The organism is Geopsychrobacter electrodiphilus DSM 16401 (assembly GCF_000384395.1).
GTDB lineage: Bacteria > Desulfobacterota > Desulfuromonadia > Desulfuromonadales > Geopsychrobacteraceae > Geopsychrobacter > Geopsychrobacter electrodiphilus.
Genome location: NZ_ARWE01000001.1, coordinates 2,303,438 through 2,387,500 on the forward strand (window position 1 = coordinate 2,303,438; position 84,063 = coordinate 2,387,500).

Genomic DNA, 84,063 nt, shown 5'->3' on the forward strand with positions numbered 1-84,063 from the left:
ATCATCTTCGCTATCGGTATTCCGCTTATTATCTACCGCTTTCTGTTCGGTCTCGGCGCTGTGACCCATTCATCCTACGATTACCCCTGGGGCCTCTTCCTCAGTTTCGGCCTCTTCTGCATGGTGCCGCTTTCGGCTTCCGGTTTTATGCTCGGCACCACAGTCGAAATCTTCGGCCGCCACGATTTCGAGCCGATTGAACGACTGGCGTTGCTCAATGGCCTGCTCGGCTACCTGTTCGCCGTGGTTTACCTGCTGGTTGACCTCGGCCAACCCTGGCGTCTTTCCTACCCGATGATCTACGCCTGGGGTCCAGCCGCGGTGCTGTTTCTGGTCGGTTGGCACGTTGCCATCTACCTGTCGGTGCAGATGGCAGAGGTTTCCACCGCCTTCTTTGAGTGGATCGGCTGGCCGAAAGGCAAAGCCTTCATACGCAAGGGGGCCATCGGCCTCACTGTGGCCGGAATAATCCTCTCGACCTTGCATCAGGGGGCCTTGGGGGCCTTGTACACCTACGCTCCGGGCAAGATCCACCCCCTGTGGTACTCAACCGAATTCCAGTGGATCCTTTACTTTGTCTCTTCGATCCCGGCCGGCCTCTGCATGGTGATCGCGGTCAGCACCATCGTCATCAAGACCATGGCCTGGCGCTGCAGCGCTACCTTCAAAGACAACCTGGACCAGTTGACCATCAAACTGGCAAAGGGTGCGGCCCTGGCTCTGATAACTTATCTGGTTATCAAACTGATCGCGGTGGCTCATGATAATGAGTGGGTATATCTGGCGACAGGCTGGGGTGTCTGGTACCTGCTGGAAATGTTCATCGGGGTCATTCTGCCCCTCGTCCTTTTCGCCTATGGCGTCCGACATAAACTGGTCGGAATGGTTCGCATCGGAGCCTTTTTGACGATTGCCGGTATCCTGCTGAACCGTTTGAACACCGCGCTGATCGCTTTTAACTGGAAGCTCTACCAAGAGATTCCGCATGTATTCGAAATTATCATCAGCATTACCATCTTCGCCATTTACGTCACAGTGTATCGCTTCATTCTCTATCGGTTGCCAATCCTCTATAGCTGGAAAGAACAGGCCAGTGAAACGGGACAGGGAAGAGTTCTCCTGCCCATTCAGGGACAGAAAGAACAGTAGGAAGAACAAGAGGAACAACAGAAGGTTTCTGCGTTAGCATAATCGGGATTCACGAGCGGGTGCAAAAACGGCGGTCTGACCGCATATAAAAATCAGACAGGTGATGAGGAGACCCATAAACTTTTGGGAGGTGGGAAGCATGTTCAATAATCTGATCGCCAGGGCAATTATTCCAATCACCATCGCCGTTACCGGATTTGTGGTGTTCGGTTGTATCCTTCTCTACACGTTCATCAAAACTGACATGATCAACGAGGCGCTGGGGCATGTCGATAGCCTGGCTGAAACCGTTGCCAAATCGACAAGTTATGCCATGCTTAAGGACGAAAGAGAATCTTTAGCCAACATTGTCAGAAATGTCGGCACCCTTTCAGAAGTCCGTCAAATTCTGATCTATGATGAAGCAGGTATGGTCCATTTTTCTGGCGCGGATAAAATTACTGAAACGAGAGCGTTGGCAGGTGATATTGAGGCCTGGTCAAAGCAGATCATGCGACCTGACTATGCGCGAAGAACCAAAACCCAGCACAACGTCGAAAATAACGATGGCTTGATAGCTGTTTCGATCCCGATTTTGAATGAAGCGCACTGTTCGACTGCTTCGTGTCACTTTCACGCCCCAGATGAGCCAGTCCTCGGGTTCTTGAACATCAGTATCTCACGTGGAGCCCTGGAGAAAACCCTTGCTTTGCTCAAAAGCCGGATGATAATTTTCAGTTTGATGGTGCTGTTTTTAACGATCGGCGGCGTGGCCGCCCTGTTGCAAATGAATCTTTTTCTGCCGATCCGACGATTGACGTGGTGTGCCGAGCTAGCGGCCAGCGGGGTACAGGACAAGGACTTACCAGAATCTGATGGTAAACTCGGCCGTCTGAACGAGGATTTTCGGCGACTGATTCAGCAGCGGGATCAGGCCAGACAGGATCAGAAAGCCACATGTCTATCAACGAGCAAAGCAGACCATGATTCCGATACCAACTCCAGAATCAAAAACAGGGATACCAGATATCAATCCTCTGCGGCTACAGGTTCAAGCGAGAATCCGAAAACTTGAACTGTTGACCAGTAGCGGCCTGTGGATTCTGACCCTGTTCACGGCTTTGAGTCTTGGGGCCTATAGGGATTTTGATTTTCTCCCCACTTTAAGCTCCAGAATCCACAGCCTGCTCGGGTCAGGACCACCGACTAACTTTATCAACTGGGCACTGGTCCTCTATGGCTTCTCTGGCATCATCATGGTTCTAACCCAGATGACCAGCAGTAAGCGCCCACGGGGTGCACTGAGTCACTTCGGGTATCTCAGTGCCTTTTACACCTTTTATCATTTCTCCGGTGGTCTAACAGAAAATTTCTGGGCAGTTTTCACGGTCGGCATGACAATCCTCAGTCTACAGAGCTATCATGTATGGAACTACTACAGAGATAAAATTCACGAACAAGAAGAGATTCTTATCGAACTCAACAAACTGGCCGAGGACCGATCCGCCGCCAATTAGTAAATTATTACAACGACCAGCCAACAGGAACCCCTGACCATGAATCCGGCAGAGAGCTCACGGGAACCAGAGCGATTCCTCTCCCTCAACTCCGAACAACAAAGGTCCTCCGAAGAGGACCTTTGTTGTTCGGAGTTGAGGGAGAATTGACAACGCCCCTAATCCAACCGTCCCCGCTCCTCCTGTTTTCCTGCGACAGCCATGGCTATCTCTGGGGTCAATTTAGGTGCACTAACCTGTAGCAAATCAACACCAATCATCGCCCAGTAATAAAAGCAACAAACATCAAAAAGGCCAGGGCCAAACCGGTAAAGAATGCAAGAAAACCAAAACTCTTCATTATAAATTCGTAGATGATATGACTTGGCTTGCTCACTTCGAACTCTTCAATAATTCCGTCCTTTTGATATCTTTCCCACTGAGCTCCGCGTTCCTCAATGAATTCTTCTTTGGAAATTCGACCGTTAAAGATTACAAAATCCATGGGGAATTTTCCGGGACGACCATGGGTATTGAAGAAGTGAACAGTAAAGATAAACCCGGTCGCCAATAGGGCTTCGTCAGAATGCACGATGGTCGCAACGTTAAACACCCAACCGGGGAGAAACTGACCAAAGAATTCCGGAAACCAGAGCATTAACCCGGAGCCCCCGATAGCAAACATACCCCAGAAGACTGCGAGAAAATCGAATTTTTCCCAATAGGTCCAACGTTCAAATTTTGGCAAAGGCCCCCTGAATAGAAACCATTTAATCATTCCATTCAGATCCCGTAAATCTTTGAAATTTGGCATCAGGGAATCAGGACCAAATAAACGCTGCAACCAGTTCCCCTTTGGTTTTTTACTGATAAACAGAAAATCGAATGTCATCAACAGGGCGGCGAGAAAATAGTAAAACGTCAATACGGCACAGGCACGATGCAGCAAGCCTGCAAGCTCGACCCCGCCGAAGAAGGACATCAAAGTTTCAGCCCAAGCCTGATCACTGAATTTTAGCGGTAACCCGGTCAGGGACAAGCCAAGAAAGCTGACAATCACAATGATGTGAAAAAAGATGTGCCGCTTGGAGAACCGTCGATACTGCTTGTGCGCAGCCGGTATCACCTCCCCCTCGCCCCTCGCCTGGGCCGCTAATTTTTGTCGTGTATCGACAAAACCACGGAACATCCAAAGAACGCTATGCAGCCAGAAGAGCGCGAAGGTTCCGACCAAAAGTCCTGTCATACCAAGAAAAGTCCAGTACAAAACAGGATAGTTTTTACTATCATGCTCATCGCCATGGGCGTAAAACTTGGTAAATAGGGGAGTGGCTGCCGGGTGACATTTCGCACAGGTAGTGACCATGTTTGCACTGTTCACGCTAGAAGCAGGATCAGATTCGGGAAGGACCAAGTGAGCATTGTGACAATCAGCGCACCCTGCCGCCGGTTTGGTGCTTCCCAAGCTGTAGCTCTTGCCATGATAGCTATCGACAAAGCTTTTTACCCTGCCGAAAGGGACCCCATTGCGGGCCATTTTCTTGCTGTCATCATGGCAGCCGATGCAGACTTTAGTCGCTTGATTGAGAGAGAGGGTTGAGGTCGCCTGCACGGCGTGCATACTGTGACAATCAGGGCAGGCAGCCGAATCCTGATTGCCGGAGGCTACGGCCTGACCGTGAATCGACTTGGTATAATCATCTATAGAGTGGCACGTCTGACAGATGTCGACCGCCGTTTGTTTCACTCCATTCCAGGCACGTTGTGTATGGATCTCCAGGTGACAATCCTTGCAACCAAGTTCTGCGCTTTGATGAACACTGGTAGCATGGGCCGCCTCCTCCGCACGGTGACAACGCCCACAGTCGATCTGACTGGTATTGCTCGCGCTGACCGGATGCCCCTCTTGATTGGGCAGAGAGATATGACAACTGGTACAGCCGTTTAGTCCGTGCACCGAAGAAGTAAAACCCTGCTGGTATTGATCTTCCGTATGACAATCAACGCAGTTGTCGGAAGCTACAGTCGCTTGGGATGCAGCAAAGGCTGGAGAACAAAACAGTAACAACAAAATTACAAGCTGGCTAATCCATTGCATTCTTATACGAGGCCTCGTTAAAGGGTGAGGTGCCCGCAGACAAAGGATAGAACTTCCCCCCTGCTGAAAACGGAACACGCTGTTCTGGCAGTCATCGACCCGCGCAGAAAAACCTTGAGCTGCCAAATAAGAGCGGGTCGAATTGGTCAAACAGTAGAGCAGAAATCAGGCTAAAAATACCGCATGACCTTGAGTATGACACAGCCTTTGCCAAATACTTGACATCACCCAGAAATTTTGGCGGCAATTCTGGCCAGGACCGGATACGCAAGAAGGACCGCGGTAATAAAAGCAGCCGCCCCAAGGGCCAGTAGAAGCACACCGAGCCACATATCTTTCAATAAATGAACAGAAGCTGCCCTAAGTGAAACGGAATCCAAATGATGCTCACGAAACCAGTAACCGACAGTTCCCATAACCTTACCTCCCTTTCGCGGTTGCCCTTCACATGACTTCTGAAGGGTTTTATCAAGTATCTCAGGACAAGATGTGAGCCAAAACCGGATAAGCAAGAATGACAAAAGTGCTAAAGGCAATTACGCCGAGAGTCAGCAGGAGCACTCCGAGCCACAAATCTTGCAACAGATTGGCCGTGTCTGCCTTGAGAGAAATCGAGCTCAAATGATGCTCACGAAACCAGTAACCAACAGAACCCATAATCTTACCTTTGTCCAAAAGTGTATCTGTGTAAGTTAGCGGCATACCGAGCCACAATTGGCTATACTCTTACTGTTCCAAGTGTCGTGCCATCAAAGGCATATGACAAAAAAGAAAATAAATGTATATTTTTCATATACTTATACCATTAAAAAACCAGCATTTTGCCTAGGAGAATCATTAACACCGTTGCAGTTGCAACATTTAGGCGCTACTCAGCACAAAGAAACGGATGAATTAATTATGAATTATCATTATTCGAATGAGTTATGCACATTAATTAGGGGGGTTTCTGACCGATCTCACATGGCATTGCAGATATGTTGCAAATACGTTGCATAAACAACAATGCAACAGTGTATTCGCTATTAAAAATGATAAAAGTATACAAACCGCATGAGATAATCACCCTGTATGGGTTTTAATTGACTAAGATAAAGTTCAACGACAGATTTTCGGGTTATCTACTTTGTATTGCCCGTTTTGCCACGCACCAATAGGGAGAATTGAATGTATCCAAGGATCTTGAGTTTGCTGGTTCTTTTTTTAGTTTCAGCTGTCCCCTCTTTTGCTAAAACCGGTATTCTTGAAATATATACAACACCTTCTGGCGCCAGTGTATTTATCAACAATATTTATGTCGGCGTTACTCCTTATACCGATCCTGACATAAAAATAGGAACCCATCACATATCTGTTGTCCACGACAAAACTGGCTCGAGTAGCGAGTTTACTGCCACTGTTGACAATATTAATCCTCAGATTTACAAAATTAACCTTCAGAATGAAAAACAGAAAAAATTTAATGGGAGGATTGAACCGCCGACAATAATAATGGATCGTGGAAATATCGAGCTTGCCAGCATACCAACAGGTGCTCGTGTAGAAATTAATGGACAAGACCTCGCGATAACGCCAGTTAGTTTTCTAGATGTTGACACCGGTAAATATCAAATAAAATTTATTTTGGCTGAAAAAACCCTGGAAGGGGAATTTCAGATCAATAAAAATGAAACTGGAAAACTTATTGCGGACTTTGAACATAAAATTATTATTGATAAATGGCATGAAGAAAAATCAAAGATTGAACGTAAAGAAAAAGGCCGCAGTGAACGTATACTAGAAGAGAAAGAATTAGTTCGGGAAGGTCATGTTTTAAAAAATCTTCAGCTTCTTACTCCTGAGGTAAGGGCCAGAGTTTTGCGAGCACGAGATCAGAAACATCCGATTGCACCAATAGAAGAAATGTATCAGGGAAACCGTTCATATTATTATACAGCCCTCGACCTTGATCCAGAGGTAGTAAATTATTACAAACTTCCCTACGATCGTCTCACCCTTGAGTTAAAGAACTTAAGAAAAAGAAACTCAGAACGTATAGGTGTATTTTATGAAGGCGACTATGTTTTTCGATATGGCAAACACACGCGCCGCGGTCACTTAAACAGCAGCGTTCTTGCGACAGCTCGATTTACGCTTTACAACGACCTGACAATCAAGGTCAGCTATGACCCGGATGACTCTGGAGCGGGGAAAGGGCAGGGAAGTGTTTTTGTGAGCATCAGGTAGCTAAGCAAGGCCACACCGGCTCATCCACCGCCAGAGGGTTGTTCGATCAACCCCGAATTCCTGGGCAGCCCGATTTCGGTTGCCATTGAATCGTTCCAGGACAGAGCACAATTCTTCCTTTTCGGGACAGCCACGGCGACGTTTTAAATTTTCGTGTTCTGGATTGCGGAAGTTTTCGGGTAAAAGTTCAGTACTAATTTCACCATTCCTGCAAAAAATAATCGCGTGTTCAACAATATTTAAAAGTTCACGCACATTGCCAGGATAATCATGTCCCACCAGGAGTCGCATTGCTCCGCGGGAGAACCCTCTGACGGCCTTACCATAATCACGATTTAAACGTTCAAGGGCCATATCCAGCAAAAGGGGGATATCCTCTGAACGATCACGTAACGGGGGGATTGTAAACCCGACGACGTTCAAACGAAAATATAGATCACGACGAAAATTCCCAGCATCTACCATTTCTTTCAAATTTCGATGAGTGGCAGCCACAAAACGCACATCGGCATGGACCGGAGACTTAGCCCCTAATGGCTGATATTCACGGTTTTCAAGAACCCGTAACAACTTAACTTGAAGGGCAAGAGGAAGATCCCCTATTTCATCAAGAAACAGGGTGCCACCTTGCGCCATTTCCAATCGACCCGGGCGGCTCTCAACCGCTCCGGTATAAGCACCACGTCTAACCCCAAAAATTTCGGCTTCAAGCAAGGGTTCAGGCAGGGCACCACAATTGATGACGACAAGCGGCCCGTCTGAACGTGGGCTGAGATTATGAACTGCCTGCGCAAAGAGCTCCTTCCCTGTCCCACTCTCGCCCACAATCAACACGGTCGCGGTACTCGCCGCTATATCGGGCAAAACGTCAAATAATCCGTGCATACCAGCATTGCGGCTATAAATCCCTTCGAAGAAAAAACTCTCCTGAGATTGACGGGTTTGCACCATCGGGGTGGCAAGATTTCGCAGACTCTCGACAGCACCAACAATTTCTCCCCGTTCATTGCGAATGGGTGAGGCACTGATTGATACCCTTAATGGTCGGTTCTGCCTGTCATATATAGCGAGTTCGAGATTATCAACCTTTTCCCCAGCACAGATCGCCTTATGAATGAGGCAATCCTGCTGACAGATTTCGCTGTTAAAAATATCATGACATGTCTGACCTATAACTTCATCGCGTGAATACCCGGTCATAGTCTCTATAGCGCTATTAAACGAAATAATCCGCATGTCACGATCAACCGCAAAAATCCCGTCGGAAACGCTGTCGAGCAGATTGCGGTTCGGTGACAGGCCTTGCGATTCCTGATCAAGACTCAGATTAATCAGCTGATCAAGATTAAGATAACGACCGGGCATTAGCGCACATCCAGACAAAAACAGGAGACTTGGGAAGAGCGAGAAAGAGGTACGTGCTCATCACAAAACGCTCCATTATAAATTGAAACTCACGATCACAGACTAACTTTCGAAAAGGAAAGGTAAATCCTGAACTTTAATATGCTGATTATAACAGGAAAATTCGCCCATATTTAGGCTTAGGGTTTATTGATGAGAAAAACTGATTTTACTGCAATGAACGAGGGACAATATCCTGCAACTATAACGATGAGTGCGGAGCGAGTTGCAAAAAATGAGACCTGCGTTCGCTAAAATCAATTAGGTAGCCAGACCAAATCCCCACATGAGCCCAACCGCCACAAACACCGCCGGGAGAAGATTCCCGACAGGTAACCGCCTAATTTCCATAAGATCCAAAGCGATAGCAACAATAAGCAGGCCGCCGACTGCGTTCATTTCGACAATAACCGGCCCAGTCAGGATTGATTTCGTCAGTTCTGTTGCCAGGGTAATCCCCCCCTGATAAAGAGCAAGGGGAATAACTGAGAACAACACACCGATACCTAGTGTCGAAGTCAGGGCGATGGATGCGACACCGTCTAGCGCTGCCTTGGCGTAGAGGATTGTTGGCTTAGCCCCCGTCCCGTCCTGCAATGCGCCCATAATCGCCATGGCGCCAACACAATAGAGCAGGCTGGCGGTCACAAAACCTTCGGCAATTTTTCCCAGGCCTGAGAACCGCTGCTGGAGACCACGGCCAAAGGCTTCCAGACGCTTTTCAATGCCCAATAGCTCGCCGATCAAACCTCCCAGAATCAGGCTGCCGATCACGATCATCACCTGCTGGCTCTGGATCGCCAATTTTAAACCGATCAGGAGCACCGCAAGGCCAAGACCAACCATCAGGGTCTGCCGCAATCGCGCAGAAAGGTGACGGCCTGCCCAGCGCCCGATCAATGAGCCCACGACAACACCAGCGACGTTAATGAGGGTGCCCTGCAATATCATGATAATTCCTGGCCGGTTAGTGGGGAAATCAAAGTAGGCCTGCGCGTGACCAAATAAGAAAGGCCACCGGCTTTCACCGGCGACCCTTCTTGAGTGAGCCTGGCGCTATTCCCACTCAATCGTAGCTGGTGGTTTACTCGAGATATCATAGGCAACCCGGTTTATCCCTTTGACCTCGTTGATAATCCGCCCACTGATGTGGGCCAGATCTTCATAGGGCATCTGGTACCAGCCGGCGGTCATGAAGTCTTTGGTTTCGACCGCACGCAGGGCGACGACGTATTCGTAAGTGCGCCCGTCACCCATGACACCGACGCTCTTCACCGGCAGAAAGACGGCGAAAGCCTGGCTGATCTTGTCGTAATGGCCACGCGCGTAGAGTTCTTCAATGTAGATTGCGTCCGCCTGACGCAGGATATCACAGTACTCTTTTTTAACTTCGCCGAGGATGCGTACGCCCAGACCAGGACCGGGAAAAGGGTGACGCCAGACCATGCGATGCGGCAGTCCGAGTTCTTCACCGACGGCGCGGACTTCATCCTTGAACATTTCACGCAGTGGTTCAAGCAGTTTGAGGGTCATATAATCGGGCAGACCACCGACGTTGTGATGACTCTTGATATTGTGCGCCTTGCCGGTCTTGGCCCCGGCCGACTCGATGACATCGGGATAGATAGTCCCCTGCGCCAACCACTTGGCGTTAGCGAGTTTCTTCGACTCTTCTTCAAAGATATCGACAAACAGGTTGCCGATGATCTTACGCTTCTTTTCGGGGTCGGCCTCGCCGGTCAACTTACTCAAGAAACGTTCTTCGGCATTAACCCGAATCACCTTGACCCCGAGACTCTCCCCGAAAGTGGTCATCACCTGGTCCCCCTCACCGAGCCTTAACAGACCATTGTCGACAAAGACGCAGGTCAGCTGATCGCCGATGGCGCGATGGATGAGAGCTGCGGCAACAGAAGAATCGACCCCGCCGGACAAACCGAGAATGACCTCCTCGACGCCAACCTGCTCACGAATACGTGTGATGGCGTCTTCGATGATTTGTCCGGGCGTCCACAGCCCATGACAGCCGCAGATTTGCCACACGAAAGTATCGAGCAACTGCTCACCGCGCGGGGTGTGATTGACCTCGGGATGAAACTGTACGCCATAGAGATTTTTGGCGACATTCTGAATCGCACAGACCGGCGCATTAGTGGTATGCGCAACCGTCTCGAAACCCTGTGGCATGGTCTCGACATGATCGCCATGACTCATCCACACCGGGCTGACGCCGTCGACAAAAAAACCGGCAAACAAGGGGCCCGGGGTTCCTTCGGCCAGCAACTCGGCATGGCCATACTCACGCTTGCCAGCCGCGATGACCTGGCCACCAAAGTGACGGCTCATCAACTGCATGCCGTAGCAGATTCCAAGCACGGGCACACTCAGGTCAAACAGTTCCTCGGCTATCTGGGGTGCTTCCGCTTCATAGACCGATTTAGGGCCTCCGGAGAGGATAATCCCCTTGGCACCAAACGCCTTGATCTCATCAAGGCCCATGTCGAAAGGGTGTAGTTCGCAATACACATGGGCTTCACGCACCCGGCGCGCGATCAACTGAGTATATTGCGAGCCAAAATCAAGAATCAGGATCTTTTCGCTATGGATATCCAACATCAGTTCGGCCGTTCCATACGGTAGTTGGGTGATTCTTGAGTGATGGTGACATCGTGAACATGGGATTCACGCAGACCGGCATTGGTGATACGCACGAACTGCCCGTTCTCCTGCAGTTCTTTGATGGTGCGGCAGCCGGTGTAGCCCATACCGGCGCGCAGCCCCCCCATCAATTGATGAATATTATCCGACAGTGGCCCACGGAACGGCACCCGTCCCTCGATCCCTTCAGGAACCAGCTTAACGTCCTGCTCATCGCTCTGAAAGTAGCGGTCCTTGCTCCCCTGCTTCATCGCGCTGAGGCTCCCCATGCCGCGATAAGACTTATATGTCCGGCCCTGATAGAGGATGGTTTCGCCGGGAGATTCTTCGGTCCCGGCGAAGAGCGAACCGATCATGATAATATCGGCACCAGCAGCGATCGCTTTAGGCAGATCACCCGAAAACTTGATGCCACCATCGGCGATCAACGGAATCCCGGCGGCGCGGGTGACCTTGGCCACCTCACGAATCGCAGTGATCTGCGGCACACCGACTCCAGCTACCACACGGGTGGTGCAGATCGAACCCGGCCCGATTCCGACTTTAACCGCATTGACGCCGGCGGCGATCAGCGCCGATGCAGCAGCGCCGGTAGCAATATTGCCTGCCATTAACTGGAGCTCCGGATAGGCCCGGCGCACGCGCGCGATCGCATCGAGGACCCCTTGCGAATGACCATGGGCGGTATCCACCACGATCAGATCGACGCCGGCCTCAACCAGCGCAGCCATCCTCTCTTCCAGATCGATACCGACACCGACCGCAGCCCCGACCCGCAGGCGGCCAAAAGAATCCTTGCTGGCATGAGGATACTTACGTACCTTCTCGATATCCTTGATCGTGATCAGCCCCTTGAGAGCAAAACTCTCGTCGACCACCAACAACTTCTCAATCCGATGTAAATGTAGATGATATTTCGCCTCTTCGAGAGTGGTCCCTGGTGGAACCGTCACCAGCTTATCTTTGGTCATGACGTTAGCGATCGGCTGGTTAAGATTCGTCTCAAAGCGCAGGTCACGATTTGTCATGATCCCGACCAGCTTGCCGTTTTTGGTCACTGGAACCCCTGAGATCCGGTACTGTTTCATCACCGCCAGAGCTTCGTAGATCTTCTGATCAGGATCCATGGTAATCGGGTCGACAATCATGCCGCTCTCCGACTTTTTGACCTGATCGACTTCACGCGCCTGTTCGACCGGGGTCATATTTTTGTGAATGATCCCCATCCCTCCTTCCCGCGCCATGCAGATGGCGGTACGCGACTCGGTAACCGTGTCCATCGCCGCGGAAAGCAGTGGGATGTTCAGTCTGATTTTCGCGGTTAATTGCGTCGTCAGGTCGGCTTCCTTGGGCAGTACTTCGGAATGAGCCGGGAGCAGAAGCACGTCGTCAAAAGTTAATCCCATCGGAACTTCAAGGTCATTCATTATCAATCTCCTCAAGCTGTCGGGCCTGAAATAAGGCCCGTTTAAAACCGGCGAATGTCTCTAATACTTATGTCCATCAAGCAGTCTATATAGAAAAACGGCCCTGGCTATCTCTTCCCGCCAGGGCCGTCATCTTATTTTTTCCCGCTCAGCAGAAAGGCCTCGACAAAACCATCGAGATCACCATCTAGCACGGCATCGGTATTACCAACTTCGTAACTGGTGCGATGATCCTTGACCATCCGATAGGGGTGCAGCACATAACTACGGATTTGGCTCCCCCAGCCGATCTCTTTTTTATCTTCGGAGAAGGTCGCGGCCTCCTCTTCTTTTTTGCTCATCTCCAGTTCATACAGGCGCGCCTTCAACTGCTTCATCGCGGTCGCCTTGTTTTTGTGCTGGCTGCGCTCGTTCTGACAGGAGACGACAATGCCGGTCGGGGTATGGGTAATCCGGATGGCCGAGTCGGTTTTATTAATATGCTGTCCCCCGGCACCACTGGCGCGGAAGGTATCGACCTTAAGATCTTTGTCTTCAATTACCACTTCGATCGAATCATCGAGTTCCGGGAAGACAAACACCGAACTGAAAGAGGTATGACGACGGGCGCTCGAATCGTAAGGGGAGATCCGAACCAGACGATGAATACCATTTTCGGCGCGCAGATAACCATAGGCATAAGGGCCTTCGACACTGAAGGTCGCGCTTTTAATCCCGGCGTCATCCCCCGCCTGATATTCGGTCATCTCGGTCTTAAATCCCTTTTTTTCGCAATAGCGCAGGTACATGCGCAACAGGATCTCGGCCCAATCCTGGGCCTCGGTACCGCCAGCACCGGCATTGATGCTGAGAATAGCATTGTTGGCGTCATGCGGGCCCGAGAGCATGCGGGCAAATTCCATCTTTTCAATCTGACGGGCGAGCAACGGCAGCTGTGCGTTCAGCTCATCCAGAGAGTCCTGATCTTCTGACTCTTCGCCGAGTTCAATCAGCACTTCTGCATCTTCGAGTTGTTGCCTGATGCTTACGCAACTCTCCACGATCTTTTGTATCAGAGTGCGCTCACGCAGCAGGTCCTGAGCCTTGTCCCCCATGTCCCAAAATCCGGGACGCGCAATTTCCGCTTCGAGTTCGGCGACACGTTCCTGCTTGGCAGGGACGTCAAAGATACCTCCACAACTCGGCTAACTTTTCTTGCAGCTCTTTGACGTTCTCTTTGGGTTCGCGAAACATGGACAACTCCTGCTTTATAGTATGTGACCGCCCCACCTGTCACAAAGGACGGATGGGGCGTTATAGGTAATGACAAGTATTGGTGGTGAAGGACGGGGATTATATATAAAATAGCCGACCGACTCAAGGGGCGAATTTGTTAGAAAATATGGATGTTAACGCTCGTTACGAATATGAATTTCACGTGCCAGAACATCATCCACCGCAAACTGGCTGTTCCCGACCTTGAAAACGTAACTCGGAAACCGTTGCACCAGTTCAAGCCGGTTGCCCGGCAGCACCCCCATACTCATCAGCTTCTGCAGCTTCAAACCATCGCTGATCGCCATATAGGCAATCTCACCAGCCTGCCCGGCTTTTAGTTCTGTCAGTGGCACGACCCCAACCTCACCTTTTTTTCGCGCCTCATCACAACAGGGTCCGGGCGGAATCGGCTTGCCGTGGGGGCAGGTCGTGGGATGATTCAGCAGGGTACAGATCTTGGCCTCAACTCCTTCATGCAGCAGATGTTCGAATTCGCAGGCCTTATCATTTCCGGCTTCGCCCTGGATATCGAGAATATCCATCATCAGGCGCTCGGCCAGACGATGCCGCCGAACAGTCATTTCGGCTTCGGGACGACCTTCTTTACGCAGATGAAGTCGGTCTCCGCGCTTCTCAACATAGGCACGGCGCACAAGCTCGTTTAGGGCCGCGTCATCTGGACCCAGTTCGAGGTCACTCAAGAGACAGCCAACCGCATGTTCTTCTACGATCGCAATCCACATCGATTCAAGAATTTCTTCGGCATGGGGAGAGAGTTTTTCCATCAGCGTTCTTCCTTCTTCGGCTTTGGCTGCAACAGGCGGCCGAGAAGTTTTCCCGGCGCAGGATTGGCGTAACCACAATAGGGACAATGGATCTTGCGACAACGACTCCCGCAACCTCCGCAGGAGTTCAGACCGACCTTATCAGGGATATCTTTACTACAGTAACCGCAAATCATGTCAACACTCCAGTGAACAACAGGGCATGATTTAACACCCAGCCGGTCGCAAAAGCCAGCACCGACACGAAAACAAAAATTGCCGATGCTGTCTTGATTCCGCGCTCTTTCTTCATCATCAAAAACTGAGCGATACAGGGGACAAAGAGGGTCAGGGTCACCGCAGCAACCGTCAACTGCACCGGAGAGAGCAGCCCCGCCTTCTGCAAATCATAGAGCCCTGCTGCACCGAAGTCACGGCGGAAAAAGCCAAAGATGAAAGCCGCCGAGGCATCGGGAGGGAGACCTAATGCAGTGACCACCGGCGTCATCGCCTTCACCACCAAATCGAGGACACCACTCATTTTACCTGCCCAGAGAATAACTGAGGCGATCAGAAAAAGTGGCAGGATTTCAAGAAAATAGGACTGCATCCGGGTCAGGGTCTTCACCAGCACATTGCGCAGCTGCGGCATGCGCATCGGCGGAATCTCCATGTAGAAGACCGGATTTTCGCCGGGCAGCACGCGGGCGGAAAGGAAGCCGATCAACAAAAAGATAAAAACCATCACCAGCAGCCAGATCGCCAACGAGCCCGGTACGGCGGATAGTAGACCCAGGATCACCCCAAGCTGGGCGCTGCAAGGGATCGCCAGCGACAACAGCACCATGGCGATCACCCGCTCGCGCTTTGTCTCCAGCGTCCGCGTGACCATGGTCGCCATGGTATCGCAACCGAACCCGAGGACCATCGGAATGACCGCCCGTCCGGAGAGCCCGATCTGCTTGAAGAGTCGATCGACCAGCATCGCCAGGCGAGGGAAGTAGCCGGTATCTTCCAGAACCGAGAAAACCAGGAAAAAGGTCCCGACGATCGGCAACACCAAGGCGAACGCATAACGTACCCCCAGGGTCCAGAGTCCATATTCACCGGCCAGCAACTCGCGCAGCCAGTAGATGTCGGTCAAATTATTCAAAAATTTAATCGCTGGCGGATTGATGTACTTTCCGAACAGGGTCCCTTCCATAAAATCGACCAGGGTGCCGGCGCCAAAATTGCCAACGAACTGGTAAAGTCCGAAGTAAAGCACCAGCAGTAACAGGGGGATGCCGCTGAACGGGTTCATTGCCCAACGCGATAACCGCTCACTGAAGGGAGGGTCGACTGATAACGCTTGCTCCAGCGCACCATCCAGCATCTTGCGGGTCATGCGCTTACGTTCGAGGCTGATCTGCAGATTAAGGTCGACCCGCCGCGCGAACTGGATGTCATGCAGAACCGGGGCAATTAACGGGAAGCCATCCCCCTCCTCGGCACGTACCACCTCTTCGACTTCATGATCCTTCTGCATCATCAGAATTGCAGTGGCACGGCGCCCTAAACAGTAATCCCCGGTCAACAGAGTTGAAAGGCGTTCGATGTCGGCTTCAAGGTCGACAGCATAAGGCTCAAAACTGGCGGGTCGCTCCTGATAAGCAGCAATTGCCCCCTGCAGCTCGTCCAACCCCTGGCGTTTTTTCATGACGGTTCCGACAACCGGCACACCGAGATTCTGTTGCAATTGGGGGAGGTTGAATTTCATCCCGAGACGCTCGGCTTCATCCAGGATATTGACCACCAAAATCACCGGCAATCCGGCTTCTATCAGTTGCAGCGTCATCGGCAACATGCGTTCGATGTTACGCGCATCGACAACATGCAACAGGATGGCAGGTCTCCCGGTCAGTAAAATGTTGCGCGCAACCCGTTCTTCTTCAGTAATCGGCATCATTGAATACATACCGGGGGTATCAAGGACCTCGTAGCTGCGCTCGCCGATACGGCAACGACCCGTGGAGATTTCGACCGAAGTTCCTGGATAGTTGGAAACAGTCGTATAGGATCCGGTCAACACGTTAAACAGAACGCTCTTGCCGACATTGGGGTTTCCGACCAGAACAATCTGCGGAGATTTGACATCTTCATGCATAATAATCAGGTTTTTCCCTAAAAAGATTACTGTTTATTAGTGTGGCACTGACTGCAAAGCCCATAAAGCTCGAGCCGATGATCCTGAATGAAAAAATTATGCGTCAGAGCGACTTCCCGTTGAAGCTCTTCAATCTGCTGGTTTTCAAATTCAAGGATGCGACCGCAAGCGGTGCAGACCAGATGGTCATGATGCTGGTTATGATAACTGACCTCGAATCGCATCTGCCCATCACCAAAATTGCGTTCGGCAGCGATGCCGCATTCAGCAAACAGCTTTAAAGTACGATGCACCGTGGCATAACCGATCCCGGGATGTTTTTTGCGCAGTTGCAGATAAAAATCCTCCGTCGACAGATGCCTGGTCTGCCGCAAAAAGGACTTGAGAATAATCATGCGCTGGTTGGTATTTTTCAGACGCTTGCGTGCCAGATAGTCAAGAAACAACTCTTCCGGATTTTTCATAATTAGAATTCCTGAGGTTTTTCAAGAAATTGAAAACGGATTTCAAAATAGAGTCAGCATGAGTCTTTGTCAAGGTTTATCTAAAAAGAAATATGCGAGGGATCAGCCAAACGTGGAGGGAAGAAAACCATAAAGAAACCCGCTCATGCGACTGAAGAGGTCGAAAAAGAGCAGGACGCCAACGGCCATCAACAGGCCCCCGGTGAAGACTTCAACAAATCGGATATGTTTTTTGAAGCGATCAAAGAAATTTAGAAACCAGTGAAACAGGCCCCCGGCGATGAGAAAAGGCACCCCCAGTCCAGCGGAATAGACCGCCAGCAGTGTGACCCCGCGCCAGGCACCGCCTGAGCTGCTGGCCGCGATTGCCAGGATCGCACCTAAAATTGGCCCAATACAGGGGGTCCAGCCGGCCGCGAAAGCGATGCCGACAATCAGTGTGCCGATGAATCCCGAAGGTTTGTTTCTGAGCTGAAAACGGTGCTCACCCAGCAACACACCAAAATGAAACAGGCCACTCAAATGAACCCCGAACAAAAAAATCAACACCCCGCCAATCTTCTGCAGCCAACCTAAACCCTCGCGCAGATGCATTTGAAAGGTTGCCGAAGCCATGCCTGCAAGAGCGCCCAACGAAATAAATACAAGTGAAAATCCGGCAACAAACACCAGAGAGTGCGCCAGGATAGTCATCCTTACCTTAGCGCTGGCATGGGCGTCACTCAACTGACCAAAGGAGAGACCGGAGATATAGGTGAGATAGCTCGGAATCAGTGGCAACACACAGGGAGAAAAAAAAGAAAGGACCCCGGCGTAAAATGCGACCCAAAGGGTAATATCGGCTGCGGCATGCATATCTGGTCAGCCTTTGAGCATAAAATGAAGCAGGTTATAATGGGGGCCACCCATCCAGGGAACGGCACCAATGACTTTTTTCACTACGACGCCGTTGCGATCGATAATAAACGATTCAGGAAACTGAAAGACGCCGTAAAGGTTCTGAACCTTGCCGCTATCGTCGAGCAGAATCGGAAATTGGTAGGGGGATTCCTTGAGAAACTTTGCAACGTTACTCCGCCCCTCTTTTTCGACATTAATCGCCAGCAGTACCAGTCCATCATCCTTGAAGGTTTGATGCATGACTTCCATTGAGGGCATTTCACGCCGACAGGGAGGGCACCAGGTCGCCCAGAAGTTGACGATGACAACCTTACCACGTAGTTGCGAGAGGCTGACCTTTTCCCCTTGCATGTTTTCAAGGGTGAAGTCTGGGGCTATGTCGCCAACGGTAACCGCCCGGGGTGCTTCCTGAGGGCGTTCACTCCAGGCAATGGCCATCAGAGGCATACTCAGGATCAGCAGCAGTAAAAACAGTTTTTTCATGCAGAAACGTCCTTAGTTACTGTGGCAACTGTAGAAGATACCCACGGTTGTCACGCACGACTAGAAAGGTGAGAGGTTCACGTCCGATCAGTGACGCCATAAGATGTCTGAAATTATCTGGATCTCCAACCTTTCGGTGGGCAATCTCGACGATGCGGTCACCCGGTTCAATTCCGGCATGAGAGGCAGCCGATTTTGCCTCAACCGAAGTGATCAACATTTCCTCACGCCCAAGTTGAAAACCCAGGCCGAAGACTTGCCGAGTATAAGCCATCAGATAATCATCGGACAAGGGGGCGAGGGTAACTTCGCAAGAGAGCCGATTTAACCCGCGCAGAACGCCTAGTGTTACCCGACTCCCCGGTGGATAGGTGGCCAACTGGGCATTCAACTCATCTATATCAGACAGGCTGATGCCATTAACTGACTGAATCACATCCGCAACGTGTAAGCCGCCCACTTTCGCCGGAGATTTCTCGAGAAAATCGACCAACAGCACGCCACGATTGCCGTCCTGGGGCATAAATGAATCGCCGACTTCGCCCGGGATAATCCCCAGATACACCGGTCGCACCTGGCCATAATCGATCAATTCCTTGAGAACGCGCTTGATCACATCAGCCGGAATTGAAAATCCGATCCCCTGTGCCTGACGGGCGATGGCGGTATTAATGCCGATCAGTTCTCCATTGATATTGATCAATGGGCCACCCGAATTACCTGGATTGATCAACGCGTCTGATTGAATAAAAACCGAAGAGAAACCCTTTTCAAGCTCAATACGTCGCGCCACCGAGCTGATGACGCCGGTTGTGATTGAATGCCCTAATCCCAACGGATTGCCTATGGCAATAACGGTTTCACCAAGCATCAGGTCGTCAGATCGCGCGGGCCGCAAATAAGGCCAGTCCCCTTTTCCGGAAATCTGCAGTACCGCCAGATCAAGTCGCTCATCAATCCCGACAAGCTGCGCCTCCATCTCATCACTATGGTCAGGCAGCGCAACATAGATTTTAGACGCCTTGGCAACAACATGAGCGTTGGTCAGGACATGTCCCCTGGCATCAATGATCACCCCCGAACCGAGTGATTGTTTTGTCATCGTGGAAGGCGGCAGCTGATCGCGAAAAAATTGTTCAAAAAATGAATCGCCAAACCCGAAGGGGGTATCGTTACGTCGTTGCACCTGTTCGGTGCGGATATTTACCACCGCCCGACGTGCCAGTGCAACGGCTTTGACCACCGGTGTTTCCCGCTCGGCGGCCTGCCCGGCTGTAACGAGGAGCAGCAGAAGCCAGAGCAGAGCAAAAATACTAGTTCTGATGGATGTCATATTTTTCCAATCTATAGAGCAGTGTGTGCCGTGGGATACGTAAGAATTCGGCAGCTTTCGATTTATTCCAGTTGCACTTCTGCAGCGCCTGGACCACCGCCTCACGTTCAAGATCTTCCAGCGAATAACCTTCGTCCGGCAAATTAAGCACACCGTTCACTGCTCCACTCTTGCGGCTGATCCGCGCGGGGAGATCATCGATCCGCAAACAATCGTCCTGACGCAGAATGAGCATCTGCTCGACGAGGTTCTCCATTTCGCGCACATTGCCTGGCCAGGCGTAATGTTTGAGCTTGTCGACGACCTCTTTGTCGATCACCACCGTCGAACTGGCTTCGTGTTTACGCAGAAAGAAATCAAGCAGCAGCGGGATATCCCCTTCACGCTCGCGCAGGGGGGGCAACTGGAGCGGCACAACTGCCAGACGATAATACAGATCCTCGCGGAAGCGGCCCTCTTCCATTTCGACTTCAAGATCACGATTGCTCGCGGCGATCACCCGTACATCAACAGATTCCGTCACCCCGCCAACCGGCTCAAATTCCTGTTCCTGCAGGGCGCGCAGCAGTTTGGGCTGCAACTCTAAAGGGAGTTCACCGATCTCATCCAGAAACAGCGTACCGCCATTCGCGAGAGAAAACTTCCCCTGACGATCCTTAATCGCTCCGGTAAAAGAGCCTTTAATATGTCCAAAAAGTTCGCTTTCGATGAGGTCCTTCGGGATAGCCGCGCAGTTCACCGCAACAAAGGGACCTGCCGCACACTCGGAGAGTCGATGCATGGCACGAGCAATAACTTCCTTGCCGGTGCCACTCTCGCCCCCCAACAGCACGGAGGCCTGACTCGCCGCGACCTTTTCGACCCGCTGCATCAACAGCTTCATGGCCTTTGACTTGCCGATAATCTCATGCCCGCCCTGCGCTTCAAGGGCGGACTTCAACTGCCGGTTTTCGCGTCGCAACCCGCGAAATTCGAAGGCCTTGGCCACGGCCAGTACCAACTGGTCACGGCTGAAAGGTTTGGTGACGTAGTCATGGGCGCCCATCTTTATCGCCTCGACCGCATTTTCAACTGAGCTGAAGGCGGTCATCATCAGGACCAGCGCATCGGCCTCGAGAGATTTGATCTTCTCCAGCACCTCATAACCGCTTATGCCCGGCATCTGGACATCGGTAATCACCATTGGCGGGCGATGGCGCTGAAACAGGGCCAGCCCTTCATCCCCGGTCCCCGCTGACAAAACCTGGTACCCGGCCTGTTCAAGGGTAAATTCAACGACACGTCGCAAAGACACATCATCATCAATGATAAGAATCTGTTTTTTCATGTTCTTCTCCTGCAAACGCAGCAAGCCGTAACTTCAGGGTAAAGGTTGTCCCCTGCCCTGGGTTACTTTCGACTTTGATCCGTCCGCCAGCATTTTCAACGATCCGACTGGTAATCGCAAGACCAAGACCGGTTCCCTCCTGCTTGGTGGTAAAGAAGGGGTTAAAGATCCGCTCGATATTCTCTTTTGGAATCCCTGGCCCGTTATCAATAAATCGGCAGACCACCCATTTTTCATCGCTTTCAGCCGCAACGTGCAACTGCCCACCATTGGGCATGGCCTGCACGGCGTTGAGAATCAGGTTGAGAAAAACCTGTTTAAACTGACTTGCCCCTCCTTCGGTTTCAGGCAGATCTGGGATCTCGGTGACTATATTCACCCGTGCCTTGCGCGCCTGGACTTCCGTCAAATGCAAAACGTCACGCAGGGTCTCCGCCGGCAAGAAGCTGACGCGATCAACTGGTTCGGGGCGCACGAAGCGAAGGAAATCCTCCAGCACCTGATTCAGGCGGTCGACCTCCTTGACCAGAATCGCTGTAAATTCAGCGTATTTATGTTCAGGCGGAAAGGCATCACGCAAAATTTCGGCCGTCCCGCGAATAGAACCCAGGGGGTTGCGGATTTCATGGGCCATGCCAGCGGAAAGTTCGCCCAGGGCGGTCAATCGGTCAGCACGGCGCAATTGATCTTCGATCTCAATGATCAAATCCGCCTGCTCGCGCAGCTTGGCAAAACTACCCGCCAGCCTGGCAGCTGACTCCTCGGCCCGCAGTCGCTGTTGATGTTCCCGGGAGGCGAGTGAACCGGTGATAATCCCGATGATATTAAACAACAGAATCTCGAGGTATTGCTCTGGATGTCCCCCGGGGAGCCGACCCCACTGAAAAACAACATGAGGCGCGTACATGACGGAGACCAGCAGTGCCGTCCCGAATCCGCCGCGCAAACCAAACCAGATCCCCCCAAGGATGACCGGAATGTAGTAGAGGCGGCGGAACACATCATGGGCCTCGGCACGAGCTGTCGCCGTCAGATAATGCAGCGAAGTGATCGCAACTACCATCGACAGCAGCAACAGCAGACGCAACAACGTTTGTCGTTTAATGGAAATATTATTCAAACGAGAGATGAGCCCCGGCATGCAATCCTAGCCTTCTGTTCGACGTACTAAAAAAGAGGAAGAGTGAGTAACGGCCACCCTGAGCACCGTGTAGAATATCCTACGTCCTGCCAGTTTATTTGTCCAGAACCCGCCAAGATTTCAGGGTTTTTATTGGCGCCGAACAATTTCTGGGTTATTCTCCGATTTCAAATGGAGGCTGCATGACACTATTTTTTGAAACAATAAGAATCGTCCTGCCGGTTTTTCTGGTGATCGGTCTTGGCTACCTGCTGCGCCGCCTGGGGCTGTTTGACGATGCCTTTACCCGCCAGACGAATCGTCTGGTCTATCTGGTCTTTTTACCGATACTGCTGTTTTACAAGATTTCGCAGGCCGATTTCGTCACCTATTTTAATGGCCCCCTGGTTATCGGTTCGTCGCTGGCGATCGCCTGCCTGTTCAGTATCAGTTACGCCTACGGCTATCTGCGCAAATACCCGCCAGCCAGCCTCGGCAGTTTCTGTCAAGGGAGCTTTCGTGGCAACCTTGCCTACGTCGGCCTTGCGCTCTGCCTGAACGCCTATGGTGAATCTGGGCTGACCCGCGCCAGTATTCTGATGGGTTTTTTGGTGCCGGTCCTCAATTTCTTCGCCATCATCGCCCTGATCCTGCCCCAGCGCAAAAGTGATTCAGGCGGACCGAAACAGAACTGGCTGCGCGAGATTCTGCTTAACCCCTTAATCCTCGCTTCATTCATCGGGATCGTCTGGAGTTATTTCAGATTACCAGTCCCGATCATCATCAAGAGCAGCCTTGGCATTGTCGCAGGGTTGACCCTCCCTCTGGCATTGCTGGCGATTGGTGGTTCCTTCTCACTGCAACGCCTCAAGGGGGATCTCAAATCGGCCAGCATCGCGACCTTCTTCAAGTTGCTCGGCATGCCGCTGGTCGCCGGTTTGCTCCTTATCGCTGCGGGCGTTCAAGGGGTTGATCTCGGCATTGGAATTTTACTGGCCGGCACCCCGGCGGCAACCGCCACGTACATCATGGCGCATCAGATGAAAGCTGATGCCGAACTGGCCGGGTCCATCGTCATGCTTTCGACTCTGGCCTCGGCTGTCAGCTACACCCTGCTGCTGATCCTGTTACGACATAACGGCCTATGAAGATAACTACTGAACCTGAAAAAAATTCGGCTGGTCTCGGTCGGACCGACTTTCGCCCCCTCGACATTGGCCGCGCTCTGACGGTTCTTCCCCCCGGCGAAATCGCAGCGCGCGGGCGGATACCTTTATGGATGGAACGCGGAGCATTCGGCTCTGGAGAACACGAAACCACGCATAACTGCCTCGAGCTTCTCAGTCAACTGACGCTGTCACCCGTCGACAAGATTCTCGATCTCGGCAGCGGTACCGGCATCCTGAGTATCGCTGCGCTACTCCTGGGTGCTGGACGAGCCTGGTGCGTTGATATCGAACAGGGCGCCATTGCAGCATGCCAAAGAAACGCCGTATTAAATGGCGTCGAGGAGAACATCGAGCATTGTCAGGGCACGCTTTCCAGCCTGGGGCAAGGCAATTTCGACCTCGGCCTCGCCAATATCTACGGCGATATCCTGCTGCAGGTGGCCGATGACCTTGCCAGCCGCATTCGCCCCGGCGGCAAACTGCTCCTCTCCGGAATGCTCTGGGAATACAATTTCGACGTGCGCTCCCGTTATCAAAAACTCGGCTACCAGCTGCTCGAAAATCGAATGCACACGGAATTCAGCACAATGCTTTTACAGCGGCAAGGTTAGCTTCATACCCCTTACCAAATAAAAGGCCCCGGCGACAGAAGCACCGGGGCCTTTTAGCTCATCACCTGCCAGAAATTGTTACTGTTTCTGCGTGGTCTCCTGTTTCTGCGTGGTCTCCTGTTTCTGCGTGGTCTCCTGTTTCTGCGCGGACAGGGACTTAACCCCCATCACATTGATCAGATCGTTGATGTTAGTGGTCTTCAGGTTCATCCCACCTTCAGACATCGGCAGCAGGAGAATCTTTTTACCCTGCAACGCCTCGGCGACCTGCAGCTTGACCATGGTTTCACCACCTGAACCGGCAAGCGCCTTGTTCATCTGCTCGATACCGCGCGCTTCAGCTTTACCCTCGGCAGTAATGGCATCGGCCAGATACTGCTGCTGTGCATAATAAGCATCCGCCTCGATCTTCGCTTTTTTGAAAACACCATCGGCGTCAGCGATCACCTTATTGACCTCCCCTTTGGCCGCTTCGAGTTCTTTGCGGTATTCCTCAAGGGCCGCATGCTGGGCCGATTTATTTTTTTCGGCCATCTGATCGGCGATTTTCTTATCCTCAATTGCCCGCTGATAATCGGCCACGAAACGATAATCCTTGGTCAGGACCTTCTCGACGATGATGCCGTAGGGGCCGAGGATCTTCTGCATAGTCTCCTTGACGAGGTCAGCTTTCTCGCGCCGCCGATCACTGATATAAAATTCTTCGGTCGTGAGTTCACCAAAGATATCACGGGGTTTGCTGCGCGCAACGGTACGCACCACCTTGTCGCGTAACTCTTTATCGCTGCTGGCGACATTTTGCAGAATATAGGGGGCCATCTTCGGATCGATGCGATAAGCGATGATCAAATCAAGGCTGATATCGTTACCATCAATGGTCTTGAACAACACGTCATCTTTGGTATTGCGGTCACCACGCCGCACCTCTGCGGTCATCTCCAAGTTCTGTAGCTTGGTATCGAAAGTATTCCAGTCATTAATAAACGGCAGAAAGATTGTCGTCGAGCCTGGGGGATAAATCTTATCTTCAACCCCTTTCTCACCAAACAGGGAAAACTTGACCGTGCGAACACCGACCTCTGTCTTACCGGTGCTATAGAGCACACAACCGGAAAGGAAAAAGCTCGGCAACAGAATTAGAATCAGGATAAGCTTTTTCATTTTTTTCCTCCCTGGCGTACATCAAACAATTTGAGAGTCTTATCAAGGTTAAGTGGATTAACCCCGTTCGTGCCGTCACTCGGCAGCACGATCACGTCAAGTCCCTTGTAGACGTCAGCCATTTTGAGTCCGACCATACGATCGGCGCCCTCCCCTTGCAGTGCGGCATTTTTCAGCTTAACCTTTTGTGCTTCAGAGAGCTTAACCAACAGGTCGGCTTCGGCATTTTTAGTCCGCACATAGCGATCTTTTTCGGCGACCCGTTTGGTAACATAGGCCTGACCGTTCTCCATCTCAACCGCAACGATGACCTTCCCTTCCTGCACGATTTTTTTCAGCTTGGCCTCTTCGATGGCCGCCCGTCCTTCGGCCTGATTTTTGAAAACCAACTGATCCTGAAGCTTTTTCGCTTCGATATTCTTCTGGATCTCATCGCTGTAACGGAAATAGCGCACCAAAACCTGCACGACCTCAATCCCTTTCGGTTTGAGCTCAACGTTAAGCAGATCTTTCGCTCGCTCGGTCTTGGCGACGCGCATCGGACTGTTATAAAACTGTTCGGTCGTCAGCTCACCCAACGTCGCCTTGAGTGCCGGTTCGGTCTTGGGAATGATGCCGTTGTCCTCAAACAGTCGACCCGGTCCGATGGTGGTAAACACCTTGTAGGGATCGATCAGCTTATAGATGATCGAGACATCGACATCGACAAAGAAACCATCCGATGTCTGGATATGGGCCGCACGCTCGATGCGTGCGAAGCGCGATGCGCTGCGGGGAGAATTAGTCAATTCCAGCACTTGAAGATCTCGCGGCAGGGCATCCATCTCCTGGATCCCGGGAATCACAAACTGTAATCCAGGCCCGTAAACCTCATGCTGAATACCCTTGTTGGTACCGAAACGATCAATTTTGATACCGTATTCATTAGGGTGTACATAGACAAAAGCCAACTTAAAAACCAGAAACACAAAAACTAACAGCAAGGGCAAATACTTTGCCTTGCCGAAAATCTTATTGAAGCGCCCAAAGGACGCTTGTATCTGAGCCTTTCTCCGCAACAACTCTTCCATGTCGACGACGTTCGAACCTTTATTGTAGTCCATCTTATCTCCTGTTAGAGGATTTTCGACCCGAGGGGTCTTTCGTGTTCACAGATTCACACAGAGTCTGACACCCAAAATAGCAGGGTAAAAAAACACGCAAAAAAGAGAGCTTACCAGAATTGACTCAAAAGTCTGCCGAAATCGACTGCCAGAGTTAAACAACAGATATTGCCGCGAACGATAAACTGGGCTAGGGTTATCGGCAACTTCGCTTCACAGACAAAGGAGTTCTCTTGAACAGTCACAGCTTCCAGACATTTTTTCGCCGTAATTCATTGCGTGGCCATTCATTGGTACAGATTCTGATTTATATCAATCTCGGACTTTTCACCTTGATGGTGCTACACGGCACTATTTTAGGTTTGCAGATGCAGGCGATCCTTAACCCACCGACTCAACTTTTAGTCCATTGGGGTGCGCAGTTCTGGCCACTGGTAGTGCAGAAAAACCAGTGGTGGCGTTGTCTCACCTATGCCTACACCCACGGCGGCCTGATGCATATCGGCTTCAATATGCTGGTCCTCTACCAGATCGGCCCCATGATTGAAGAGGAGATCGGCTGGCGACGATTTTTCACACTCTACACCCTCTGCGGACTGCTGGCGACTTTCGCCGGATATTTCTGGCATCCGATGGTGGTAGTAGTCGGTGCTTCCGGCGCGATTTTCGGGCTGATCGGCTTTTCGGTCAGTTATTACCACCGCATGGGCGGTGCGCGCGCGATCCAACATCGCAACTTCATGTTTCAGTGGGCGGTGATGGCATTTGTGTTCGGCCTGGTGGTCGGTGCCGATAACGCCGCACACCTTGGCGGTCTATTGACTGGCGCGGCCTTCGGCTGGATGGTCCCCACCAGTGTTCGGGGACAGCGCGGGACAGAGCCTCTGTTTAAAGTTCTGGCCTGGACCTGTGTGGTTTTGACCGCCATCAGCATTCTTGCGATCCCCTTCAGCTGGGCGTAAACGATGGCCAAAGAAAAATACCCCATGACTCAGGCGATCCGTCAGCTGCGGCAGCAGCAGATCGAATTCGTCCCCCGTCCTTACAAATATGAGGAACGTGGCGGGACCGAAACCAGCGCGCGCGAACTGGGGGTCGATGAACATCTGGTGATCAAGACTCTGGTGATGGAAGATGAGCAGAAACAGGCCCTGATCGTGTTAATGCATGGCGACCGCGAGGTTTCCCTCAAAAATCTGGCGCGTCAGATCGACGTCAAACAGATTAACCCCTGCGCACCAAAAACTGCCGATGCTCTGACCGGCTACCAGACCGGCGGGATCTCCCCCTTCGGTACGCGTAAACCCCTGCCGGTCTATATTGAGAAATCGATCCTTGCTCTGGAGAAAATCTACATCAACGGCGGCAAAAGGGGGTTTCTGATCGAGATCAAGCCAACGGACCTGCTAAGGGGATTGAAACCAACCGAAGTCGAAGTGGGAATTCAGGGATGAGTGGCGAATGGTAACGAATAACCAGAAGTTAGAGCCCTGCAAGCAAGGAGCTTCGATCAACCGGATCGATCTGATCGCGGCTTAAAAATTCGACTGCATACCCCTCATAAAGCTTTTCATCAATAAACAACTGGAACAGTTCGGGATCAACCCGACCGGCATCGACCATTTCACGCATAATTTTTAACGCCTGACTCAGACTATTGCCTTTTTTATAGGGGCGACTGCTTGCGCTCACAGATTCAAAGAGGTCCGCAAATCCGAGTATCCGCGCCTGCATCAGCATTTGATCGCTCTGCAGTCCGCTCGGGAAACCCTGCCCATTGTGGGATTCATGGTGGGCCGCGGCAATCTCGGGAACCTGCAGCAACCCTTCAGGAAAAGAGAGCATATCAAGCATATTAATGGTCGAAACCACATGTTGGTTGATCAACTCCCGCTCGGCGTCTGTGATTGTCCCACGTAGCACCATCAGATTTTCAGCTTCATCGTCAGTCAGGACCGGCATCTCTTCTCCCTGACTATCAATCCAGCGATACCCTGCAGCGATCTCACGGACCCGGAGAGTTTCTTTGTCTGTCAGGGAGTTCCAGCCACGATTACAATCCGCCAGAAAACGTAGATCATCGAGCATCGGTCTCGCATCCATGGGCCTTTGCGGTAATTCCACAGGCCCCGCAGCCTCACCTTTGCGCAGTTGCGCAATTTCAAGATCACGTCGCAGAATTTCGAACCGGGTGCGTACCAGATCGAAGCGATCGATGGTCCGCTCGAGTTTCGTTGCCTTGTCGGTCACCTGAATCGGCATCACCAGCTTACCGATGTCATGCAGCCAGGCAGCAACCTCAAGTTCGTAGAGTTCGGCATCTGTGAACCTTAGGTCCCGAAACGCAGGCGACATGCTCCGGTTGATGGCGCGCGCCAGAATCATGGTGAGAACCGGAACCCGTCGACAATGATCATTGGCATAGGGTGACTTTTCATCAATGGCGCTGCCGATCAACTGGACCAGCGACTCAAACAGATCGCTCTGTTCACGTCGGAAGTTTATCAGTTTCAGGACAGAAGTTGCCTGTTGCATCAGGATAGAAGCGGCCGTCTGTTCGACATGGGAGAAACCGGCCCCCACTTCTTTATGGCTCATGCGAATCAGTTCAATGACCTGTCGGACAGGCTTACCAGGTTCCGTCAGTGGAAGCAGCAGGCAGGAGGAGACCTGACGCCCATGGGCAATTTCAACTGACCGCAGGTGGGAGAAATCGAACTGACCGGACCGAACCGGATCATGACAGCAGAGGCTCTTGTGCTGCAGCACCACCTCTTCGAGCACCGTCTGCTGTCCGGCACCCTGAGAACGAGCGCTCCAGTCAAATTCGAATGGAATTGGCGTGGCCTGAAAGGCCTCAGGTGGAAAGGAATGAACAGCGCGCCAATTTTGCGTGGTCACCGGTTGCAGCATGACCGCCAGATCGCCACCACAGACCTGACATAACTCGGCGAGCAAAATCTGCTCGGCGGCTTGAGTCTCCACCGCCCCTGCAAGCGCAACCGAGGCCTGCTGTAATTTTAATAAAAGATCTGCATTCACAAAAGGATCGCTCCTTTAATAAACCCGCTTATGACCCATCACAGATAAGTCTAGCGGCCTGCTCGGCAAATGCAAGAAACCGCTCTCAAGACAAATTTCAGGACTGAAACGACGTGAGCCAGAATCTGAAAATTTCACCTAAAATGGATATTACCTGCTTCTTTAACCCTGGTCTTTTTAAATTTTATATTTGGGATCTCAACAGAATCGCCGAAAGGATGCTAGCATTGAACATAATTAAGGCCTTTGCCCCTCTCCGCCTGGAGGTCTAAAATGAACCAGGAAGTCACGAGCAGCCTGCTTCACCGGGCCCACCTGAAAACCCTGTTTAAAAGATCCTTTCTTGTTTTTCTGATCCTCTTTATTGCCTATACCTGCATCGCTCTGTTCTACGCCAGCCGCACCATCTACAAGGTACGACGCAACTACGCAATCATAGTTGAAACCCTCTCAGGTGAACGGATTGCCGTCACCGAGGTCGGCTGGCATCTGCGGCTGCCGATCTTTACCCGCATTGAACTGGAAGTCCCGCTGATGAATCAGGAGCTGTACCTTGGCGCCTCGGCCAGCCCCAAACAAATAATGTCAAAGGGGAATGTGGCCCTCTGGACCAGCGCGATGATGACCTACCGGATTCATGACCTTGAACGCTGGGGTATTGAAAATCGTTCACCTGAAATCCTGCTTCAGAACGACTTTGACGGTCTGGTCAAGGATGTAATGCAGGGGGAAACAATCAACGCGCTGATCTCGGACCGCGAGCGGATCAAGGAACAGATCTATCGCACCCTGAAAAATAGTCCGCTCAACGATGGGGGGCTGACCCTTGAAGAAAAGTATGGAATCACCATAGTCTCCTTCGTCCTGCGCGACACCAGCTACGGAGAAAAGCTGGCAGCCGCGAGTGAAGAAAAGAAACGCCGTGAGTTGATCGCCGAAGCCGAAAACTATGCCGCCGACCTTGAAGCCAGCCGCACGCGTAAACTCTACACCGCGTACCAGGAATCGATCCGCGATATGCGTAAAGCGCTGGAGCTCGATCCGCGCAGCGACCCCTATCTATTCGACTTCCTCAACCAACAGAAGTGGGCGGCGGCTTATGAGAAGAACCAGCAGGGACAGAACACCTTCGTGCTGAACAACAGTGGTGCAACCACCGGCCTCACCCTGACACCCCCGAACCAGAAGAATGAGAAACTCTCGGAGTTATCCGGTGCGCAGATATCTGCGCCACCTCAACAACGGCCTAGGACCAGCCATGCCTCAGACACGCAAAACACGCTCACAGGTCTACGTCAGCCTGTCGGAACAACGAATCAGGCAGATTGAAGAACTGGTCGAAAACTGGGGAATGGAGACCAGTCGTTTTGTTCTGCGCCGTCTGCGCCAGCACGATCCGAGCCGCTCTCTGAGCCAACGCCTCGGCCTGAGACTGCGCCGTATCTATAAACCACCCAGGCGCGACTTCAGTTTTCTGCGCGACCCGCGCAAATTGAACGACTGGCACCAGCGCTTCGAGGTCGCCGGATCGCAGGACGCCAGTGCCGCCTGGAACCGGATTTTGACCAAGGAACTTGACCCCGAAGACTTTCATTATCTCACCTATCTCCTCGAACGCATAACCATTGACACCTTCGTCCCGCCCGAAATTCACGAGATCTTCGACAAACTCTATCAGAGCTATATCCTCAAAAAATACAGCGAGGACCCCAAGGTGCCACGCGCACCTCTGGTGTTGGTGATTGGTAACTCGGGGAGCGGCAAAAGCGCGACCGTCAAGCAGGCGATTGAGGAAGTTTTCTTTAGTTCCGAGGTTAAACCGGTTATCGATCTGCAGGTCAAGCGTGAAGAAGTCATGGCCCACCAACCGATCTGGCGCAGCCTCGAAGAGGTTGACCCCGAGCTGGCGATGCGTATTGAAAGGCGTAGAAAACGGAGTCGCCTCAGGTTTTTTTCACGCCTGCCGCTGATTCGCTACCTGTTCCGCAATCTGATCAGTGCCGCCCTTTCGACTCTCGACGAAGAGGGACTCAAGGTTGACTACGCCGAAATCACCCCCAATGATTATCAGACAGCCTGGGCAGGTGAGCCGGGCAACTACCTGCGCAAAGCGATGGGTCACCCACGCAAACTTGCGGTCAGGCATCTGGAAGAGGCCCACAGCGCCTTCGGACGTCCCGATCAACTAAGCAGTGTCAAGGGACAGCAGAGCTCCCTGGTCGATGCCGCCAATATCATCATCGATGAAATCATTCATGGTCAACGCGATTGCATTATGATCGCCACCACAGACCAGCCAGAGCAGCTCGATCCGGCAATCTACCGGCGCTTCGTAGAGCGCGGTCTGGTGATCGACCTGAACGAAACCTGGCAAAACCCGGACAACCTGAGGCAGGTGGTCTGCCTCGAACTGCGCCGAAAACTGCACCCGATCCATTCCGACGATCCACGTCCTCAGCCACTAAGCGAAGAGGAGATTGATCAGACGATCACCAAACTCTATCCTATCTTCCGCCAACGCAGCCTGCGCATCACCCCCGCCTATGTCCGCCGCCTGATCGCCGAGGTGATCAGCATACATGGCCGCTTCAGCGCCGCCTGCCTGGATGACCAGCTGCTGGTGCGCGATGCCCTGAAGTCAGTGGCGCGCAATACCTTTGGCACACTCTACCAGCGCCTGGTGGGGCTGATGGATCGCAGCATCGCCTGGCAAGAATATATCGGCGGGATCAAAAATGAATTCTCAGAGATGGCAAATAACGCCCTCTTCTACAATGTCAGCGAAGAGAAAGGCGTAGTATTGACCGGCCCACCGGGCTCAGGCAAAACCTTCATGGTTCGCGCCTGGCTGGGAGACAACCACGACGTACAGGATTTATCGGTCAACCTCGCCGATTTAAACGACCCGACCCGACCCCTCGAAGGAATGGTTGCCAATCTTGAAGCGGTCTATGACATCGCCAAAATGATCTCACCGGCGATGGTCTTCTTTGACGAAGGGGATGCGATCGCTCCACGGCGCTCGCCTCAGGGTGGGAGCCCCTATGACAAGGTGACCAATAAATTTCTATCGATCATCGACGGTGAATCGTCCCTCAACCGTGTTTTCACAGTTTTAACCACCAACCGGCTCGACATTCTCGATCCGGCGCTGATCAGAAGCAAGCGTCTCAAGGTGTTGAATGTCACCGGCCAACTGCGTGACGAGGACGGGCAGCGGATTATCCTGAAAGAGATGGCCGATCTGCCACTGGAAGAGGGTTTATCGGCTGTAGAGATCACGCGTCAGGCCCGCACCCTGTGTGAGACCCCGGCCGATTTTGCTGCATTTGCCGAGAAGGTTCGAACCCTGCGCAAAACCGAGATTGAGGTCACCGACAAACTCCTGCGCGTCACAGAACAGCCACACGAGGAGAGGGTGCGTTTTGTCCGCTTCAACTACAAAATCCTGCTCGGTTTACTTGAAGGGATATCCCCCCAATCGTCACTCCTGATGAAGGCACGGCAGGGCGAGGACGCCCTCCTGTCGCGACTGGATGAGGTCATCGAACGGATCCGTCGACTCAAGGCCGAGAAGAATTTCCCGATCAGCAGCTGGCATCTGCAAAACGCCCGTCAGCAGTTGGCCGGAAGTCCCATGCGCAAAGGAAAACAGCAACTTGATGAATTTTTAGAGACCGAACTATCCCAGGAACCGCAGATTGGTTTTGTGGTCGGGGTGGGCGCCAACGACACCTGCGGGGTGCTTCTGCCGATCGCCTCATCGCTGATTTATCGCATTCATCCGCAAAAGATCCTGGTAACCGGCGCAGTTTCCTCAACAGCGGCGGGTGCGGCAGAACTGGATATGGCCGTGCAGATGACAAACCAAAGCGCCTGTGAAGCCCTGACTCTGGTTGAAAACTATCTCGGCTCGCTGCAGCCGGAGCGTAATCTCACCAGAATCCTCGGAGAATTCCTCGACGGATACACCCTGCATCATCAACTGCTGTCAGCGTCATATAATGTCGGCGGCCCCTCAGCCGGTTTCGCACTGGCAATCAACACACTATCGGTTTTGCTGCAACTCCCGGTTTTAAACGATTTCGGCATCACGGGCGCCCCTTGGATCAAAGGCGCACGTAAAGGAGAAGTCGGAGCCTCTGTACTGATCGGTGGACATCACAAAAAAACCGAAAAAGTCCTGCAATATCTGCAACGCATGTACATGCCACAGCAGAATTATAATGATATGGAACCGGACGTCCTTGATGCCTACCGTGCCATCGGTAAGGATGTCATCGGTGTGCGCAGTTTTTCGGCGCTGGTCCCCGAAGTCTTCGACTTTGGTTCGAACCATCTCCAAGAATTACAGCTCTTTTTTGCGGAGCGCCGCGATCTTGCGCGCTCCCCCCTCGACCTGGAGTCCCTATCGACAGACCGCGCAAAACAGGCTGAAAAAAGCTCCCATTTGAGACAGTTATGCGAGAAAGTCATCATTGAGCGCATCCTGGAGATCGAAAAATCCTTATCCAGTCAACACCGCAATCACCTCAATCTGAACAACCTCTTCTCCCCTCAGGCATAACGGGAAGCTCTCTTTGTTACCCCCTGCAATCCATGATAAAGAACAAATCCTGTTGGGTTATCCGCAGACAAGAAACGGATTTTGGGTGTAAAAGGTTGACAATTCCGAACAACATTAGCAATATACAATATTCTTGTCCCATTAAAGAGATAAAGACAAATTCAGCAACAAATCAGGGGGGGGAGACTGAGAACTGAACCAATGGCGGCTCGCAAAAAAATGGGTGAAATCCTCGTTGACGCGGGGTTAATCAAACCGGAAACACTGCGGCAGGCGCTGCAGAATCAACGCGGCACCGGCAAACGCCTAGGTCAGGTACTTGAAGAGATGGACGTTATCCTCGAAGAGGACATTGCCGCGGCTCTCGGCCGTCAATTTGGGGTGCGCCTGGTCAAGGGGATATCGCGCTTCAATTACCCCCCGGCGATCCTGAAACTGGTCTCTCCCGAAGAAGCCCTGGCACGCTTCATCTTCCCGCTGAAGGTCGAAAAGAAAACCCTTTACCTGGCAATGGCCAACCCGCTTGATCTGGACACCGCCCAGGAGGTCGGTTTTCGTAACGGCCTGCAGGTTGTCCCCTGCGTAACGACTCCCGAAGAAATCAAATCTGCAATCAACCGCCACCTGCTTGCGGTCGAAAAAAAGCATCAGGTAAAGGACCGCTGGTGGACGGTGCTCATCGTTGATGACCAGGAGATGGTCCAGTTGATGATTGAGGTGACGCTGAAAAAGCAGGGTTATGAAATATTAAAAGCGAACAACGGCGCCGAAGGGTTACGCCTTGCACTGCAGGAAAAGCCGCATTTGATCCTGACCGACACCCTGATGCCACGCATGGATGGTGTCGAAATGTTCCGTAACATCAAAGCCAACCGTCAGATTGCCCATATCCCGGTTATCGCCCTGTCAGCCAAGGCGACACCCGAAGAAGAAGCCCGCTTACTTGACTACGGTTATTTCGATTTCATGGCCAAACCGATCAATCCGGTCCGCCTGGTGGCCAGGATTAAACGCGCACTCACACAATGCTACGGTGACACTCCTCCCCAAAGTACAAAATGATCCGACTTATACCTGCCTGTTTTTGTTCAACAAAAAACCGATCCTGAATCAATTAGCTTCAGATTGCCTCCGTCCATTTTCAGCAAACAACTTAAAAATTAAAGGTAGCGTTCGAGCAGCTTAAGGCCCTCAAGTGCTCCAAGGTTAATACTGCAATGCCCACCGCTAATCTGCGGTTCACGTGGGTTTATGCGGATGACAGACACACCGGGCTGTCGGCCGAGATCTTCACTCATGCGGCGGATGGTCGGAATCGCACTGCCGGCCCCCATTTCTATAACTGCCAGCTTTTTGCCGCTTAATTTGGAAAGAAAACGACTAAAGCGATCTTCTTGTGCGCTGGTTCGATCAGACAACCAGGAATAATCGCCGAACATCAGAATATTCGGGCGGGCAACTCCACCGCAATTTGGGCAAGCTGCTGAACGGTGCGCCCGCATGGTGCTAATATCGATCACGAAATCCAGTTCATTGGGCCAGACATCATGGCAACAGGGCTCGATACATTGCAGGTAATGAATGGACCCGTGCACCTCGAGTACCGTCCGCTCGTCGAAGCCGGCTTTCTGAAATTGCCCATCCACATTGGAGGTCACGACAAAAGAGTCCAGATTGAAGCGTTCGATCCAATCGAGCAGCAGCTGAAAACCGGCATGGGGTTCGGTCTGACGGTAGAGGTTGGTTCGATGCCCGTAGAATCCCCAGCCGAAGAGCGGATCCTGCTCAAAATGACGTGGATTGGCCGCATCGATAAAACTGAGCCCTAGAGAGGCATACATCGGATAGGCCTGCCAGAATCCCTGGTCACCACGGAAATCGGGCAATCCCGAATCGACTCCCATCCCGGCACCCGCAGTGATTATCAGAGCATCCGCCTGCGCAATCAAGCGGGCCGCTGCCGCATAGTCACACCTCACTCATCACTCCTCACGCTACAATTCAACCAACTGTTCATCCGAATAGGTCAGACGTCGCAGACCATCGGCTTCGACCCAGAAGGTGTTTTCGATACCGACCGCCCCTTCACCGACAAAGACGGCTTTGGGTTCAAAGGCGAAGCACATCTTCTCTTCGAGCAGTTGGTCATCGAAACCACGAGCAATAAAAGGGAATTCATCAATCTCGACGCCGATGCCGTGACCGATGAACGAGACCTGCGCCCCGGCGTTCCCCATGAAATGGTCCTTGTAGCCCAATTCAACGGCAAAATCGTAACACTGCTGATAAATATCCCCCCAGGCAACCCCGGGGCGGGTAATTTCTGCCAGCCGTTGCTGCACGCGGCGCATATCCTCATATGCCTTTCCCAGTTTGGCCGGCAGTTTGCCGACCACGAAGGTGCGGGTCATATCGACCATATAGCCATCAAACGCCGCAACAAAATCAACGATAATCGGCTCATTCGGTGCAATCTTCTTGTAGCTGGCCCCCTGGCCTATGGAGGAGTTTAATCCTAGTCCGCCCAGCGGCGCATCCAGATACGCCGGCACCGCAGCATCGGCGCCCGAAAACATATGTCCATAGAAGAGTTCAGAGTTGAAGCTCCGAAACCGGGTGACCCCCTGATGCCCTTCCTTGCGCGCCAGAAACTCAAGTTCGGCTGAAACTTCAAGATCGGTTTTACCGACCTGAATCACCTCTTTGGCGCGTTGATAGATCTTGTCCATCAGCAAGCCACAATCCTTCATTATCGCAATTTCATAATCTGACTTGATCGCCTTGACCCGGCGGATGAGCGGGGTGATATCACAGTGTTCACCCCCACCCAGCGCCTTATGCCAGCGTTCAAAGATAGCAACCGGTAACACATCCAGTTCGAATCCGGCCTTGTGCGGCAGGGGGATATTGTGATCATTCAATGCCCCGGCAACGCCCTTCAAGCTCGCCAATGGAGCTATCTGCTTCAGGCCCGATTCCATCCGTGCACGACCAAAATCTTTGCGCACCAGGTAGAGCGGCTCGCCGCTGGCCGGGATATAACAAACTCCCTGCTGAATTGAGCCAGTAAAGTAAAACAGGTCGGCATTCTGCAACAGCACGGCGCCATCGACACCCTGCTGAGACATCAACTGTTGCAGGCGGGCGGTGCGCAGGTCCAGTTCGGATTTCGGGGTTATTCTCACGCGCGTTTCCTTTCGACGACGGAATCGTCAGTAATCAGCTTGAGGTCATAGATAGCTTGCTCACGGAGTTTGAATTTTTGGATCTTACCGCTGGCGGTCATCGGGTAGCTGTCGACAAAGGTCACGTAACGCGGCACCTTGTAACGCGCTATCTCTCCCCGACAGAAATCGCGAATCTCATCGGCGCTACACTCAACCCCCTCCTTCAGCTTGATTGCCGCCATCACCTGTTCACCATACTTCGGGTCAGGAACGCCATAAACCTGGACGTCGGCAACTTTCGGGTGGCGATAAAGAAATTCTTCGATTTCGCGCGGATAGATATTTTCGCCGCCACGGATAATCATATTCTTGATCCGACCGGTGATTTTGCAATAACCATGAGCGTCCATCACTGCCAGGTCCCCGGTATGCAACCAGCCCTCGGCGTCGATCGCGTGGGCGGTGGCATCCGGCAACTTATAGTACCCTCTCATCACCAGATAGCCCCGGGTGCAGAGTTCACCCTGTTCTTCATGCGGAAGTTCGACCCCGGTTTCAATATCCACAATTTTCACTTCAACATTGGGCAGGGCGCACCCGACACTGGCCACACGCAATTCCAACGGATCCTGGGTACGGGTCTGGGTGATCACCGGCGAGGCTTCGGTCTGACCGTAGGCGATGGTGATCTCGGAGCAGTTCATGTCATGGATCACACGCCGCATCACCTCGGTCGGACAGGGTGAGCCGGCCATGATACCCGTACGCAAGGAACTTAAATCAAACTCGCCAAACTGCGGATGATCCAGTTCGGCGATAAACATGGTCGGCACACCATGCACCGCCGTACAGCGTTCAGATTCGATGGTCCTGAGCACCTGCAAAGGTTCAAAAACCTCGATCGGGATCATCGCCGCGCCGTGGGTGACGCAAGCCATCACCCCCAGGACACAACCGAAGCAATGGAAAAACGGTACCGGGATACAGAGGCGGTCCAGACTGTTAAAATCCATACAGCGTCCGATATTGAAGCCGTTATTGATTATATTATGATGGGTCAGCATCACCCCTTTGGGAAATCCGGTGGTCCCGGAGGTGTATTGCATGTTGATAACATCATCTTCACTGAGCGAGGCTTCAACCTGTTCAAGTTCAGACAGGCTGACCTTTGCGGCGCCAGCGCGCATCTGCTTATAGGAAAGAAGCTCGGCAGGACAATCATCGCCCAAAAAGACCACATGTTTCAATTCAGGGAGCTTCTCGTATGTCGCCCCTCCCTGCTCCAGCCCAGGAACCACACGGTGAATAATCTCGAGGTAATCGACCCCCTTGAATTCCCCCACCATGAACAACGCCCTGGCATCGGACTGACGCAGGATAAACTCCAACTCTGTCGCCTGATAGCTGGTGTTGATCGTCACCAACACCGCGCCAATCTTGGCTGTAGCAAACTGCAAAATTACCCACTCAGGCACGTTCGAAGCCCAGAGCGCAACGTGATCCCCTTTGCCGAGCCCCATCTGCAGCAGGCCACGCGCGACCAGATCGGTCTCCTCGTCCAGTTGCTGCCAGCTGTAGCGCAACCCACGGTCGGCATATACCAGGGCATCCTGTCCCGCAAAGCGCCCTGCAACCGTCCCCATCAGTTCTCCCATTGTAGCGTGAATTGTCTCTGTCATTGATCCACCTTTCGCGTACGCCTCAACCCTGAGGTCATCGTTTGTGTTCACTTCAACTTCTTGTATGCTATTTTGTCCAAACTCAAGCGGCTGGTAAAGAGAGAATTTTTTACCCTATTTTGCTGATTATTTTTTATGCAAAAGGCTACATCCTAGAGAGCGCATGGACCCGGCAAACAAACTCACCCTGTTTTCACAATTCTATCCACAGCAACTGTGTACAGTGTGCACATTCACTTATAAGATTGCTTTTTATCAACATGATCAACTTTTGGGTTTCAACCAATTGCAAAGAGCCAAGGCTGGGGCAGGCAAACGAGGCTAAGTGGCTTAAAAACCGTGAGGTTAACTTAATTCAGTGATTTATTTTATTGACTAAATAACATCAAACTCTGTTATAAATAAATAAATTATTCTTCTCTACTCGAAGCAGTATCCCCGTTTTTTATAAAAGCGCGCCGAAAACTAAATGGAGTAGCAGAACTGTTCCAGAATCTCTGGTACCGGTTCCATGCTTACCTGTCCGATCCGTCGTCTACTGACTTAACACAACTACAACTCCAGGCGCAGATTCGTAATTCAGACCCTCGGATGAGATACCGCATGGTGACAGACGGCACTATTTATCAGGGCAGGAGAACTAACACTGAAGATTAGCTGATCTTATAAATTTCCATTTCATCCTGCGTCAAATTCATCAGGGAGCAACCATGAATATTTCGAAACTTTTCATCGTTGGAGCGATTCTAACTGCGATCATTACTGGCTGCTCCGGCTCTAATGAGAGTAATGGCAATGGCGCTCCCGCGGCAACCAGCAATGTCCATTCTCCCAACAACCTCAATCCGGCTGAGACTGCGTTCCACGGCCTCGAGGCGAAGGCGCAGGGGCTCGATACCTGTAAAATCTGCCATGGCGTAGACCTGCTTGGATCTGCGAATATTCCAGGATGTAATCGTTGCCATTTCAGCTTGACTGATTTCACCCGCAAGACCCCCGTGGACTCAAATTGGACCCACGGAACCATCCCCCATAATCAACTTATATCCTTTGGTGAAACCTGTAACGCCTGCCACACAGCGTTACGTCAATACCCCGGTCAAGGTCCAAATCAATGTCACGATTGCCACATTGGTGCTACCCACCCCCTGGGTCAGGCATGGGTAGATAGTGCCAGCCAGACCTTCCATGGCACGGCGGCACTGGCAGATGTTAACAGCTGCAAGGCTTGTCATGGTCAGGATCTATTAGGCGGCGCGGCCGGTGTTAGTTGCGACAAGTGCCATTTCGGACCAACCGGTAGCAGAGTACCCGTTGGTGTCACCTGGGTACATGGCACTTCTCATGCGCCTTTAGGTAGCTACGGGGCCACGTGCAACCAGTGCCATACCCTGACAAGACAATACCGAAGCCTGCCCAACCTCTGTCATGATTGCCATGTACATACCAAAGATGGCTCCTACCTGTCCCCAGCACTCCACGGCCCTGATGCCAAGGGGTCAGCTGCTTTTCCAAATGGCCTTCTGGACTGTCAGTCCTGCCACGGTACCTCGGGTGGTGTCGGCTCCAGCCCCTCATTTACCGTGGGAATTGGCGGTCAAGGCTGTGAAGCCTGCCACAACCTTGGAACTGCACACCCCTCTCAGGCGTTAAATGAAAATATCCGTTGGTACGATGCCGTGCCGGGAGATCCGTCAGTCAACCCTGATGCCAATTGGGGGACCACACATGATAATTATGGTGGATCAAGCAATGCGGAAAACGCTTGTTTCCTCTGCCATGATGTTGAGAAGCCTCTCCCTGGCCAGCTCCCGTCTACAGGTATGCCCTGCAAGACTTGTCACGTCAGTGACCCAACGGGTGCTACAAAAGGGGAATGCATCACCTGTCATGGGAACCCACCTGATGGGGCTACAGTTCCAAATCGGATGGGACGTCACAACCGCATCGGCCATCAGAATCAGGTAGCCTGCAACGTCTGTCACACCAATAACGGGCCAGATTCTCAAGATGGTGTAATTGATGATCCTCTGGCGTACCGGCACTTTACGATGCCAAGAGTTCAACCACCCGTGGGGTTCAGTCGCGCAGATCTGGAATCTGTTCCCAATACAGCGCCACAAAGTATGACAATCACAGTAGATCCCAGCAATGTCACTTGCACGGGGAGTTGTCACGGCCAACCCCACTCAGGGGCAACCTGGTATTAATTCCAGTTATTTTGATCCGGAGATAATATTTCACACCCCAATGTGGAAGGATATAAATGTAATAAATCATATGAGATAAACAACGGGGCGAACAGATCAGACTTGCTCCGTTGTAGTGAAATAAAATGGTATTGAAGCGTGGAACTACAAATGAAAGTTCACCAAAAAGGAACAACAGCACCTAACGGAGAAACAGAGCCGGGAAATGGGCTTGCAACAGGTAAATGCACAGCGGGATAGTTACTCGAACGTCACATCAGACTGTGCGAAATAGGTCGCCAGCCTCTGTTGTTGTTCAGGGCTGATATCGACAAATTCAACACCCATCCCATGAGGGAGGTTTGGTTTTTTCATCCAGTCAGGATGGTTCACCCAGGCGACGCGCCCGCGACAACTGAGGGGGGGATGTCCATCAGGAATTTCCATTTTCACGCTCAGCCAGGTATCGATCGAAAGATGCGCCTCGGAGGCCAGAAACAACCCACCGACACCAGCATTGACCGTATATTGCTGAAACAGACGCTCCTGACGCAATCCGAAATGCACCAGCAGGCGCACGGTAAAGCGTGGGGTCAAACGCTCAACCAGTGACAACTGCGTGCGACTGGCGCGTATAAAATCATCACGCCGTACCGGTTTATACAAAATATCATCACAGCAAACGGCACGACAGAGATCAATATCGCCGCTACTCCCCTGCTGTACGACCATAACAACCGGAACATTGGCTGTCTCGGGGTTTGCCTTAATCCGGCGGCAGACTTCATCACCGTTCATCCCCGACATATACAAATCAAGAAAAACCAGATCGGGTTTCTCTGCTGTCACCAGGCGCAAGGCCTCAACCCCATTACTGGCGGTAAAAATATGGAACTGCTCACGACTGAAGAAGGTCTTTTGCAATTCGACAAACAACTCGACATCATCAACCAACAAAATCTTGAACCGCCTTTTAGGCACGGTAATAAGCGCAGCTGACATCATGTTGTAAACCTCCAGCAGTTTTTTAGGAGAGCCCTATCTAGTTTACATTCAATCTGCTTGTCCGTCATGTTTTTGATGGGTTGCCTGTCCCAGGAGTTATTCAATCTACCCCGGTCTACCAGGCGCATCACTTACCGCACAATCAGAAGGGTCCCCTTTAAGCTTGGCGAGTGCGTGCGGCAGGGCGGGTAGCAATACCTCAAGATTCTCTCTGGCAGCCTTTGGGCTGCCGGGAAGATTGACGATCAGCGAATTGGTCCTGACCCCGACAAGGGCCCGCGACAGCATGGCATGAGGTGTTTTGAGCAGACTGGCCGCACGCATCGCTTCGGCCATACCGGGGACCTGATAATCAAGCACCCTGGCAGTCGCCTGCGGGGTGACATCACGCGGAGTCAAGCCTGTCCCACCCGTGGTCAGGATCAGATCAAGTCGGACCTCATCGACCCAACGGCACAGAGTCAGCTCAATCGTTGCAACATCGTCAGGGATCACCTGATAGCAGACCACATCCCCAAGGTGACTCACCATTTCACCAATCAACACCCCGCTGGTATCTTCGCGCTCCCCCCGTGACCCCTTATCCGACAGAGTCAATACTCCGATAGAAAATTTATCTTTCTGCATAATCATCCTCAGCGCTCAAACTCGGTTCAATGTTTTTTAGTCATCAGCATGCGTCTGGCATTGTTTACGATTGCCTGTGAAACGTTACGACTTTTAGCCAGATCTTTAATATCTCTCTCTGTCAGAAAGGACATGAAACGCATAGCACTTTGTAAAGGGGTTCGCGGGTGTTCGATCAGCGCTTTTTTCATATCGTAATTTTTGAGCCACTCGCGATTCAACAAGATAGTGCGAATCAGTTCATCATTACTGGCGCGATTTTTAGCGACCATCAACACTTCAGCTTCAGTTATCCGTGGATTTTTCAATACGGCTGAGCAGACCAGTTTATTCGCTTCGCGGACCAGCAACGAACGCCACTCCTTGTCCCCAGTCAGCGCCATTTTTATTTTCTCTGAGACCGGCATATCCAGCAGTTCTTGATATTTGGAAAGACCGGACTCAGCAACCTCGCTGAGAACCTCCGTTTCTTCATCAGCTTCCGCTTCCTCTTCAACCGAAGAAACTGCAGCGCCTTTATTCTTCGCTTTTAGAGTAACAGGTTCAGTAACAACCTCTTCTTTCCACCCGAGTTGAATCTTCAGGACCTTATCAACATTTGGATTGTTGATAATCAGCAACCTTAAAGCTTTGTCCTTGCGGATCGCCGTATCATTTCGCGCGACCAGGTCCAGGACATGCCCGGATGCGTTTTCTGCAACAAAATGGAGTGTTTTCAGCCCAACCATCCGGTTGGTTAACAAGGGCTCCATGACCTCCATATTTTTATAATGAAGGCGACCCAGGAGGTCGAGGACTTCAGGGTGGATCTCGGTCTGAGAACAAACCGTTTTCAAGATTCCCGGAGAGAGTTCTTTCAAGGTTTTGAGCGCTTCGGCTCGCAATTCCTGGTCTTCTCCATGATAAAAAATAAAAAGAACTGTCACCAGATTCGGGCCCGACATGGGCAAGGCGCCTCTCGCCGCGGCGAGACGAACAGCGCGCCCCCCCCACTGCTTCATTATCTTTGCGACAGCCGCCGGTACTTTAAATTTGATATTTTTATCGTCGTCACTACTCAAACTGAATTACCCTCAATCTCTCTCTTTGTAAAAACTCCGATAGATCTTAACTGTTCGAGACGACCTTCGGCGCCAGCACCCCTTTTTTCTTCAATTTATCCGCCACTTTCAATGCCTCATCACGCGTTGCAAAGCTGCCAAATGTCAGGGTAGTCCGGGGAAGAGCGACGCTAACCGAGGACTCTACAGTCCGAATGCCCTCCGCAAAAAGATAATCGGCATCACGCCGCGCCATATCAAGCGACAAGTAAGAGCCTGCGTAAAGAGCAAACTTTCCCGCTTCAGCGACGATAAAGGCACCGGCTATTTTGGGAAGAATTTCGGCAAGTCGTTTTTCCGCCATGGCCTTCGTGTCAAATCGATTCAGCAGCAGGCGAGTCATCTTGTGCTCTTCATTTATACTGGTGCGTGTGGTTTTGTACCCCATTTTTTCAATCTGGCTGATCGCCTTATTTAATTTATCTGAATACAAATAACGCCCACTAGCAAGGACATATGCTGGGGTTCCTACTGCTTTGGCAGGCGCTACAACCATAGGAACTGGATCTACTTCAGGGTTAGAAGCGGCAACCCTGGGGGGGGAAGGTTCAACTGAGGCTAACTTCTCGACTGGAACAATCTCGACCTTGACTCCCTCCTCCAGGGGAATTACAGGGCTATCTGGTCTATTTATTTTAATTACTGAGGTTAAGGCCCCCGACGTTGCAGACGGCTCTACATCAACAATATATTGGCCCAACAAATAATAAATGACGCAACCCATCACCACCACCAGCATTAAAAACAACAGCAGTTTTACACCCCGGCTCTTTGATGAGGGCCGCTCCCCGACAACCAGTTCTGGGGAGATGGCAGTATGTTCGGAGGCCCGATCCACAAAGTCAGATGACCGGGGTGTTTCGTCAGTAGATCTCTGACCGATCTCTTCTTGAGACATTTCTCTAACTCCTTGATGAAACGCCGGAATTTGCTTTAGACAGCTGACCGTTTTCAACCCTCGACAACGGAGATTAAACTGTTTTCAGGTCTGCCAAAATCTTGGCCGCCTGATGAGAAGGCACCTCTTCATATTTATCAAACTCCATTGAAAACATTCCTCGATCAGAGGTCAATGAGCGCAGTTCGGGCGCATAGCGCAGGACTTCGGCCATGGGAACCTCGGCTTTTATCATCTGGGCATTAGCTTGAGGTTCAACACCGTTCACCTTTCCACGGCGTGAAGTCAAATCTCCGATCACATCGCCCATACAATCGTCAGGCACAGTTACTTCTAAATTCATAATCGGCTCGAGCAAGGTCGGTTTACAGCTCTCAATCGCCTTTTTATAGGCCATTGACCCAGCGACCTTGAATGCCATTTCGGAGGAATCGACTGAATGATGTGACCCGTCGAAAAGGGTTACACGCACATCGACCATCTGGCTGCCGGTCAAGGGGCCCTTTTTCATCGCCTCTATAACCCCTTTTTCGACAGCCGGAATATAATTGCGCGGCACCACTCCACCGACAACCTTGTCGACGAACTCGAAACCGCCTCCTTGGGACAAAGGCTCGACCTTGAGCCACACGTCACCGTACTGACCGCGACCTCCCGACTGTTTTTTATATTTACCCTGGACTTCGGCGTTGCTGCGAATTGTTTCACGATAGGGGACCTTCGGTTCTTTCAAACTCACATCAGCGCCATATTTCCTTTTGAGGCGTTCGACTGCGACCTCAAGATGAACCTGCCCCATGCCGGAAAGCACCATTTCATGAGTCTCTTCATCACGCACCACGCGCAGGGTCGGATCTTCTTCCATCAATTTATGCAGCCCGGTATAAATCTTATCTTCCTCCCCCTTTTTAGCCGGCAAAAGCGCAAAGGAGATGATCGGCTTTAGCGGCACCAGGGGCTCATAAAGAACAGGGGCCTGGAGATCACAGAGGGTATCGCCAGTGGCGGTGTACTTCAGCTTTGGCAGTGCAACAATTTCACCGGCTACCGCAGACTCAATGTCCTGCTGTTCTTTCCCAGCCATGCGAAAGATGTGCCCGACCCGCTCTTTTTCGTCACGCAACGGATTCAGTACGACCGTATCAGTTTTCAAGGTCCCGGAATAGACACGGGCAAAGCTCAACTTTCCGGCATAAGGGTCATTGATCGTCTTGAAGACCATCGCCGAAAACGGTGCATCCTCACTCGGTTGGCGTTCGACAATTTCCTCGGACCCCGGCAGGGTCCCAAGCTGGACCCCCTTGTCGACAGGTGAGGGCAGACAGGCGACAATGTAGTCGAGCAATTGCCGCACCCCGATGTTGGCCAGGGCGCTTCCGCAAAATACCGGGGTAAAGACACCAGTCAAGGTCCCTTCGCGCAAGCCGAGCAATAAATCAGCTTCACTGAGCGTTTCCGTTTCGAGATACTTCTCCATCAGCTCATCATCAGCTTCGGCTACAGTTTCAACCAGTTGCAGATGTAAACGCTGGGCTTCGTCCAAGAGTTCAGCGGGAATATCGACCTCTTTAAATGCACCTGATTCGTTAAACTCGTAGAGCCGGGCACGCATTTTCACCAGATCAATCGTCCCGCGAAATTCTGCTTCGGCTCCAATCGGCATGGTCACAATCGCACTGCGCACACCGAGGGATTTTTCCATGTCGTCGACGGCCTTGAGAAAATCGGCCCGATCCCGATCCATCTTATTGACAAATGCAATCCGCGGAACTTCAAATTTGTCACACCATTCCCAGATCTTACGCGTCTGGGACTTCACTCCCGAGATCGCCGAAACGATCACTACGGCTCCCCCCAGAACGCGCAGACAGCGATGAGTGTCGTGTAAAAAGTTGCTGACCCCCGGAGTATCGACAATGTTCAGGTTGTGGCCCTTCCAGACACAGTGGTTCAGGCTGGCACTCAGGGTCATGGCGCGCTTGATCTCTTCCTCTTCAAAATCCATGACAGAGGAACCATCAATCACTTTACCGAGTTTTTTGGTCACCCCGGTGTCAAAGAGCATCGCCTCGACCAGAGAGGTCTTGCCTGCACTGTTATGAGCAACAATGCCAAAATTTCGTAATGTCGCCGTATCGTATTTGCCCATACTCGCTCCTTTGCCTCATCGAAAAAGGGGATAGCAGGAAGACGCTGTTTTTCAGATATCAACCTGCCAGACGGATATCAATCGACTACAATCACACATCATTAAGGGGAGATTACCATTCGTACTGAGTTAGAGCTGCTTGTACCAATTTTACTGTTAAAGGTTTCGCTCATACAGGATACGCAGCCCCTCAAGGGTCAAAAAGGGTTCGATACTGTCGATCATGGCACTGGCTCCGGCGATTGAAGCGGCCAGACCGCCTGTCGCTATCACCATAAGTGGCTGACCAAGTTCTTGCCGCATACGGGTAACAATCCCCTCAACCAGACCGACATAGCCGAAAAAGATGCCTGCCTGAATGCTGTTAACCGTATTCTTGGCCACCACCTGCGGCGGGCGGGAAAATTCAACCCGCGGCAGTTTGCTGGCGCGGGCAAAGAGAGCATCTGCAGAGATCCCGATCCCCGGGGCGATTGCCCCTCCCTGGTATTCACCGGCTGCCGAAATGACATCAAAGGTGGTTGCAGTACCAAAATCAACGACGATCATGCCGCAGTGCCATTTGTCGTAAGCCGCAACGGCGTTGACAATCCGATCGGCTCCGACCTCTTTAGGGTTATCATAGAGGATCGGCATCCCGGTTTTAACTCCCGGGCCGACCACCAATGGGACCAGCTTAAAATACTTGCGGCAGAGAGCTTCGAGGCTGTTGAGCATCGGGGGGACAACACAAGAGATCATAACCGCGGAAAGCTGATCAAATTTCATCCCGGCCAGATTAAAAAGGTTATGTACCAGCATCGCATATTCATCAACCGTACGATCCTTGTCGGTCGCAATACGCCAATCACTCACCAGCTCCTTGCCAAGATAGGCCCCCATCACCGTATTACTATTTCCAACGTCAATTACCAGTAGCATCGTATCAACTCCGCAAACATCGTTTACCCGCAGTGATCGTGGGATAAAAACCGCAGATTCGGCGAAACCTCAACCTTTGGCTTGCATCCCGATCGGCTTAACATCCCCCGCCAGAACCCGCTCCACACTCCCATCAGGCAGAAATAATTTCAAAGCACCGTCCGGCTCCAGGCCACCGACAACCCCCGAAATAATACGCGCACCGAGATCAACCTCAACCTGACGATCCAGGAGATCGAACAGGGCTTCCCAGCGACGACGCAGGGGAGAGAAGCCCTGAGCTAAGAACTCGAGATAAAGCTCATCAATACGCTGCAACATCAACCGAACCAGGGGCAGGCGCGGCTGCACAGCACCCATCTCTATCCGCACCGAAGTTGCTGGATAACGCAGGTCAGCGGGAAATTGGGCGGCGGTCATATTGACGTTGATCCCCACCCCCATCACCAGCGCGTGAATCTGTTCTGTTTCGGCGCTGAGTTCGTTCAAAAGCCCGGCAATCTTGCGTCCCCCAACCAGAATATCGTTCGGCCATTTCACTCGGGCATTCAGGCTATAGAGGGCGTTCAAGGTTTCCGCTGCGGCGACGGCGGTCAGGAATGTTAACTGTGGCGCTTGCCGAGGTGAGATTGGCGGCCGCAAAAGAATGGAGCAATAAACATTGACGCCAGCTGGAGACGTCCAGCAGCGCCCCATACGACCACGCCCCGCAGTCTGCGCATCGGCCAGCACGACCAGACCTTCAGGAGCACCATCGACGGCCAACTGCTGAGTCAGTTGATTAGTCGAAGCAATCTCGGAGGTGCAATGGACTTTTCGACCAATCAGGCTCGTCCCAAGCTCAGCGCTTATGTCTGCAGACAGCAGGAGGTCAGGGGATTCAAGTAACCGATATCCGCGAGAACGACGCGCTTCAATCTCAAAGCCAAGCTCTCGTAACTGCTCAACCTGTTTCCAGACAGCAGCGCGTGAGATCTGCAAGACGCTGCAGATCTCACGACCCGAGATATAGTCTCCGAGCCGTTGGCGAAATAACTGTATAATCTGCTCTCGTGAGGTCAAATTAGCTCCTGGCAGGAGTTCAGGGCACAGGCCAAACGACAACTCCCGGGATTGCAATGGGGAGCTTAGTCAAACAACATTGAGATATCGGCGGCCTTGACCGAATGGGTTAAGGCTCCAACTGAAATAATATCAACCCCAGTGGAGGCGATGTCAGCAACCGTCTCAAGATTGACACCACCCGAGGCTTCTATCAAAGCCTGTCCGGCGATCCGCTCCACCGCCTGACGCAGTTCATCAAAAGTCATGTTGTCAAGCATAATAATATCGGCACCTGCAGTCAGAGCCTGTTCGACTTCATCAAGGTTACGCGTTTCGATTTCGATCTTGAGGGTGTGTGGTACCTTCTGCTTGGCACGACTGATTGCCTCGGCAATCCCACCGGCTGCGGCAATATGATTCTCTTTAATCAACACCCCATCGAACAAACCGATCCGGTGATTGCGCCCGCCCCCCATCCGTACCGAATATTTATCCAAAACTCTCAGCCCTGGTACGGTCTTGCGCGTATCGACAATAACCGCCTTGGTCCCGGAGACCGCGGCGACATATTGACTGGTGAGGCTGGCGATGGCACTCATGCGCTGCAGCAGATTTAACGCAACCCTCTCGCCTTTAAGCAGGCCAGCAGCTGAGCCCCGCAGCCAGGCAATAACCTCCCCTTTGCGCACCCTGCACCCATCCTGCAGCAGTTTTTCATAGGCAATCGCAGGGTCAACCGTTTTAAAAACCTGCCCGGCGACATCCAACCCCGCCAACACAAAATCTTCTTTAGCGACCAGTTCCGCGCGGACAATAGTGTCCGACGCGACTGTCACTTCGGTCGTGATATCACCCAGCCCGATATCTTCCTCAAGCGCAGTCTGAATAATTCTTTGGATAGCAAACATTGGTGAACTCCGCAAACCCATAATTTTACAGGACAGTTTCTCATTTTTAAGTTACTATTTTATAACACAGCGCCCAGAGACCCGCAACTGATATTCCGGTCCCTTTCCACAGGAAATCTCCTTTACATTTCGACCACTTGTGATAAAAGTGGGTCTCGACTTATGACCTTAATCCGTGGAGTCAACCATGAAAAAACTTGGATACTTAAGCCTGATGCTGCTCCTTGCGAGTTGTGTCAGCCAGGGCACATTCGATCTAAAAGCCAACGAGGCAACCCAGCTGAGCCAGAACTTGGCAGAGGCAAACAATCGAATCAAGACCCTTGAAACCCTGAAACAACAAGGAGACACCGAGATCTCAGGGCTGAACACCAAACTGATCGCCCAACTCAAGAAAAACTCGGAATTGCAGCAAACTCTTTTAAACGAGCGCGCCGATCTCGATCGCAGTCAACAAACCTTCAGCAGCCGGCAAGAACAAATGCAGGAACAACTCCAGGAGATGAATCAGAACAACCAGGAACTACTGACCAGCATTGCGCAGCTTCAGCAGGAACAGAATCAACTTAAAGAGCAGGTTGCAGCCGAACGCAAGGCGCGTGACGAGAAGGTCGCAAGTCTGAAGAACACCTACGACCAGCTGGTTGGCGCGCTGGAGCAGGAAATTAAACGTGGAGAGTTGACCATTACCAATCTCAAAGGGAAATTGTCGGTAAATCTGCCGAATAAAATTCTCTTCGATTCAGGCAAGACCGAAGTGCGCCCGGAGGGGAAAAAAGTCCTGCGCAGTCTCGGCGACATCATGACAAAATTCCCCGACAAGGCATTGCTGGTTGAAGGTCATACTGATAATGTCCAGATCAGCAGTCGACTCAAAGAAACCTACCCCACAAACTGGGAACTCTCCACTGCGCGAGCCAACAGCGTAGTGCATGTGCTGCAAGACGAGGTCGGTCTCCCGGGAGAGCGCCTGGTCGCTGCCGGGTACAGTGAATACAGACCCGTGGCAGACAACAGCACCGCAGAGGGCAGGGCTTTCAATCGACGCATTCAGATTCAGCTGGTACCAATGCCCGGAACCGAGTAAACTTGACAGCCTGAAGCCGGCCGCCTTATATAGGTACGTCGAAGAAATTAAAATGCCCGGTCAAGGGAAGAGGGGTGAGAATCCCCCGCGGACCCGCCGCTGTAAGCGAGGACTGAAAGGCCAGACGCCACTGATTTTTTTTCGGGAAGGCGGCCATTTCGGGATGATACGCGAGCCAGAAGACCTGCCGGACATGAAGATTCAGAAATCTCCCCGGGTTATAGGGAGTCTGGAATAATCGCTGCGCTTCCAAAACGGATGAAGCCCACAGATTGCTTGAATGAGCAATCTGTGGGCTTTTTTATGGGCGCGCTTGAACTCTTACTCCGCTTGAGGCCATTATGCTAGCAGCACGTTTAATCATTCCCCTTGTCATACTGCTCTTCCCCTTCTCGGATGCTCTCGCCATGAAACATGCTCCTGAAAAAACGGCCATCGCCATCGCCTCATTCGGCACCACCTACCCAGCAGCGGTCGATGCTCTGCTGGCGATTATGCACGACGTTGAGGTCAATTATCCGAACATCCCGGTGCGGATGGCTTTCACCTCGAACATTATCCGGAATAAATGGCATGACCGCGCCGAGGACAAGGCGTATCGTACGGCGCATCCAGATGTTCCGAATAACTTCTATCGAATCAAGAGTCTGCTCGGCACCCTGGCAGACCTGCAGGATCAAGGATATAAAACCATCGTGGTCCAACCGACTCATTTGACTGACGGCGAAGAATTTCAGGACGTTCAGGCCTACATTAATGGGCTGCTTTCGATCAGCACCCTTAAAGATCATTGGCGGCCATTCGACAAGATCACCCTTGGTCGGCCTCTGATGGGGATATGGGGAGAAAAACATCCATACCGAGTGGACCTGCAGAGTTTTACCGCGGCACTTGCTGCCGATGTCGCCCTGGCACAAGCCGCTGGGGCAGACCTGGTTTACATGGGACACGGCAACCAGCATCTGTCGACGGGACTCTATTACGAACTTGAAGAGCTGATGAACCAGCGCTACCCGCAGGTTAAAACGCGTATTGGCACGGTTGAGGGTCATCCTGGTTTCAGCGATGTGCTGGACAAACTACGCCTGTCCAACACTAAAAAAGTGCTACTCAAACCGCTGATGGTAGTCGCGGGAGACCACGCCAGCAAGGACATGGCCGGGAACAGTCCGGTTTCATGGAAGTCACAACTTGAAGCCGCGGGGATAACCGTGACGCCGGTGATGCAGGGGCTGGGCAACAACCCAGCCGTACGCCAGCTGTTTATCGATCATCTGCAGGACGCCGCCACGGAGGCCGGGATTGACTTGCACTGATTGCCCCGAAATTCTGGTCAGAGACTTGAGACGTTCGTTCGGAAAGGTCGCGGCGGTGGACGGCATCGACCTCCATCTTAAGGCCGGAGAACTCTTCGCCTTTCTCGGACCCAACGGTGCAGGCAAGACCACCACCATTAACATGCTGACCGGCCTGCTGCGCCCCGACAGTGGACTGATCTGCTATCAGGGCGAGCTCTTTACCCGCTCTTCGCTCGCGGTGCGCAAACGAATCGGCGTCGTCCCGCAGCACAACAACCTCGACCGCGAACTAACCGCGGCCGAGAACCTACAAGTTCATGGCCGCCTGTTCGGGATGAGCGGCCCCAGTATCACCAGCCGGGTTGAGGTCTGCCTCGAGCTGGCCGGCCTGCTGGATAAACGCGACACTCCGGCCCAGAAACTCTCCGGTGGAATGAAGCGCAAACTCGTCATCGCTCGGGCCCTGCTTCACGAACCATCTATCCTGTTTCTCGACGAACCGACCGCCGGACTCGACCCTCACAGCCGACGCAGAATCTGGGCCTTTTTACGCCGGATCAATCAGGAACAAAACTGCACCCTATTCTTGACCACCCACTACATCGAAGAAGCCGAGCAGCTGGCAGAACGGGTCTGTTTTATCGACCAGGGGCAGATCATCGCCGAAGGATCACCGCAAGCGTTGCGTGAGCAGACCGGCCGCTTTGTCCTTGATATTTACAACCAGGAAGATGTCATCAACGAATTTTTTAATGAACGCGCGGAAGCCATGCTCCGTCTCAAACAGATAGACAGCGCGGTGCGTATCCGTGAAACAACCCTTGAGGATGTCTTCCTGCAGCTGACCGGCAAGAGGATCGAACCCTGATGCTCCATGGTGCACGTGGCATATTCTGGCGTGAAATTTTGATTTTACGCCGCAAGTTTCTCAAGACCTTATTCGCCTCGGCGGTCTCGCCGGCGCTGTTTCTACTCGCCTTCGGTTTTGGCGTGGGGCGTGGCGCATCGGTCGGCGGCCACGACTACTTAAGTTTTCTGCTTCCTGGGCTTTTAACCATGGCGAGCATGAACCAGAGCTACGCCATCGCCACCGAGATCAATATCTCACGCTTTTACTTCAAGGTCTTCGAAGAGTACCTGATCGCCCCTTTTAGCCGTTGGCAGATCGTGCTCGGCGAAATGGGGTATGGCATCGTCCGTGGCCTGATCCCGGTCGCCATTATTGCCATCTACAGCCTGCTGTGCGGAGTGAACCTGCATTTCGGCCCCGGTTTTTTCCTCGCACTACTGCTGCATTTGGCAATCTTCTCCCTGCTCGGAGTGCTGGCGGCAATGATCGTACGCAGTCACGCCGACCAGGCCACCGTCAACGCCTTTCTGATCACCCCGATGATGTTTCTGTCTGGAACCTTCTTCCCGGTCGACCAGATGCCCCTGCCAATCAAGGTGGTTGCCAGCCTCTTTCCCCTGACCTACACAACACGCCTGATTCGTGCCACCCTGCTCCAGAATGGAGACACCAGCGCCCTGCTTTATCTGCTGCTGGCAGCGATGGTGGTCATCCTCTTCTGGTTGACCAACCGAATCATCGAAAGGGTCGAGGCATGAAACGGCTACTCTTCAGCCTGCTTGCAGTGTCCTTTGTCATAGCTCTTTTCAGCGGCGCCACTGCGATCAACCCTTTGCACATGAGCGAAACAGAGCGAGAGATCTTATTCAGCCTGCGTCTGCCACGTGTGCTCTTTTCGGCGGTAATCGGCGGCATGCTCGCGCTCTCAGGGAGCGTTTATCAGCTCACCCTCAAGAACCCGCTGGCCGACAGTTTCACCACCGGCACCGCCAGTTCGGCGGCGATTGGTGCAGTCTTTGGGATTGCCTTGGGGCTACCACTGCCGCTGGTCCCCGTGCTGGCACTTATGACCGGGCTGTGCGGCCTGCTCCTGGTCTATCGCCTGTCGGTCAGCGGCGGTGTCATCAACCCAGTGACCATGATCCTCGCCGGAGTGGTGGTAAATATCGTCGCCTCGGCATTGATCAGCTTCAGTAAGTTCTATTTTGAGGAGAGCCTCTCCTCCATCGTCTTCTGGCTGATGGGCGGTTTCTTCATTGTCGACTGGACGCGTCTGGGCGTCTGCACCCTACTGCTGGTCATCAGTTTCGTGCTCCTGCAGCGCATCGGTCTGCAATTGAACTTGCTCGCTTTTGATGAAGCCTCGGCATGCACCATGGGGGTGAATGTCGCACGACTGCGCGCCTTCAGTTTTGTGCTGGCAACCCTGCTGGTGGCTGTGGCCGTCAGTCATACCGGCATTATCGGCTTCGTCGGCCTGATCACACCCCATATCGCCCGCAGCATCTACGGCAGCGACATGAAACGCAATATGGCCGCTTCGACCCTGCTCGGCGCCATGCTGCTAATGCTGGCAGATGCCGGGGCGCGCTCCATCATCCCCGGCGGAGCCGAACTCCCGGTCGGCATTATTACCGCGCTGTTAGGGGGTATTTTCTTTCTTTATCTGCTGCGCACCCGACGCGAAAGGCTCTGGCATGGCTGAACTGAGCCTCAATAATCTGACATTTACCCGTGGGGGGTTCAGCCTGCAGCTGCCGCCACTCAAGGTAGCGCCTGGCGAAAAGCTGGCGATTCTGGGGGAGAACGGTTCGGGCAAGAGCACCCTGCTGCAACTCTTGACCGGGCTGCTCGATGGGCGAGGAAAAATCTGCTACAACCAACGGGCTCTGCAAAAAATTTCGGTTCTCGAGCGGGCGCGCCTGTTCGCCATGCTGCCGCAACAGACACAGGTAATCTTCCCTTTTTCGGTCTTCGAGGTGGTGCTCTTCGGCCGTTTCGCCCAGACCGATGGCCGTCAGCCGTCCGAGGCGGATCGCGAGCACACCCGTGAACTGCTCGCAAAACTCGACCTGACAGAACGCTCCGAACGGCGTTTCAACCAGCTTTCAGGCGGAGAACAACGACGAGTGATGCTGGCGCGCGCACTCAACCAGCAGGCACCAATTCTTTTTCTTGACGAACCGAACGCCAGCCTTGATGTCCGCCACAGCCTCGAGGTCATCGACTATCTCTGCAAAACGGAGCAGACTGTCATTGCCCCGGTGCATGACATTAATCTGGCCGCGCGTTTTTTTAAACGCTTCTGGCTACTCAAACAGGGGCGCCTGCTGGCCGATGTCAGCCGCGACCAATTAACCTGTGCCCTACTCTCGGAGACTTACGATGTTCAGGTATCTGCTGCTGCTGACAATTTTTCTTTTTCTTGCTGAACCAGCTTTCGCCCGGCGCATCGTCGTTTTGGCTCCGGCCGCTGGCGATATTCTGCTCAAACTCGGGCTCGCCGACCAGGTGGTCGGAATAACCAGAAGCCTTGAGGAATTTCCACAGGCGCTCAAAGTCGGGTCCCACATCAAACCGAATGTCGAACTGATTATGAGCTTAAAGCCCGATCTGCTGATCATCTCCTCAAACCGTTTTTTCAGCGAGCAGATGAGTGCCAGTATTGGCGCGCAAACCTTCGTCTATAACCCGAAGACCCTGGCCGAAGTTCTGCTACAAACTGAAGAGCTCGGACACCAGACCGGACGCGAAGTAGCAGCGGAGGAACTGACCCACAGCCTGCGCAAAAAGCTGCACGGGCTCAAAATGCTGCCGTCGAAGCCAAAGGTGATTTTCGAAATCAGCGCCCTCCCCTTAAGCGTCGCCGGACAGAGTAATATTGTCAGCAACATCATACGCGCCGCCGGTGGCGAACCGGTTAATTTCGGCAATCGCAAAATCATCAAGCTCGGCAGTGAAGCGATCATCGCCAGCCATCCAGACCTCTACATCTACCAGACAGGCCCGATGAATCAGAATCCGACCCCACCCAAAGAACGTGGTGACTACCGCCTCTTGACCTGCAAATATCTGCATGTCGACCAGCTCCAATGGTCACGCGCGAACAGCAGCAGCTTTGACCGTGTGCTGGACTTGAACTCTATTCTGGCCAGCAGCCAGCAGTAAGGAATCTTATGCCATCGGTTCAAGCCCAGCCGGGCCACTTCTACGCCATCGGCATCGGCCCCGGCGCCAGCGATCTTTTGACCGTCCGCGCCGTAAATCTGATCGAATCCAGCGACATTATCCTTTCCCCCCAGGCTGAGGGCACGAATCGCTCTCTGGCGCTGGCGGCGATCGGACCTTATCTGAAAAACCAGCAGATTAAGACCATCAATTATCAGATGAAAAGGGATGGCCAATCGACCCAGGATCGCTGGGATGCGGTGGCACAGGAGGTGCTGAGTGACTGCGGTGCCGGCAAATCGGTGACAATGATCACGATCGGCGATCCGCTGATCTTCGCCACTACCAGTTACTTGCTGCAAGGCCTTGAAGCTGGGATGGATAAATGTAAAATTCAGGTTGTACCAGGCATCAGCGCCTTCCAGATTGCCGCCAGCCGTTTTCACGATGCGCTGACCCTGCAGGAAGACCGGCTTATGCTGATGTCGGCCACCGACCTTGCCGCGGTCGAAGCCGCGCTTATCCATTGTGAAACGCTGATACTCTACAAGGCTGGCGGCGTGATCAACGAGCTGCTGGCCCTGCTCTCAAAGCATGATCTGCTGGCAGCGGCACGCTTGGTCAGTTGCGCCGAGCAGGGCGCAGGCGAACTGGTGGTTGAGGATTTATCCCGCTTCTCACCTGAGTCACTGAGTTACATGACGACAATGATAATCCATTGCGGCAGACGAAACTGGCACGACCACGTCCTGGCCTGACACAGGAGAACCGATGAGAATCTGCCTTTTATTATGGATGTTGGCGCTGATGATGACACCCTTAAGTGCCGGCGCCGAAACGTCAATCTCAGCAACGGACGCGGAACTCTCGGCGACTCCATCAGAATTAAGTAACCCTGCCGACCTGCGGATCGATGAACGGCGCCAGACCGACAAAAAATTGGCACAGCATCCGCTCTCGCTGGTCTCACACAAGCCGAATTACCTGATCGGAAGCTATTACCTCAGTAAACCGCAGACAGCACCTTTTGAAGCCCAGTTTCCTGGCAATGATATCACCATCGAACCCCTTGAACTCAAATTCCAGCTCAGCCTCAAAACCCTTTTAATCTCCAACCTGCTCGGACAGACCGGCGATCTGTGGGTTGGCTACACCAATCGCAGTTTCTGGCAAGCCTTCAACTCCAAGCGATCCTCCCCTTTTCGTGAAACCAATCATGAACCCGAAGCATGGTTCGACTTTGCCACCGACCGGACCCTCGGTGACCTGCGCTTTAAGGGGCTCAACCTCGGCATGGTCCACCAGTCGAACGGGCAATGGGGAGCTGTCTCGCGCAGCTGGAACCGCATTTACAGCCTCTTCATGTTTCAGCGGAAGAGTCTCTATTTTGCCTTCAAGCCCTGGTGGCGAATCCCCGAATCGCGCGTCGATGATGATAATCCCGATATCGAAAAGTATCTGGGTAACTTCGAATTCTACGCCCTCAAAGAGTGGAAGGATCAGACCCTGGGGATTATGCTGCGCAACAACCTACGCCTAAATCAAGACAACCACGGGGCGGTGCAACTCGACTACACCTTCTCGCTGCACAACCAGCTGCGAGGCTACATTCAATGGTTTTACGGCTACGGAGAGAGTCTGATTGACTACAACCACGAAGTAAACACTCTGGGTATCGGCCTGATGCTCTCAAACTGGCTTTAAGCTCTTGAGTGATTACCAGAACATGATATTATCAGCCGCGAAAACACCTGCCGGCGACATTTTTTGTGTTTAAAGGAAACTGACATGCAAGACAAAAATTTTGATCACGATGACGAACAGAGCAACGAAGATTTTGCAGCAATGCTTGAGGAGAGTCTCGGAAGCACCACGCGGCTTGAACTGGGGCAGAAAACCGATGCGACAATTTTGCAGATCGGACCAGACTGGATGTTCCTCGATATTGGTCAAAAAGGCGAAGGGGTTCTCGCCGTCCATGAATTTCAAAATGAAGATGGCGAACTGACTGTTGCCGTCGGCGACCGAATCTCGGCCTACTTTGTCTCGCGCGAAGGGGGTGAAATGCGTTTTACCACCCGCATAGGCGGGGGGAGCAAGGGAAACGAGCAACTCGAAGAAGCCTGGCGCAGCGGGATACCGGTTGAGGGCCGGGTCGAAAAGGAGATCAAGGGGGGCTATGAGGTCAAACTCCCCGGTAATATTCGCGCCTTCTGCCCCTATTCACAGATCAGCCTGCGTCGTCTGGAAAAACCCGAAGAGGTAATCGACAAAACCTTCCCCTTCAAAATCACTCAATTTGAAGAACAGGGGCGTAACGTCGTGATCTCTCGCCGCGACCTGCTTGAAGAGGAGCGTCGTGAACAGCGAGATGCACTGAAAGAAACCCTTAAGGAAGGGATGAGGGTTCAAGGTGAAATAACCTCTCTGCGTGACTTCGGCGCCTTTGTCGATATCGGTGGCATTGAAGGGCTGCTGCCAATTTCCGAAATTGCCTACGGCCGTATCGAAGATATTAACGACATTTTAAGGATTGGACAAAGGCTGGAACTGGTGATCAAACGCATCGACTGGGCCGAAAATAAATTCTCCTTCAGCCTGCGCGACACCCTGGCCGACCCCTGGGCCGGAGTCCCGACCAAATACCCGGCAGGAGCCCAAATTTCCGGCAAGGTTTCGCGCCTGACCGAGTTCGGCGCCTTCATCACCTTGGAAGAAGGGATTGACGGGCTGGTGCATATTTCCAAACTTGGGGAAGGGCGACGTATCAATCATCCGCGTGAAGTTCTTTCCCTGGGTCAGGATTTGGGGGTGACAGTTGAAAAAGTCGACCTTGAGCAACGCCGCATCTCTCTGGTACCAGCCGGAACTGAACTCGAATCAGAAGAGAAGTCGTATACTGATCAATCAGTCATTGCAGGAATGGGGACTTTTGCAGATTTGCTGCGGTCAAACCCAAAGGGTAAAAGGCAAAAACAGCAATGATCTGACCCCTTCATGCTTTATTAACCCTGAGAAGAGCCCTCCGGCAACGCCAAACACAGATTAATTCTTTGTAGAACACCATAAAGCGGTGGGGTTAGCCTGAACACCACAAACAGAGGATAGCATAGGCGGACGATTTTTTAGGAATAATGACAATATAGAAAAATACATCAGTAAGCAGGGCAATATTCGTTTGTCAAAAAATCCAGTAATAGTATGTTTTTTCTATCTTTTCATAAGTAAACCCTTATAATGTGAGGACACATTAAAGGGACAAAGGACCAAAAAGTGTTAAAACTCGATAGACAATTCGGTTTGTATGTCATCAGGGAGCCTTTGGCGATGAGCTCGTCAAAGGCCTGCTGCCGTGCAGAAGACCCATTCTTCGACCGTGATGTCATATTGAAACTGGTTGGACCTGACGAAGTTGGGTCCCGCGAAAATCTGGATCGCCTCAGCCCGTATCTAGATTCACTTGCAGGGCTGGAACACCCAGCGATTGCACCTGTTTACGACAGCGGCATTGAAGGCGACGCCTGCTATTTCACGACAGTTTACTATCCAGACGGCTGCCTTGCGGACCAATTGAAACAGCCAATGAATATCGGCAAAGGGCTACGGATCATTCTGCAGCTCAGCAGCGCCCTGGCCTATGCCTATAGTGAAGGGTTTGAGCAGGGTAAACTTTCGCTCAAAGATATCTTTTTCTCAAGCGATGGACATGCTGTAATTGCCGATTTCGGTGTTGCAGCGACCATTACACGCTTAAAACAAAAGAACCCCTTGTCTGCTCATGATGACCCTGATGGCGCAAGAATTGAGACTCTCAAATGCTTGGGGGATATTCTGGTCAAGCTATTGCTTGGGCCGGGGGCCAAATCCGATGCAGTCTCAACAACGCTACTCGGACAATCCCATGGCAAACCCATCATAGATTTAACAACTGATCTACTGGGTCTTGGTTCGCACGAAATCAAGAGCTTTGAAGATCTGCTGGTGCGCCTCAGGAGTTTAGCTTTACTTAGCACTGATGACGGTATTAACGATTATGTCGAATATGTCGAACAAACAAATTCCTCCAGCCTGACCAACACCAAATCTGGAACAAATCCCGTCATTACCCCATCGCAAAGACAGCTTGAAATAAAGGAGGCCGTCTATGCTAAAGGGGAAATCCGTCGGTTGGTCGCTGAAAAAAATAAATTACAGGTAATTTTACAACGCGCCGTCAACTATAAAAAACATGCTGAGCAAAAGATCGAAGCAAGCACCAACGCTCTTAAAGAAGCTAAAAAAGCTGAGAAGAAAGCCCTTGTTGATGCAAAACTTGCCCTGGAGCAACTTTCAGGGCACCGTCCGCCCCATTGGCATCCTGCCCTCTGGCTGGCGGGTGGAGTCTTGGCAGGCTCACTAATCACCGGCAGTTATAACTACTTCCGGGCGTCTGACCAGCAGCCGCAGCTCCAAGCCCAAAACCCGGCTCAGCAGGCGGTGCCGTCCACACCCGTGCCGCCCCAAACTCCAGTGCTGCAACCAACTCAGGACCAAGTTGTCGCCATCCAACCCGAAATCATGCCCGGCGCCGTTACTCCCGAGGTACAGGAACCGGTGCAAGAAACAACTAAACTCTGGTGGCCTGCCGGTGATGAATTTGATGCCACCGCAGCCGTTCCTCTAGAAATGACAGTGAAGGTGGAAAGACTCGTTCTAACCAATGCTTCGCCTAAAAAGGGAATCCATGATACGCAACAAGCATTCCCGCTTTCTGCTTCAACTGACATTCCAAACAAAGCTCCACGTCAAAACTTTAAAACACTAAATAACACGGAACCCTGGTGGCCTGCTGGAAATGAATTTGATCCGCCGGCAGAATATTCAGCTGGATCCTGTCCGGACGTTGTATGTGTTGTCAAGAATTGGGCAAAGGCATGGTCAAACAAGGATCTAGAGGGCTACTTCTCTTTCTACAGCGAAGATTATCGCCCTGAACCTGGTAGATCTCTTGATGAATGGCACAGAATGCGGCTAGAACGCTTAAGTCGGCCACAATGGATCAAAGTCATGATTGAAGATTTACAGATACGACCTATCGGAGTAGATCGTGTGCAAATCAAACTGAAACAGATCTATAGCTCTGATTATTATCAGGATCAGATTTTAAAATCGCTGAATCTCGTAAAAGAGAATGGTCAGTGGCGCATTCTGACGGAGCGTTCGCTTGGCGCTCTTAACCCTGCGAACAGTAGCGATATGGTGGGTGGTTAAAAGTTATTCACCGGATTTACGGTCTGCATTTCAACTCTAAAACCATAATGTTCAACACTCCAACGCATCCTGAAACAATTCGTCCTTCCCCCTCTATCCCGCCACGTGACCAATTCCTCCGCAACGGCCTACACGTTTCACCGGAGTCATTGGGACCGACGGGAGTTAACTTTCCAGAGCAACAGCAACACACTATCTTTTTTTAGAGAACCAGTCGGAGCGGGAACCAGAATTTCGCAAAACCGCAGATGATATTAAACCCCAAGGAACTACTGATTGGTACTGTCCGCCCAAGCCCGTTACTGGTTCATTGCACAGATGAAAAGGCTCCCTTTATTGATTTTGTCTAAGGACCTCAGCGCAGTGTGGACAACCATCTTGTTCGGGATTTAGCATCATCGTTTCGCGCAAAAACATTATGGCCTCATTCAAACGCCCCACCTTGCCACCAAATCCGGTTTGAAAACGACGCGCCATCTGCTCGTCTTCAAACGTCAAAACAGATGGATGACAACACGGGGCAGCAACACTGCCGAGCAAGAAAAATGAATTTTGAGCGGCATGCAACTTTCCTGTCAAATAGTCAGCGGTTAAGGCCATCATAATATTATCGCCAAAAAGAATGTGAGCCGAAATTCCACAATGCGCGCAACATGCCTGGCGTTGTTCGCCCTTTTTCCCTGTTAAAGTATAAAGCAGGTGTTGTGTCGAGGGGCGCGTGCAGATCAAACATTCCCCTTGTCGACTTTCTGGAAAACTCGTCACATCCCCTGCGTTTTGCCTCGAATCAGCCGACTGAACAGCACCGCCATGTATTCTCTTCAAAAAGCCCTTCTCTTCAAGCAACACAAGATCTCGATGGATCGTCATTTTCGAGACCTGAAAATTCTCGGCTAAATCAACGACCTGAAGATTTCCAGCAGCCTGCAACTTTGCCAGAATCAGCTTCTGTCTTTCACTCGAAGTCATCTGTCCTCACAATGTACATTCATTTGTTAGCATAAAAACAAAAGATGTTGCATGTCATAAACTTATTGCTATATTTTACCTGAATTACAACATCAGTGGTTATTAGTTGACCAAATAATAACATAAATTGTTTATCTATCCTCATAATATTAGCGAAATGGTCAACAATTCGATTTAGCACGATCAACCCCTTAGCCAGGAAAAATCCACGCACCCCAGCAGGAGGGATCACATGTTTTACGTCCACAAATCTGTCATGGCAACAATATTACTTTTAATAGTAGTTGTCAGCCCTGCATTTTCCGCAACAACAATGCTAGAGGATATCAACGTTCGCGCAGATCGACAGGTACCCACTGAAGAATCCTTGACCATTCGCGAAGTCATGGAAAGTCCTGCGCGAGACCTTGGTGAAGCCCTTGAATCCATACCGGGACTAAACAGTGTTAATAAGGGTGCCATTGCGAATGATATTGTCCTGCGCGGCCTGCAAGGCGATGATATCAACGTATTTCTCGATGGCGTCCGACTGTATGGTGGCTGCCCGTCTAGAATGGACCCCCCCTCATTTCATTTTGATTTTGCAGAGGTCGAACAGATCAAGGTGATTAAGGGCCCCTATGACCTCGAAAACCCGGGAAGCATGGGCGGCATGGTTAACGCCATCACAAAACAGCCACAACCAGGACCAGCTGCAAACCTGAGTCTTACTCTTGGATCATTCAGCCTTTTAGACTCCTCTGCAACCGCATCTATGGCATCAGAAACTGGTGATTTATTGGGTGGATATGCCTATAAATCCTCTCACTCTCCAATGGATGGCGATGGAAAACGACAGCTGGAGGTTTATGCACCAGGGACCCCTCACAGCTATATCATTGACCTAGATTCAGACGCGTACAAAATTCACACGGCCTGGATCAAAGGTGGTTACAACTTTCAAAGTAATGTCCGCAGTGAACTCGGCTACTCCTACCAGGACGCGGAAAATGTCCTTTATCCCTACCTGTTCATGGATGCAGAGTATGACCGCACTCATCGTGTGAACTGGACGTTAAAAGCTGACAAGTTGGATGCAGCCGTTGACGCGGTGGACTTTCAACTCTACTGGAATCAGGTTGAACATCTGATGCACGACAAATTTCGGACCTCTTCAACAAATCCAATGGTCGCAGTAAATAACAAAACATACAGTATGCAGACAGATTCAAGCACCTCGGTCTATGGAGCAAAAGCAAAAGGGGACTGGTTGATTGGCTCAGGCAAACTGACGACAGGCATCGACTACTACTACCGCAACTGGGATGCCACCAACGAAGCATTGTTTGGAACATATGTGCCCCAACCCATGCTGCCAGATATCGACGTCAATAATTTTGGCGCTTTCGCTGAATATTCTCAGCCACTCGCCCATTCTTTCAAATTGAAAGGTGGGACACGGATAGACTACACAATCGCAGAAGCAAATGCGTTGACCCAAGCCCGACTCGACAGCCTCTATGTGACAAATGTTTCTGGGTCGAACCTGAAGAACAAAAACGACTTCACCAATGCAAGTGGCAATATTCAGCTAGCCTGGCAGGTCATTCCGGAACTGGAGCTCTTCAGCGGGATCGGACTGGGAACACGCACCCCTGACCCGCAAGAACTTTATATCGGCCTTAACAGAGGGAGTATGGGGCCAAGCTGGCTCGGCAATCCAAATCTGGGTTCAACACTTAACCGTCAAATTGATTTCGGAGCAAAGATCACCGGCGAAAACTTTTTTCTGAATGCCTCAGCCTTCTACAGTGCGCTGCAAGACTACATTACCTTGACGGAGGACATCGTCGTATCAACAGGCAACAGCGCCAAAACCTACCAGAATGTCGATGCCACCCTCTGGGGCGGAGAACTCAGTTCACAACTTGCCCTGCCAATGGATTTCTATTTACGAGGGAGCCTCGCCTATGTCCGAGGTGAGAATAAAGATAAAAACCAGCCCCTCGCAGAAACTCCACCCTTGAATGGTTCGGTCAGTGTCCGTTGGGATAATGACAGTTATTTTGCAGAGGTCACCGAACGCTTTGCCGCAGGCCAGGATCGCGTCGACTCTGACCTGCAGGAACAGACAACTGCAGGCTGGGCTGTCACTGACGTCAAAGCTGGCGCAAATTGGGAGAATTGGTCACTGGCAGCTGGCGTCAACAATATCTTTAATATCTACTATTTCACCCATCTGTCATACCAGCGAGACCCCTTTGCTTCTGGCGTCAAGGTTCCCGAAGTTGGGGCATTCGCCTATGCAACCCTGAGTTACAATTTTTAAAATCATGAACATTGAGGAGCTAAGCCCTCACAGAACACAGCCCCTGGAACATCCATGGGGCCGGGCCTTCTGTTATTCGTTGTTAATACATGCCGGGGTGATAATAGCCTTGGCACTGCATGTCAGTATGCCAGTCCCACCGATGAACCTGCCAAAAGCGATCAAGGTGGATCTGATCTCAATACCAGCAGTTCCGAAGGTTCGACAAAAATCCCTTCCGCGAGCAGTTATCCAGAAGCCGGTTTTGCCACAACCGATTATAAGACCGCGACCCATCATCCAACAAAAGACCGAACAGCTACCACAGCCTGCTGTCAGCCTGAAGCAAAATCCGGAAACAATTCCTCGTCAAATAACACCGCCCAAACTTGAGTTTAAAAGACCTGCAACAGATAAAATAGAGCAAAGTCCTCCGATCAACCCGCTGCTCACCTCGACTAAAGATATACCCGTGCTGTCTCCAGCTGAGGCGCCAATCGACAGCCCGTTGACACCAATGACTTCTGCGCAAAGTGACAGCCTGCAAAGCTATTCAAACTTGATCAGACAACGCATCGACAGGGTAAAACGCTACCCCTTAATGGCGCGCAAGGCAGGTAAACAGGGGAAAGTTATGGTTGAGTTTAGTGTCGATCGGCAGGGGAAACTACTTGAAAGCCGGATTTTAACCGGCTGTGGGACCAAAGTTCTTGACGACGCAGCCCTTAAGGCGCTGACCCGCGCCAGCCCTTTTCCTCAACTGCCTGACGACTTACCGAGTCCGCACAAATTCAGCATACAGATCAATTTTTTTCTGGGAAGCTGAGGAGCCATTGCCATACCAATCACCAGAGAGCCAGAGAGGGCAGGATGACGATCTCACCCTGCCCTCTCTTTATCTCCAATTGGTACAAATCAATATCAGCGGACCTGGACAACTTCCTTGACCGCCGGAATTTGCTGCATCAGGGTCTTTTCGATACCCATTTTCAAAGTCATGGTTGACATTGGACAAGAGCCACAGGCTCCGGTCAGGCGCACACTCACAACGCCCTCAGCGGAGACATCAACCAACTCAACATCACCACCGTCAGCCTGCAGCGCGGGGCGGACCTGATTCAAAACTTCTTCAACCTGTGCTTTCATCTGGCATTTCCTCTCAAAATATCGGTAAAAGAAACCTTCCTGGTAATAAATATAACCCGATTGTTATTAAACCGGCAAGACAAGATGTCAGATCCCCGCGGGCAAACCGATTGCGCGTATGGGACGTGCGCACAGCAACTCAATATTGCCGAGGCCCTTCCCTTGTACCAGAACCTTAAAACTTTCCCCCATACCACCGTCCGGCAGAATCAAATTTTTCAAGGTCAGACGTAGAGCTTGAGCCCGCTTCGGATCGATCTCAAGGGCCTGGAGCCGAATCAACTCTTCCAGAAATCCGAGCCCCAGCAAAAAACGATATTGCTCGCTAAAATAAAGCGTCTTAAGCCCGTGCTCTTCGCCGATTTTTTCTAACAGGGTAAAGTTGACATGTGCCGTCATATCCTGACAGCCAATATACTGATAAGGATTGTCACTGGATTGATGTCGATGGTAACAGAGCAGTGTTCCAGCCCGACGCCAGGGAGCCAGCAGTTCAGCTGCCGGATAGCCATAATCGATAGTCAATACTGCACCGCACACCAGTCGCTGAGCGACCTGAGCCATCCAGTCGAGTGCCGCAAGATTGACTTCGGCGCGATTCCCCTCAACCAGAGGATTCCCGGATAGCTCAAAATAATCATTCAAACGTGAATCAGTCAAAGGAGCTAATTCTTCGACGAAGCCCTCATCTATACAATTAACCAGAACCTCCTGCAGAACGTTATCCTGTTTTTCGACGACATGAACCGGAAAGGCATCAACCAGTTCATTGCTCAAAAAGCAACCTGTAAAAGGCTCCAGCTCTGAGAGTTCACACCAGATAACGCGACCAGCTGTTACATGGCTGGCGAGATTTTGTTTTTGTTTCTGCCGGTGATCGGTGCTGATCTCGATAATTCGATATTCGAGTTGCACATAGAGTTCAGGTGTTTCTGAGGCCAGGGCATCTAGAAGGTCGAGACATAGATAACCTTCGCCAGCCCCCTGCTCAACGAGAGTAAACGGACCCTTCCCCATATGCTGCCAGAGTTGAACAATCTGGCGAGCAATCAAACGCCCGAACAGAGAATGAACACTCGAAGAGGTGAAGAAATCGCCCTGCTTGCCGATGCGGGTCCGGGTGGAGGTGTAATACCCATACCGCGGATGATAGAGGCAAAGCTCCATATAGCGCGCAAAGCTAATGGGTCCCCGTCGATCAATTTCTTGAACGATTTCTGCGCGAAGGTCTGCATTTTCTACGTTATCAAGATCGGACATCAAATAATCCACTGCACGATGATTAAAAATGGGGCCCGGAATATAGCGGCCCATCAAAGGCAAAACAAGGGAGACGATCTTAATGCCTTCAGGGGCCGCCCGTAATAACAGGAAAATTTCGCAGTTTCCAGGCCCAGATTCCACCATTCAGATTATAAACCAGAGGGTACCCATTGCGTGCCAGATACTCAGCAACCTGCGAGCTTCGCGAGCCGACGGCGCAGTAGACCAAGAGCGGCTGATCCTTCGGGACTTCGGCAATACGCTTCAACAAACTATCAATCGGAATCAGATGTGCACCCTCAAGTCGAACTTCAGAATATTCCTGCGGTGTCCGCACATCCAATAGGTATAACTTGGGATTTTCCTTCAATAACTTCTGAGCGGCTGGAGCATCGATATTCTGGACAACTGAGGCTTGAACTGATGTCAGACACAAGAAGACAAGCAATAGGGCAAAAAGGACTTTTTTCATCGCAACAAAACTCCCATGGGAAAAGTATTTTCAAGCAGTGTATTCAACTTTCCCCATGTTGACTACCCCTAAGTCGCAAGGCTTGAATTGAAGGTCAAATCATGCCATCATGCCCCGTTAAATTGTGTCAACCCGACTTACAAAAATGCCGGAATGAGTGACAATGAAAATCAATCGGGGTATCGCCCTGGAAATGGCCCGTATAACAGAAGCCGCTGCGGTCATGTCGGGTCGCTGGGTTGGACGTGGCAATAAACTTGCCGCTGATGCTGCAGCCACCACCGCCATGCGTGACACCCTGAACGGCATGGAGATTGATGGCACCGTGGTTATAGGTGAAGGGGAAATGGACGAAGCTCCGATGCTCTACATCGGCGAGCGGTTGGGCTTGGGTGGTCTCAAGCTGGACATAGCCGTTGACCCCTTGGAAGGAACCACCATTTGCGCCAACGGCACAAATGGCGCAATTGCGACGATCGCCATGGCTCCACCGGGCGGATTTCTCCACGCACCGGATATGTACATGGATAAAATCATCACCGGGCCGGCAGGGCACGGTGCGGTAGATATCAGCAAAAGTGCGGGAGAAAATGCCTTACTCTTGGCACGATCCAAGGGCTGCGATGTGCGGGATCTGACCATAGTACTGCTCAACCGGCCCCGGCACAAAAAAGCAATCGACGAGCTGCGGAACGTTGGATCCCGTATTCAGCTGATCGAAGATGGTGATGTTGCTCCAGCCGTCGCTACGGGTATCGAGGGGAGCGGCATCGACATGGTTTTGGGAATCGGTGGTGCCCCTGAAGGCGTTCTAACCGCGGCTGCAGTCCGTTGCTTTGGCGGATTCATGCAGGGCCGTCTGGTGTTTACCAGTGACGAGGAGAAGGATCGGGCGAGGAGCATGGGAATCGACGCCCTTGACCAAACCTATTCAGCCGACGAACTTGCCAAAGGTGAAGTCTTTTTTGCGGCGACCGGAGTCACCAACGGTGATCTGGTTCGCGGTGTGCGCTATTTTGCAGGAGGTGCACGGACCCACACCGTCGTCATGCGGTCGGCAAGTCGCACTATCCGTTTCATCGAAACCCTGCATTACTTTGATTATAAGCCCGGCTACACTGCAGAAGCATGAACGCACTAGAGTAAGTAACACCTTTGGTATCTGTGCATTTGACACATCGAACCCTGACCAGAACCTGAGTCAGGCAGACTGGAGAAATGAAAGATGGCGATCATCACAATTTCCCGTGAAATGGGGAGCGGCGGCATCCCAATCGCGCAGAAAGCAGCTCAAAAGCTCGGTTATCGTCTAATTGACGGTGAAACCATTGAAAAGATTGCGCCGCAGTATGGCCTAACGCGAGAAGTCTTGTCCCAGATCGACGAAAAGCCACCCGCTTTTATTGCACATCTGGACCGACAGATCGAACTAGGAATGAACCGCATCCAACTGATCGTGCTGGAGCAGGCCCTCGAGGGCAATGTCATTATTTATGGCCGGGGAGGACAAGACCTCTTAAAAGGGGCCGATAATGTCCTTCGCGTTCGTGTGATTGCTCCCTTCGACCTGCGCGTTGAACGCTGGGCCGAACGTGAATGGATTGATCCCGATTTAGCTTATAGTCTGGTTCGCAAAAGCGACCAACAACGTGCGGGCTTCATTAAATACTATCATGACCGCAACTGGGAAGATCCTCTCCACTACGATCTAACCATCAACACGGCTAAAATCAGTGAAGAAACCGCGGTCCGTCAGATCATGTCCGGGGTGAAGGATGAAAATCTGCTGCAGCTGAAATCCCAGTCAAAACAACGATTACACGATTTAATCATCCAGAAAAAAATCCAGATCGCACGCTTGGCAGACGAGCGGATCGAAGATCTGACCTTTCAGATAACGGTCAACAAGGGACATGTCATTATGGAAGGACATGTCTACAGTGAAACTGAAAAACTTGCAGCTATTGATGGCGCAAAGGCAACCCCTGGCGTGACCAAGGTCACCGCCAATCTCAGAGTTGTCGGCTATCGATCAGCCCCAATGGAACTTTAATTTTATTCAAATCAGAATAAACCTCCAGCTTTAATAAAAAAAACCAAAAGAACAAGGTTCAGGAGAGGTTCAAAATGTCAGGACACAGTAAATGGGCGAACATAAAACACCGCAAAGGCGCCCAGGATGCTAAACGAGGCAAGATTTTTACTAAACTTATTAAAGAGATCACGATCGCAGCCCGCATCGGGGGCGGAGATCTTGAGTCCAATTCACGCTTACGTCTGGCGGTCGACAAGGCCAAACAGGGAAATATGCCGAAAGACAATATCGACCGCGCTATCAAAAAAGGAACCGGCGATCTCGACGGCGTTGTCTATGAAGAAGGAACTTTCGAAGGTTATGGCGCTGGTGGCGTTGCCGTGATTGTCGAATTCATGACCGATAACCGCACCCGAACCGTTGCGGATGTCCGCCACGCGTTTAACAAGTATGGTGGCAGTCTCGGGGTGAGCGGTTCGGTCGCGTTCATGTTCGATCGCAAAGGCCAGATCCTCTTCGATGAAGAATGTGATTTCGATACGATATTTGAAGCGGCCCTTGAGGCTGGAGCCGAGGATGTTAAAGAAGATGATAGTATGATCGAAGTGCTGACGGACCCTACCGAATTCGAAACCGTCAGGAACGCCCTTACAATGCAAGGCATTAAATTCCAATCGGCCCAAGTCACCATGATCCCACAAAACATGAGTCAAGTCGCCGGGAAACAAGCAGAGTCCTTGATGAAGATGATTGACGTTCTCGAGGATAATGACGATGTCCAGAACGTCTATACAAACTTTGACATCTCAGACGAAGAGATGGAGAGGATTATGGGATAATCGGCTGCTCTCAGCTCAGCATCTCAAGATTTAAGGCCAAAGGTGCCCTTTTTCCTTTGGCCTTTTCCTTTTATCCTTTATTCTCTGCGCTATGAGAATTTTAGGTATCGACCCGGGTAGCCGGACGACGGGCTACGGCCTTATTGAGCAACAGGGGAACCGACTCCTGCACCTCGACAACGGGGCCATTATCACCCGTAACGGCTCACCGCTGGCGGACCGCCTCCTGTTGATCTACACCCAGCTCGAAGAATTAATTCAAAAATTTCAACCTGATGCCGTCGCGGTTGAGCAGGTTTTCATGGCCAAAAACGCCGCCTCGGCTCTCAAACTGGGCCATGCTCGTGGCGTTGCCCTTCTCGCAGGGGTCAGGGCCGGATTACCAGTTGCAGAATATACCGCACTCCAGGTCAAGAGCGCGGTGGTCGGCTATGGTCAAGCGGCTAAAAGCCAGGTTCAACACATGACCCGCACCCTGCTCTGTCTCCCCGAGATTGCGCAAGAGGATGCTGCAGATGCCCTTGCGGTAGCCATCTGCCATGCCCATAGTCACAAACTGACAAACCAGATTTTACGCCAGTCTCAACTGCGTGGAGGAAGAGGATGATCGCACTTCTAACCGGCGAAATAACCCAACGCCGAGCTGACGCCATTGTTATCGATGTCGCAGGAGTCGGCTATCGCGTTCAGGTTCCTCTTTCCACTTTCTATGGTCTTCCGGAGACAGGCAAGGTCTGTTTGCATATTTATACGCATGTGAAAGAAGATGCCATAAGCCTGTTCGGCTTCCTCTCTGCAGAAGAGAAGGATTTCTTCGCGTTACTCATATCTGTCTCAGGTGTCGGGCCTAAACTCGCTATCAACATCCTGTCACATATGCCGGCCGGAGAACTTGCAGCGGCACTTATAGAGGACGACATTGCGCGCCTAACAAGTATCCCCGGCATCGGCAAAAAGAGCGCCGAGCGGCTGGTCCTTGAACTTCGTGAAAAAGCAAAAAACTTCATTAGGGGCAATACTGGCACCATTAATCTGGCCAAAAAGCCCATCCCATCGGGGGTGCGCGAAGATGCAATCTCAGCGCTGATCAATCTCGGGTACAAAGATAATCTAGCCAATAAAGCAGTCAATAGCCTTAAATTCGCATCAGATACAGCTCTTGAAGAGATCCTTAAAAATGCCTTGCAGATGCTGCGCAAGTAGATATAAAGCCGACGTGGAATCGAGTTAAACATGGAAGAGCGCTTAATGTCGGGCCAACCGAAAAACGATGACGAATTATTCGATACTGGCTTGCGCCCGAAAACTTTACAAGAATACATTGGCCAAACCAAGGCCAAGAAAAACCTTCAGGTATTTATCGATGCGGCGCGTAAACGTAAAGAAACACTCGATCACGTACTTTTTTACGGCCCCCCCGGATTGGGAAAGACCACGCTCGCCAACATTGTTGCGCAGGAGATGGGGGTCGCGATAAAAAGCACATCGGGACCGGTCATTGAAAAAGCGGGGGATCTTGCGGCGGTTTTGACGAATCTGGAAGAGGGGGATGTGCTGTTTATCGATGAAATTCACCGTTTGTCCCCCGTCGTGGAGGAGATTCTCTATCCGGCAATGGAAGATTATCAGCTCGACATCATGATCGGCCAGGGTCCTTCGGCACGCAGCATTAAGCTCGATATCCCACCCTTCACTCTAGTTGGAGCCACGACCCGTGCCGGTCTTCTCTCGTCCCCCCTGCGAGACCGTTTCGGAGTAATCAGCCGCCTTGAATTCTATACCGATCAGGAGTTGACTCAGATTGTTAACCGTAGCGCACGCATCCTCGATATCCCTATTGATGCAGAGGGCGCGGCAGAAATTGCACGACGAAGTCGGGGCACCCCCCGAATTGTCAACCGCTTGCTCCGTCGGGTACGCGACTTTGCCGAAGTGGAAGAGGATGGGTTGATCAGTAAAGAAGTTGCTGATCGCTCACTTGGACGTCTCGAAGTCGACCGCAGGGGACTGGATTTCATGGACCGCCTGTTGCTCACCACCATCATCGACAAATTCAAAGGTGGCCCTGTTGGTCTTGATACCCTGGCCGCCGCCATTGGCGAAGAACGTGACACCATTGAGGATGTTATCGAACCGTTTTTGCTCCAGCAAGGGTTTCTCCATCGCACACCACGTGGCCGCGTCGCGACAGAACTCTGCTATCAGCATCTTCAAAAAAATTCTATAGAGGTTACTCGAACTGGCAACCTCTTCGGCTGATTGCGCCAATGATCAATACTATGTGAATAATCGCCCTCACTGAGCCGATTAGGCTAAACGGAAACAATGGCATCAAAAACTCACTTGCAGCTTTTTGCCCAACAACTTGCATCCTGGGCCGAACAGATCATCGAAAATGGCCGCACACCCTTCAGGCGGGTTGATCTTTTTCACCAACTGCGCACCGAAGCGGGCTCATGCCAGCCTCCCTTAATTTTCTGGATCAACCGGCAAAGCATGATTGCGGGTGGTTTAATCTTTCTGCCCGAAATGAACAACGACAAACTTTTCATCCGAGAAGCGGCGGCAGCAGCCTCCCTCGGGTTGCGCAACTTCGTTACCTGGGAGTCCGAAACAATCAACATCTGGGAGGCCAGTCCTACCGAAAATCGACGGATATCAAGTTTACCCCTGCCCGGGGCCAATGACCCTGCCATTTTCCACCATCGCCTGTATGAAATTATCGACCAACTAAAGCTCCTTTCGGTTACCGGCCGCATCGCAGCGCAAGAGGTCTCGCCTTGCTATCTGCTGAATTTGATTGATGAAACACTCAAGCTCTCTCAACCAGCACTACTTGAACACTGTCGTTTACAACGGAGTGAACAGGCGTCCGTGCTCACGGCGGAAGAAGAAGCCGAAAACTGGAACCGACTCAGTTTACTCCGCCTGCTATGCCTTCAACACTGGCAACAGCTCCCGAAACATCTTCCGGTGGAACACTTCTCTTTAACCCTTGCAGAGGCGTTGACTCAACTGCCATCTCCTCTCAGAGAGAGCCTGCTAACCCTCACCCCGCTTCCGGACAAAGAACTTCCTACTGAGAGCGTCGTCGCGTTTCATCATCTCATGCTGAGGATTCAACAGATTGGCTGGAACCAGGGGAAAGGGGCTAAAGGCGTTCTCACCCTTCTCCTTCGAGACTGGTACCCCGATGCAACGGGGGATCCATTAAATAAAGTGAACCGCCTCCTGTTTCATTCGCAGGAATTGGCGCCGCGCTGCCAAAGTGAGATATCGCATTCTGGAGCTCAACTGGCAGCCAACACCCTCTGGAGGACTCTGCAGGGTCATGAGCACCCTGTACAAAAACAGGGTGATGCCTTTATTTTCAGCCTCCCATTTGAAGATCAAAGGCTGCATGCCAATTTTTACGGTACAATTCGTCCCGAACCCGCTCTCAGGCGCGAGTTGTCAGGCTATCTGCGTTCAAGTTGGCCCAATCGAAAACTAACAATTCCGGGAAACCTTCCTTTTTGGGCCACTGAAGCTACACATATCCTGGGCTTGACCGTGCCTAATAGTGAAATTGAGCTTCATCTGCCGGATAACTGGCTAACACTCCTCCGTTATTCATTTTTTACCGAATTGCTCTTTGCCAACTTTGCCATCAATTCGGTTGAATGTCATGACCACGGTCGGCACCTGCTTAAACTTGCGCGCAGACCGAACGAGGGGCTGACAGAATGTAAAATGCTCGACGGCAGCCAAAGGTCCCTTGACCTGGGCCAAGAACCTGAACTGGCCTGTAGCCGTCTACTCTATGCTCTTGAACTCTCGCCTTTTTTGTTTGAACTCTTCTGTTCTCAACAATTGAAATCTCTGGACATTGAAAGTGAAGAGCTAAATGAGATTGCAGCACTCATCTGTTTCAGCAAGAGCAGTCTGGGCCAGATGCTTTGGTTTACACAAACAGGCATAGCGCCCCCCGCAGTTGAGCCTTTATTTGTTACCGAAGCGTTAAGATTTGGCTGGTTGATCCCCGACCTTCTTCACTTGCAGGAATTGAAACGCCTAACAAAAGATCAGCCATCAACGGCAAACCTTGATGTTCTTGTTGCACAACTACTCGACATCCCCCACGACGAGAAATTCGCCAATAACCGGCAACCTCAGCAAAACGAATCTCCGTCGAAACCGGCCAACAACGCACTGGGAGAGGATCTTCTGCGTCAACTGGAAATTGAGGGGATTCCTCAGTTCCCCCAGACCTATCTATACCGACTAGCCACCGGACCCCTTCAAAGTTACCGTTTTACCCCGCCGCTCTATTTAAAACATGAGATGCTGGGCCTCTACGAATTGGAGGACGCGCAAGGCAAAAGGTTTCAGGTCACTGGTGAAGAGACCAAGGACGCCCTGCTATTAGCAGGCAACCTCATGCTGACTACACTGGAAATCCCTCAGGACCGCCAACAAACCGCGGCAATGATTGATAACTACCGCCAGGATCTGCTCCAGCTACAGGAGAAAATGACCCGACTCTGCCACCGCCATATTGCCCAACTACCGGCAGCTCAACGCCTGCAAAAAAAACTCTGGCAGCAATTATCGCTCCCTCCGCTCAAATGGCTTTCCAGTTGACTTTATAACCTGCTTCGGGGCAGGCTTGACTTCGCTAAAATCGAACAGGGACAAGCCAATGAACATTTTACTTCATGTCTGTTGTGGAAACTGCGCCATCTTCCCGGTGAAAGAGCTCCGCGCACAGAACCATCAACTGACTGGTTTTTTTTTCAATCACAATATCCACCCCTATCAAGAATTTCGTCGTCGCCTTGAAACGACCATAGAATATGCCCAACAAGTTAAACTCCCTCTCCTGATTGATGACCAGTATCTGCTGGAAGAGTTCCTTGCAAAGGTTTCCTCAGATCCTGCCCGGCGCTGCAATTATTGTTACAGCTCCCGTCTCATAAAAACCGCCCAACAAGCTGCGGAAGGCGGGTTTGACGCTTTTTCTACGACCCTGCTCTACTCCCGCTATCAAAATCAAAGTGAGATCATCCGCTTAGGGCATCAACTGGCAGAGGAATACAACCTGACCTTTATCGGACAGGATTTCCGCTCCGGCTGGAATGAAGGGATCCGGATTTCCAAAGAGATGGGTCTTTACCGGCAACAATATTGTGGCTGTATCTATTCCGAAAAAGATCGCTATCATCCCCGCGCTAATGCTACCTGAAACATATCTCTCCACGCGAAAGGATTGCCGACTTTCAGTAACCTGCTATTATTTCAGTGACTTCTATACATCACGACATATATCTTGTCTCAAAGGAGGAGTATGATGATCGACTTTATTGAAAAAACCATTCTGGCGGGTTTTGGAGCATTGTCGCTAACTCAAAAAAAGTCAGAAGAGTTTCTCAAAGAGGCAAGAGAGCGCGTTGATCTTACTGAAGAAGAAGGGAAACGCCTCTTGTCCCGACTCCAGGAGATCGCGAAAGATAACCAGCAAAGATTTGAAGACCTTGCTCGCGAAGAGCTAAAAAAAGCGGGTTCACACATGGGCTTTGTCCCTAAGACAGAGTTTGATGCCCTGGCCAAAAAAGTGGCCAAACTCGAAAAAGAACTTAAAACCAGATCCTGATCTGATCGGAACTCGCAGATGCTCACCTTCAGCCGGATCAACCGTAATCTGCGTTCGCTAAAACGTTATCGGCAAATTCTGGGCGTACTGATCAAGTATGGCTTCGGACACATCGTCGAACAGCTGAACATCGATTATTATCTTGAGCTTGGTAAACGTATTGTCTCACTCGGGACACTCTCGCACGAACTCGAACGGCTCTCGCAGGCTGAGCGCCTGCGCCTGGCACTTGAGGAACTTGGCCCTACCTTTATCAAGCTCGGCCAACTCCTTTCAACTCGCCCCGATGTCATCCCGCCAGAATATATCAATGAATTAAAAAAACTGCAGGATTGTGTCCCGGCAGTCTCCACCGAGGAGATCAAAAAACAATTTGAGCGGGAACTGGGAGCTAAGGCCGATGCGCTATTCCAAAATTTCGACCCGATCCCGTTGGCAACGGCCAGCGTTGCTCAGGTGCACCGTGGGATTCTGAAGAATGGTGAGCAGGTCGTATTCAAAATCCGGCGGCCTGGCATCCAGCGGGTTATTGAAACCGATGTCGATATCCTGATGGGACTGGCCTATCTGGTGGAGAATCACCTTCCCGGTGGGGATATGTATGACCCGATTGGCCTTGTCAAAGAATTTCGCCGGACTATAAATCGTGAACTTGATTTCTCGCGCGAGGGGCGCACAATTGAGCGTTTCTCAAAGAATTTTGCTGACGATGATGCGGTCCGGATTCCTCAGGTCCACTGGGAATATTCGGGTCGCACTGTACTGACGCTGGAATACCTCGCAGGAATTAAAGTCTCCCATCTGGATGAGTTAATACAGGCGGGTTACGATCTGAAAATAATTGCCCACCGTGGCGCAGCATCTTTTCTGAAACAGGTCTTCGAACACGGTTTTTTCCATGCCGACCCCCACCCTGGCAATATCTATGTTCTACCCGACAATGTTCTGTGCATTTTCGACTTCGGGATGGTCGGTCGCCTTGATGAGGATTTAAAGCTGCAGTTGACCGAACTGCTACTGTCGATTCTGGAACGCGATGTCGATCACATCATTTCACAGCTTCTTTATTCGGGCGACCTGCATGATGATTCAAACCTGAAAAACCTCAAAAGGGATCTTTCGGAATTTATCGATGACTATTACGATCTATTACTGCAGGATATCCAAGTTGGAAAATTGCTGATCGATTTTATTCAGATATTGGCCGATTATCAAATCAAGTTTCCTTCAAATATGATGCTGCTGGCCCGAGCTCTGATTGTGATCGAAGGTCTTGGACGTCAGCTAGACCCAACCTTCAACATGATTGATCAGGTACGCCCTTTTGCCGAACGCATCGTAAGAGAACGCTACACCCCGGCTAATGTATCCAAAGATCTCCTTCGCACACTTCAGTCCTATCATTCCCTCGGCAAAAGCCTGCCGAAGGACATCAAGGAATTCATCAACCGCATAAACCATAACAAGTTTAAAATTGATCTTGAACATCGCGGACTTGAGCGTCTGATTACGGATCTTGACAAATCGTCAAACCGGATTTCCTTCAGCTTGGTGATTGCGGCTCTGGTCATCGGCTCATCAATCATCATGCAGACCGACAAGGGCCCCATCCTTTTTGGATTTCCGGCTCTCGGCCTCTTGGGCTATTCGATCGCGGGTTTTCTCGGTTTTGCCCTTGCGATCGCCATTCTCCGTTCTGGTCGAATGTGACCTCCAATACTCCCCGGGAAAATTCTCCGCAACAAGAGCAGTAAACACTATCCCTTTTCAGGTGTAGTGTTTACTGCACAGTCACCCAAATGTTCGATTAAACCTGCAACACTTATAACGTCAATATCCAAATATTGAATCTCATTTCTCTTTTATTTCAATATGTTAAAAGCATTGAACCATATGGCAGGATATTTGCAAATTAGGCAGTCCATGTTTCAAACAACCATAACTCATCTGGATTTCTGGACATGATTTTGCAACGCACCATAAAGACACCTGCTGAAATTACCGGCGTAGGACTTCACTCCGGAGCGACGATCAGACTTCGCATGCGACCGGCTTCGGCCGATACAGGTATTATTTTTCACCGCCGCGAAGGCGACCGCGTCGTTGCCATTAAGGCGCTAGCGGAAAACGTAGTAGATACACGCCTGGCCACCGTCCTTGGTCGTGACGATCTAAGCGTATCAACGGTCGAGCACTTTCTGGCCGCCCTCTCCGCCTGCGGTGTCGACAACCTTCACGTTGATATTGATGGTCCCGAAGTTCCAATTCTGGACGGAAGCGCTAGCCCCTTTGTCAAGATGATTGAGCATGCCGGAATTGAAGGTCTGCCTGCATCCAGGCGCTTTATTGCCATTCGCAAACCGATCAGTATTATTGAAGGTGAAAAACGGATCAGCATTATCCCATCGCGGTTCTTTCGAATTACCTTCGATATTGCTTTTGAGCATAAAGCGATCGCCCTTCAACAATACAGTATGAAATTTTCAACCGAAAATTTTCGCAAAGAGATCGCACCGGCACGAACCTTCGGCTTTCTTCATGAAGTTGAATATCTTAAAGCCAATGGCTTGGCGCGTGGTGGTTCACTTAAAAATGCCGTCGTCATAGATGACAACGGTGTTATGAACCCTGAAGGGTTACGCTATCAGGATGAATTTGTACGCCACAAAATACTCGATTCGTTTGGCGATTTCAGCTTGTTAGGTGCACCGATGCTCGGCCACATTCGTGCATTCAAGGCCGGGCATGACCTGAACGCAAAGATGGTGCGCAAAATTCTCGACAGCCCAGATCATTGGGCCTACGTTGAATTCAGCGATGCGGCAATGCAAGAAGCACAACGCAGGAGTGCTCGTGCCTTTGCCATTGATTTGGCCTGGGACAAGGCATAGTTTATTACCCAACACACCACCCTTAAGGGGCAACCATAACCGGTTGCCCCTTTTTTATGGCATTCCTGCGCTCATATTCCATTTTACATTTGCCGGACCCGGCTATTTTTAGTAATAATTACATATTGTTCCCGCATCGTTAGATCACTTCAAGGAGAGCCATGTCTCAGGATCTGCAGGATCCAGCGTTACAGGTAAAAAAAAACAACCGCCGCTATCGTGAATGGTTCCTGCTGGCTGTCGTTGCAACTATTATTGCTTTTTTACCTAAGATTGAAAATCATCTTTTTGAGATTTCTTCAAAACTGGCACTCTCCAACAGCATCGTTGCGCTCTCATTAATCAACCTGAATGTCCTACTTGTCTTACTCTTTCTTTTTTTAATTTTACGTAATATTTTCAAATTGTTTATTGAAAGACGTAAGGGAGTTCCTGGCGCCAAACTACGCAGTAAACTTGTCGGGGCTTTCATTGCACTCTCATTGATCCCGACTATGTTGTTGTTTTTTGTTTCGGCCGGATTTATCACCACCAGTATCGATAACTGGTTCAACCGACAAGTTGATTCAGCTCTTGATGAGTCACTGGAGGTTGCGCTGACCTACTACCGGAACTCAGAAGCGACTGCCCTTTATTTCGCTGATCAATTAGCCAAGCGAATCAAGCAGGATAAACTTATAAACGAAGAAAACTTGCCACAGCTCAAGGCTTTAATTAAAGAGAAACAGGAGGAATATAACTTGGGCATTGTCGAGGTTTTCTCTTCAACCCAAGAGGAATTAGTTCGGGTCGCTAATCCCAAACTTCCAATTATTGAAATCACCACCGCAAATTCAGATCCAGTTAAAGAAGGCTTACAGGGGAGTAAATTTTCTCAAATTACCCCCGTGGGGAAAGCTGACCTGATTCGCGGAATTGTTCCGATCTTTTCAAACTGGGACCCCGCCGATATCGTCGGCGTTGTGGTCGTTAACCACTATGTCCCTTATTCTCTTATCAATAAGATGAAGGAAATTTCAAGTTCCGTTGAACAATACAAGACGACTAAATTGGTCAAGACCCAGATTCAGCAAAGTTACATCGTCGTCTTATTACTTATTGCGCTCATTATCATCTTTCTGGCGACATGGTTTGGCTTCCATCTCGCGCGCGGCATCACGGTGCCGATTCAGGACCTCGCGGAAGCAACAAGCCGTGTCGCCGCTGGCGACTTAGATATTCACCTCGAAACCCGCAGCACCGACGAAATAAGCACACTGGTTACTGCTTTTAACAAGATGACTTCCGACCTCCGAGAAGGGCGGAGTTTGGTTGAAGAGGCCAACCGGGACCTGCAACGATCGAATATTGAGCTCGAACGACGTCGTAATTATATGGCTATAATTTTAGCCAATGTTACGGCAGGGATCATCTCAGTTGATCGCTATGGGCGATTAACTACCGCTAACAAGTCAGCCGAAAAACTTTTGCGCTTTACCGCATCAGAAGTGATTGGGAAGGATTTCCGTGAAGTCGTTCCAGCCAATTATCTTCCACCAGTGAAAGAACTTCTTAAAGAACTATTTCAAACTGAAAAGGACAGCATCAAACAACAACTCTCCTTACCTTTTGGCAACGACACCATCACCCTCCTCGTGAATCTTACGACCCTCAAGAACGAGCAAGGGGACTTTATGGGAACAGTTGTTGTATTTGATGACTTGACTGGACTCGTCAAAGCACAAAGGATGGCAGCATGGCGGGAGGTCGCCAGACGTATAGCTCACGAAATAAAAAACCCTCTCACCCCGGTACAACTCTCGGCTCAAAGGTTAAGACGCCGCTATCTTCAACATTTCAGCAAAGAAGATACTGTTTTTGATGAATGTACTCAGATGATTATTACTCAGGTTGATGAACTCAAAAAGTTAGTTAATGAGTTTTCAAACTTTGCACGCATGCCAGCAACCAATCCTGCTCCTTGCAACCTCAATGACATTATCGAAGAGACCCTGGTCCTCTATCAGGAAGGACACAAACAAATCAAATTCAACTTCACTAGAGAGCCAGTGATGCCGACCGCCAATCTGGACCGGGAGCAATTGAAACGTGTTATGATCAATCTCATAGAAAATGCGGTCGCAGCCAGTGACAACCAAGGACAAATAGATATCGAAACCTCCTATAACAGCGATTTACAGATCATTACACTATCGGTTGCTGATCAAGGATGTGGAATCCCCCCCGAAGATAAAGAACGACTATTTGAACCCTATTTTTCGACAAAAAAATCGGGGACGGGCCTTGGATTAGCTATTGTCTCAACCATCATATCGGACCACAACGGCTACATCCGCGTCCGCAACAACTTCCCGCAAGGAGCGAAGTTTACGATCGAACTCCCTGTGATTAAACCGCAATCAACCTGATCAGGACAGCACATGGAAACCATACTTATAGTTGATGACGAGGAGAGCATCCGCCTCAGTCTTGAAGGTATTTTGCAGGATGAAGGCTATCGGACACTTTTTGCCGGCAACGGTGAAGATGCAATTCGAATGGCCCAGGAAGAAGACCCCGATTTAATATTGCTCGATATCTGGATGCCGGGGATAGATGGTATTGAGGCTTTGTCCAGAATTAAGGAACTCAGACCACATCAGTCAATCATCATGATGAGTGGCCATGGCAATATAGAGACCGCAGTGAAAGCGACTCACCTGGGAGCCTATGATTTTATAGAAAAACCCTTGTCTCTTGAAAAAATCCTTCTGAGCATCCAGAACGCGATGAAAGTAGGTCAGTTATTGGCTGAGAATCAGGCGTTGAAGGCTAAAATCAATAAAACACACGATATGATCGGGGCAAGTATCCCGATTCTTCGATTGAAAAAACAGATCGACATAGCCGCGCCCAGTAATGGTTGGGTACTGATCACCGGTGAAAATGGAACAGGGAAAGAACTAGTCGCCCGCGCGATTCATCATCAATCCACACGCGTTGGACAATCTTTTGTAGAAGTAAACTGTGCCGCAATTCCTGAAGAATTGATTGAATCTGAACTTTTTGGTCATGAAAAAGGGGCCTTTACCGGTGCTACAGTCGCAAGAAAGGGAAAATTTGATCAGGCCCATAATGGCACTCTTTTTCTTGATGAAATCGGAGACATGAGCCTAAAGACTCAAGCCAAAATATTACGTATTCTTCAGGAAAGGAAATTTGAAAGGGTCGGTGGCAATCGCACAATCGAGGTCGATGTACGTGTCATTGCCGCCACAAATAAAAATCTTGAATCTGAAATTCGCGATGGCCATTTTAGAGAGGATCTTTATTTCAGACTTAATGTACTCCCTTTCCACGTTCCTCCACTCAGAGAACGAAAAGATGATATCTCACTATTGTCAAATCACTTCTTAAATTATTTTTGCAGCCAGGAGAGCCGTGAAATCAAATGCCTTTCACCTGTCGCATTACAAGCTTTAGTTAGCTACAACTGGCCAGGAAATATCCGAGAATTAAAAAATTTAATTGAGCGAATGGTCATTATGACCCCTGAACCTGTGATCGAATATGAGCACCTTCCCGAATCGATAAAAAATACCTCCGATATTTCTGATGCCGAGATGACCCTTGGAAACATATCCATTTCATCATATAGAGAGGCCAAGGAAATATTCGAGAAACAATTCTTGAAACAAAAGTTAGAAGAAAATAACTGGAATATTTCTCGTACTGCCGAAGAAATCGGCCTCGAGAGGTCAAATTTACATCGTAAAATTAAAGCTTATTTACTTGATGCTGATCGGGGGTAAAGTTCGAGAGGGGGGTAAGGTCTGCTAGCTAAATAAAAAAAGCCGTTGATTCTGTTGAATCAATGGCTTTTTTCAGTTCAAATTTTCGACATAAGAAAAAGCCCCTTCGATTTGAAGGGGCTTTTCAAATAATTTCGGCAGCGACCTACTTTCCCACATAGTTTCCCATGCAGTATCATTGGCGCGGTAGGACTTAACTTCTGTGTTCGGGATGAGAACAGGTGTGACCCCTACGCTATAGCCACCGAAAACCTTAAAACTGGTTTACGATTGCATTGACTGATCAATGGCAAAGTCTGAAAAACTTGATAAAAAGACTATATGGTCAAGCCTCACGGTCAATTAGTACCGGTAAGCTGAACACATTGCTGTGCTTACACATCCGGCCTATCAACGTTGTAGTCTCCAACGGACCTTCAGGGGGGCAAACCCCCAGGGAGATCTCGTCTTGAGGTGGGCTTCCCGCTTAGATGCTTTCAGCGGTTATCCTTTCCGAACATAGCTACCCTGCGATGCCTCTGGCGAGACAACAGGAACACCAGTGGTTCGTCCATTCCGGTCCTCTCGTACTAGGAACAGATCCTCTCAAATCTCCTACGCCCACGGCAGATAGGGACCAAACTGTCTCACGACGTTTTAAACCCAGCTCGCGTACCACTTTAATTGGCGAACAGCCAAACCCTTGGGACCTGCTTCAGCCCCAGGATGTGATGAGCCGACATCGAGGTGCCAAACCTCCCCGTCGATGTGAACTCTTGGGGGAGATAAGCCTGTTATCCCCGGAGTACCTTTTATCCGTTGAGCGACGACCCTTCCATACAGAATCGCCGGATCACTAAGACCTACTTTCGTACCTGCTCGACGTGTATGTCTTGCAGTCAAGCTCCCTTATGCCTTTGCACTCTTCGGCTGGTTTCCAATCAGCCTGAGGGAACCTTCGCGCGCCTCCGTTACAATTTAGGAGGCGACCGCCCCAGTCAAACTACCCACCAGGCAGTGTCCCCGATCCAGATAATGGACCTAGGTTAGACATCCAGAAGAACAAGGGTGGTATTTCAAGGACGACTCCACCGACACTAGCGTGCCAGCTTCAAAGTCTCCCACCTATCCTACACATGCTGTCCCGAATATCACTGCCAAGCTATAGTAAAGGTTCACGGGGTCTTTCCGTCTTGCCGCGGGTAGACGGCATCTTCACCGCCAATTCAATTTCGCTGAGTCCCTGGTTGAGACAGTGCGGAAGTCGTTACGCCATTCGTGCAGGTCGGAACTTACCCGACAAGGAATTTCGCTACCTTAGGACCGTTATAGTTACGGCCGCCGTTTACCGGGGCTTCGGTTCAGTGCCTCGCTTGCGCTAACACATCCCCTTAACCTTCCGGCACCGGGCAGGCGTCACACCCTATACTTCCTCTTACGAGTTTGCAGAGTGCTGTGTTTTTAGTAAACAGTCGCTACCGCCGATTCTCTGCGACCCCCTTCGGCTCGGCGAGCAAGTCGCTTCACCTGATGAG

72 protein-coding genes, 2 rRNA genes and 1 riboswitch (2 of these 75 only partly in view) are annotated in these 84,063 nt (G+C 51.2%); of the genes, 38 read left to right on the forward strand and 36 right to left on the reverse strand.

The features are described 5' to 3' along the window. The 3 genes from D888_RS0110910 to D888_RS0110920 all read left to right on the forward strand — a co-directional run. A protein-coding gene (locus D888_RS0110910; RefSeq protein WP_020676594.1) for a polysulfide reductase NrfD family protein crosses the window boundary here: on the forward strand, positions 1 to 1,149 show its 3' portion. It extends 156 nt beyond the left edge of the window; 1,149 of the gene's 1,305 nt are visible here — the last part of the coding sequence; its start codon lies off the left edge, out of view; its stop codon occupies positions 1,147 to 1,149. A gap of 139 nt (positions 1,150 to 1,288) precedes the next feature. After that, complete coding sequence (locus D888_RS21420; protein ID WP_020676595.1) at positions 1,289 to 2,203, forward strand: hypothetical protein; 915 nt, start codon at positions 1,289 to 1,291, stop codon at positions 2,201 to 2,203. Positions 2,204 to 2,207: 4 nt separating this feature from the next. Next, positions 2,208 to 2,645 (forward strand): hypothetical protein, encoded by a 438-nt coding sequence (locus tag D888_RS0110920; RefSeq protein WP_020676596.1) that lies wholly within the window; start codon positions 2,208 to 2,210, stop codon positions 2,643 to 2,645. A 256-nt stretch (positions 2,646 to 2,901) separates the two neighbouring features. Here the strand turns inward: D888_RS0110920 and D888_RS0110925 are convergent, their stop codons facing one another. Together D888_RS0110925 and D888_RS0110930 are read right to left on the reverse strand one after the other, a co-directional pair. Next, positions 2,902 to 4,722, reverse strand: a complete 1,821-nt coding sequence (locus D888_RS0110925; RefSeq protein ID WP_026362344.1) for a cytochrome c3 family protein — start codon at positions 4,720 to 4,722, stop codon at positions 2,902 to 2,904. Positions 4,723 to 4,946: 224 nt separating this feature from the next. Then, complete coding sequence (locus tag D888_RS0110930; protein WP_020676598.1) at positions 4,947 to 5,138, reverse strand: hypothetical protein; 192 nt, start codon at positions 5,136 to 5,138, stop codon at positions 4,947 to 4,949. A gap of 751 nt (positions 5,139 to 5,889) precedes the next feature. On the opposite strand from D888_RS0110930, the gene D888_RS0110940 reads away from it, so the two are divergent. After that, positions 5,890 to 6,948 (forward strand): PEGA domain-containing protein, encoded by a 1,059-nt coding sequence (locus tag D888_RS0110940; protein WP_020676600.1) that lies wholly within the window; start codon positions 5,890 to 5,892, stop codon positions 6,946 to 6,948. Here D888_RS0110940 and D888_RS0110945 read toward each other — a convergent pair whose 3' ends face one another. The 14 genes from D888_RS0110945 to D888_RS0111010 form a co-directional block, all read right to left on the reverse strand. Beyond that, positions 6,949 to 8,313, reverse strand: coding sequence for a sigma-54 interaction domain-containing protein (locus D888_RS0110945; protein WP_020676601.1), 1,365 nt, complete (start codon positions 8,311 to 8,313; stop codon positions 6,949 to 6,951). A gap of 300 nt (positions 8,314 to 8,613) precedes the next feature. Continuing rightward, complete coding sequence (locus D888_RS0110950) at positions 8,614 to 9,303, reverse strand: DUF554 domain-containing protein (RefSeq protein ID WP_020676602.1); 690 nt, start codon at positions 9,301 to 9,303, stop codon at positions 8,614 to 8,616. A gap of 105 nt (positions 9,304 to 9,408) precedes the next feature. Continuing rightward, positions 9,409 to 10,971 carry a glutamine-hydrolyzing GMP synthase gene (guaA, locus tag D888_RS0110955; protein WP_156826993.1) on the reverse strand — a complete coding sequence of 521 codons (1,563 nt, stop codon included), beginning with the start codon at positions 10,969 to 10,971 and terminating at the stop codon, positions 9,409 to 9,411. Continuing rightward, on the reverse strand, positions 10,968 to 12,437 hold the full coding sequence (gene guaB / locus D888_RS0110960; protein ID WP_020676604.1) for an IMP dehydrogenase: 1,470 nt from the start codon (positions 12,435 to 12,437) through the stop codon (positions 10,968 to 10,970). The genes guaA and guaB overlap by 4 nt, the downstream gene beginning before the upstream one ends. A gap of 134 nt (positions 12,438 to 12,571) precedes the next feature. After that, a protein-coding gene (gene prfB / locus D888_RS0110965) for a peptide chain release factor 2 (protein ID WP_211215664.1) occupies positions 12,572 to 13,670 on the reverse strand; the annotation gives its coding sequence in 2 pieces (ribosomal slippage) (positions 12,572 to 13,600 and positions 13,602 to 13,670; 1,098 coding nt in all). Between the two features lie 155 nt (positions 13,671 to 13,825). Then, positions 13,826 to 14,479 (reverse strand): metal-dependent transcriptional regulator, encoded by a 654-nt coding sequence (locus D888_RS0110970; protein ID WP_020676606.1) that lies wholly within the window; start codon positions 14,477 to 14,479, stop codon positions 13,826 to 13,828. Further along, positions 14,479 to 14,655 (reverse strand): hypothetical protein, encoded by a 177-nt coding sequence (locus D888_RS24005; protein WP_020676607.1) that lies wholly within the window; start codon positions 14,653 to 14,655, stop codon positions 14,479 to 14,481. The genes D888_RS0110970 and D888_RS24005 overlap by 1 nt, the downstream gene beginning before the upstream one ends. Next, complete coding sequence (gene feoB / locus D888_RS0110980) at positions 14,652 to 16,604, reverse strand: ferrous iron transport protein B (RefSeq protein WP_020676608.1); 1,953 nt, start codon at positions 16,602 to 16,604, stop codon at positions 14,652 to 14,654. Before feoB ends, D888_RS24005 begins: the two co-directional genes overlap by 4 nt. A 26-nt stretch (positions 16,605 to 16,630) precedes the next feature. Further along, on the reverse strand, positions 16,631 to 17,068 hold the full coding sequence (locus D888_RS0110985) for a Fur family transcriptional regulator (RefSeq protein ID WP_020676609.1): 438 nt from the start codon (positions 17,066 to 17,068) through the stop codon (positions 16,631 to 16,633). A 102-nt stretch (positions 17,069 to 17,170) separates the two neighbouring features. Further along, positions 17,171 to 17,923, reverse strand: coding sequence for a cytochrome c biogenesis CcdA family protein (locus tag D888_RS0110990; protein WP_020676610.1), 753 nt, complete (start codon positions 17,921 to 17,923; stop codon positions 17,171 to 17,173). Between the two features lie 6 nt (positions 17,924 to 17,929). After that, a complete protein-coding gene (locus D888_RS21425) occupies positions 17,930 to 18,451 on the reverse strand; it encodes a TlpA disulfide reductase family protein (protein WP_020676611.1) in 522 nt (173 codons plus the stop codon). Positions 18,452 to 18,467: 16 nt separating this feature from the next. Continuing rightward, complete coding sequence (locus D888_RS21430; RefSeq protein WP_020676612.1) at positions 18,468 to 19,784, reverse strand: trypsin-like peptidase domain-containing protein; 1,317 nt, start codon at positions 19,782 to 19,784, stop codon at positions 18,468 to 18,470. After that, positions 19,765 to 21,111: a sigma-54-dependent transcriptional regulator gene (locus tag D888_RS0111005; protein ID WP_020676613.1), complete on the reverse strand. Its 1,347-nt coding sequence runs from the start codon at positions 21,109 to 21,111 to the stop codon at positions 19,765 to 19,767. Before D888_RS0111005 ends, D888_RS21430 begins: the two co-directional genes overlap by 20 nt. Further along, positions 21,086 to 22,252 carry a two-component system sensor histidine kinase NtrB gene (locus D888_RS0111010; RefSeq protein WP_020676614.1) on the reverse strand — a complete coding sequence of 389 codons (1,167 nt, stop codon included), beginning with the start codon at positions 22,250 to 22,252 and terminating at the stop codon, positions 21,086 to 21,088. Before D888_RS0111010 ends, D888_RS0111005 begins: the two co-directional genes overlap by 26 nt. Positions 22,253 to 22,434: 182 nt before the next feature. Between D888_RS0111010 and D888_RS0111015 the strand changes: the two genes are divergently transcribed. Continuing rightward, on the forward strand, positions 22,435 to 23,379 hold the full coding sequence (locus D888_RS0111015) for an AEC family transporter (RefSeq protein ID WP_020676615.1): 945 nt from the start codon (positions 22,435 to 22,437) through the stop codon (positions 23,377 to 23,379). Continuing rightward, on the forward strand, positions 23,376 to 24,011 hold the full coding sequence (locus D888_RS0111020; RefSeq protein WP_020676616.1) for a 50S ribosomal protein L11 methyltransferase: 636 nt from the start codon (positions 23,376 to 23,378) through the stop codon (positions 24,009 to 24,011). The genes D888_RS0111015 and D888_RS0111020 overlap by 4 nt, the downstream gene beginning before the upstream one ends. Before the next feature lie 78 nt (positions 24,012 to 24,089). Here D888_RS0111020 and D888_RS0111025 read toward each other — a convergent pair whose 3' ends face one another. Both D888_RS0111025 and D888_RS0111030 read right to left on the reverse strand, forming a co-directional pair. Next, positions 24,090 to 25,172: an SPFH domain-containing protein gene (locus D888_RS0111025; protein WP_020676617.1), complete on the reverse strand. Its 1,083-nt coding sequence runs from the start codon at positions 25,170 to 25,172 to the stop codon at positions 24,090 to 24,092. Next, positions 25,169 to 26,275, reverse strand: coding sequence for an SPFH domain-containing protein (locus D888_RS0111030; protein WP_020676618.1), 1,107 nt, complete (start codon positions 26,273 to 26,275; stop codon positions 25,169 to 25,171). Before D888_RS0111030 ends, D888_RS0111025 begins: the two co-directional genes overlap by 4 nt. A gap of 233 nt (positions 26,276 to 26,508) precedes the next feature. Here D888_RS0111030 and D888_RS0111035 point away from each other — a divergent pair, with 233 nt between their 5' ends. Beyond that, positions 26,509 to 27,237 carry a rhomboid family intramembrane serine protease gene (locus tag D888_RS0111035; RefSeq protein ID WP_020676619.1) on the forward strand — a complete coding sequence of 243 codons (729 nt, stop codon included), beginning with the start codon at positions 26,509 to 26,511 and terminating at the stop codon, positions 27,235 to 27,237. 3 nt (positions 27,238 to 27,240) lie between these two features. Continuing rightward, on the forward strand, positions 27,241 to 27,729 hold the full coding sequence (ybaK, locus tag D888_RS0111040) for a Cys-tRNA(Pro) deacylase (RefSeq protein WP_020676620.1): 489 nt from the start codon (positions 27,241 to 27,243) through the stop codon (positions 27,727 to 27,729). A 28-nt stretch (positions 27,730 to 27,757) separates the two neighbouring features. Here ybaK and D888_RS21435 read toward each other — a convergent pair whose 3' ends face one another. Further along, on the reverse strand, positions 27,758 to 29,317 hold the full coding sequence (locus D888_RS21435; RefSeq protein ID WP_020676621.1) for an HD-GYP domain-containing protein: 1,560 nt from the start codon (positions 29,315 to 29,317) through the stop codon (positions 27,758 to 27,760). A 273-nt stretch (positions 29,318 to 29,590) separates the two neighbouring features. On the opposite strand from D888_RS21435, the gene D888_RS0111055 reads away from it, so the two are divergent. The 3 genes from D888_RS0111055 (at position 29,591) to D888_RS0111065 (ending at position 34,946) form a co-directional block, all read left to right on the forward strand. Further along, complete coding sequence (locus D888_RS0111055) at positions 29,591 to 30,646, forward strand: SPFH domain-containing protein (protein ID WP_020676623.1); 1,056 nt, start codon at positions 29,591 to 29,593, stop codon at positions 30,644 to 30,646. Further along, positions 30,576 to 33,884 carry an AAA family ATPase gene (locus D888_RS0111060; RefSeq protein ID WP_020676624.1) on the forward strand — a complete coding sequence of 1,103 codons (3,309 nt, stop codon included), beginning with the start codon at positions 30,576 to 30,578 and terminating at the stop codon, positions 33,882 to 33,884. The genes D888_RS0111055 and D888_RS0111060 overlap by 71 nt, the downstream gene beginning before the upstream one ends. A 219-nt stretch (positions 33,885 to 34,103) precedes the next feature. Then, complete coding sequence (locus tag D888_RS0111065; RefSeq protein WP_169513281.1) at positions 34,104 to 34,946, forward strand: response regulator; 843 nt, start codon at positions 34,104 to 34,106, stop codon at positions 34,944 to 34,946. Positions 34,947 to 35,044: 98 nt separating this feature from the next. On the opposite strand, the gene D888_RS0111070 is transcribed toward D888_RS0111065, so the two are convergent. The 3 genes from D888_RS0111070 to D888_RS0111080 are packed head-to-tail and all read right to left on the reverse strand — an operon-like array spanning position 35,045 to position 38,781. Beyond that, positions 35,045 to 35,863: an SIR2 family NAD-dependent protein deacylase gene (locus tag D888_RS0111070; RefSeq protein ID WP_020676626.1), complete on the reverse strand. Its 819-nt coding sequence runs from the start codon at positions 35,861 to 35,863 to the stop codon at positions 35,045 to 35,047. 15 nt (positions 35,864 to 35,878) lie between these two features. Next, complete coding sequence (locus tag D888_RS0111075; protein WP_020676627.1) at positions 35,879 to 37,069, reverse strand: M24 family metallopeptidase; 1,191 nt, start codon at positions 37,067 to 37,069, stop codon at positions 35,879 to 35,881. Next, positions 37,066 to 38,781, reverse strand: a complete 1,716-nt coding sequence (locus D888_RS0111080; protein ID WP_281169663.1) for an AMP-binding protein — start codon at positions 38,779 to 38,781, stop codon at positions 37,066 to 37,068. Before D888_RS0111080 ends, D888_RS0111075 begins: the two co-directional genes overlap by 4 nt. Positions 38,782 to 39,440: 659 nt before the next feature. On the opposite strand from D888_RS0111080, the gene D888_RS24010 reads away from it, so the two are divergent. Further along, positions 39,441 to 40,940, forward strand: a complete 1,500-nt coding sequence (locus D888_RS24010; protein WP_156826996.1) for a cytochrome c3 family protein — start codon at positions 39,441 to 39,443, stop codon at positions 40,938 to 40,940. Between the two features lie 240 nt (positions 40,941 to 41,180). On the opposite strand, the gene D888_RS0111095 is transcribed toward D888_RS24010, so the two are convergent. The 8 genes from D888_RS0111095 to nadC form a co-directional block, all read right to left on the reverse strand. Continuing rightward, entirely contained in the window at positions 41,181 to 41,924 is a 744-nt protein-coding gene (locus D888_RS0111095; RefSeq protein ID WP_020676631.1) for a response regulator, read from the reverse strand. A 105-nt stretch (positions 41,925 to 42,029) separates the two neighbouring features. After that, complete coding sequence (locus D888_RS0111100; protein ID WP_020676632.1) at positions 42,030 to 42,551, reverse strand: MogA/MoaB family molybdenum cofactor biosynthesis protein; 522 nt, start codon at positions 42,549 to 42,551, stop codon at positions 42,030 to 42,032. A 26-nt stretch (positions 42,552 to 42,577) separates the two neighbouring features. After that, on the reverse strand, positions 42,578 to 43,612 hold the full coding sequence (locus tag D888_RS23145; RefSeq protein WP_156826997.1) for a hypothetical protein: 1,035 nt from the start codon (positions 43,610 to 43,612) through the stop codon (positions 42,578 to 42,580). A gap of 46 nt (positions 43,613 to 43,658) precedes the next feature. Continuing rightward, complete coding sequence (locus D888_RS0111110) at positions 43,659 to 44,549, reverse strand: SPOR domain-containing protein (RefSeq protein WP_020676634.1); 891 nt, start codon at positions 44,547 to 44,549, stop codon at positions 43,659 to 43,661. 73 nt (positions 44,550 to 44,622) lie between these two features. Further along, complete coding sequence (gene fusA / locus D888_RS0111115; protein WP_020676635.1) at positions 44,623 to 46,698, reverse strand: elongation factor G; 2,076 nt, start codon at positions 46,696 to 46,698, stop codon at positions 44,623 to 44,625. Positions 46,699 to 46,854: 156 nt separating this feature from the next. Further along, the gene (locus tag D888_RS0111120; RefSeq protein WP_020676636.1) at positions 46,855 to 47,619 is read right to left on the reverse strand and encodes a type III pantothenate kinase; all 765 of its coding nucleotides are present in this window, start codon (positions 47,617 to 47,619) and stop codon (positions 46,855 to 46,857) included. Positions 47,620 to 47,688: 69 nt separating this feature from the next. Continuing rightward, the gene (locus D888_RS0111125) at positions 47,689 to 48,681 is read right to left on the reverse strand and encodes a biotin--[acetyl-CoA-carboxylase] ligase (protein ID WP_020676637.1); all 993 of its coding nucleotides are present in this window, start codon (positions 48,679 to 48,681) and stop codon (positions 47,689 to 47,691) included. Between the two features lie 65 nt (positions 48,682 to 48,746). After that, complete coding sequence (nadC, locus tag D888_RS0111130; RefSeq protein ID WP_020676638.1) at positions 48,747 to 49,571, reverse strand: carboxylating nicotinate-nucleotide diphosphorylase; 825 nt, start codon at positions 49,569 to 49,571, stop codon at positions 48,747 to 48,749. Between the two features lie 187 nt (positions 49,572 to 49,758). Between nadC and D888_RS0111135 the strand changes: the two genes are divergently transcribed. From D888_RS0111135 to D888_RS0111195, 11 genes are all read left to right on the forward strand, one after another. After that, positions 49,759 to 50,658 carry an OmpA/MotB family protein gene (locus tag D888_RS0111135; RefSeq protein WP_020676639.1) on the forward strand — a complete coding sequence of 300 codons (900 nt, stop codon included), beginning with the start codon at positions 49,759 to 49,761 and terminating at the stop codon, positions 50,656 to 50,658. Positions 50,659 to 50,698: 40 nt separating this feature from the next. Further along, positions 50,699 to 50,864, forward strand: a riboswitch (cobalamin riboswitch). Positions 50,865 to 50,999: 135 nt separating this feature from the next. After that, positions 51,000 to 51,974, forward strand: a complete 975-nt coding sequence (locus D888_RS0111150; RefSeq protein WP_211215665.1) for a sirohydrochlorin cobaltochelatase — start codon at positions 51,000 to 51,002, stop codon at positions 51,972 to 51,974. After that, positions 51,961 to 52,824 carry an ABC transporter ATP-binding protein gene (locus D888_RS0111155; RefSeq protein WP_020676643.1) on the forward strand — a complete coding sequence of 288 codons (864 nt, stop codon included), beginning with the start codon at positions 51,961 to 51,963 and terminating at the stop codon, positions 52,822 to 52,824. The genes D888_RS0111150 and D888_RS0111155 overlap by 14 nt, the downstream gene beginning before the upstream one ends. Continuing rightward, complete coding sequence (locus D888_RS0111160) at positions 52,824 to 53,564, forward strand: ABC transporter permease (protein ID WP_020676644.1); 741 nt, start codon at positions 52,824 to 52,826, stop codon at positions 53,562 to 53,564. Before D888_RS0111155 ends, D888_RS0111160 begins: the two co-directional genes overlap by 1 nt. Beyond that, positions 53,561 to 54,511, forward strand: coding sequence for a FecCD family ABC transporter permease (locus D888_RS0111165; protein ID WP_020676645.1), 951 nt, complete (start codon positions 53,561 to 53,563; stop codon positions 54,509 to 54,511). Before D888_RS0111160 ends, D888_RS0111165 begins: the two co-directional genes overlap by 4 nt. After that, on the forward strand, positions 54,504 to 55,238 hold the full coding sequence (locus tag D888_RS21445) for an ABC transporter ATP-binding protein (protein ID WP_020676646.1): 735 nt from the start codon (positions 54,504 to 54,506) through the stop codon (positions 55,236 to 55,238). Before D888_RS0111165 ends, D888_RS21445 begins: the two co-directional genes overlap by 8 nt. Beyond that, a complete protein-coding gene (locus D888_RS0111175) occupies positions 55,192 to 55,974 on the forward strand; it encodes an ABC transporter substrate-binding protein (protein WP_020676647.1) in 783 nt (260 codons plus the stop codon). Before D888_RS21445 ends, D888_RS0111175 begins: the two co-directional genes overlap by 47 nt. An 8-nt stretch (positions 55,975 to 55,982) precedes the next feature. Further along, entirely contained in the window at positions 55,983 to 56,732 is a 750-nt protein-coding gene (gene cobI / locus D888_RS0111180; RefSeq protein WP_020676648.1) for a precorrin-2 C(20)-methyltransferase, read from the forward strand. 13 nt (positions 56,733 to 56,745) lie between these two features. Beyond that, on the forward strand, positions 56,746 to 57,678 hold the full coding sequence (locus D888_RS0111185; RefSeq protein WP_020676649.1) for a phospholipase A: 933 nt from the start codon (positions 56,746 to 56,748) through the stop codon (positions 57,676 to 57,678). Between the two features lie 84 nt (positions 57,679 to 57,762). Further along, positions 57,763 to 58,959, forward strand: a complete 1,197-nt coding sequence (gene rpsA, locus D888_RS0111190; RefSeq protein WP_020676650.1) for a 30S ribosomal protein S1 — start codon at positions 57,763 to 57,765, stop codon at positions 58,957 to 58,959. Positions 58,960 to 59,247: 288 nt separating this feature from the next. Continuing rightward, positions 59,248 to 61,224, forward strand: a complete 1,977-nt coding sequence (locus D888_RS0111195; protein WP_156826998.1) for a L,D-transpeptidase Cds6 family protein — start codon at positions 59,248 to 59,250, stop codon at positions 61,222 to 61,224. A 333-nt stretch (positions 61,225 to 61,557) separates the two neighbouring features. On the opposite strand, the gene D888_RS23150 is transcribed toward D888_RS0111195, so the two are convergent. Further along, positions 61,558 to 62,193, reverse strand: coding sequence for a DeoR family transcriptional regulator (locus D888_RS23150; protein WP_020676652.1), 636 nt, complete (start codon positions 62,191 to 62,193; stop codon positions 61,558 to 61,560). A 232-nt stretch (positions 62,194 to 62,425) separates the two neighbouring features. Between D888_RS23150 and D888_RS0111210 the strand changes: the two genes are divergently transcribed. Both D888_RS0111210 and D888_RS23655 read left to right on the forward strand, forming a co-directional pair. Beyond that, entirely contained in the window at positions 62,426 to 64,501 is a 2,076-nt protein-coding gene (locus tag D888_RS0111210; protein ID WP_020676654.1) for a TonB-dependent receptor, read from the forward strand. Positions 64,502 to 64,505: 4 nt separating this feature from the next. Continuing rightward, the gene (locus D888_RS23655) at positions 64,506 to 65,306 is read left to right on the forward strand and encodes an energy transducer TonB family protein (RefSeq protein WP_083928840.1); all 801 of its coding nucleotides are present in this window, start codon (positions 64,506 to 64,508) and stop codon (positions 65,304 to 65,306) included. 95 nt (positions 65,307 to 65,401) lie between these two features. Here the strand turns inward: D888_RS23655 and D888_RS0111225 are convergent, their stop codons facing one another. The 3 genes from D888_RS0111225 to D888_RS0111235 all read right to left on the reverse strand — a co-directional run bounded on the left by D888_RS0111225 (position 65,402) and on the right by D888_RS0111235 (position 67,361). Continuing rightward, the gene (locus tag D888_RS0111225; RefSeq protein ID WP_020676657.1) at positions 65,402 to 65,626 is read right to left on the reverse strand and encodes a NifU family protein; all 225 of its coding nucleotides are present in this window, start codon (positions 65,624 to 65,626) and stop codon (positions 65,402 to 65,404) included. 87 nt (positions 65,627 to 65,713) lie between these two features. Next, on the reverse strand, positions 65,714 to 66,886 hold the full coding sequence (locus tag D888_RS0111230) for a class I SAM-dependent methyltransferase (protein WP_033423594.1): 1,173 nt from the start codon (positions 66,884 to 66,886) through the stop codon (positions 65,714 to 65,716). Positions 66,887 to 66,974: 88 nt separating this feature from the next. Continuing rightward, positions 66,975 to 67,361, reverse strand: coding sequence for a rhodanese-like domain-containing protein (locus D888_RS0111235; protein WP_020676659.1), 387 nt, complete (start codon positions 67,359 to 67,361; stop codon positions 66,975 to 66,977). Positions 67,362 to 67,530: 169 nt separating this feature from the next. On the opposite strand from D888_RS0111235, the gene glpX reads away from it, so the two are divergent. The 13 genes from glpX to D888_RS0111300 all read left to right on the forward strand — a co-directional run bounded on the left by glpX (position 67,531) and on the right by D888_RS0111300 (position 82,549). Beyond that, the gene (glpX, locus tag D888_RS0111240) at positions 67,531 to 68,493 is read left to right on the forward strand and encodes a class II fructose-bisphosphatase (RefSeq protein WP_026362353.1); all 963 of its coding nucleotides are present in this window, start codon (positions 67,531 to 67,533) and stop codon (positions 68,491 to 68,493) included. A 93-nt stretch (positions 68,494 to 68,586) separates the two neighbouring features. Continuing rightward, positions 68,587 to 69,414 carry a cytidylate kinase family protein gene (locus D888_RS0111245; RefSeq protein WP_020676661.1) on the forward strand — a complete coding sequence of 276 codons (828 nt, stop codon included), beginning with the start codon at positions 68,587 to 68,589 and terminating at the stop codon, positions 69,412 to 69,414. 74 nt (positions 69,415 to 69,488) lie between these two features. Next, complete coding sequence (locus D888_RS0111250) at positions 69,489 to 70,235, forward strand: YebC/PmpR family DNA-binding transcriptional regulator (RefSeq protein ID WP_020676662.1); 747 nt, start codon at positions 69,489 to 69,491, stop codon at positions 70,233 to 70,235. 91 nt (positions 70,236 to 70,326) lie between these two features. Then, a complete protein-coding gene (ruvC, locus tag D888_RS0111255; RefSeq protein ID WP_020676663.1) occupies positions 70,327 to 70,842 on the forward strand; it encodes a crossover junction endodeoxyribonuclease RuvC in 516 nt (171 codons plus the stop codon). Further along, positions 70,839 to 71,438 carry a Holliday junction branch migration protein RuvA gene (gene ruvA / locus D888_RS0111260; RefSeq protein ID WP_020676664.1) on the forward strand — a complete coding sequence of 200 codons (600 nt, stop codon included), beginning with the start codon at positions 70,839 to 70,841 and terminating at the stop codon, positions 71,436 to 71,438. The genes ruvC and ruvA overlap by 4 nt, the downstream gene beginning before the upstream one ends. A 45-nt stretch (positions 71,439 to 71,483) precedes the next feature. After that, positions 71,484 to 72,494: a Holliday junction branch migration DNA helicase RuvB gene (ruvB, locus tag D888_RS0111265; RefSeq protein ID WP_020676665.1), complete on the forward strand. Its 1,011-nt coding sequence runs from the start codon at positions 71,484 to 71,486 to the stop codon at positions 72,492 to 72,494. A 66-nt stretch (positions 72,495 to 72,560) separates the two neighbouring features. After that, the gene (locus D888_RS0111270) at positions 72,561 to 74,858 is read left to right on the forward strand and encodes a hypothetical protein (RefSeq protein WP_020676666.1); all 2,298 of its coding nucleotides are present in this window, start codon (positions 72,561 to 72,563) and stop codon (positions 74,856 to 74,858) included. 58 nt (positions 74,859 to 74,916) lie between these two features. After that, complete coding sequence (locus D888_RS0111275) at positions 74,917 to 75,459, forward strand: epoxyqueuosine reductase QueH (protein WP_020676667.1); 543 nt, start codon at positions 74,917 to 74,919, stop codon at positions 75,457 to 75,459. 102 nt (positions 75,460 to 75,561) lie between these two features. Then, positions 75,562 to 75,867, forward strand: coding sequence for a phasin family protein (locus tag D888_RS0111280; protein WP_245555010.1), 306 nt, complete (start codon positions 75,562 to 75,564; stop codon positions 75,865 to 75,867). Between the two features lie 18 nt (positions 75,868 to 75,885). Further along, positions 75,886 to 77,577, forward strand: coding sequence for an ABC1 kinase family protein (locus D888_RS0111285; protein WP_020676669.1), 1,692 nt, complete (start codon positions 75,886 to 75,888; stop codon positions 77,575 to 77,577). 251 nt (positions 77,578 to 77,828) lie between these two features. After that, positions 77,829 to 78,758, forward strand: a complete 930-nt coding sequence (lpxC, locus tag D888_RS0111290) for a UDP-3-O-acyl-N-acetylglucosamine deacetylase (protein ID WP_020676670.1) — start codon at positions 77,829 to 77,831, stop codon at positions 78,756 to 78,758. Positions 78,759 to 78,919: 161 nt separating this feature from the next. Continuing rightward, positions 78,920 to 81,166: a sensor histidine kinase gene (locus D888_RS0111295; protein ID WP_020676671.1), complete on the forward strand. Its 2,247-nt coding sequence runs from the start codon at positions 78,920 to 78,922 to the stop codon at positions 81,164 to 81,166. A gap of 12 nt (positions 81,167 to 81,178) precedes the next feature. Then, positions 81,179 to 82,549 carry a sigma-54-dependent transcriptional regulator gene (locus D888_RS0111300; RefSeq protein ID WP_020676672.1) on the forward strand — a complete coding sequence of 457 codons (1,371 nt, stop codon included), beginning with the start codon at positions 81,179 to 81,181 and terminating at the stop codon, positions 82,547 to 82,549. Positions 82,550 to 82,681: 132 nt separating this feature from the next. Here the strand turns inward: D888_RS0111300 and rrf are convergent. Further along, positions 82,682 to 82,798 (reverse strand): 5S ribosomal RNA (rrf, locus tag D888_RS0111305). A 72-nt stretch (positions 82,799 to 82,870) separates the two neighbouring features. Next, a 23S ribosomal RNA gene (locus tag D888_RS0111310) occupies positions 82,871 to 84,063 on the reverse strand; it runs 1,762 nt beyond the window's last position.

Coding starts and splice junctions, on each gene's coding strand:
- D888_RS0111295 (WP_020676671.1), top strand. CDS start 78,920: ATGTCTCAGGATCTGCAGGATCCAGCGTTACAGGTAAAAAAAAACAAC.
- D888_RS0111250 (WP_020676662.1), top strand. CDS start 69,489: ATGTCAGGACACAGTAAATGGGCGAACATAAAACACCGCAAAGGCGCC.
- D888_RS0111185 (WP_020676649.1), top strand. CDS start 56,746: ATGAGAATCTGCCTTTTATTATGGATGTTGGCGCTGATGATGACACCC.
- D888_RS24010 (WP_156826996.1), top strand. CDS start 39,441: ATGAATATTTCGAAACTTTTCATCGTTGGAGCGATTCTAACTGCGATC.
- D888_RS0111135 (WP_020676639.1), top strand. CDS start 49,759: ATGAAAAAACTTGGATACTTAAGCCTGATGCTGCTCCTTGCGAGTTGT.
- guaB (WP_020676604.1), bottom strand. CDS start 12,437: ATGAATGACCTTGAAGTTCCGATGGGATTAACTTTTGACGACGTGCTT.
- D888_RS0111120 (WP_020676636.1), bottom strand. CDS start 47,619: ATGCTACTGGTAATTGACGTTGGAAATAGTAATACGGTGATGGGGGCC.
- D888_RS0111020 (WP_020676616.1), top strand. CDS start 23,376: ATGAAGATAACTACTGAACCTGAAAAAAATTCGGCTGGTCTCGGTCGG.
- D888_RS0111060 (WP_020676624.1), top strand. CDS start 30,576: ATGCCTCAGACACGCAAAACACGCTCACAGGTCTACGTCAGCCTGTCG.
- rpsA (WP_020676650.1), top strand. CDS start 57,763: ATGCAAGACAAAAATTTTGATCACGATGACGAACAGAGCAACGAAGAT.
- D888_RS0111005 (WP_020676613.1), bottom strand. CDS start 21,111: ATGAAAAAACAGATTCTTATCATTGATGATGATGTGTCTTTGCGACGT.
- D888_RS21425 (WP_020676611.1), bottom strand. CDS start 18,451: ATGAAAAAACTGTTTTTACTGCTGCTGATCCTGAGTATGCCTCTGATG.
- D888_RS21430 (WP_020676612.1), bottom strand. CDS start 19,784: ATGACATCCATCAGAACTAGTATTTTTGCTCTGCTCTGGCTTCTGCTG.
- cobI (WP_020676648.1), top strand. CDS start 55,983: ATGCCATCGGTTCAAGCCCAGCCGGGCCACTTCTACGCCATCGGCATC.
- D888_RS0111210 (WP_020676654.1), top strand. CDS start 62,426: ATGTTTTACGTCCACAAATCTGTCATGGCAACAATATTACTTTTAATA.
- D888_RS0111280 (WP_245555010.1), top strand. CDS start 75,562: ATGATGATCGACTTTATTGAAAAAACCATTCTGGCGGGTTTTGGAGCA.
- D888_RS0111275 (WP_020676667.1), top strand. CDS start 74,917: ATGAACATTTTACTTCATGTCTGTTGTGGAAACTGCGCCATCTTCCCG.
- D888_RS0111165 (WP_020676645.1), top strand. CDS start 53,561: ATGAAACGGCTACTCTTCAGCCTGCTTGCAGTGTCCTTTGTCATAGCT.
- nadC (WP_020676638.1), bottom strand. CDS start 49,571: ATGTTTGCTATCCAAAGAATTATTCAGACTGCGCTTGAGGAAGATATC.
- D888_RS0110970 (WP_020676606.1), bottom strand. CDS start 14,479: ATGGAAAAACTCTCTCCCCATGCCGAAGAAATTCTTGAATCGATGTGG.
- D888_RS0111285 (WP_020676669.1), top strand. CDS start 75,886: ATGCTCACCTTCAGCCGGATCAACCGTAATCTGCGTTCGCTAAAACGT.
- D888_RS0111100 (WP_020676632.1), bottom strand. CDS start 42,551: ATGCAGAAAGATAAATTTTCTATCGGAGTATTGACTCTGTCGGATAAG.
- ybaK (WP_020676620.1), top strand. CDS start 27,241: ATGGCCAAAGAAAAATACCCCATGACTCAGGCGATCCGTCAGCTGCGG.
- D888_RS0110990 (WP_020676610.1), bottom strand. CDS start 17,923: ATGCATGCCGCAGCCGATATTACCCTTTGGGTCGCATTTTACGCCGGG.
- D888_RS0111225 (WP_020676657.1), bottom strand. CDS start 65,626: ATGAAAGCACAGGTTGAAGAAGTTTTGAATCAGGTCCGCCCCGCGCTG.
- D888_RS0111175 (WP_020676647.1), top strand. CDS start 55,192: ATGTTCAGGTATCTGCTGCTGCTGACAATTTTTCTTTTTCTTGCTGAA.
- D888_RS0111025 (WP_020676617.1), bottom strand. CDS start 25,172: ATGAAAAAGCTTATCCTGATTCTAATTCTGTTGCCGAGCTTTTTCCTT.
- D888_RS0110940 (WP_020676600.1), top strand. CDS start 5,890: ATGTATCCAAGGATCTTGAGTTTGCTGGTTCTTTTTTTAGTTTCAGCT.
- lpxC (WP_020676670.1), top strand. CDS start 77,829: ATGATTTTGCAACGCACCATAAAGACACCTGCTGAAATTACCGGCGTA.
- ruvB (WP_020676665.1), top strand. CDS start 71,484: ATGTCGGGCCAACCGAAAAACGATGACGAATTATTCGATACTGGCTTG.
- D888_RS0111065 (WP_169513281.1), top strand. CDS start 34,104: ATGGGTGAAATCCTCGTTGACGCGGGGTTAATCAAACCGGAAACACTG.
- D888_RS0111160 (WP_020676644.1), top strand. CDS start 52,824: ATGCTCCATGGTGCACGTGGCATATTCTGGCGTGAAATTTTGATTTTA.
- D888_RS21445 (WP_020676646.1), top strand. CDS start 54,504: ATGGCTGAACTGAGCCTCAATAATCTGACATTTACCCGTGGGGGGTTC.
- fusA (WP_020676635.1), bottom strand. CDS start 46,698: ATGGGCAAATACGATACGGCGACATTACGAAATTTTGGCATTGTTGCT.
- D888_RS0111270 (WP_020676666.1), top strand. CDS start 72,561: ATGGCATCAAAAACTCACTTGCAGCTTTTTGCCCAACAACTTGCATCC.
- D888_RS0111110 (WP_020676634.1), bottom strand. CDS start 44,549: ATGTCTCAAGAAGAGATCGGTCAGAGATCTACTGACGAAACACCCCGG.
- D888_RS0111235 (WP_020676659.1), bottom strand. CDS start 67,361: ATGAAAAAAGTCCTTTTTGCCCTATTGCTTGTCTTCTTGTGTCTGACA.
- D888_RS0110930 (WP_020676598.1), bottom strand. CDS start 5,138: ATGGGAACTGTCGGTTACTGGTTTCGTGAGCATCATTTGGATTCCGTT.
- D888_RS0110945 (WP_020676601.1), bottom strand. CDS start 8,313: ATGCCCGGTCGTTATCTTAATCTTGATCAGCTGATTAATCTGAGTCTT.
- D888_RS0111010 (WP_020676614.1), bottom strand. CDS start 22,252: ATGCCGGGGCTCATCTCTCGTTTGAATAATATTTCCATTAAACGACAA.
- D888_RS0111245 (WP_020676661.1), top strand. CDS start 68,587: ATGGCGATCATCACAATTTCCCGTGAAATGGGGAGCGGCGGCATCCCA.
- D888_RS0111300 (WP_020676672.1), top strand. CDS start 81,179: ATGGAAACCATACTTATAGTTGATGACGAGGAGAGCATCCGCCTCAGT.
- D888_RS0110925 (WP_026362344.1), bottom strand. CDS start 4,722: ATGCAATGGATTAGCCAGCTTGTAATTTTGTTGTTACTGTTTTGTTCT.
- D888_RS0110950 (WP_020676602.1), bottom strand. CDS start 9,303: ATGATATTGCAGGGCACCCTCATTAACGTCGCTGGTGTTGTCGTGGGC.
- D888_RS0111055 (WP_020676623.1), top strand. CDS start 29,591: ATGAACCAGGAAGTCACGAGCAGCCTGCTTCACCGGGCCCACCTGAAA.
- D888_RS0111030 (WP_020676618.1), bottom strand. CDS start 26,275: ATGGACTACAATAAAGGTTCGAACGTCGTCGACATGGAAGAGTTGTTG.
- D888_RS24005 (WP_020676607.1), bottom strand. CDS start 14,655: ATGATTTGCGGTTACTGTAGTAAAGATATCCCTGATAAGGTCGGTCTG.
- D888_RS0111150 (WP_211215665.1), top strand. CDS start 51,000: ATGCTAGCAGCACGTTTAATCATTCCCCTTGTCATACTGCTCTTCCCC.
- D888_RS0111015 (WP_020676615.1), top strand. CDS start 22,435: ATGACACTATTTTTTGAAACAATAAGAATCGTCCTGCCGGTTTTTCTG.
- ruvC (WP_020676663.1), top strand. CDS start 70,327: ATGAGAATTTTAGGTATCGACCCGGGTAGCCGGACGACGGGCTACGGC.
- D888_RS23150 (WP_020676652.1), bottom strand. CDS start 62,193: ATGACTTCGAGTGAAAGACAGAAGCTGATTCTGGCAAAGTTGCAGGCT.
- D888_RS21420 (WP_020676595.1), top strand. CDS start 1,289: ATGTTCAATAATCTGATCGCCAGGGCAATTATTCCAATCACCATCGCC.
- feoB (WP_020676608.1), bottom strand. CDS start 16,604: ATGCATGAAGATGTCAAATCTCCGCAGATTGTTCTGGTCGGAAACCCC.
- D888_RS0111095 (WP_020676631.1), bottom strand. CDS start 41,924: ATGATGTCAGCTGCGCTTATTACCGTGCCTAAAAGGCGGTTCAAGATT.
- D888_RS23655 (WP_083928840.1), top strand. CDS start 64,506: ATGAACATTGAGGAGCTAAGCCCTCACAGAACACAGCCCCTGGAACAT.
- ruvA (WP_020676664.1), top strand. CDS start 70,839: ATGATCGCACTTCTAACCGGCGAAATAACCCAACGCCGAGCTGACGCC.
- D888_RS0111230 (WP_033423594.1), bottom strand. CDS start 66,886: ATGTCCGATCTTGATAACGTAGAAAATGCAGACCTTCGCGCAGAAATC.
- D888_RS0110985 (WP_020676609.1), bottom strand. CDS start 17,068: ATGAAAAATCCGGAAGAGTTGTTTCTTGACTATCTGGCACGCAAGCGT.